Here is a 112551-nt window from a genome sequence, read left to right on the forward strand (position 1 = left end):
CCCATTTTGGCCGTACAAGACGGATGAAGTGCCGTTTCAGCATCTTCTTTCACCCATTCCAAGATTTCCTCGTCTGTTTGAACAGTTGGACCGGGAGAAATTTCTCCTGCATTGTAGGATTTCATAGCAGGTTGGGACATAATCTTCCGAGTGACTCTTATCGCTTCCACCCACTCGCGACGATCTTGTTCAGTTGATAGGTAGTTGTAAACCATGCTTGGATGCTCTTTCGGATCTTTCGAGCGAATCTTCAATGATCCTCGGGCATCAGAGTACATAGGTCCCACATGTACTTGGAAACCGTGATCCGTTGGCGCTTTTTGTCCATCGTACCGTACCGCTAAAGGAAGGAAGTGGTACATCAAATTCGGATAGTCAACATCCTCGTTGGAACGAACGAAACCTCCGCCTTCGAAATGATTGGTCGCTGCAGGCCCAGTTCGTGCCAGCAACCACTGTAACCCAATCCAAGGCATGCGTGCTTTATGTAAACTAGGCTGTTCGGAAACAGGAAGCGGACATGCGTGTTGGATATATACTTCAAGGTGATCCTGAAGATTTTCTCCTACTCCTGGAAGATTGACTACCGGTTTAATACCAAGTGAGCGAAGGTGTTCCGCATCACCAACACCTGATAGTTGAAGAAGCTGCGGCGTGTTGATGGCACCTCCTGAGAGGATGACTTCCCCTGCTTTAACGTGATGCGTCTTCCCGTTTCGTTGATATGTCAACCCAGTGGCCCGAGTACCTTCGAAATTGATGTGCTTCACGAAAGCACGAGTCTTCACCGTCAGGTTATCACGCTTCATCGCCGGATGCAGATAAGCGCGTGAAGCTGACAACCGCCTCCCTTTGTATACATGCTTATCAAACGGTCCGAACCCCTCCTGGCGAAAGCCGTTCACATCAGGCGTTCTTGAATAACCAGCCTGTACACCTGCGTCAAAGAAGGCTTGGAATAATGGGTTCTTCGCGGGTCCGCGTTCTAATTTTATAGGCCCATCGTGACCGCGTAGATCATCATCTGGTGATCCCAAAGCATTTTCTAAGCGTTTAAAATACGGAAGACAATGTGCAAAATCCCATGATTCCATTCCCTCATCGGCTCCCCAGCGTTCATAGTCCATCGGATTTCCTCGTTGATAAATCATACCGTTGATTGAACTAGAGCCGCCGAGCACCTTTCCTCGGGCATGCTTGATACGCCGACCATTCATATAAGGCTCAGGATCCGATTCGTATTTCCAATCATAGAGGCTTTTACCTGCGGGAAATGGCAAAGCTGCCGGCATTTGAATCAACAGGTCCCATGAATAATCACTGCGTCCCGCCTCTAAAATAAGAACACTTTTTTTCCCATCCTCACTGAGACGGTCGCCGAGTACAGAACCCGCACTACCGCCTCCAACGATGACGATATCATATGTTTCACTCATCTTCTGTTCCCCCTTGAATTTTAAATTTGGAAGGGTCAATAATAAACAGCTTTGTTCGATCCCCTTCTTCATTTATCAGATCTAGGTTTGTATAAAATCACTCATAACAACGCGGTAGCCCAAGCTCGAGCTTTCGATTGATGTTTGCTGACGATTCTTGAAAATCAGGAATGGCGGCGGCTTAGAACCAGTTAATAGGTTTAGGATTAAGGTTTTGGAAAATATGCTTTGTTTCCGTATATTCTTCCATCCCCAGTCTGCCAAGTTCGCGCCCAATCCCAGACTGCTTAAATCCACCCCACGGAGCATGGGGGAAATAAAGGTTGAAATCATTGATCCAAACAGTCCCCATGCGCATTTTCGCTACACAGCGTTCCGCTTTGGCACTATCTGTCGTCCAAACGCCGCCAGCAAGCCCATAAATTGAGTCATTGGCAAGCTTAACCGCTTCTTCTTCGGTACGGAATTTCTCAACTGTGATAATTGGACCAAAAGCTTCTTCTTGAACAATCCTCATGTCTGTAGTGCAGTCTGTGAAAATAGTAGGCAAATAGAAAAATCCTTTTTTCAATTCCGGATCTTCTGGACGCTTACCGCCAGCTGCTATGGTAGCTCCTTCTTCCATTCCTGCCTCTACATACTTTTCTACTTTCGCAAGGTGTTCTGCTGAAATGAGCGGCCCCATTTGGGTATCATCGTCAAATCCGCTACCCAGCTTGAATTTTTTCACTCGTTCCACTAGCGCTTTGACAAACTCATCATGAATGCTTTCTTCCACGATCAATCTTGTACCCGCAGAACAAATCTGTCCTGCATGGAAGAATACTCCGTTTAATGCTTGATCGACAGCTATCTCAAAATCTGCATCAGCAAAAACGATATTCGGATTTTTCCCCCCAAGCTCAAGCGCGAGTTTCTTCACATTAACGCTTGCTGCTTGCATAATTTTCTTCCCGGTAGCCACACCGCCTGTAAAAGAAATCAGGTCCACGTCCGTGTTATTAGCGAGCTCTGCACCAACTGTATCGCCTGCCCCAAGTACTAGGTTAACAACACCAGCGGGAAACCCAGCTTCTTCCATTAATTCGAATACTTTGATAGTAGTAAGCGGTGTGATTTCACTCGGCTTCATGATCAACGTATTTCCAGTCGCAAGCGCTGGAGCCAGTTTCCAAGACGCTTGAAGTAAAGGATAGTTCCAAGGTGTTATTTGCCCACAAACTCCAACGGGTTCGTGAACCACTTTACTGATAGAGTTGGAGACTGGAGAATTCACCAGCTCTCCGCCATCTTTATCGGCAAGTTCACCATAATAGCGAAACACATCAGCGATATCATCCATATCTCCAAGACTCTCTTGTAACGTTTTTCCAGTATCCAACGATTCTAAATGAGCAAGTTCTTGTTTGTCTCTTTCAATCAAATCAGCAATTTTCCTTACGACAGTCCCACGCTCGATTGCTGGGACAGATGCCCATTCTCCGCTATCGAATGCTTTTCTTGCTGCAGCGATGGCTGCTCTCGTATCCGATTCATCCCCTTCTGGAACAGTAGCAATGATTTCCTGGTTAAATGGATTGATGATCTCACGCGTATTTCCCGAGATTGCGTTCACCCAATTGCCATTAATGTATTGTTGCAGTTTAAGATTCATATCTATCAACTCCAATTCCGAAGAAAATTAACTTTATTAAAAATTTATTTAACGTTTAAAACGATAACATGTCTTTTTAGGACTGTCAAAATAATTCAGAACAGCTTTTTGACAGAATGAGGCTGGGGGAGAATGGTTATAATGATCGGAATAGTGAACATTTGATCACAACCTTCATTTGACATTTAATCTGAGTACGTTAACATATAATCCGTAAATAAAATTTAAAAAATATTTAACGTGATTTACTTTATATCTTGAAGGAGCGGCATTATGAGTGAATCTACTGATAGATCCAAAACCAAAATAGAAGAAGCGAAAGATAAAGTCATTGGCGCCATTGCAGAGACGATGGATTTATATGGAGTAACACCAGCTACTGCAAATTTATATGCAATGATGTACTTTAAAGAACAGATGACGCTAGATGAGATGCGTACGGAACTTGAAATGAGCAAACCAAGTATGAGTACTGGCGTTCGCAGGCTCCAAGAAATAAAAATGGTGAAAAAAACATTTACCCGCGGTTCCAGGAAACATACTTATATTGCGGAGAAGAATTTCTTCCGTTCCTTTATGGGGTTTTATTGTCAGATGTGGGAACGAGAAGTGAATATGAATATGGAAGCAATTGAGGAATCTCAAAAAGAATTCATAGATATCATCAAAGATTCCACCAGCACCCCAGATATTGTTTCCGAAGCAAAGAAATACTATGACCAATTAGAAGAATCCAAGACGTACTATAACTGGTTGGAAAGTTTGGTTACTAGTATAAGAAGCGAGCAGATATTTGATTTCTTACCAAAGGATCAACAAAAGTAATTGACAAGAAGCTTTCAGGCAGTCTATAGGAAAAACAGTAGCTATAGACTGCCAGTTACATAAATATTTCACTTTTCTTAATAAAAAGATGGTTTTACTTCGCTTTTTTCGTTAAAAAAATTCTTAACACTTTTAACTATGGTTATATTTTAATTAATATACAAAAATACCAAAAGGGAGTTTTGCAACATGAATGAGTGGAAAAAAAGGCTTAGCCTTCTTGCAGCAATTCTAATGATTGTCGCACTGACTGCATGCGGAAGCCCTAGTGGAAAATCAAACAGTGAAAATGAATTAACGATTGGCCAAGTTAACTGGGCAGAAAATATTGCTGTAACAAATATGTGGAAAGTAATCTTGGAAGACAAAGGTTATAAAGTTGATTTAAAAAATCTGAACATGGGCGTTACGATGAAAGCATTAAAAAGCGGCGATTTAGATGCTAGTTTAGAAGTATGGCTGCCAGTCCAGGATGCAAATTATTTAAAGCAATATCAAGATACGGTTAATTTCTCGGATGCTACTTGGTATGACAATGCGAAAGTAGGACTTGTTGTTCCAAGCTATTTAAAAGAAATTAATAGTATAGAAGACTTAAATGAGCATAAAGAACTTTTCGATAGTCAAATTGTTGGTTTTGATCCTGGCGCAGGTACAATGGAAGTTACGGAACAATTGATTAATGATTATAATCTTGATTTTGAATTACTAAAAAGCTCTGAATCTGCGATGCTGGCCGAAATCGGTGAAGCAATAAAAGAGGAAGAACCGATTGTAGCACCACTTTGGAGCCCACACTGGGCATTCTCCAAATATGACTTGAAGTTCCTGAAAGATCCGCAAAATACATTCGGTGGCGCAGAAAAAATTCATCATGCTACGAGACAGGATTTTGAAGAAGATTATCCTGAAGTGAGTCAGTGGTTCAAAAATTGGAAGATGGATGAACAGCAAGTTGGCGAGCTTATTGACTATGTAGAAAGTTCTGCAGACCCTCTTGATGGAGCTGAAAAATGGGTTGAAGAGAATCAAGAATTGATTAATGAGTGGGTAAAATAAAGGTATAAATGCATGAAATAAAGAGGTTGATCTCTCGTTTATCATGGAGAGATCCGCTTCTTTTTTTATTATTGGCATATTTTTTATCGGCAGTTTGCTGTACTAGCACAGCAGCTTATCATGCACGTGTTGTCATTTAAGATGAAAAAGCTTCGGGGGATTCGATGGAAGTAACTTTTTTGCTCATATAACTTTCACTTTATCTCGCTTTCGTTTATTGTAATCGTTATCAATTTCCTATACTATAGACCTAGATAGTTTATCCTTCATAAGGAATAGGTGGTCCTGATGCAGATCAAGCAAGTGTTGAATAATAACGTCATCACCGTCTTGGACGAGCAGGAACATGAGCTTGTCATCATGGGGCGGGGCATTGCCTTTGGCCGTAAAGCTGGCGATGAAGTGGATGACTCAAAAATCGAGAAGATATTTAAGCTCGATGATAAGGAAATGAACAAACGGCTGATGGAGCTGTTAGCTGAAATTCCGCTTTCCTTCGTTGAAGTATCCGAGGAGATCATCCGTTATGCCAAACAGCATACAAGTAAAAAGATCCATGACAATATTTACGTTAGCCTGACTGATCATATCTACTACGCTGTGGAGCGATTTCAGCAAGGTATCGATATAAAGAATGCATTGCTTTGGGAAACAAAACGATTCTATCCGGATGAATATCGGACCGGGCAGCATGCCCTCTCGATTATTGCGGAGAAAGTCGGCATCATTCTGCCGGAGGATGAAGCAGGCTTTATCGCCCTTCATATCGTCAATGCTCAAATGAACGAAGACATGCCCGTAATGATTAACATTACAAAGTTCATCCAGGATGTCCTTCATATCGTCAAATTCCATTTTGGTATTGAATATGATGAGGAGTCGCTGGCCTATTACCGTTTTGTCACGCATCTGAAGTTCTTTGCTCAGCGGATTCTGAACCATCGCAATCAGAAGGAAGAAGATAATAGTTTATTTGAGATGGTGAAGAACAATTATAGCAGAGCCTTTGCCTGTGCCCAAAAAATCCAGTCCTATATCCAGAAGATGTACCAGGAGCAGCTTACGAATGAAGATCTGCTTTATCTGACAATCCATATTCACAGGATTGTCCAGAAAAAAGTGGAATACAGCTAGAGCCAGCCGTGTCCGGCTGGCTCTTTGCTGTTCTTATAGATCATCAAATCCGTTCAAATCACTAGTTTTCGTGTACTGACGAGATTTTTGCTCAAAGAAATCGGATTTTGTACCGTTGAAGTTATCTGTGTAAGCACGGATCCACTTCATCGGATTCTTTTCATAACCCTCATAAATTTCACTTAGCCCAAGCATACGCAGCATCTTATTGGCACGATATTTTACGTAGCCTTCCATATCATCCAGGTTGATTCCATCAATACCTTCCAGTACGTAACGGCTCCATCTAGTCTCTTGCTCGACAGAATGACGGAATTGATCATATACCCACTCAATGAATTCCTCGTTGTTATACTCCGGATTTTCCGCTAGCGTCGCACGGAACAATTCACTGATGAAACGCCCATGATGCAGTTCATCACGGTTGATGTAAGAAATCATGGTGGATGTTCCGACCATCTTTTGGTTGCGCGCCAAATTGTAGAAGAACGCAAATCCGCTGTAGAAGAATAACCCTTCCAATAGTGTAGAATATACCATTGCTTTAAGAACCGTCTCGATTGTCGGATTTTGTGCAAATTCATTGTAAACAGCCGCAATCCGCTCATTGCGCTCAAGCAATACTTTATCCGTGCGTCCTTCATTGAAAGAAGCAATCTGGTTATCATAATTAGTAACAGAAGCCAATACATACGTATAGCTGTGGTTATGCTCGCTTTCCTGGTCAGCGATCGTTGCCAGGATCGATTTTACACTAGGATCTGTCGAATACGCAGCGATTTTGGAGGCGATGTCCGTTTGCGGACCGTCCAATGTCGCAAGCAAACCAATGATTTTCAGGAATGCTGTACGCTCCTGTTCAGATAGATTTGCAAATTGCTTCGTATCCGCCACCATATTCACTTCATTCGCAGTCCAGAACAGACCGCGAATCGTCTTGCGCAATTCATAGAAATGCGGGTATGCAACATTATCCCAATGGAGGATTCCGCTTGCTTCCCCGTTGAATAATGCAGTAGATTTATTTGGATGCTTCGGCTCAAGCACCGTAGCCTTCATCAATTTAGCCATTCCAATACTCCTCTCGTCCATTCCAATACTTCTTCTTCTTGAGATCCCCTTGGTGACTGCTCTATCTTGAGCGGGACAAATGGTGAATGATAGAATTTCGCCAGCTTGTCCGCTGCCATACAAAACATATCATCACCACCGAACTGCGTATCACCTGTACCAAAGACAAATACATTCTTCGGCTTATACCCTACATCTGCTACAAAATCCTTCACATCAAATGGCGTGTCGCCGGAACCCCATGTATACGTGCCGATCAGCATCGCATCATAATCCGGCACATGCGGAAACGGTTCACTGCCATTGATGCAATAGAGTGTGATATCCTGCTGCTTACGTGTCAGTTCTTCCGCAATCATCTCAGCAACTTCCTCTGTGTTGCCGCTGACGGAAGCATATGCAATGAGTAATGTTTTTGTTTGGAGGGATTTTCGCATCATGGCTGTTCCTTTATCAGAAAGTACCATCGTATCAGTCCAGTCTGTTCATCATTTTATCATAAAGCGTGTTGATTCGATAGATGTTCTCTTCCCTCTATCTTAACAGAGAAAACTATATATGGATATAAGACGATAGAAAAAATGCATATGTAGTATTATTCTGTTAACTTTATGTGTCCGAATCAGGAAATGCACACAAAAGAGCCGATTAAAAGAAACCTGCTCTTTATTTTTCGATCATTCTCTTCAATTCCCACTTTATGAGAACTGCCACTGAATCAAAAAACAAAAAAATCCCACCAATAATGAGGACGAAACCAATACTTATATCCTCTCCACGCACAAAATATTCATATAACCAAATACACAAAAGGACTGCAAATAACAATATATATCGTTTCAGCAAGTATTTTCCCAGTTTTCTTTTATTCATCGTATAAATCACGTTTACTCAGATAACGACACCTTCATCCACATAAGGAACGCCGTCCCCAAGCAGACTTTTAATTCCTCCTGGATGGTACATCATCACTTTATCCACTTCGTCGTAAGACATCCACACAGCTTCGGCTATTTTTTCCGAATCCTGTATCCGAATTTCTTCGCTGATCTGCTTGGCTTTAAATGTGACAAAGGTAGCATGCTCGTTATTAGCTTGCATCTTTGCCTCATTCACTGCAAGGATTGTCGTTACTTCTACGTCCAACCCTGTTTCTTCCTTTGCCTCCCGCACCGCAGCTTCAGCAAGCGATTCACCTTGTTCAACCAAGCCACCCGGTAATGTCCAGCTGCCATTCTTTTTGTTATGCACCATAAGAACTTGCTGAGTTTCTTCATTATGAATCAACGCGTAGGCCACTCGTACTTCCTTCATTTTCATCCCCCTTATCCATCATCTCCAGTATATACCAGATAAATAATACTCTGTTGACAATAGTAAAAGAAGTATATACAGTTTAGTTTAGTTAACTTAATTAACGAGGTGTTTATAATGAAGGCTTTATTCACAAATAAGCAATTCAGCTGTCTCCTTTTCTCGGAACTTTTCTCGGTTTTGAGTTTTTCCATGTATATGATTACCGTATCCTGGTATGTCGTCGATGTTTTACATCATCCCCAATATCTTGGGTTGGTCATGGCGGCAGCTTCTATACCGCGTATGATCACGATGATTATTGGCGGTGTACTCGCTGATCGCATCCAGAAATCTAAAATCCTGTTCAGCACCCAATTACTGCAGGGGCTGTTGATCAGTATCCTGCTTTGGGGGCTTGCCCATGATTCTCTAACGATAGCGTTATTGCTGGTTGTTTCATTTTTCATCGGCTGCTTGGATGGATTTTTCTTTCCTGCTCTTTCGTCTTTGATTCCCAGCATTGTTACCCAAAAAGAGCTGCAGCCTGCTAACACACTGATTCACAGTTCCCAGGAACTGTTCTATCTGGTCGGTCCAATTGCCGCAGGCGCCATCCTGCACTATTATGATTTCAGTGCTACTTTTGCGGTCAGCATCGCTGCTACTGCCATAGGCGCATGCTTCGTATTCCCAGCATTCATCAAGGATTCAAAGCCAGATAAATACAAAGAAAAAACATCCTTTATTACGGAATTCAAAGAAGGCTATCGCTATTTGCGATCCTCTTCCATCTATATATCCGCTATAAGCATCATCATCATTGTGAATTTCTTTGTATTCGGTCCGATGTTCCTCAGCCTGCCGATTCTTGCGGAAGAACTCGGCGGCAGTGCACTGGATCTTAGCTTTTTAGAGGCTGGTTTCTCTATCGGCTCCCTTGCAGCCACTATCTTCCTGCTTTTCTTTACGCTAAAAAAGAATCGAGGAAGACTAGTACTTTTCTTCCTGATTGCAAGCGTCTTAGCACTTGGGGTTTTCAGTCAGATTCCAAATTTACATTGGCTGATTCCAGTAGCAGCAATGATTGGATTTTTCGGTTTCATTACGTACATTCCTACCGATGTCATCATACAGGAAAAAACAGATCCTGCCATGATGGGGAGGGTCATGAGTATCGTATTCTTGGCTTCCACTGCATTCGATCCGATTTCCCAAACCTTGTTCAGTTCCTTGATGAGCATCGGCTTTTCTACACGAATACTGCTCGCATCGTTCGCTGCTACTGGGTTACTAATGGCGGTATTAGTATTTGCAAAAGCTAAGAAATGGCGTAATATGCAATAAAGAAGCTGTTTTGGAAGGAACGATGCACATGAATCATTCCTATAAGGAAATTATCCGAAGAATGAATGAAGCGTATGAGGAGTTTGGCATTTTGATCTCCCAAGAAACAAAGAAACTGGATGAACTGGATTTAACAGTTCAACAGGAATACATGCTGTCTTATATTCAGAAAAACAAGCAAACGACTGCCAATGATATCGCAGCAGATTTCAGCATCTCCAAAAGTGCTGTGAGCCAAGTGTTATCTAAATTGGAAAAAAGGGAAATGATCACAAAGCAAGTCAATCCCACAAATAAGCGAGAGTACTTTTTGGCTCTTGGAAACAAAGGCCTGGAGTATATGGATAGTCTCAAGCAACTAGATGAGATACTCATCGATAAGTATTATTCCAAAATCGACCTTGATGAATTGCATCAAATGACAGAAACCATGGTGCGGATTAATGAAGTCATACGTAAACAGAAGAAATAGAGGTGACGCCATTTGGTGACACCTCTTCTTTTTAGCTCAAGCGGATAATTGTAAGGGATGCTCCAGTAGAGCCGCCACCATTGAGAGTAGCAGTTCCCACCAACCCAAATAACTGTAATGCAACTGTATCACCTGCAGTTAAATTCGTAATAACTTCCCCTAGATAATTTGAAATGGATACAGCCGGACTCACAACCGAACCTGCGACCTGCGCACCATTTACTACTACCCGTGAAGAAATTAGAAGCGCTGCAGTGACGTTAATTTGGTAAGAGATATAATATCTCCCTGCAGCCGGTACAGTGAAGTTAGCGGCTCCTCCATTGTAAATGAAACCATCTAAGTTCTGCGCACTAGGAAGCGGGATATTTGTACCGCCTAATAATACTGCTATTATACTGCCGATAGTGTTAGCTGCAAACATGGAATTGTCAGTTACGGCGGTGCCCGTTGCACCTGTTATCCCTGTCGCTCCTGCTAGACCAGTTGGGCCAGTGACTCCCGTTTCTCCAGTTATGCCAGTCGGGCCGGTAGATCCTGTCAAACCAGTTGGACCGGTGATTCCTGTTGCTCCTGCCAGACCAGTTGGACCAGTTATCCCTGTTGCTCCTGCCAGACCAGTTGGGCCAGTAGCTCCCGTTGTTCCCGCTAGACCAGTCGGGCCGGTGACTCCCGTTTCTCCTGTCAAACCAGTTGGACCGGTGATTCCTGTTGCTCCTGCCAGACCAGTTGGACCAGTTGGACCAGTTATCCCTGTTGCTCCTGCCAGACCAGTTGGGCCGGTGATTCCTGTTGCTCCTGCCAGGCCAGTTGGACCAGTTATCCCTGTTGCTCCTGCCAGACCAGTTGGGCCGGTGGCTCCTGTTTCCCCAGCTATGCCTGTTGGACCGGTGACTCCTGTTGTTCCTGCCAAGCCAGTTGGACCAGTTATCCCTGTTGCTCCTGCCAGACCAGTTGGACCGGTGACTCCCATTTCTCCTGTCAAACCAGTTGGACCAGTAGCTCCCGTTTCTCCTGCTAGACCAGTTAGGCCAGTGACTCCCGTTTCTCCTGCTAGACCAGTTGGACCAGTTATCCCTGTTGCTCCTGCCAGACCAGTTGGGCCGGTGACTCCCGTTTCTCCTGTCAAACCAGTTGGACCGGCAGCTCCCGTTTCTCCTGCTAGACCAGTTAGGCCAGTCGCTCCCGTTTCTCCTGCCAAACCAGTTGGGCCGGTGACTCCCGTTTCTCCTGTCAAACCAGTTGGGCCGGTGACCCCTGCTGCTCCGGCTAGACCAGTTAGGCCAGTCGCTCCCGTTTCTCCTGTCAAACCAGTTGGGCCGGTGACCCCTGCTGCTCCGGCTAGACCAGTCGGACCAGTGACTCCCGTTTCTCCTGCTAAACCAGTTGGGCCGGTTTCACCTGTTATTCCTGTCAAACCAGTCGGACCAGTCGCTCCTGTTTCTCCCGCCAAGCCGGTTGGGCCGGTGATTCCTGTCGTCCCTTGCAAGCCAGTCGGGCCGGTAGATCCTGTTTCTCCTGCCAAGCCAGTTGGACCGGTAGCTCCCGTTTCTCCTGCTAGACCAGTTGGACCGGTTTCACCTGTTATTCCTGTCAGACCAGTTGGACCAGTACTTCCAGTTATCCCAGCTGGACCGGTCGCTCCTGTAATACCGGAAAGCAGCAGACTATAGTCCGGTGATGTGCCAGGAATACCGCTCGGTGCAGCAACATTTGTAATATAAAGCCCGCCTTCGTAGCTGACTAACTGACCAGCGGGATAAAACGGCGCGGCAGCAGAATTGAAAGGTACCACCCCATTCAGACCCAGGCCTGTTGCACCAGTACTTCCAGTTATCCCAGCTGGACCGGTCGAACCTGTCGCTCCTGCAGAGGCAAGTAATGTATAATCTGCAGAAATGCCTGGAGTCCCGCTAGGTGCGGCTCTATTGGCAAGGTAAAGGCTGCCATTATAAGTCACAGCTTGCCCAGCTTCATAAGACGGCGCGGCTGCGGGATCAAATGGGAGAACACCGCCTAATCCAATGCCTGTCGCGCCCGTTGCACCAGTGGGACCAATCGGACCTGGTATGCCCGTAGCTCCTGCGGCTGCCAACAATGTATAATCAGGTGAGCTATCTGGAATCCCGCCGGGAGAGGGCACGTTCGATATATAAAGGCTACCGTTATATGTGACTATCTGCCAAACAGGATAAAAAGGGGCGGCTGCCGCATTAAATGGTACGACACCTTGCAATCCTACGCCCTGATCTCCGGTTGGACCTGTAGGGCCCGTGGAACCCGTAGCACCGGTTTCACCAGTCGCACTGGCATTAAACATCGGATAGTAGGTTCCCCTGTTGCATCCATCACCATTATTCAAAGGAGTCAATTTTCGCACCTCCAGATTTATTCGCTGCAGTCAGCATATGTTACTGCTATCATAAAAGGAACCATCTGAAAGCTATCTGGTTTAAATACAGTACACCTCCGGCTACGTAGCAGAAGAAAAAACAGTACAACACCAGGCCAAATTTAAAAGAGTATAAAGCTGAGGATTCCCGTTTTCCTGGTCAGCCCTATCACTGTTGCATTATTGGGCTGGTTCCTCATCCGCCGAATCAAAGCTGCACCTAATCAGAACCCGCACAAATAAGGGTCTTAATTGAATCCTTTTACAGCTGATAAATTCTTTTTCATGCACAATTCGTACTTGGAAAAGTACTTGCGACGCATGCTGTTTGATTTTATACTCTGTTGGCTTGCCTTTAGAAATATACAACCCAGCATCTTCTGTTGACCTTTCCAACCCAGCGAACAATCTGCTTGCCCCTACGCTCGGATGCGGGCTGAATAAGCGGATGAATGGCTGAATGAATAACGGTAATCCTCCGTTTCTGCCTTTTCGCATCGTGTTGTTATTACCTGGATCAACACTAATAAGTATGATGCCTTCTTTCTTCAGTTCCGGCGCCAAAGCATGTGTCCAAAGGGTGAGGGCTAATTTCGGTTTTTCCAATTCCTCGGGTACAAATGATTCTCTGAATCTGAATGCATCAGAACTTGTCTGGATAACCATCCCCTGCGAACCCTTTTTTAATACCGGCATTAGCTCCATCGTAATGATATATGGGACAATTGTCTGTACTTCGTAATGAAGTTCACGTCCTTGCGGGGAAAAAAGCAGCTCTGGAAAACTGCCTCCAGCATTATTGAAAAGCGCATCAAGCTTCGGTTCCTGCTCCTTTATTTGTTCCAAAGCAGATTTTAGCTTCTTGAAATCTGATAAGTCAGTACGATAAATCCTTATTACCCGCTGATGGATCTTGTGCTGCAGCTCTCGTTCTTCTAATGGAAATCCAGAACGAATTAATGCGACAACCTCCCAATCATTTTCAATCAGTTTCTTTGTCAATTCCAAACCTATCCCGCTATTTGCCCCTGTAACAAGCGCTATTTTTCTCTTACCTTCTGTCATTTATTTCTCCTCCATTCGTGAATGGAAGTAGTATATAAGATGGAGTTCACTTCAGGTTTTACAATAAGCTTATACATGAAGGAGGCGGACGTATGTATACAATCAAACAAGCGAGTACGCTTTCTGGTTTAAGCATCGATACCATTCGTTTTTATGAGAAAGCTGTATTTAGCTTAGAAGAGTTGAAATCTTACCTTGGATATCACCGAAACAAGCAATATGCATGAGCATCCCGAGTTAATTACAGGCATGCTTCAAGACAAGGAAAAATTAAGAAATCAGATGGCTCATTTACAAACTGTCTTAGACTTTATCGATCAAAAAATTATCGGAAGGACCATGGCTGGAGCAAAAAGGATAGCTTCTGTTCTGCAAGACGATAATGCCTGGTATGGTTAATGCATCTTCCGTCCATACTGCTTGCTAGTGAGGTGGTTAGGATGGATACAAAACCAAATCTATTATATTCGATGCTGGATGGCTATAAGCCCATCCGCAATTTGCTAGGTTTAGGTGATCCTAGCGTGCAAAAAATAGATGACCAGTGGTGGATGTTTTTTGGCGGGTTTCAGCGCAACTTCAAAAATAACCTGTTCAGTGCCAGTCTCCCAAAAGGAGAACCGCTGACGACAGCTAATGCCTGGAGAATTTCCACTTACCCTGGAAAGCCACATAAAGCGATGCCTTTGCTGCCTCAGCCGAAGGAAGCAGCTTGGGATCGGTACGGATTGCATGAACCATGTTATGTGGAGGGAGAAGTGAATGGAGAGCCTGTTCGCCGCATCTACTACACCGGCCGGAGCGCAAGCAATGTCTTGGGAAATGAATCTCCTTATTCAATCGGCTGCCTGGAAATGAGGCACAGCAGATGGTTTCGTCACCCAAAACCAGTGATGGTAGGAACTGTACGTAATGATAGTGTCCTTGCCCCTAAGGTGATTTATGACGAAGGTAAATGGAAGATGTGGTTTGCAGCGACGCCGCACGAACCTGGCAAAGGGGATATCCCGATGCACGAGGTATACGCTGCCGAGAGTGAGAATGGCCTTGATACATGGACGAAGCCACGGCTGTTTTTCACTAGAGAGGATGCATTCACACATGCAAAACCGAAACGGATTCATGATATGTACTATTTACTTGTCAGCCGCTGCGGCAATGCTTTTGGTGAGGACACATATAAACCGCAGGACCTTTGGTTATTCAAAAGTAAGACTGCCAGCTTCACAAGAGCAGATTGGACAGAAGAACCAAAACCGCTGATTAAAGCAGATATTGGAGATGACTGGTATCAGAATGGCATTTTCGGATCCTGTCTTTGCGTAGATGACAGCGGAGAGCTGATCGTATTCTTTTCGGCTATCAATAAATCTATTTATTGGCTTAATGAAGCGAGCTATCGGCTTAAACGAGGAAAAAAACCTCCTTTCCCTGCACCATTCTATTTTACCGTCGGCAATATGCGGGTTGATGAAACCAAAGCAAAGTAAGAAGGAATGCATTTTTTGCATTCCTTCTTACTCTTGTTACTTTAAGTTCTTAATGACAGCCATTTCTTTTCCGAATCTATCTCCGTTATCAACAAAACCAAGACTGGCATATAAATGATGGGCAGCTTTATTATTGGAATGGTATCCGACAACAACTTTAGCACCGTCTGGTAATTTTGCTATTTCTGAGATCATCAATTGCACAGCCAATCTTGCTATTCCTCTGCCTTGATAGTTTTCATCGATCATTAACCTATATATCCAATACCCATCAAGTCCTTCTTTTCCAATATTGAACACGATCTTTTCATCCGAACTAATGGCATATGGCCTTAATGTAGGTTCAAATTTTGATTGTGCTATTTGCATCTGATTCTATGAATGCCCAGTTACATGCGGCTGACAGCAATAATAGCAGTTATCACTGTTTACTTCGATGAGTTTCACATCTAAATTGTCAATAGTCATCCCCCTTCCAAACAGCTTTTTAGCAGCGCGTTACCTCTTTCTTATGCTCACTTACTAGATTAAATTTTTCCATATGAACGCCTCCTTAAAAGCTGCGGAAGACTCCTAACTTCCGAAACTAGTTGAATTATCCTAATTCTACCATATATTCTTCTACGGATTTATCCTTTTCTTATAAAATTGCGCGCTAATGCAGGCCCCCTCTTCAAACTCTCCACACCTGCCATACTGCAGATCGAAGCAATAATCACTCCCGACCCTAAGAGCTTCGCAGCTAAATAAAACCCCGTACCCGCGGCAATATCAATTATCACAAATGAATAAATAGCAGTTGCTTTCACAACAACGATTACAATTTCCCGCCTTTTTGCTGACACGAAGCAAGCCCCCTCCTCCGTGTTCAGTTTATGTGCAAGGCAGCTTGACCCATGTTCAAATATTCACACGATCTTTTCTTGCTTCTTTTACCTTTTGGATATACTGCTGGGCAATCGATGTAATCTTGTCATAGTCTCCTGTCGCAGCAGGAGCTACTAGATTGCCGCCAACCCCGACAGCTACCGCCCCATTCTTCAGCCAATCGCCGACATTTTCCAAGCTTACTCCGCCTGTTGGCATGATATTCGCCTGTGGTAGCGGAGCTTTTACCGCTTTGATAAAACTTGGACCGAAAGCACTTCCCGGGAAGAGCTTGATAATATCAGCTCCCGCTTCCATCGCCTGCTTTATTTCTCCGATCGTCATACAGCCCGGCAAATAAGGAACCTGATAAAGATTGCATAGCTTGGCAGTTTCCGCGTCGAATGTCGGACTCACAATGAAACTGGCACCTGCGAGTATGGCGAGGCGGGCCGTTGTCCTATCCAGCACTGTCCCCGCTCCTATGACTACTTCTGTGTTCCCCATATACTGGGCAGAGAGCTCTTTGATCACTCGATCAGCGTCCTTAACAGTGAATGTCACTTCAATTCCTGTAAGACCTCCCTCTATACAAGCATCGGAAATCCGGACTGCCTGCTCCGGTGAATCGGCACGGACTACAGCTACAATAGCTTGGTCGGTAAGCTTGGCTAGTACTTCTGCTTTTTTCATTGGTTTTCCCTCCGTATGTGTACTGAATTTACAAACTCCACCCGTTCCCGTATCATAGAAGTAAGCAATGAATGCAATAGAAACGGAGTAATATCTATGTCCAATGTGCAATCACTCGAACGTGCCTTGACTATTTTGAATACGCTTTCCGATTATCCCGATGGTCTGCCGATTGCGAAGCTGACTAAGCTGGTCGACCTGTCGAAGAGTACGACGCATCGGCTTCTGGCAACGCTTGTTGACATGAATTATGTCGCAAAGGATCCAGAGTCAGACAAGTATAAGGTCGGGTTACAAACACTTTATGTTGCGCGCAGCGTCTTGAATAATAACAATATCGCCAATGTGGCCAAACCTTATCTGAAACAGCTTTGTGCAGATGTCAATGAGACTGTTCACTTATGCATCGAGGATAAAGGCGAGATCGTCTACATCGATAAGCTCGAAAGCAATCAAACGATTCGCATGTATTCCAGGATTGGTAACCGAGCACCAATGTACTGTACAGCTGTCGGCAAAGTTCTTTTATCCGGCATGTCGGCAAGAAGGCTGGATGAAATAGCTGATTTTACTACTTTTACACCGCGCACATCACGTACGATTACTTCCAAGGAAGAGCTGTACGCCGAAGTAAACAGAGTCCGGCAACAAGAATATGCTCTCGATAATATTGAAAATGAAGAAGGTATCCGCTGTATAGCGGGTCCGATTTTCAGCCATGAGCATCGGATCGTGGCGAGCTTCAGCATATCCGGGCCAAGCAACCGTGTGACAATGGACAGAGTGAATGACGAATTGATTCGTAAGGTAAAAGCCTGCAGCAGGGAGATTTCCCATGCATTAGGCTATACTAAGTAGAGGAGAAGGCCCCCCAAGCGGAAGGCCTTCTTCTTTTATCCGATCGGCTCCCGTTTCATGAAATGCAACAACTCATCCCGATTTGGCAGACCGTCATTATCCCCTGGCGACATGACCGCCATTGCACCAATGGCAGCGCCCCTTGTAATGCTGTGCGGCAGCTCCAGTCCTTCCAGCAGACCGCTCACAACGCCGACTGCAAAGCCATCTCCCGCTCCAACCGTATCGACGACTTCTTCGACTGGAAACCCTTCTGTATAAAATTGCGTACCATCCGCACAGCTTGTGAAGGCACCTTCTGCACCAAGCTTCAATACAACCGTCGGTACGCCAGCTGCATGGTAAAGCGCTGCAATATCGAGCACATCTTTTTTGCCAGTCAATTGCCTTCCCTCCGCTACACCCGGGAAGATGATATCCGCTTGGCTGGCAAGATCATTGATGACTTGTGCCATCTCCTGCTTATCAGGCCATAGTCCCGGCCGAAGATTTGGATCGAATGATACTTGCAGCCCATTCTCCTTGGCTTCCTTCATCATTTGAAAAACGAGTTCCCGACAGCTATCCGACAAAGCTGGCGGAATACCAGTAAGGTGGAGAAGATCATAATCTGCCCATTTTATTTTCTTGATCAGCTTTTTGTCCATATGCGAAGCTGCAGAATTCTTCCTCGCCGAGAAAACTTCCGGATCGCCGCTCTTGACTTTCTGCTTCCATTGCATCCCCGTCACAAACTCTGATTCATAGCCGATATAGGAGGTATCAATCTTATTTTTCCGTAAAAATTTATGAATGTTCCTGCCGAAGGGATCCAAGCCCAGTTGCGTGATATACGTCACCTGATGTCCAAGGCGTGCCATTCCGATGGAGAAATTCACTTCTGCTCCCGCGATGAAACGGAAAAAGCGTTCAGCATCATCCAGCAGCCCTTCCTGTTCCGCAACAAACAGCGCCATTGGTTCCCCGATTGTTAAAATCCTGCTCATCTGTCAACGTCTCCTTTATGCAAAGAGAGACATACTGTATATGCCTCTCCGTTTGTGTTATACAGTATTTGAGTTGATATTATTCGGATCGATATCATCCGATTTTCCATTTTCCTTCTTTTTCATATACTGCGCCCAATAAGCCGTAATGATCGGCACGAGGATGGACGTAACAACTACAGATGCTGCCACAAGCGCAGTAGCTGCTTCTGCAACCGGCATGAATTCCGGAATCATCGTGGCGATGATCATCGGGTTGGCAACTGCTGCGCCTGCTGTACTGGAAGCTGCGATACCTGCTGTTCCGTTTCCTCCGCCGATATATTTATCTGCGATCATAAGCGGAATTCCTGTAACAACGATGACAAGTACACCAAGGATGATACCTGCAAGCCCAGTATCCAGGATGACGCCCAGATCGATGGAATTACCCAGCGCAAAACCGAAGAACGGAATCATTGTCTGTGTTGCTCTGCTGAAGAAAGCCCGTAGATCACTATCCAGGTTGCCAAGCAGGAAGCCGACTAGGAATGGAAGTACTGCACCGACGAATACTTGCGGTTCAAACGCAGCCAGACCTGTCGAACCAAGGATGATCATCGTCATAAGCGGGCCGGATTCCAAAGACATGAGGACGAATGCCCCAGCTTCTTCTTTTGATCCGTACTGCTGCATGATCGATGCATACAAGCCGCCATTCGTCATATCCATGGCCGCAACAAGTGTCAGGACGGAGAAACCTGCGAATAGACCAGTCTGAATACCGCCTTCAGGCAGAAACTGTGCTGCAATGATCGCGACGACCCATGCAACGGCAATCTTCGTGATAACGAGCGTTCCGGATTTCCGCAGAATCGTACCAGTCGATTTCAACTGGATACCTGCCCCCATACAGAAGAACCACACAGCTAGGATCGGAATCGTACCCGTCATGAGTCCGCCAGTGAATGACCCAAAATATTCCGCCGAACTCGGCGCGAAGGTATTGATGATTGCGCCTAAAAATAACGGTACGAGCATGAGCCCGCCAGGAATCCTCTCCATCGTTTTCATTATTTTCATTTTGCATCCCTTACCTTTCCTTATAGGTAATCGAGCAAAAGAAATTGAGATGTTTGAATCACGTTACGTGATATGCTATTTTTATAATGATCGACCAGATCATTGGAATGAGAGGGTGGCATACACAAAGATTCTCCAGATCTTTGGTCACCTTCCCAGTCCTCTCAACCTCTCTTTCCCGTCAAACAACACCGATGCATGCCTTCAAAGCTTATTTATCTCGCGAGCCAGCCTCCATCCACCGCAAGGACGTGGCCATTCATATAATCGGACGCACGGCTTGCCAGGAACACGACTACCCCCATCAAATCAGACGGATCGGCCCAGCGCCCGCTTGGTATACGGGACAGAATCTCGGCATTCCGTTTTTCATCAGCACGGATCGGCGCCGTGTTAGCAGTCGCCACATACCCCGGTGCAATTGCATTCGTTTGGATATTGTAGGCTCCCAGTTCATTGGCGAAGGCTTTAGTCAGTCCTGCGACAGCATGTTTGCTGGCTGTATAAGACGGTACGAATTTGCCCCCTTGGAATGATAGCATGGATGCAACATTGATGATTTTCCCGCCGCCTTGTTCGGCCATCACTTTCGCTGCTTCCTGTCCTAGCAAATAAACAGCATGCAGATTGACTTCCATGACTTTATCCCAATCTTCTTCCTTGTACTCCAGCAGTGGTGTCCGGATGATTGTACCTGCGTTGTTCACGAGAATATCGACCTTGCCGAACACATCCACACAGCTTGTCACAACCTGCTTCACTTTTTCTCTGTCTGTCAGATCAGCCTGATGGAAGTGTGCCTTGCCTCCTGCCTCTTCGATCAGCGCCTTCGTTTCCTCCCAATCATCTCTGTGGGTGACGACAAAGACATCAGCACCCGCTTTTGCCAAAGCGACTGCATAACCTTGCCCAAGCCCTTTGCTGCCTCCTGTCACGATTGCCACCTTGCCGGTCAAACTGAAATAATCCATGGAAAAATCCATCAAACTCATTGTTATCCCCCTTTAGCGAAGCTCATCCATCGACACCTGATCCATGTCGGTATACGTTTTGTTTTCACCAGCCATTGCCCAAATGAATGCATAATTGCTTGTTGCACTGCCGCAGTGGATGGACCAAGGCGGTGAGATGACAGCTTGTTCATTTTTCATGACAAGATGACGTGTTTCATTCGGTTCTCCCATCAAATGGAACATACGTGCATCTTCATCCAAATCGATATACAGATAGGCCTCCATCCGGCGATTGTGCGTATGGGTCGGCATGCTATTCCAGACGCTTCCACTCTCTAGAATCGTGATGCCCATGGCGATTTGACAGCTTTGAATGCCTTCCAGATGAATGATACGGCGAATGACACGCTCATTTGCACTTTCCTTTGCGCCCATTGCATTTCCTGGAATATCACGGAATGATGCGTGTTTGGTCGGGTAGGACGTGTGAGCTGGAGCAGAAAACAAATAGAACTTAGCAGGATTTGTTTCATCATTGCTTGCAAAAAGCAGCTCCTGTTTCCCTTTGCCGATATACAGACAATCCTTATTCGCCATTTCATAAGATTCTCCATCAACGGTGATTGTTCCATTGCCCCCAATATTGAAAATGCCGACTTCCCGTCTTTCCAGGAAGTAATCTGCTTTGATTTCATCATAACCTTCCAAAGCAACTGCACTTCCGGCTGGCTGGATACCGCCGATGATTGTCCTGTCTTCCATGCTGTACACAAGCTTGACTTCCCCTGACACAAAAAGTTCCTCAACTAAATAATGATTGCGCAATTCCTCGGTTGTAAATGTCTTCGCGTATTCTGGATGAGTCGAATATCGTAGTTCCATCATCATCATCTCCTTACTTTTTTGTAGTTGCCAACACCCAATGTAACCCCTTACATTCATATTTGAAATAATGATACAAACAGGGTTGATAGATTCATCTTGTTCCATTATACGGAACGATGTTTCATTATACTAATTATAGCGCTTTCATACGGATAAATCCAGCCTCATTATGCATGATGACATATTATTTACACACCGGAATTCTAACCAAATGAATCTATCATTCTTCTCGTCAATCATTATCACATCCATTCCCTTCCAGTTTAAATTTCTGATAAACTATTATCAATACAGATGAAAGGGATTACACCTATGCATTCAACTTTGGAAATGATCATATCGATTTTTGAACGTGCGGCCTTGCTATTGATCATCTTGTTTTTCTTGACTAAAATCAAAGGCTTCAAGGAAATTCTCCAGAAGGAAAATCATTCGATTCGTGAGATCACCGTACTGACAGTTGTCTTTTGCAGCTTTGCCATATTCGGGACGTATTCCGGAATCGAAGTGGAAGGCTCCCTTGTCAATATCAGGACCGTGGCTATCTTGTCAGGCGGAATATTATTCGGACCGTGGGTTGGTGTCATTACAGGTATCGTTTCCGGACTTCACCGTTATTTGATCGATATGGACGGCATCACTTCCTTGCCTTGCTTGATCACCAGTGTGATCGCCGGGTTTGCCTCTGGTTTCATCAATCTGAGGATCAAAAAGCATCGATGGTGGTATGTAGGGATCCTTGCAGGTGTTCTGAGTCAAGCATTGACCATGCTTTTGATCATTGCACTCGGAGAACCGAGATCCCAAGGAATTTCCATCGTCGAACAGATTGCCGTTCCCATGATGGTCGGCGAAATCAGCATCGGCTTGCTCATCCTGCTCGTCCATAATATCGAAGGAGAAAAGAAACAGATTGCTGCTGCACAAGCAAAACTCGCCTTGGATATCGCCAATAAGACGCTTCCGCATTTTCGTTCCATCACACCTGCTTCCTTGCAGCGCATCTGTCAGATCATCAGGGAAGAGATCGGCGCAGATGCAGTGGCCATAACAGATACCGAAACAGTCGTGGCTTACTATGGTCTGGGTGAGGAGCGCTATCGGGATACGACATCCATTGTCAGTGACATGACAAAGCAAGCCTTGTCCAGCGGGCAAATCGTCATCAGAAATGAAGTGGACGATCATCATCTGCCACAGATGCACTGCTTGCTGATCGTTCCTTTTAAAGAAGGGGACGAGGTTACAGGTGCTTTGAAAATTTATTACGAAAAGGAAAATCGCATCACCGATTCCCTGCAGACACTTGGAATAGGATTGGCACAGATCATTTCCAATCTGATGGAAATCTCCCGGATCGAACAGATCAAAGAGACTGCCAATAAAGCCGAGCTTAAGGCGCTCCAGTCGAAAATCAATCCGCACTTCCTTTTCAACTCCCTGAATGCGATTGCCTCTACTACGCGGCGAGATCCAAACCGGGCACGGGAGTTGATCCATAACTTATCTGGCTATTTGCGTTATAACTTAGAGCTTCATGATGAAATGATCGCCATTGAAGAGGAGCTCAAACAGGTACGCGATTATGTGGAAATTGAAAAATCCCGTTTCGGTGACAAATTGCAGATCGTGTATGCTATCGACCCCGTCCAGATAAAAGTACCAAGTCTGCTGCTGCAGCCATTGGTGGAGAATGCGATCCACCACGGTGTACGAAAACGCAAATGGCAAGGTGCTGTCTATCTCTCTGTCAAAGATAAGGGTCATTTTACCCGTATCAGTATCAGGGATACAGGTGTTGGCATCGATCCGGAAATTGTCGACAAACTATATCGGGATGAAGCAAGTATGAAAAATATCGGGCTTGCAAATGTGCATCAGCGCGTCCGTCTGATCTACGGTAAAGGCCTGACTATCAATCTGCTTGATCCCGGTACCGAGATTTTCTTTGATATACCAGTAAAGGAAGGGAAATGAACATGACGTTACGCGCAATCATTGCAGAAGATGAATTCCCAGCACAAGAAGAACTGCAATACTTGATCGATACATACAGTTCCATCAAAGTGACAGACTGCTTCGATGATGGATTGGATGTGCTGAAATATTTTCAGGAGCACACGACGGATGTCCTGTTCCTTGATATCAATCTACCCTCACTGGATGGCATGATGCTAGCCGGGAGTCTAGCCAAATTCAAGCATAAGCCGATCATCGTCTTTACAACTGCCTATAAAGAACATGCTGCCAAGGCATTCGAGCTGGAAGCATTCGACTATATATTAAAGCCTTACAGTGAGGAACGAGTTGCTGCAATGCTGAAGAAGCTTGAATCACAGCGTACCCAAGCAGAAAGGACAGAAACCGCAGAGGCACCGGCACGGCTCAATGTTTGGAAAGATGAAAAGATTTATGTAATCAATTTAAAAGATATCGCGTATGCCGAAGCCGATGAAAAACAGACGAATGTTCATACAAAAGACGAAGTATATACCTACCCTGGTTCCATCAGTACATTCGAACAGCAGTTTCTTACAGATACGTTTTTCCGCTGTCATCGTTCCTATATTGTAAACACGGAAAAGATACATGAAATTCTGCCTTGGTTCCATAATACGTATCTTGTCAAAATGAAGGGATTGAACGAGCAGATTCCGGTCAGCAGGAGTAAAGCAAAATCATTCAGACAGATCATGCGCCTTTAAGTACCATTCATTCCACCATGCGTGCAACTCACGAGAAACCGCTTTCAAATACGTCTGCAGCGGATATGATATAACCATCAACACAACGTAGATGAAATGAGGGATCTCTCATGAAAACGGAAACTAATCGCTGGCTGATCGTTCTCGGCACGATTATCACACAAATTGGTCTTGGTACTATCTATACATGGAGTCTATTCAACCAGCCATTGGCTGATGCATATGGATGGAGCGCCTCGTCGGTCGCAATCACCTTCTCGATTACGAGCTTCGCGTTGGCTGTATCGACTCTTTTCGGGGGAAAGCTGCAGGATAAACTAGGAATCAAGAAACTGGTGATCCTTGCTGGTATCTTGCTCGGGACAGGATTGATTCTAAGCTCATTTGCTGCATCACTTTGGCTCATCTATCTATTGGCAGGCGTAGTCGTCGGTTTTGCCAACGGTATTGCTTATATCACGACATTATCCAATGTCATCAAATGGTTCCCGGAAAAGAAAGGTCTCATATCCGGTATTTCTGTAGGAGCTTTCGGGACGGGCAGTTTTGTCTTTAAATACATCAACCAAACACTGCTCTCCTCTCTAGGTGTGCAAGGCACTTTCCTCATCTGGGGTATTGCAGCGCTTATCCTGATCAGCGGCGGAGCATTCTTCCTTAAAGACGCCATCCTTCCACAGGAAACAAAAATTGGAGCTGTAAATAAAAACTACACGATCAAGGAAATGCTCCATACAAAACAAGCATACATTTTATTCGTCATCTTCCTGACAGCATGCATGAGCGGTTTGTATTTAATCGGTATCGTCAAAGATGCCGGCATGGAACTTGCTGGTCTTTCGGCAGCAACAGCAGCCAACGCCGTCGCAGTCGTAGCCATCTGTAATACAACTGGCAGAGTCGTGCTGGGAGCATTATCCGATAAAGTGGAACGCCTATACTTGGTAGCAGCAGGTTTGCTTGTCACCGCAGGAGCTGTCGCTGTACTAAGCATGGTGGAATTGTCTACAACGCTGTTCTTCGTCTGTGTGGCTGCCGTTGCTTTCTTCTTCGGTGGAAATATCACTGTTTTCCCGACGATCATTGCTGATTATTTCGGATTGAAAAATCAAAGCAAAAATTACGGCGTGATTTACCAAGGTTTTGGAATCGGGGCACTGGGTGGCTCATTCCTTGCATCACTGCTCGGCGGTTTCCAGCCAACATTCATAGCCATCGGCGTCCTTTGCATCATTTCTTTCTTACTTGCAGTCACAGTTCGCAGCCCGCAGCAGCCAGCTGCTGCTAAAGAAGACCGCGAGCGGAGACGGCACGCACGCCCTATTCCATCGCAGCAGCATTAACTAAAACCAGGAGCAAAGATTGCTCCTGGTTTTACTTTGTACGTGCATCTGTCGCCAATATGGAATACTTATAATGGTCTTCGAACTGACCATTGATCCGCAGCAAGTCCCGCTCCAAGCCTTCCCTTTGAAAACCACATTTCTCAAGAACTGCGATTGACCCCAGATTTCGCGGCATGACACCTGCTTCGACTCTATGGAACTTTGCTTCTCCAAAAGCGAAATCCAGTACAAGCTGTACAGCTTCTGTCATATAGCCCTTTCCATTATGTCCTTCATCCAGTGAATAGCCAATCATGCATGTTTCCGCTGTCTTTCGCTCAATGAAAAATAAAGAAACGGTTCCTATCAGATAGTCATCATGTTTCAGGAATATTCCGAATTCATATCGTATGTCTTCCTTCCAATCCTTCTTGGCAGCTTCGATATTTTTTTGATATTTCTCCAAGTCATAGTCCGAATCACTGCGTTCCACAGGTGAAATAGATTCGAAAAGTTCCCTGTTCCGCAAATTCAAATCCAAGAGCTCACTCGCATGTTTTATCTCTAATGGCTTGATTTGCAACCTTTCACTTTCATACATACTTGTCCTCCCCCTTCCTTCTCATTATAGCAATAGGAAGAAGGATCTGCGCAGCATGCTACAGATCCTCTCCACGATAGGACGCAATCAAATAACTTGCACTGATCGGGTGATAATCCGACTTCGGTGAAGGGCTTTTCACTTCATCCTCGACCCCATTATTTGCTGTCAGCCATTGATACCAAGCACCATGCACCGAATCGATGAAGGATTTCTGTACATATTGGAATAGCTCCTCATAATGCTCACGATACACATCATTTCCTGTCTGGCCATGGAGCAGTGCGGATGCTGCCAGCGTCTCTGCCATGACCCAATAGGATTTCCCTTCATCGATGAGAAGTTTATCAGGATTCATCGCAAAGAAAATGCCGCCATTGCGCGGATCGTGATAATGATCCCAGCCAATTTGATACAGTTCTTCCGCACGTGCCAGCAGCCTGCTGTCTTGTTGATGGATATAGAGCCAAGTCAAGAGCTTACTCCATTCGAATTGGTGACCACCGATGAATCCATATGCCCGGAATTCATCTCTTGTCTGGCCATGGTTGAATTGCTCATCCTTGATCCAATTTTTATCGTAGTTCTCCCAAATGAGTCCTTCACTTTGGGAAGCAAGCTTATTGGTTACTTGATCCGCGATGCTTACTGCCTGATCCAGATATTTCTGCTGGCCGGTTGTCTCGTAGGCAGTAATTGCTGATTCACATATGTGCATATTGCAATTCTGTCCACGGTATTCCAGGAAACTGGACCAATTCCTTGTGGCTTCATCTTTATAAAGTTTGGCGGATGGCTCATAGAATTTTTCTTCCAGTACCTGATATATGTCGGCAAGCAACTCTTCTGCGCCGTCTATTTTGGCTTCCACCGCTGCCACTGCAGCCCGGAAAATAAATGCATGGCCATAGGTCAGCTTCTTATCATCGGTCACGCTGCCATCTTTCATTTCCGTATAATAACCGCCACATTCCTGATCTCGCATCATTCTTTGGAAAAAGGTGATACCATGTTCAGCCGCCTGCTTATACGCTGTTTTGCCCGTAAGTTCAAAGCCGACACTGAAATTATATAAATGACGTGACTGACCGACGATATGCTTGGCCGTTTCCTCTGTCAGTGTCCCATCCATATGATAACCTTCATGATAGCCTCCATAAGTATCATCAATTGCTTGCGGATAATAGAATGCAAGCGTTTCTTCGATGTGCTGATAGAGACCTTGCTTTGTATGAAAATCAAATGTATTTTTCACATCCGCCACTCCCTTGTGTAGGTTACGTCACCTGTTTTCCCGTTTCTGCCAGCAACAAACAGATGAAAAGTGGTTGTTTTCGTCCTAATCCTGCTCTATAATGAGTAACTATAATTAACTACATATGCAATTTCCGGAGGAGCCTGCCACCCCAGGCCCCTCTGTGTCCATTTTCAGGCATATCCACAGTGTTAACTGGCGGATATGCCTTTTTTGTATCTTGGAATTGCATAAATAAAATTCGAAGGAGTCAGATATGGAATTCATTTTACACTTAGCTTTAATACTTGTGTTCACAAAGATTGCTGGACAGCTAGCTTTGAAAATCGGGCAGCCATCCGTCCTGGGGGAGCTTCTTGCTGGTGTCATCCTCGGACCCGCAGTACTCGGATGGATACAGCAGACTTCCTTCATTCATGAATTCTCCGAAATTGGTGTACTTGTCCTCATGTTCATCGCCGGCTTGGAGACAGATTTGGAACAGCTGAAAGCAAACTGGAAATCCGCTTTTACTGTTGCCGTTCTCGGTGTGCTCTTCCCATTCATCGGCGGTTACAGCCTTGCACTCCTATTCGATATGAGTCAAGGGCATGCATTATTCATGGCTTTACTCTTCTGTGCAACCAGTGTCAGTATATCCGTGCAGGCATTGAAGGAAATGAACAAACTGAATTCAAGGGAAGGCACGACAATCCTGGGGGCAGCTGTCGTTGACGATATTCTTGTCGTCGTATTGCTTGCCGTATTGATGAGTGTACTCGGTACAGGCGAATCAGTCAGTCTAGGGGCCTTGATCGGGAAAAAGGTACTCTTCTTCGGTGTCATCATCGTCGCTTGCATTTGGCTGATTCCAATGGTAATGAAACTATTCGCCCGCTTCCAAGTAAGTGAAACAATCGTCTCAGCCGGTATCATCCTGGCGCTTGTGTTCAGCTATTTTGCTGAGTATATGGGCGTTGCAGGTATCATCGGCGCATTTGCAGCCGGTATTGCCATTTCCCAGACGAAGCATAAAGAAGTTGTCGAGCATAAATTAGAGCCGATCGCCTATGGCGTCTTCGTGCCTGTTTTCTTCGTCAGCATCGGTTTGAACATCAGTTTTGAAGGAGTTGGATCACAGCTTCTATTCATCGTGCTCATCAGTATCATGGCGATTGTGACGAAGCTGTTCGGCGGAGCACTTGGTGCAAGAATGACCGGCTTCAACGGCAGATCTTCCTTGGCAATCGGAACCGGTATGGTTTCCCGCGGAGAGGTGGCCTTAATCATTGCAGGTACTGGACTGAGCTCTGGCTTACTTGATCCGGAATATTATACGAGCATCATCATCATGGTCATCGTGACAACACTTGTTACACCTTCCATGCTGAAGTTCATCTTTTCCCGTACGGGCGACACGGCTGAGCAGCGGTCCGTATCTTAGAATAGTATCGTAATTAAATACGGAATACCGTATACTGGTAGAAAAAGGATGTGACAGACATGGGACATCCCATCTCTGTCACGCTACATGGTATGCTGTTTTTGATCGGTACCGTCATTGTGCTGCTGTCCATCTTCTGTCTGCCATCCATGGCAGACACCCTGGTACAGCAAAATCCAGCGTTTGCTTTTTTACGGACACCACTGCTATTTGGTACTTACGTTACGCTGATTCCATTTTTGCTTGCCCTCTTGGGGGCTTGGAGAATCATCAGAACTGGATTTTCCATGAACGCCTGCAAATCTCTCACACACATAAAATGGCATGCAATCCTAATTGCCGGCATCTACGTAGCGGGTATCATCTTCCTGCTGCTCCATCACGTTTTGCATCCTGGCAAGGCTGTCATCGGGATATCCATCTTGCTGATTTGTCTTGGAATTGCAAAATTTGCAGTGTTTTTACATCGCCTTTTCCTTCAAGCTTTGAGCTGGAAAGCAGAATAGACAAAGAGGCTGCCAAATTAACGGCAGCCTCTTTCCATTTGTTCGAAATATAGATGATGATGCAGATTACAACCTGGGTTGAATGCTGCTTCACAGCTTGGACAATGATCTGTATGCTTATACTGGTCAATGCTAAGTGTCGTTTTACACACACCGCAAAGTATGGCATGTTCATCGAATTGGTCTTTTGGCCAGACTTTAGCTTGGTGACCGGCCGTCTCTTCATGGCATTGGTGACAAGGATAGAACTTATTGCAGCAGGCAAATTTGATTGCTATGACATCCAACGGGGAGTGATAGTGCTCACATCTCGTTTCCCCATCAACTGTCTTTCCATGTACCTGACACATATTAATTACCTATGTGGAAATCAGAGAAAGGATAGAAGGTCATCTTCACTTCTCCGATTACTTCTTTCTCTGAAATGAAACCAAACATGCGGCTGTCTTTACTGTTGGTGCGGTTATCACCCATGACAAACACTTCACCTTCCGGCACCTTCTCCTCGCCAGTCAATTCCTTGAGTTTGAAATCACCCGTTACCATATCCTCTGGCATATAGGATTGATCCTGGGCCTCACCATTCACATAGAGCACGTTATCCATCACTTCGATTGTATCCCCAGGAAGGCCGATTACCCGCTTGATATAATGAGCATCCGCATCGGGAGCGTTGAACACAATGATATCATTCCGCTCTATCTTCGAAACTTTGCTGACAATGACGTGATCACTATCATGGTACGTCGGCAACATCGACTCTCCATGGACCGTTGACGGTGTAAACAGGAAGTACCGGCAGCCAAAAGCAATGACAACAGCGATCCCGATTGCTTTCAACCAGGAAAATATCTCTTTTTTTGTATTATTATCTGACATGATTCTTTCTCCTAACCTATCTTTTTGTGAAGTATAGGGTACATGCTTAGTTTAGCAGTGTCAGAGCTAGAAGCAAAGCAGGATCTCTGACACACATCATTCCGTATCGCCGGTCCAGCTCTTGCATACATCCACCCATTCTTTCCCTTTGCCATATTCGAAAAGCTCTTCACAAGTCAATTCTATAGCTGAATTACTGCTTCCACAGGCAGGGAACACAGTGGCAAAGCGTTTTAAGGATACATCCATATAGATAGGCAGATCGTTTTTCAACCCAAACGGACAAACTCCTCCAACAGCATGACCTGTTTGTTCCAATGTTTCATCAGCTGAAAGCATCCGTGCTTTTACACCGAAAAACTGCTTGAATTTTTTATTATCTATTTTTGCATCCCCAGCCGCAACAATCAAAACAGATTCTGCCTCTTCTTTTCCTCTGAATGCCAATGTCTTGGCAATTCGTGCAGGTTCTACTCCGAGAGCGGTTGCTGCAAGCTCGACAGTGGCACTGGACAGGTCGAGCTCTATGATATCACTGCTTCGATTGTAATTCGCTAAATAGTTTTTTACGGTTTCGATACTCATTTCATAAGTCACCTACACTTTAAGCAATATTAATAGCACATCACAGTACAGTTTACATTGGATTTGACGGCTTATCTCCACCTTGATGTGATTCGAAACCAGCGGATTGTCAGCCATGAGCGTCGATCCTTCTGCAGGCGAAGACCGGCATGTCTGCTAACAGCCTCGACTACCTCATTTATAGACATGTTATCTGTTATCAGTTTATTTTCAAATAAAGGATCTGATAAGCCTTGTATACAGCGCGATATCTGCTGGGCAGCCCAGGAATTCTGTCCGTTGCCCCGCTTGGCAAGACGCTGGCGCAATGTTTCTTCTGAAGCATCCAACACAAGATGATAAACTTGATGGCCTTGTTCTCGCAATCGGCCGATAGTGTCTTCGTAGTAAATCGGATCAGTAATGGTCATCGGAACGATGATGATGTCATCTGCATTTGCAGCTAAATAAGCAAGGTGTTCATGTACAATGGACCGCCAGAGGGAATGTTCCTGAAAATCGGGTTTCTGCATCGAATCCGGGATGTTCTTCCTTATGTAAAAGCCCGCTTTTTCCGGATCGTATATGTACGCATTTGGGAGACGATTCTTAAGAGAAATTGCAGTTTGTGTCTTGCCCGAGCCGAATGCCCCATTAATCCATACGATCATTTACGCTGCTCACATACCATGACGATATTGCCATCAGGATCTTGGAAATTGAAGAACGCGACAACCTCATCTTCCTCCAAGTCCCTAACGATCCTGCCCCCTTGGGAGGTGACACGTTCATATGCCGAACGGATATCTGTTGTCTCGAGCATGAACGCCGGCCGGATACCTGGTGCATTGTTTCGGTTATCATCAATGACGAGCCCTCTTCCGTCGGCTGTTTCCATGAACTGCACTGGACCTGCTGCAGGCTCTGGCTCTGGCTTGCCTAAAAGATTTGCATACCAATTCGCTGCTTTGTTCGCATCTTTCACATGCACGAATACACTGCCAATTCGGAAATCTGACACACTGCAACGCCTCCTCTTTTTGAATATTTTACCATAGCAAAGATACTGGCAATATAGGTAATAGGTTAGAATGAGCGCATAAAAAAAGGACCGGCATTTATGTATGCTGTCCTTTGAGGTGATGTGTCGTTTGTTCCTCTGCATAATTCAAGTTCGGTACGGCAACTGCCAGCACGCAGAACGCTAGTCCTAATAGTATATTAATCAGCAGCGGCAATTCTGTTTCCGTTCCCGCTGCAATGTGCAATGATATCGTATAGATTAAGCCGCTCGCAACAACATAGAAGTATTTCATCACACGATGCTTTATCTTAATCCATATGACAGACAGCGGAAGCAGACAGGCTGCAATCGCTAAGGATATGCCTGCCAATATCACAGCGTCATCGAGGGAAAAGGTGATGGAGATCATCTGGAGCTCCCCCGCAATATGAAGCAAGCCGGGAAGCAACGCGATCCATGCTCCACTCAAAACAATACATGTACCTAAGAGTTTTACGTAAGCAGAAGCTCTATGCAAGGGCTGTTTGAGAACGCGACGGGTGATCAATTCAGATACCATAAGCAAAAATGGCATTGGCATCCATACGAATAACACTTCACTTGGAACGCCTTGTTTCCAATACAATAAGATGAGCTGGATGACGTTGATCAGCATATCAAGCATATCAGTCCAGTTCTTCCTCGAAAGCTAGGTTGATTGGTTCATCTTGCAGTTCATAAGTCATATCCAAATTCGTTGTCTCAACCGATTCATCTACTTCATCAAATCGGAAGCCATCCGCCCAGACTTTGCCTTTACCGGATAAGATCACTCCGAAGGAAATGACCGCGCTATTCTCCGGGATATCGAGTACGATACGATATCGGGTCCAATTGGTCGAACCCTTAATCGGGCGATTGCTCATATTATCAAATTGGATTATATCTTCGGATGTATTATCCACTCTCATCCACATGCTGGCAAAGCTTTGGACATCTTCGGTTTTGATGAAGCAAGTCAGCTGTATCCTTTTACCCAAATATTTGCTCGCTTTGAACTGCTGCATCATAGTCGCAAACTCTTCTGCCCCCATGACCGTCTTTGACTTTAGGTAGCCCGATGCCTTCCCTTGATGTACCCGTTTATAGTCAATACCCATTTCATAATTATAGGGATCGGAACCGCTTAACATCCATCCCCTTACTTGATTTGCTTCCATCTTTTCCTCCTTCTGATACAGTGCTCCCCGCATCATGCGTCGATATTTTCCTGGCGGAAGGTTGTAATGCTTTTTAAAAGCCCTGGTAAATGCCTCTTGAGACTCAAACTGATACATGAATGCGATATCAAGTATTCCAAGCTCCGTATGCAGCAGTGCAGCCGATGCCCCAGCCAGTCTTCTCCGACGGATATAATCTGTGAACGACAACCCAACAGAAGACTGAAACAATCGATGGAAATGGTATTTGGAGAAGCCAGCTTGACTGGCGACTTGATCCGCTGTGAGAGACTCATGCAAATTATTTTCTATGAAAGAAATTGCGGTTTGTATGGCCGATTCATGAGCTAACATCCAATCTCCTCCTATGACTACAGCTTATCGTAAGCATATGATTCTTTTTTGATAATTTTTGCTTAATTGGAAAACGGGATTTGAAGGTAGGATCCCAGGAGGAAAAAATTAAAAAGCAGACGTCGTCACGTCTGCTCTGTCCTTCTGATGTATGTTTTAACTTCGGGTGCCTCATATTGACGGAATTTATCCAGGAGAATTGCCGGGTCGGCATCTACCAACGCCATTGCGCGATATTTCTCGTGCATGAAACGCTCATCCGCCATGTGATCGAATAAGTTCACCAGCAAATCATAATAACCCTTTACATTCAGGATACCGAGTGGCTTCTGGTGCAATCCGAGCTGTGCCCATGTGAAGATTTCGAAAAACTCCTCGAGTGTTCCCGGACCGCCAGGAAGTGCCATAAAGCCGTCAGCAAGCTCTGCCATTTTCGCTTTTCGTTCATGCATGGAAGAAACGACGATCAACTCAGACACATGGGAATGCACGATTTCCCGCTTCTCCAGGAAATCAGGCATCACACCGATGACATGCCCCCCTGCTTGCATCGCTCCATTCGCCACAGCTCCCATCAATCCTACACTCGCGCCTCCATATACAAGTGTCAGACCTTGGTCTGCCAATGTTTTTCCTAATTCTTTAGCCGCAGCAATGTATGCAGGCGTTGCACCCTCGCTAGAGCCGCAGAATACTGCAATCCGTTTCATCGTTCCACTCCTTTACTTGATCAGTTCAATGTCAGTGTGCGCTATTTCTACCCCATTTGCCAGCAAGGCAATCCGATGCACGCCCGGATAATGAATCCTGGTGGTCAAGTCTTTCCAGTTATGGGCGCGTTCTTTCGTCACGATTTCTCCTTCTTTAAATACCCGATCCGAGAGGAGGAATTTTTTCCGCGAGGTCCCGCGCTTTTTAATAAAATCGATGGCATACTCCAATCGTAATTTTGTCTGCTTCCCCACTTTAAAGGAGTACGTCAGACTGGCTGATTCTCCAATGTTTACGCGATGACGATCCATAGCTATCATGGCATCTTCTAGATTTTCAACTGTTTTCTCATAACCGAATAAAGCCATTACCTCCGGTTCCCCGTTCCGCAGCAAAGTGCGGCATCCATGCCGAATGATCCAGTCTGTCTCTGGGGAAAATCCGCTCCAGCTTTTGGCCGTCCTAATGACCTGATCAGGATTATCCTTGGCAATATCATTCAAATTATTGGCGACACTTTTTCGTACATATAGGGATGTATCAGCTTTCAATAATTCCAGCACCTCGAAAATAGGGCTCGGATCTGCTTTGAACTGCTTGAGCGCCTGTCCCCACGGGAGCCTTGGGCGGCACCCTTCACTTGCCAGACGTCGTACATGATGATCATCTGATTGCGCCCATTGCACCATTTTTTTCATAATCCGCCCAGGTGATTTGATCAGAAATGGCCTGATGGCAAATTCAGCAGTCGATCGCTTCGTAAATTGCTCTAAAGCGTGAAGCGATAGTTCCTCATGCTCTGGCTCCTGCCCGAAAACTTCTACAAAGTCCGGGAAGAATAAATAAGGGAACCCTTCACACTGATCCTGGATAGCCAGCAGTATACCTATAGCTTCCGGATAATTCCTTGGGAGGTAAGATCCGAGTACCTGACTGATCTTCCGGATCCGACCTTTTAACTCGAGATCTTCCCAGCTCCCATCCATCACTCCTCCCACGAACGCGCTGTCATCGAAATCATGATAGGATTTTTTCACCTTGGAGGCGAAACCTTCCAGGAATTTTCTCGTATATATGGCTTTCAGAGGTTCTGCCACCTTTATCGCCTCCAGGATATCTTTGTCTAATATTCTACAGGAAAAAAGCGGTAAACTACAAATGGAGTTGTCAGAAAATACGCTTGAAAAATTGAACGAAGAAAAGGATGGAAAAATAGCTGAGAATTATTCCTGCGCCAATGGAAACCCATTTGACGAATGTCTCATTGACTACCTTCCTCGTACCTGCGACGATACTCATCAGGCCGATATCATGCACCTGTATACCTGCCAGGATACCGAGTCCGGCGACTATGAATGACAGCTCGCTCCCTTCAGAAAAACTGCTGGATAAGAAGGTTCCAAAAACGCTTATCCAAAATACGAGATTACTAGGGGAAACTGCTACAAGTAGTCCATTTTTGTAAGATGACAACAGTTTTTTTGTCGTTTTTTCACCGTTGATCGTAATCTGCTTGTCCGCATTTTTGATGCTGTCATATGCAATATACAATAAGAAGATAGCACCAAGCAGCCACATTCCAGTTTGGATCGTCGGTGCTGCCAAAATCGGAGCCAAACCGAGAAAAAGGGCGACCATCAGCAGAAAGTCGACTGTCATACCGCCGACTCCGACCAACCATCCATGCCAGAAACCGTTTTTTAAGCCCTGCTTCGTCATTTCTATTGTTACTGTTCCAACAGGCAAAGCGATTGAGAGCCCTAACAGTACGTTTGTCAGAAACAAAGATAACATCGTTTATCACCGCCTAATAGATTACATTAAATATACATAAAATTGGGTATTCATACAACGGAAGGATATGTAGCTTGTCCAAGCAACAAATCCGACTGCGTCCAATTTCTGTTTCCGATGCACCAATTTTATTCCGATCCTGATGTGACTGTCTCTATGAATATCACTCCTATGCAATCTATAGAGCAAGCAGAAGAGATGATCTTGTATATGACACAACTTGATCATGTTAATCGATGTGGTGAACCAACACGGCTGTGAGATAGGCAAGTTACTCTGGCGAAGAGGATATGAGTAAGCGCTTCAAATCTTGCTCAAGAAGGCTTTCATACATTAAGAGGTTTAACAGGGTAGAAACAAAGGTGAAGCCTGGAAATATGCCTTCTCGCAGGCTATTGGAGAAATCAGGTTTTTTATAAAGAGGAAACTTTACATCAAGGTTTTTTTTTCGATAAAACCATTTACAGCCTGCTTTGCCCTGACTATCCATCTATATGAAACTTCCAGCTGTATGATACGTATGAAAAGTCAGAGAGAACATATGGGGTGATAGCGGTGGCATTGAGACAGCCAAAGATGAAGCAAAACGAAGATTCAAAGATACTGTTAAAAATCATTCTATCCATATTAGTAGTTTGTTCCATTGCTTTTGTTGGTGTAATCTACTATTTTGGATTCTTGGGTGCCTTCAGTATCCTTGGTGTTGCTTATGAATCACCCAAGCATTTAGCCGTGTTTGTCGGTATATACTTAATTCTGAGTATTATCGGTGAGTTATTTGTAAAAGCTTTCTACTATATTCTAATTAAAAAGACAAAGACGCAAACATTTCATGAATACATGTTTGCCTTCTCTTTGAATTTCCTGATGAACTGGATTATTATCTCCATCGTAAATGGATTGTACAAACCTGTAGACTTGGCTTGGTATACAGAGATTGTCCTGGCTGCCTTCATCGCGCTGACAGAGGTGACCTTAGATCTCGAAACCAAAAAAAAGAAAGGAAGCCGCACAAAATGAGCCCGGCTTCTTTTCCTTTTAATTAATAACCGTAGCCGCCAACGTAGGAAGCACCGATGATGATCAACAAGATGAAAAGTACTACCAAAAGCGCGAAACCGCTGCCGTAACCTTTACCATAACCTTCAGACATGATATCCCTCCTTTTTGATTCAAGTCATTCTATGTATGAGTCTTCATATGGGTACCGATTAACACATAAGAAAAATCCCTTAAACAGCAAAAATCGCTTCCGAAACAGTGCATTCGGAAGCGATCACTTTTGCTTTCTCAATTGCTCACGCTGCTTTCTTAGTTATTTTTGTTGGAACGTCCGCCTTTTGCGCCGATTTCCTGAAAGTGCTTTTTATTATGGGCATCTGCGTTTGCATTTCCACCCTTGGAGCCGATCTCCTCGTAGAAATCCTGTCCGTGACTATCAGCTGTCGCATTACCGCCTTGAGAACCGATATTCTGGAAATGTTCTTTGTCATGCGCATCAGCATTTGCTTGTCCGCCCTTGGAGCCAATATCCTGGAAATGCTCTTTGTCATGCGCATCAGCATTCGCTTGTCCGCCTTTAGAGCCAATATCTTCATAAAATTCTTTGTTATGACTATTGGATGTTGCTTGTCCGCCTTTTTTGCCTGCTTCTTCATAACTCATCTTATTATTATTGTTCTGTGCCATGTTAATCTCCTCCTCCAGATGTCTCTTTCGTAGTAGTTTAACGTTGCGCGGCCGCGCTTGGTGAATGTATTCCCGAATCACACCTGTATAAACATGATGAAGAGAAGTTAGGAATAAAGTCTAACAATAGGAAAGTTCCTTTTCTGAAACGGGGAAAACTGCACAGTTTCAGGGTGCTTTTTTTCCAAATAGGTTGCAAGAATGCAAGTGAGGGTGAGGAAAGATATGCAAAAAAAGAAGCAGGAAATGACTCATTCCCTGCTAATCCAGATATTTTAAGAAGCACATTTCCAGCTCTTATCGTGCCCTTTCCCTTTTCCTTTTCCTTTATCGGCACCTTTATGTTTTCCGTTATCGTTTTTACAGGGTGCAGCCTGATCTGTTTGCGCTGATTTGACAATATTATTTGCTGAAACAGGCTTAAGCTGATACGTATCATGGAAGATTGAGGATACGCCTGTAATGTCAACTTTTTCTCCAACCTGGAACTGGGAGACGAAGGTATCATGATTCAACCCGATTCTATTATCGACCCGTACACGAACTACATTCCCGTCAGCTGCTTCTGCATCAAACTCAAATGTACCATAAGTGCCAAACGCCTCGATATTATTAATCGTCACTTCCTTAAGTTTAACGAGCTGGCCTTGATTCGTGTCATCAATAACAGACACGGTCTTTGGTGCGGGAATATCTGCTTGTCCAATAACTTCGGACTTGATGATATCCGTGACTTCCACTTCTCCATTATACGTAGTCTTTACCGCACTGATTTGGACCAAATCTCCAGCTTTAAAGCTGTCACTATCTTGAAATACATAGATTCCGCCACTCTCATCCTGCAGATAAAACCCTTTTCCGCCAAAGCTACCTGGTGTGGATGTTACAATGCCTTCAACCGTTACTACCTCACCATCCGCAGCCTTACGTGCTTCTTGGATGGCTACCTGCTGCGGCAGTTCTGTTTCATCATCCGGCAATGGCTCTGCATCCACATTCCCGACCTGCACGGACTTCGTCAATAGATTGCTGCCATCCTTGCGAAGGCGCAGGTTTGCCGTACCATCCGCAGTAGCAGGATTTAATTGAGCAGGTATGTCCACTGAAGCTCTTCCTGTCGCATCTGCCGTAACGGAAAAGCTGCTGCTATACCCATAGCTGCCCGGCCAAGAGCCCGTCGTATTGAATTTACCAATCTGCTGTCCTCCCGGCAGATAGGCACCCAACTGCAGACCTGTCAGTGTTTCACCTGGTTCCAAATCCTCCACAACAACCCGTACGGTAAATTCCTGCTGTGTCGGCAAAGTAGCCGGTGCCACCACATCATAAGTAGGGTTGGAAGCGACTTCATCCGATCCGTAGGAACCAGCGGCAAACGTACTTGGATCATACCAGCGATAGCCAGCTGGAGGATTGGTCCATGGCTCTTTTTGTGTTTCCGTAGTCAGTTCAGGATTTTCATTGATTGTATCCGTTTCGAGCAAAGGTGTCTTCTCACTCAAAGTAATGGAAGTCTCCTCGAAGTTGGCATAGCTTTCCTTTTCACTCAGCCACTCCATGACATTCAGCATGTATTGTCCGTTATTTCCTTCCCCGGTGAAGCCATCATACGTGCGCTTCGTACGTCCGTTGTCTTCGCGAAGATACTTCGGCGTCGCATCTTCTACAGGTGAAGAGTCACCGATGAATGCGGCTTTTCCCTGCTCCACTTTTGAAATGGCTGCAAAAGCCCCTTCTTCAATCCCGCCGCCAGCATATACCCCCTGGTCGACAGCATTCGGCCATGCCGGGATATTTTCCGGGAAATATATCAAACCTTTTGCCTTTGTCGGATCAAGGATTGTCAATGTGGATCCGGCATGGGATTCTACCACTTCAATACCTTCTGTAATACCAAAGGAGTCAGATGGATCCACTACAGTTTGACCGGATTCTATATCGCCTAAAGCATTAAACCGGAAGCGGATACCAAAGTTTTCTCCAAGCCAGTCGGAGCTTTCCACCCCTTGCATCCGATCGGAGTTCGCCTCTTCCGTTGACATTCCTTTTGTTGGATCATCAAATGCGCCCCGGCGGTAACCATTGAAGATTTCGCCAGAGTCCCAGCGATTATAGTTGCGGTCGGCGTTATAATGGTCTCCGATGAAAAAGATACTGCCACCTTCCTGCGTAAAGCGAAGCATTGCATCCTGTTCAGATTTCTTAAATGCGATGTTTGGTTCTGGAATGACGAAAACATCATACCCGCTCAGATCTTCATAAGTAATAGGTGATGTTTTCCTTAGCTCCTTCACAAAATAGCCCTCTTCAGCCAGGGCATCGCCAAAATCGGAAAAGGCACCATCGATCACCCAGTCTGCAGCACCGGCAGTCTGTCCATGCGTATTATCAAATAAGACCCTTTTCCCATTCGCCTCTCCCTTCGGCTGTATTTCCGGAGCTGGGTCAGCTGCGGTCTCAGCCTCGCTATACACGCCAAAGCCAAATACAGTAAATGGGATAAGTAAGACAGCCAATACAAAGCTTTTCCAATCCACCACTCTCTTCACGAGCAGATTCCTCCCTTATTTTTATAGACAAAGCATAGCAAATACTTCTCCCTGTTTGCGTCCGTTTACAGAAAACCTACAAATAATAGAGAATATTTACGCTGCTGTAATCCTACTGTCTAAAAGATGGTTTCCTTATCATTTCACAACCATTGCACGAAAAAACCTGCATGCTGTCGCATGCAGGTTTTACTTAATCGATGACTGCCTGTGCAGTCGTGCCTACTTTCAAGGTGAAATCTTTACTGGAGGCATCCATGTAATGCACTTCCAAATACGCAGAATCTTCTTCCTGTCCAGTCGCTTGCTGATAACTGCCAAAGTCATTGTATTCCTGTTGTTTCCAAACCCAGCTGTTTTCCGTATCTTTATCATACACATTGCGATTCATCGTTGTGTTGTAATTCGTTAGGAAGTAGTTGGAAATGAACAGCCCTGTTTTACTAGATGTAAATACATTATGTGAAATATCATTATCTCTGATATCATGCTGTAAAAGCAGCTGACCGCCATAAAGATCCTTGGTGTCGTTTTGATAAAGTACGTTATAGGTGATAGAGGAATTTTTAGTTCCACCGCGTTCCTCATCATAACCACCTATTGAAATACCTGTATAGTTGTTTTCATACACTTTGTTTTCAGTGATGAGAATGTTCTCTGCGTACTGACCTTTATGCTCGGAAGTTGCCTCAATACCTAAGTCATTGCGGAAAACCGTATTGCCTTTGATTTTGATATTTTTTGCACCATCCACATATATACCGCCTGCGGAATAATCCTCACCGTATGCCGGATTACCATAGGAAGAGTTATCATGGACCACGTTACCTTGAACTGTCCCGTTTCGCACATAATCAGCCTCTGAATCTTCCGCTACCCCTTCGTAGCCAATCAGATCGATACCGATGTTGTTATTATGGCGAACTGTATTGCCTGTAACAGCAAAACCATCGATATTGCCATTCAGGACCACCGCTTCACTGGCTCCCAGAGTCAATTCTTCCACCATATTGTCCATGACTCGGATCTGTTCCATCTTACCAGTGCCGTATACCGCAATACCATGGGCATTCCCTTCATCTGCTGTATTCCTAATTTGATGGATATGATTTTGAATGATATTGATATAAGAGCTATTGCCCGATACAGAAATACCCATCACCGCATAATCCGGCGAATCTGTCGTCAAATCCTGAAGGGTCAGTCCTTGAATCGTGATGTAGCGCTTGCTATCCACGTTGACCAGCGCTGCATCTTCATCCATTGTCTGTTCTTTCCCGCTGATGACCACATCTTCATTTTCGTAGTTACGAATTACCAACGGCGCTTCCTTCGTTCCGCTATTGGTCACATCAAATCCATCCGAATACGTTCCCTTGCGAATGTAGACGGTTGTACCGGCAGAAGCAAGGTCCACGGCCGCTTGAATCGTACGAAGAGGCTTCTCCTTTGTTCCTTCATTCCCATCATCTCCATCAGTGGCGACGAATAACTGCTTTGGAACGGTTACCGCTTCGACTTCCTTCTTGTTGTTTGCTGCAATCGAATAGATGCCTGCACTGATCAAGCACAGTACGATTGCGATCAGGATCGATAATCTCATTTGCCGACTCTTTTCTATGCAATATTTGCCGTTCTTGGCTACTGCTAGTATGATACCTGTCATCGACCAATTTGTATAGGAGCTCAGCGTAATCTTCATAAAATCTTTATTGTCACAAAAATCGCTCTTTTAATTCGGGAGATGGCAGCATACATTGATTTTGTTTGCCGAACCAACGATAACGATTCCTGGCTACATACCGATACATCATATCTCGAATCGGCCTCGATATGATTAAAGCAGCAGCAGCTAATTTCCAGACTCCGTCCAGGTGGCGGGCAATACGTAGAACCGCACTGGATTGCGTATATACTCTGTTGCCCTTCACAAATATGATGCTGTCGACTTCGTCAGGAATCTGTTTTGCTTCTTTCAGCTTACTACCGAAATCACTTTGCAGGGACGCAAATTTAAAATAGGCCCCTTTATCATGCTTAATGATGAATTGGACACTGCCATTGCACAGATTGCATACACCATCAAAAAGAATGATCGCCTCGTTGTCCATTCTAGCCCTCCTGTTCTTCACTCACTCTATTATGCAGTATCAATTCATTTTCTTTTGTCAGATAGGTTGTCTTGTAGACTTCCCGGCGGTCCAAATTCTTTTCCATTAATGTCACATAATACGTTTCTTTTTCCCCTGGAACGGCTTCGATAACCGTTTCTCTCGTAAAACGTTCTCCGAACATATCCCATTGCTCCACCTTGCCTGTTTCTTCCGGAAATCCGCCATTCTCTCCTTGCCCATGCCGCTCTGTAACGAAGATAACTGCTTCTCTGGCAGAATAACCTGGATCATCGAGCACCACTTCATCTGTCGGTGCTGGTACCGACTGAATCTGACCGATGATGAAGACTGTCAGATAGAATGGCAAAGGCACATAGAGAACCAGCCATCCAAGACGCCCTTTCTCTGTCACATATATCAGTGCAAGTTCTATCAGTGCAAAGAGTATAGCTAAAAATGCACCTAGACCTGCAGTGAATAACAGCGTCGCTGGAACTGGCGAAGGTAAGGCTACAACTGAAAAAGGAAGTCCGCCTATGCCATGCAACGCAACATATAGCCCTGAGCTACCCAAGTCCACTGGCGTTATTTTTGTACTGATCAACCATGAAATAAAGATTCCATAGATAAATACAAAAGGACTCATATACATTGCAAAAATCAGTGCTCCTCCAACACCAATCTCCTGATTCTCTGCCAGAAATCCATTTAATCCTACAAACAAGGAAAACAAACTGATAAGCAAAAAACCGGCTCCAAATTTATGTTTCAATCTCATCGTTCGCCCTCCCATCCATCTTTATCTCTATACATTTTGCTTCTTTTATCCCTCCATCAGTTAACTACAGACCGAAATAGTTCATTTCTTAAGCATGTGGATAAACGCCGCATTTGCTGAGAAATGGTACTAGCAGATCCATTGTCATATACAGCAATCGATATCCTGATTGTTTCTCCAACTCCTGTCCCACTGTCATTTTTCCGACATCCTGCGGTCCGAACAATAAGATGACATTCATCACACCATTTCCCTCATTGTAGCAAAGACGTTGGATTAAATGTAAATTTCTGTTATTAATCACTCCAATTCGCAATCATATCAGGCTGATTATCGCAGCTAGGATAAGGACGAGATAGGAAAAATCGCTAGACTGATAAGGATGGATTTTGCGGGTTAGGAGCAGCACGATGGACAATAGAAAAAGCATGGGATGTAATCCCATGCCTTTCCTGCAAAACAAATCTAACCATAGTCGTAAATCAGATGATCTCCAGTATTAGTCATATCGTTCTTATAACGACTCATGTCTCCAGGCTAAGACATTTTCATTACGATACAAATCCGCTTTATCCAACGAATTGAATAATCCCATTTTATATTTTACTACTTCTTTTGCAGCTTTGATGCACTCCGGATAGATGACATTTGGGTCCCACAGTTCAGTTGCTGCTAGTATTTCACGGCATTTTTTATAAAAAGCAAATTTGTAGTCTGATGATATGTTGACTTTTTGAATTCCAATACTAACGGCTTCGGCAATTTCTTCATCTGGGTTTGCAGATCCACCGTGGAGAACAAGTGGAATATCCACCTCTTGTTTAATGGCCTGTAAAATATCCATGCGAAGTTTTGGCTCCATATCTTTTGGATAGATGCCATGACATGTGCCAATCGCAACAGCTAGCGTATCCACTCCCGTGCTTTCTACAAATTCCTTTGCATCTTCCGGTCTTGTGTAGATGACCTCCGATACTCCTCCCTCTACGGAAGTTCCTGTGTTTCCGATTGTTCCCAATTCACCTTCTACTGATACACCTAATGGATGGCTTATTTCGACGATTTCCTTTGTTACCTTGATATTTTCTTCGAGTGGTAATAGGGAACCGTCGATCATGACGGAACTAAAGCCAACCCGTATGGCCCTCATAATATCAGCCACATTTCCTCCGTGGTCCATATGGAGTACAAATGGTACATTGCTATTTTTTATTCTGGTTAGTACATAACTGAAAAAGTCATCCTTTGTAAACTCTAATTCTGTTGGATGTACAGCGATAATTGCAGGTGAGTTATTTTTTTCAGCTTCTTCCACTACAACTCTTAGAAAATTACTATCTGCTACATTGAAAGCACCTACTGCAAATTTATGTTTTTTCGCTACTTCTAACAGCTGTTTCATATTTACTAACATAATCTTATCTCTCCTCTTATCAAATAGACTTATTTTCAGACTGGGATAGTCGGATATAATACTTCACTAGTTCTTTACCGGCAGATACTGTGCGGTGTATGAAATCAAAATAACTAAGCTCTGGATTCTCTTTTAAATCTTCTTTTATACATTGAACTTGGGCATTCATAAAATCCGATCCAACATTGATCTTATTGATCCCGAGCTCGATTGATTTTCTGATGTTTTCCTCTCCGCAGCCTGATCCCCCATGTAAGACCAAAGGGATATTTGTTGCTTGCTTGATCTTATCGACAATATCAAACCGAAATTCTGGGACATAATGATCCGGATAGTTTCCATGGCTTGATCCATAAGAGATGGCTAACGCATCTATTCCTGTTCTTACTGAAAAATCTATTGCTGCATCCGGATCTGTATACATTTTGTCTTTGGTCATAGAATCACCGGAAATGGAGCCAACGCTTCCTACTTCCCCTTCCACACTGGCATCATATGTTTGCGCAAATTCAACCATATTGCGGGTGATTTCTATATTTTTCTCTATTGGATGGAATGAAGCATCCATCATGACACTGGAGAAGCCATCATTTAAGCACCTTTTGACAAAACCAATATCCTGACCATGATCCAGATTTATCGCAACCTCTATACTTGCTGCATTTGCCATCTCGATAATTGGCTGTGTAAGCAATTTACTGCCTAAGTGAGTCTTCAAATGATCTTGAAGTAAATCAATGATGATTGGCGCTCTTAATTCCTGTGCTGCATCGATGACTGCTTTAGCAGTTTCTAAATTAAAGCAATTAATCGCCATGACTGCGTATCTTCCGGTATTTGCTCGATTAAGCATACCCTTCATGGATACATACATATCGATCACTTCCAATCCTTTAGATGTTAACTTTTATATCCGATAGATCAAATTCTTCTTCCTCTGTCGTATCTTCTGCATATTCATTGGCAGGTTCTTTCTTCCAAAGAAACAGCATGACACCAGTAATCACTGATCCAATCAGTAAAGCCAATAGGAAAAGGAATGGATGTGTCATGGCTGGTACGATAAACAATCCGCCCGATGGAACCGGTGATCCCACTCCCCACATCATGGAGAATCCCCCACCGATTGCTGCACCAGTAGTACAGGAGACGACAACTCTCACAATATCAACGGCAGCAATCGGGATAACACCTTCCGTAATCATACAAACACCCATTGGGAATGCGATCTTGATATTGTCTTCTTCCGATTTTGTATAACGCTTTTTTCGCAGCATTTTTGACAAGACCCAGGAAATTGCTACCCCAAATGGAGGTACCATCGACGCCAAAATCTTCACCGCTTCAGGTTCGTAAATGCCTTCCAGTAAAAGTCCATCTGCAAACAGGGAAGCCACTTTATTGACTGGCCCGCCGAAATCAAACGCTGCCATGCCTCCTAAAATAGCCCCAAAGACAAATCTCATCGATCCTTGCATACTCGTTAAAAAGGAAGTTAATCCATCTGTTGCCCAAACAATCGGCACTCCAAGGATAAAGAACATCAACAAACCGACGACCACACTGGAAATGAGGGGAATAATCATCATCGGCATTAATCCCTCTGCCCATTTTGGTACCTTTAAATGTTTTTTAAGGAATAAAACAAAGTAACCCACAATAAATCCACCTAGCATACCACCTAAGAAACCAGCTCCAATTGCATTCGCAATGAGACCCATTAAAAGTCCAGGTGCTATTCCAGGTCTATCAGCTATGGAATAGGCAATGGCACCTGCAATAACAGGAGCTAGTAACCCCATACCAAGTACCCCTAAAGAAACAAGTGCTGATGGAATTGAATATGCCTCCTGATAATTCTCAATAACTGTTCCGCCAGTTAAATTTCCTATCGCAATGAGCAGACCTGATGCGACAACAAGAGGCAACATAAAGGATATAGCGGTTAAAGCATGCTTCTTAATCTGAAGTTTTTTTAACATATAGCGGCCCCCTTATGGTTTTGAATTCAACTCGGCCTCGATCTTTTTATATAATTGCTTCGGTGCCTTTATAGCAATATTAGTTGGGATTTCAACAATTCTTTTTCCTTTAAAACGTTCTTTTCCACTTACTTTGATATCAGCAGCTATAATGACCAAATCCGCCGCCTCGATTTCTTCTTTTGTTAGTTCATCTTCTATGCCTATCGTCCCTTGCGTTTCTATCCGAACCTTATGTCCGAATTCAATCCCTGCCTTAATTAGTTTTTCTTTCGCAATATACGTATGGGCGATACCGGAAGTACAAGCAGAGATTCCAACAATATTCATATTCATTCCTCCTAAAGGTTTCGAGATAATAAGTGTAAGATTTCTTCCTTCGTTTGAAGTATTTGGAACTGCTCTATCTTCTCTTCATCAGATAATAATACGGCCACTTTCTGGAGCAGCTTAATATGTGTCGTCGTTTTATCAGTATCCTTCACAGCGAATAAGATGATGATATTAATTGGATTCCCGTCCATCGATTCCCACTCTATCTGCTTCTTGGTCCTTCCAATGGCAATAGAAGTTTTCAAAACATATGCTGATTTTCCATGGGGAATGGCAATTCCTTTTTCTAGACCTGTCACACCTTCATTTTCACGGTACATCACATCCTTGATAAAACCTTCTTCATCACTTATGAAACCGTTTACATACAATAGATTCGTTAATTCTTCAATGACTTCAATCTTTGAGGTTGCCTTTAAATCTAATTGGATAAGATCTTCAGAAATGACTTTACTAAACTCCAACTCATCTATTCTCATGCTCAATGCTTAGACCTCCTATTAACTATCTATGTTTGTGGCAAAATCATTTGTTTTTTATAGTAGTTTTTTATAAATTGATCAATCTTATATTTATCCTCATCATTAAGAATGGGACTGACAAGAATCGTCGGTTTATCGATTATACTTTTCGTTTTGACTGTGGATATCACAAGTTCTACATCATCATAGTCACTCTGGTTGATTCGCTGTTGGGAAATAATCCTTTTTACAAGAATATTCGGAAAATTCTTCTTGATTTTTCCGCTTAACAAATGGGAAGTACCGATACCACTTGTACATTCAATGAGAACTGGGATCTTATTCGCAAATCGTTCATCATAAGAAATTTGGAAATAGAGTGTAATATAGCCTATTTCTTCGTCGGTCAGTTGTTTATCGTAAATTCTATCTTCCGTAAGTTTTTCGGCACTGCGCTTGACTAAGTTGAATATACTAGAAAAATTCTGTCTGATAGATTTCAAAAGTGGGTTGATAATGTAAATTTGGTGATTCAATCTATACACCATACTGTGCAGATGCAGTGTCAAACGTTGCTTGAGGTCTTCATCTTCTACAAACTGATAGCCACTATTTTCAGTAGCAGTTGAAATTAATTGCTGTGCAAGTCTCTCGACTTTCTTGTCTGCCTTTTCGGTATTTGGATCTATTAAATACCGACAATTGAGTTTATAGGCTTTCAAAATATAATAAAGATGATAAATTTCAGATTTCCGTAAAGTGATGGAATAAGCTGCTTCTAGTTTATCTGCCATGTCCATCGTAATCTGATAAATGGCAGATTCAGCATCCATTTCTTCATAAATCCGCTCATCTTTCATTAATAATTGAAGATTATTTGTACGTTTTTCGATAATGGATAGTAACGAACAATAAAGCGTTAAATAGTAGGGTTGATCTAATACTAAGTCATGATCTACTTGTATTTCGTGCAGAAGCTCTTTGATTTTACTTAAGCTTGAATTTACAACTTTAATATCTTTGACAGAATCAGGGATATCATATTGACTAAACGGATCTCCTGATTGTTTAAGATAACTTTCAATTATAACGGACATAACTCGATAGACAGCTAATTGGTTTCCTTTCAAACAAGTGCCATCATTTTCCCTGGATAAATGTAAGCCATACGGTTTGATTATGCTCTCGATGTGTTTAAAATCATTCATGATGGAACTTTGGCTAATATAGTATCGTTCCGATATTTTTAGAATGGATGTTTTACATGGTGTAATCGAGAGGAGAAATAGCAATAGATTCAACCGTCTTTCCTCTAGATGTTCAAATTGTTCACCTCCGTTCCACTTACTTTCCCTTACAGCAACAAGGCAGTAGCCAGAGTTCTCTTTTTTTCTAATTCTAAACTCGGAAGAATTCTTTTTTGATATATCGTGAATATCCCTGTAAATTGTTTTTGGGGATACCGACAGTTTCGTCGCCAACTCAGAAGCTGTTACATACCGTCTCTCCCTTCGAAGAATTTCAATGATTTTTTCCTCACGATCATGCAAGAGATCCCCACCTCATTTCTTCCTTGCTATGCTCTAATCTTAGCAACATGAAAGCGCATACACAATTACAAATATCGTTTGTTTTTTATGTCCGTTTTAGTGTGGGAATAAAGTAAATACTAAGAAAAACAGCAGTATTTCAATCAAATACGAAAGTTATTCAGTAGAGATTTATACTGTTTTTTTACTGAATCCTTCATAAGAAAAAAGAGACTAAAGAATTAGTCTCTAAAACTTTCCTCTGATTATGATTTTTACGAAAATAAGCAGGTGAATAATTCGTCAACATGCCAACTGCGCCCCATATCCTCACCGAAACCAAAGAAGGATACTAGCAAATCGATTAATCTTTTTTGTAAATTTCTGTTATACACTTGTAATCTTACCGACCGGTAAGTAAAATATAATATATAAAACTTTAAGGATGGAAAGATGGCTAAAAAAAATTCATATCCGCTCATAATCGATTCAGCACTGACTTTAATAGCAGAATACGGGCTGGAGAAAACCAGTTTATCCATGATTGCGAAGAAATCCGGCATTTCAAAACCGGCGATTTATCACTATTTCTCCTCTAAAGAAGTACTGCTCGATCATTTGTTCGAGTTGTTGTTTAAGGATTATCGCTTTGAGCAGTATTTCCCTATGGATACGTACACTAAAGATAATTTCTCCCGCTTGCTTACAGATAATGGGCTGCAGCTGTTGCAAGAGTATGAAGAAAACCCGGAGGCTTTGAAAATCATTAACCATTTCATCGGTTATTCCGGACAGAACCGTGCTTACGATGAAAAAATCAAACTAATACTGACAGAATTCCTTGATGGCTTTCAAAGGCTGCTCCTCCTCGGACAGCGGCTTGGGGTCATTAAAAAAGGGGACATAACCGCAAAAGCACAAATACTTGGATTGGTCCTGGACAATATTAGCAGCTACCTCCTAATGGGGATCGAAGTGGAAAGTACTGCTGTTTGGAGCCAGGCTGTTTCCTATGTGATGGAGGATGACTGATATGAAAGATATCCAATTAGGATTAACGAAAAATGAAAAGTACACGATTCATTTTGTACTGCCTCTCCTTGGGGCTGTCGCTGGCTGGTATTTACCTGTTTTAGCCAGGTGGATATTGAATCTCCCTTGGCTGCCATATGAAGGGATCATTGAAAAAATTGCTTCTTATTCCGGAGTGACACCCTCTATCATCTTATGTATCGCTGGTATTGTCGCTGGAATAAGTTTATCTCAGTTCATTTTTCATGAAACCTTACAAATTCTTGTCAACAAAGACTCAGTTACCCTCATGATAAAAGATACTAAGGATCAATTCCGAAAAGGGGAGATCCAATCCATTTTCTTAGATGGCAAATCGCTTGTACTGGTAGGACTTCAAGAGAACGAGATGTTCAGAGAAGAATACGATGGAAACAAAAAAAAGTTAGCAGATACATTTCTCTCACTGGGATATCCATGGTCTGATTCTGACCCATATTTGGCGGCATATTGCCGCTGGGATGAAAATGACCTGCAAATACCAGCAGCTGTACATGCTTTATTGCGAACACGAAAAAGTTGTTTGGATAACGAGCAAGAAAAGATAGCAAAACAGGTACAATTGGATTTAGCAAAAATAGGCGTGGCGGTCAAAGACCGTAAAAAGGATCAATATATCCGCCTTAACCATGCGCTGCTGAAAGATTCAATGGAAGCCCATCTGTAAGGAAAAAGAAGAGCTGCAGGTCACATCCTGCAGCTCTTTTTTTAAAATAGTTGTAATATCCTTAACAATTTATCTGTGGCATCGAGTAGTTGATTGCAAGCAGTAGGTATAACGGTGAGGATAGCAAGTATAAGAGGCAAATTGTCCTTCGGCTGTTTCGGATTTGTCGGACATTCCTTCATCGCAGACATCCCCCCTTCGATTTCTCGGGCAGGTTTGTTGCTGGAAAGTAATGAGCGGTTATTTAGTGGGATAAATTTAGTATCTCCCATTCGGTCTCATTTATACATGTTGTTGACAAATCGTCAACAACAGCGTACCTTGTAATGGTCAGGAGGTACGAAAATGGAAAAAAAACGAAACACAGAACGTAAGAAGCGGCGCATAGGCAGGTATATAATACTCATCCTCCTGGTCGTAGTAATTGGAGCTGGTTCCTTCCTCTTTCTAACCGCAAGGGATGTAAAACAAACAGTTGATGGCATTCAGAAAGATTCCGCAGCAATCGACGAGGGTGTAACATCAAAGAAGATCAAGAACAAAGAAAGAATCAATATCCTTTTACTAGGTATCGATGAAAGGGAATTTGACTCTGGCCGGTCAGATGCTATGCTGCTTATGTCACTGGATCCGGCTTCCGAGTCTATGGATCTGGTTAGTATTCCGCGCGATACACGGACAGAGATCATTGGACACGGTACAGTTGATAAGATAAATCACGCTTATGCTTTTGGCGGGGTTGACATGTCCGTGGAAACTGTAGAAAACTTGCTGGACGTTGATATCGATTATTTCGTAGAGATTAATATGCAAGGTCTAGCTGATCTGGTCGATGCTGTAGGCGGCGTGACCGTGGAAAACGACCTGGATTGGTACGATGAAGGTTACTATAAGAAAGACTACCATTTCAAAAAAGGTCAGATTCACTTGGATGGGCAGCAAGCATTAGGATACACCAGAATGCGCCATTTAGACCCTGATGGGGATTTTGGAAGAAATGCCAGACAGCGACAGGTAATTGAAGCAGTCATCAACAAAGGGGCCAACATCAAATCTGTCAGCAAAATAGATGACCTGCTGGACGTTCTCGGCAAAAACGTACAAACTAATATAAACCTCGCATCCATGCGTCATCTGCTTGTAGATTATCGCAATGTTCGCAACTCTGTTCAGGAGCATGAAATGAGAGGTGAGGGTACAAAAATCGATGGAATCTATTACTTGTTAGTGCCCGAGGATGAGATAACCGCTATACATGACAGTATAAGCAAATAAATAAAAATTTAGGACATGCCTAAAATCCCGTGCTTCTACACGAACCCACTGCGCGGTCTTCAGCTCGCGCTGCTCCAGTTGGACAAGGAAGGCTCCGGAAGCTTTACATCGCACGAAGAAAATTGACTATTATTTTCGAGGTCTGCCTAAGCTAGTATAGATTAACGTCAAAAAACCCGAACTTATGTGTATCTTTGTTTCAAGATTCACGTCATAGTTCGGGTTTTCATTTAACCGAAACACTTATGTCCCAGCCTCTTGTTTATTGATGCGTTGGTTTCCTTTGAATCAAAAGTATAATCGCCAGCAGCACCACACCTAGCCAAATCGTATTTAAGCCGATGATTCTTTCGCTAAAGCTGCCTGCTGCTGCACCTAATAGGTATAAGAGAATGGCAGCTCCTCTAAGATACGTGTCAAGCGAAGGTTTTCTGGTTTTTCCCATGAGTCCTTCTACAAAAGCTGCAAGTGTACTCGTTAGTACTGTAGAGGAAAGGCCAGCTATCTTGAGATTCCTTCCGGCTATCGTTTGCATCCCCATGGCTGTACTTAACAGCAGGAGAATAACCGATGATAGGACTTCACCAATCGGCATCAGCAGTATCATTGCTGCAACAAATAAAAACAAAATGAATTCCCAGAATAAAATACTTCTTGAAGTACCGTTCTTTTTTTGGACAAGCACAGTAGCGGCAATCCCTATGACAAATCCCGCCAACGCTATGGCAGCATTACTCAAAACTGCCTGTCTTGCATCACCAATGCCAATACCTAACAATACAATGTTTCCTGTCATGTTGGCAGTAAATACATGCGATAAACCAATATAGCCTAGTACATCTATTACACCCGATAGAGCACATAAGAGCATGATGGTGATGTGATCTCTTTTAATATGCACCTTGATTCCTTCTTTCCTTTTCGTTCTGCCCTATACCTTTCTACCGCATCTATTGACAAATTGTCAACATCCTTGTAGGGTAATAAAATAAGATCCCGGAAAGAGGAGATACCTTCATGGACGTGAATAAAGATATTTCTAGTATCGAGAATCTTCTGCGTATGTTAATTAAGGAAAAAAAAATGTCCATCCGTGAATTGAGCAGGCAGACTGCAATTGACGCAGCTATCATATCCAAGATACTGAATGGTAAACGAAAAGTGACCGTTAATCATTTAAAAAAGTTCAGTGAAGTGCTGGATGTACCCCTTGAGGATCTGATGCGTGCTGCCGGTTTTCTTGACGAAAATAAAACAATCCAGACAGAACAGCATCTGGAAGCTCTGTGTAAACAAGCCGATCCATCCTTTACGACAGAGAGATTACAGAATCAACTGGCTGATTATAAGGAAATCGCCCTTACCGACGGCGGAAAACAAATCATCGAAGATAAATTCAATGAAAAGATTAAATCTGTCGGAAGCGCCGGCAAACTGGTAAATGACCTAAAGGAAATGTTTTATAAATTCAGTTCCGGTATTGGAACTAAAAAAGAATTAGTACTTTTCGGTGCAGCGTTATTATATTTTATCAACCCGATAGATGTTCTGCCTGATTATATCTTTCCATTTGGTTATCTAGACGATACACTCGTTGTCCAAACCGCTATGATGAATGCAAATAAATAGCAAAGGGAGTTGCCTGCTTGGAATCATGGATGAATGAATTGATGGTAGCCTATGGTTACCCTGCCATTGCTCTTTTGATGATGATAGAGATTGTGATACCGCCGCTTCCATCTGAAGTCACCTTGCTGTTTGGCGGATTTCTAGCGGCTTCCACCAGCTTGAATCCAATTTTAGTAATACTATCAGCCACATTCGGCGCGTTAATTGGCACCTCAATATTGTATTGGATCGGCACGCTATTTGACATAGAGAAGCTTTCGAATTGGATAGAAAGAAATCGCAAATGGCTGAGGCTTAATCCAGCTCATTTGCATCAAGCAGTAGCTTGGTTTGAGAAGTACGATGTATGGGCTGTTTTTCTCTGCCGTTTTATCCCGCTAGTAAGGAGTTTAATTTCCATTCCGGCTGGTATGGCCAGAATGCATTTTGGATTATTCCTTCTCTTCTCTGCTGTCGGGACTTTAATTTGGAATTCCATCGTCGTTATGTTAGGTGTGTGGGTCGGAGCTTCATGGACTCGATTAGAAGTTTACCTCGATTATTATAAATATGGCATGTTAGCATTTATTGCAGCTGCTAGCTGCGGATTTGTAATTTGGAAATTGAACCAGCGCCGAAAGAAAGAATCAGAAGAACTAAATTGAAATCAGCATAACTCTTAGGATGTCTCTTCGAATTCCCGGAGAGCATCCCAATTCATCCTGCTTTTCTTATGTTCTTTATTTCATCTCCTTCTTTTCAACGGACTGTACGCACTAAAAATGGCTTTCCTAGTCATGTTATCTTCGTATGAAACCACCTTCCGAGTGAAGCTCCTGTCCCGTCACCCAATAACCGTCTTCTCCGACTAAAAAGCAAATCAACCTCGCTGCATCATCTGGTTCGCCGATCCTTCCCATCGGAAATTTTGGGAGCAGATGCTGCCGTATTTCATCTGTCATCCAAGTGCTGTCTGTAGGACCTGGATTGACTGCATTCACATTGATTCCAATCGATGCCAAATCGACTGCCAAAGATTGAGTGAATGCGGTAATGGCACCTTTGGTCGCGATGTATGCCAATTCGTCAGGCATTGGTCCTTGGCTCTGACCCGAAGTCAGATTAACGATACTTCCCCAGCTGTCAGGTTTTAGCTCTTTAAATAATTTCGCAAATCCCGTACAAAGCAAAAAGACACTCCTCATATTAACAGCATAATGGCGATCTAATTGAAAGGCATCGAATTTCTCATAATCACCGTTCTCGGAAAAAGCAGCGCAATTAATCAAAATAGCCGGTACACCTAGCTGCAGCTGTACTTCCTGCAGAATAGCATCGCTTGCATCTGATTCCTCCAAATCTGCTTCCATTCCAACGCATCTAACCCCTTTTTCCGCAATTTCCTCCTTGAACTGATCAGGCCACGTCTCTCCTGCCTGCCAATATGTAAAAAAGATATCCAAACCTTGTTCCGCCAGTCTGCGGCACACCGCTGTCCCAATGGAACGTGGATAGGAAACACCAGTAACGATAGCTATCTTAGCCATATTAGAAGCCTCCTTTTTTACCATCCCCTTACATATTTCGTGTACACTGAAAGGAAATCCTGTAAGAAAGGAGACTCCTATTGAAAAAACATCTCTTGTTTACCATTGGCAGTCTCGTACTGGCACTCCCTATTTATAGCTGGCTTCTTTATAAAGCGATGCAGGGATTGGAATTCACGCAAAGTGATATGTGGACTTCTCTCATTGTTCCTCTTTATGTCATCGGCTGGACCAGCAGCAAAGAACAAGGATTCTCTGCATATGATCTCTTCCTCTTGGCAGCGGCAATTTGTACCGCACTGGATATCTTCTTGAATGCACATCCGAGTACTTTTCTTCTCGCAACAACACTGATCGGAACGCTCATCCTGCCAACAGAATATCTGGTCCAGGCAGCAAAAAAGCAGGAGTGAGTACTCCTGCTTTACTTAACTATTTGGTACTAGATTTACATGGTCGACTTGAAGTGTCTCATCATTCACGATGAATTCCAGCTCAAAGCCGCCTGTTTCATATAGATATTTTTGCTGGTCAGTCTGCGAAATGGAAGTAATGGCATCTGCCTCGCCAAGCTGCTCTTCTAATACTGCAGGTGTAATACTGCCTAGGTTCGTCTGCCGTTCCACATTAGTTCCAAGATAACGAATTTCACTCAATATGCCATCCTCACTGTATGCAAAACTGAATCCAGGATTCCCCATCTCTGCATGGTAGGTGTCAAAATTATCGGATAAGAAAGGCTCACCAAGCCTATCCACGACATCAGTCCGTGTTGATTCACCTATTGTAAAATTGTCTGCCACTCCAACGGTAGATCCTTCATATGCCTGCGCATAAATGGTCTGTAGTGTTTCAAGAGCTGCTTCATTCGTTTCGGAAGAATGGACTGCTTCACCGGCTTCAGCGTTTACGGATACTGCACCCGCATCCACGAAACTCCCAGCCCCCAGAACAGTGCCTGCGCAAACGACGCTTATCGCTGCCTTCCATGCTGGATTCCTTCTAACCATAAAGCATACCTCCCTTTTGGTATAGTTATGTTTTCCGCGATAGAGTGACTATTAAACATGAAGAGGTTTACGATATTTAATTCGACATTTACAGTTGCAAAGTTTAGCAAATGTACTATTTATTCGACATCAAACTGTAGACATAAAAAAACTTCTCCCCCATTTTCACAGGGAAGAAGTTTTACCTTACTTCACTAGGCTTTCAACTGCATCGTCCACGATTTGTTCGTTCGCGATTGGACCAGTGTACAGCCAGCTTGTATCTTTATCATATTTATACACATTGCCATTCTTGATTGCCGGTACGTTTGCCAGTAATGGATCGTCAAGGATTTCAGAGCCATCTCCTTCGTCACTGTTGACCAAGAACAGGTGATCAACGTCCATTTCTGCCAATTGCTCAAGGGAAACCGGGTTCCAGTTTGCTGTTGCATTCTCGGAAATTTCTTTGACACCTTCCGGAACTGTGATGCCTAGGTCACCGTAAAGCACTGCACCGCTGGATAGGTTATCGTTTACGATATAAAGCTGACCGCCCGAAAGCCAGATAGCTGCAGCTGACTCATCGCCGATCGCACCTTGGATTTTTTCTTTGGCATCTGCCGCTTTAGCGTCGTAGTCATCCAGAACTTTTTGTGCTTCATCTTTTTTATCGAAGATTTCACCCATTGTCTGCAGTTCTTTGCGCCAGTCGCCGTTTTCTTCCGTACCCATTACATAAGTCGGCGCAATTTTATTGTACTGCTCGTATTTATCGCCTTCCACCATGGAAGCGGACTTTATAATGATCAAATCAGGGTTGAAACTTGCTACGGCCTCGAATGGTAGTGTGGAATCAATTGTTGGTACATCCTTTAAACTGTCCTGCAAGTATTCTTGTGGGGAACCAACGGACCATTGTGCTACTGGTGTAATATCAAGCGCTACAAGGTTATCTTCCAAATAAGAAGCTAGTACCTTTTCAGGATTAGCAGGAATCTCCACTTCGTGACCCATTGCATCTGTCACTGTGCGGGGTTCATTGCCCTCCTGATTGGAAGCGTTATTTTCGGTACTATCACTTGAATCGTTATTGCCGCAACCTGTTATAATGAATACAACACTGGCGAAGACTGCCAGGAGTAAAAACATGCTCTTTCTTTTGAACAAGGGACTCACCTCTTGGTTTATGTTATAATCTCTCAATAGATGATAACAATTCTCATTATCAATTACAAGCATCATCATCATATTGACATATATAGAGCTTAGAAAGCGGGTTGACGATGCAAGCACGCAGACTCATTGGCATAATCATACTTATCGCAGGTACCGCCCTCCTGCTACTTTCCATTGGACTATCTATTGTGTTCGGCGCAGCGGATATTTCACTTGGCACTGTCTGGAATAGTATTTTCCATTACGATGCCTCCAATACATCCCATCAAATCATTCACCGGCTCCGCCTGCCTCGTGCAGTGGCAGCGATTCTTATCGGGGCCATGCTGGCAGCATCCGGCGCGATCATGCAAGGTATGACTCGCAATCCGCTGGCATCCCCGCAAATCATGGGTGTCACCTCTGGTGCGACTTTCATGATTGCAATCGCGCTTGTCTTTCTGCCTGGCATTTCCAATGTAAATTTGCTTTTATTCGCATTTGCCGGATCTGGACTGGGACTTGGCTTGGTTTTCGGAATCGGTATGTTGGCGCGTACTGGGTTGACGCCGGTGAAACTGGCTTTGGCGGGTACTGCTGTCACTGCTTTGCTTGGAGCCTTTTCCAATTCCCTAGCATTGCATTTCGATGTAGCACGGGATTTGAGCTTCTGGTACGCAGGCGGTGTTGCGAATGTGCAGTGGGACACGGTAAAGCTATTATTCCCAGCTGCTGCAATCGGTCTGGTACTGGCGTTGTTTTTCAGCGGATCCATTACGACGCTTAGTCTTGGTGAAGATGTCGCAACTGGGCTTGGTTTGAAGACAGGTCTGGTGAAAGCAGCCGGTGTCATTGTCGTGCTCATCTTAACTGGTGCCGCTGTCTCAGTCGGCGGCACGATCGGTTTTGTCGGGTTGGTTATCCCGCATATCACACGGTTCCTCGTCGGACCCGATTATCGTTGGATTATTCCGTGTTCGGCTGTACTCGGCGGCATCTTATTGAACTTCGCCGACATTGCATCCCGAATGATCAATCCGCCCTTCGAGACACCAGTTGGCGCCCTCACGGCTTTGATCGGCGTACCATTCTTCATTTATCTAGCTCGCCGGGAGGGTAAGAACATATGATACACTCTGCGAAAAAGACAAGCCTGGTAGCAGCCGGAATCATTGCTGCCATTCTGATTATATTTTTCATCAGCTTGAATACAGGGACAATCCCGATTGGACCAGCGGATGTTGTAAAGACCTTGCTTGGTACAGGGGATGGCTCATATGACGTGATATTATTCGATTTCCGTCTGCCGCGCATGGTGATTGCCCTTCTAATCGGGATCGGGATGGGTATTGCTGGTGCCATCTTGCAGGGCGTTTCCCAAAACGGGCTGGCTGACCCCGGTATACTCGGGATCAATGCCGGGGCTGGCTTTGCTGTCGTCCTTTATATTTTCTTTCTGCAGGACAAACTGGCAGGCACAGGCAGCATGCAGGTATTCATCATGCCCTTGTTTGCCTTTGCTGGTGCATTCCTGGCTGCCAGTCTCATCTATGCATTAGCATGGAAAAAAGGCGTCACGCCAGTACGGCTCATTCTTGTAGGTATCGGTATCAACGCCGCTTTCGGCGGGCTGATCATCGTCTTTCAGCTCATGATGGATCCGAAAGATTTCACGCAGGCGACCATCTGGCTCAACGGCAGCATCTGGCAGACGAGCTGGAATTATGTGCTGGCACTCTTGCCATGGATTGTTGTACTCGTTCCATTTGCTATTTTTAAAGCAAAAGCATTGAACGTTTTGACACTTGGTGATCAACTCGCCGTCGGCGTCGGGGCCTCGGTCCAAAGAGAACGGACCATCCTGCTGCTCCTTGCTGTCGCACTTGCAGGAGCGTGCGTAGCCGCTGGAGGAGCCATCACATTTCTTGGGCTTGTTGCACCTCACCTGGCCCGTCGTATCGTCGGTCCGAATCACAAGTATCTGCTTCCGATTTGTGCACTTATCGGTGCACTGATCATGCTTGTAGCTGATACATTATCTCGGACAATCCTGGCTCCTTCAGAGATTCCGATTGGATTGGTTGTTTCAGCGATAGGTGCCCCATATTTTATCTATTTGTTGATCAAAGAATGAACCTCTGCCCACACAGAGGTTCATTTGCTTACTTTGTTTCTTGATTAAAGCCAGTCTTTCACATAAGAAAGTAAACCTAGTACAGCTCCGATTGAAGCTGCAAAAAAAGTAATCGGAACATATTTCCCTTTAGTTTCTTTCATAACCCATCAATCTCCCTTTCTTTCTATTACAGATTGTTCTACGAATGTAGATATTCATTTCTTTATAAGTGGATTTGAAAGATTAAACTTCCTTTTGCTCCGTAACAAATTTAGCTATATTGTCACATTGTTTAATCGCCCAATCATAATGCTTAGTAGTGTTGGCGGCAAAGTAAGCATACAGATTAGTTGTTATGGTCCAATTATAATACTTCTTGGTGATTATCTCTTCATCCGTATGAGATTCTATGAGCATTCTGACCCTCTCATGGCTTAATGTCACTTTCTTTATAGATTGATTGAGAGTGAAATCCTGATAACTTTCCCATATTCGTTCATTCAACTTTTTCAAATTATTCCACTTGAATCCAGGAGCAGGGATTGAAGGTAAATCTCCACTCATCCCTTCTCTGTACCAACGTTCCAGCATTGCATGCCATTCATACAGATGCATCATCACGTCACGAAAGTTTTTATCTCTTTCCGAAGTATCAACAGACAAGCTCCGCTTCCTGGGAGGAACAGAATTTATCAGCTGCAGCAGCGATTCGAATTTCTCCTGACCCTCTGACAGCAGTTTCTCCTTTGGACTGATTTCACTCATATTTTCACCCCTGCTTAGAAATACATATTGGTCTTCCAGCTAATGCTAATCTTCTAGAATCTGATGGAAACCTCCAGCCCTACCTATTTCATGACAGTTCCAATTTTTCAGCGCAGAATTCCGACAGCCTATCCACAATAGCCTGTTCACAAGCCTCATCCAGCGGTATAACTGCATCTGCATAGCGAGCTAACTCTTCATGGTCACCAATCATCACAGCATATTTGGCATGGCGGAACATCTCAACATCATTCGCATCATTACCGAAGGCGATATACTCTTTTTCCATAATTCCGACTTCTTGGATTGCACTCCATTTATCAATGCCAGGCGGGCTGATATCCACGATACCTTCACCATGATGACGATGGACACGGAGTCCTAACTTTTCTGCCTCGGAAGCTACTTGCTGTTGATCAGCAGAATCTAGAATAAGAATTTTCACTATCTGCTCCAGATCCTCCAGTTGTACTTCTTCAGCCAAACCATCCGGATCAACTCTCGACTTTATCGGATGAGCTGGATCTCCTGTATAAGCATAGTTCCACTCTCCATCGATCAAGTAAGTGGCTTCGTATGTTTCTATCATTTTCTTCATCGCATTCAATTGAACAGGTGAAAATGCACGGGAGAAAATTATCTCCCCATCTTTGGAGATTAAGGAGCCATTGCCTCCTATCAGCGTAATGGAATGAAAGTGCTGATCAATGACAGGTAGTAAATCCCGAATCGGCCTGGCAGATGCAAAAATCACTTGATGTCCATTCTGTTCGAGCTCTTTCAGCATATCCATTATGTGCTTCGTAACCGGTTTACCTTTAAAGCAGATGGTGCCATCCAAATCAAAGATGAAATTCATTTGTTCCCCTCCAAAATCAAAGCCATGTGAATTTCTGCTATGTATGTTTCTCCTAGTTTTAATGCCTGCTCCTCGACTCCAAATTGCTGAAACCCAGCCTGCTCATACACGTGTTTTGCCACTGGATTCGTTGCTGCTACAACAAGGTTTATCTTCTCGATGCCTGCTCGTTCACGGGCTATCTGTATCATTTTTGTGATAAGCATCTTCCCAAAGCCTTTCCCCCTTGTTTCCGGGGCCAAATACACTCCCACCAAATCAGCACGATGCCGCAGTTTCGCAGGTGTTTCATATCTTAGCGTTGCATTGCCAACAAGCTTACCGTCCACAAATATTCCATGGGTTTCTGCATCCGGGCTCTCAAAATTATCTTTCACCCTCCCAATTGGATCTTCCTGTTTTATCGCATCCTCATAAGATGTACCGAATGCATCTGGATGGTTTTGCAATGCTTGTAATCTTAGTTCCCAATATGCTTCCGCATCTCCTGCATTCAATTTTCTTATTTTCATAGACTTTATCCCCCTCACAAGATTTGTAAGTTCAACCTACTCTGCTTTTACTAGAAAAGCATAGGTGACATCGCCCTGCTCCCATTGCCCAGAAATACGGTAAATATAGTTATCTTTCGGCTCGGGAAGTTTCAGCTGCAAATCATTCATCTGTAGTTCCTCCCACCTTCCTCCCTCACTCTTCCCTTCGATTTCAATAACTTCTGGCGGACTATCAAATTCCAACTCGACATTCCCTCCGGATACAGCACGCAGCCCTTGATCTTCATCCAGATCTTCTGCAGGGTCGGCAGCATCCACGCAAACAGCTTTGCCATTTTCATTCCAGCAGTAACCGCCACGCTTGGCAGTAATCACTTCTTCCCCCGCATGCACTTTCAAATCTGGCGACGTAGGCTCTGATGGATTTTCATTCCTTTGAAAAATCAGAAGCAGTACAACACTAGCAAACAGTACACCGCTCACAAAGACGATAGTTTTTTTATAATCCATCACCAATCCCCCTTTCCTTATTTTAAACGAAATCATCCATTTTTTGGTTTAAGATTTCTCTCGAAATAAGGGATCAAAGTATCAAATACTGTTTTCCATCAATCTGCAATACAATAAGAAAAAGAATGCCTCTGCTGTAATTTTTAGCAGAGGCATTTCTTTTCATATGGACGCTTATTTATTATTCGCAAATAGCTTGATAAATCTCTCCATGACAGGTTGGATTTCAGATTGAATAGCTTCCATCACAACTGATAAATGCATGGTATCTTCATTTGCTAACAGACTTTTCAAGCGTTTAACAGCAGCGATAGATACTTCTGTATTTACGTTTATCTTGCAAATCCCTGAGTTGATCGTCTTTAGTATCGTTTCATGTGGAGTACCAGATCCACCATGCAGAACTAACGGAAGATCAACACGTTTTTTTATATCTTCAAGTAAATCCAGGTCAATGTTCGGCTCTCCTTGATACATCCCGTGGACCGTACCAATAGCTGCAGCCAAGAAATCCACACCTGTGGTTTTGACAAACTCCTCCGCTAACTTCGGATCAGTTAGTGATCCCGTTCCCTCTTCCTCATCAGAAAACGCTCCTCTTGCCATCGAGCCGATTTCTGCTTCCACCGATACTCCTGCTAAATGGGCTATCTCTACTATCTCTTTTGTATATTTTATATTATTTTCCAGGTCATGTTTCGAACCGTCATACATAACAGAATTAAACCCAGCGCGTATTGCCCGGATGATCGTTTCATTTTCATAAGCATGATCCAGATGCAAACTTACCGGAACGGAGCTTTTGCGCGCGAGACCTTTTACCATCTCGGCAAATCCATCTATATCGACCTCTGGTACATACCGCTCTCCCAGCGCGATAATCACTGGACTGCCAGCGGCCTCGGCTGCCGCAATAGCAGCCTGAACTGTTTCCAAACTATAGACATTAAAGGCCGCGACAGCATAACCGTTTTTCTGTGCATCCTGCAGCATTACTTTTGTATCCATTAACATATTTATCTTCCTTTCTTAGGCGATTACATAAACAAATCTAATAATAAAATACATAGCAGACCGACAACAGAAATGATTGTAACGCTTACGGACCAGGTTTTAATCGTCTTGCCGATAGACAAATTAAAGTATTCTTTGTAGATCCAAAAACCAGCATCGTTGACATGGGAGAAAGTGATGCTTCCCGCACCTGCAGCCAATGCCATTAATTCCGGACTTGCACCGGCACCGGCCAATGGAGCCGCAATTCCGGCCGCTGTGAGTCCGGCAACAGTTGCCGATCCCAGCGAAACTCGAAGAACAGCCGCAATCAACCATGTTAAAATGATTGGTGAGAATCCTGAACCTTCCATGAAACCTGCAATATACTGATCTACTTCACTATCAATCAAAATCTGCTTAAATGCACCGCCACCCCCGATAATCAAAAGAATCATCGCAATAGAGGCAATCGATTCCGCTATCGTATTCATGACATCTTCAATCGAGCGCCCATTATTCAGACCAAAGGTGAATACGCCCAGGATGACAGCAATCAACAATGCAATAGAGGGATCTCCGATGAATCCGACATACTTCAGTAAACTGGAATCAGGATAGAAGATTTCCATGAATGCATAAATGAACATTAAAATAACCGGGATTAGCGCTGTGAAGATACTGATTCCGAAACCTGGCATTTCATCATCTGCCAGCCGTTTTGAGTTAAATAGTTTCTTAGGAATATCGCTTTGCAGATTTTCCATTTTAAACATACGTGTATAAAGCACACCACCTATAAAGATAGAAGGGATGGCTATGATCAGACCAATCAACAGCATGATGCCGATATTTGCATCAAAGATAACAGCAATCGCAGTCGGTCCGGGATGAGGGGGAACGAATCCGTGCACGGTGATCAATGCCGCTGCAACAGGCATTCCAATATATAAAACCGGTAGATTAGCGCCAATTGCCACTGTGAAGACAAGCGGGATGATGACGATGAATCCGGTTTCATAAAACATAGCAATTCCAACGATAAATGCTGTAACAACTAACGCTGTCTGTACTTTATTTTGACCGAAACGCGCAATCAATGTATCCGCTATACGCTGGGCTCCGCCTGAATCAGCCATCAGTTTTCCAAGCATGGTCCCAAAACCTAATACAAGCGCTAGGTCTCCAAGCGTGGAACCAATTCCATTTTTCACTGACTCAAGGGCTTCAATGGGATGCATCCCTTCCAAAATTCCGACTAACAGTGCCACAATCACAAGCGATATGAAAGCGTTTAATCTAAAGACCGTAATAAGCAGCAAAAGCAGCGCCACTCCGATACATATATATACAATTGGCATAGTGTACCTCCTCGTTTGTTAGGCAGTACATCCCATTACGGGAAAGTACTGCCCTTATGTCAATACGCCAGTTCCTCTACTACTTCTTTCAAGGTAGTGACTTCGCCCACGTTACCCGGGAAGATCACATAAGCGAGGCCCGGGAACCTGCTTTCGTCTCCAGTCACCCATACTGGAATGCCAGGCTTAATCTGCCCTGCCACCGTTGCACGTTTAACCGCCAGGCCATTCACACCGATATCACTGGAGGTGATACCGCCTTTTGCAACAATGAATTTAGGACGTACGCTTAAGGAAGTTACGATATTCGTAACAGCTTTTGAGATTTTCACTGACAGCTGCAATTCTTCCTCTTTTTTGCCCGGACCAAGATCCAATCGTTCCCTCCGGGTATAAACAGCAACTGTGCTTCCCTGTTTGATGAGCGTTTCTGCCTCTTTCAGTACCCGATTGAATTCCTCTCCGAAGGCCTCTTCCTCCAATACTAAATGCGTGTTGAATTCGATAAAATGAAGGGCATCCAATTTCTTTAATTGTTCGAGTTGCTGGGTCGTTTTCTTCACATGGGAACCTACCAACACCAGCCCGCCATTTTCCGCATTCTCTTGAATCAGATCTTTCTTTGATAAGAGCGCGCGGTCAGAAACCCCGCCGATCACTTTGGTCAGCGATGCTGCTGTGCGGAACATGAATTTCTTGCCTGCGTTCATAGCGCGGATGAGGGCAGTCACAGCTATCTGCACATCTACATAATCGAATGCATTTATGACAACCTTATTGAAATCTTCCACCTGCATTAATTGATCTAAAAGCCCATCAATGTCCAGTGCCCGAATTTTATCCAGTGATAGATATGTAACCTTATCTGCCTGATATTTTCCTTCTGTTTTTTCCTCCACCCACTTGCCAAGATGGGAATGTGTAAAGCCAAATGTCCGGTCTTTGGCGAACTCGGTCATACCAGCCGGAATCAAGCTGTTCCCACTTTGAACATAATGGATATTATCAAGCGTATAGCGTCCCCCTTCCTTGAAGAAAGGAAAGATGACCTCTCCATCAAACTTGTCACCGCTTACTTTTTCCACTGTCTGTTTCAGTACTTCTGTTTCCAACGGATAGTGCCCTCTAAGGGTGGAATCCCCGCGGCTAATAATGATAAAATCTTTATCTTCTTCTTTGGCAACCGCCGAGATGACAGATGCGATGTCCTGATGCACTTGCTCTGTTTCTTTCGCAGTAAAAGCCCTGGAATTCGTAAGGATAAAGAACATGCTGTTGGTTTCTTTAAATCCAGCACGAATACTTTCCTCCGTCCAATCGGTATACACGGAAATATCATGAATGGTTTGTACCCCTGTCGGATCATCATCCAATACGATGATTTTCTTATTAAAGGATTGCAGTGCCTCATCCAGCTGCTGCTTTGCTTTTGATTCATCCACTTTTCCAAATTGCTTCAGCTCATCGACGTGACGCTCGGTTTGCTCTGCTATCATGTTACTTCCTCCCTACTTCTACGTGGGCAAGTTTTTCGTAATATTGCACAATGCCACCATGGTCATCCGTTGCTTTTCCATCTGCTTTCAGTGCATGGAAAATCTCAAGCAGCTGACTTGTAAGCGGAAGCGGAACGCCAATACTGTGTGCTGTATCCATTACATTGGCAATATCTTTCAAATTAATATCAATCCTGCCGCCTGGTTTGAAGTTGCGATCAAGGATCAGTGGTACCTTTGCATCCAGAACGGTACTGCCAGCGAGACCGCCTCTGATTGCCTGATACATTTTTTCTATATCGATATTCGCCTTTGCTGCTAGTACAAGTGCCTCAGACATGGCTGCAATATTTAAATTCACTATTATTTGGTTTGCAAGTTTTGCTGTTGCACCGCTGCCATTATCTCCTACCAGGACGGTCTCAGCTCCGACAATGTCAAAGATATGCTTAGTTGCTGCAAAATCCTTTTCTTTTCCCCCTACCATGATTGATAGAGTTCCATCTATAGCTTTTGGCTCTCCTCCGCTGACTGGCGCATCCATCATACGTATGCCTCTCTCCTTCAATGCAGCTGCGATTTCCACGCTGTCGACCGGAGATAGTGAGCTCATATCGATGACAATTGAGTCCGCTTTGGCAAATGAAGCTACACCATTTGCTCCCAAAACGACATCTTTTACATGCTTTGCGCTAGGCAACATCGTAATCACGACATCAGTATTTTCCACTGCTTCCTGGATGGATAGCGCTGGTTTTGCTCCTACTGCTGCCAACTGCTCGACAGCCGTCTTATTGATATCAAAAGCGGTTACATTTTGACCTGCTTTTATTAAATTCAATGCCATCGGTTTCCCCATAATCCCAAGTCCAATAAAGCCTATGTTTGATTTCATGATGATTTGTTCGCCTCCGAAAAAGTATTGAATACGCTTGCATTTTTAATTTAAACACAATTACATTATTTTGTATACAATTTATCTATAAATTGTATACATTCTTTATTTTTTTGCTTTGATTTATAGTGTGTTTGTCTTTTTATCAGGATTTGATATGATGATGGTAAACCCTGCAGATTCAATCCGAATGGGAAACTTAAGGTGGAGAAATATGAAAATGGACAAGAAGAAAGCTGTGCTGCAATCATATGAAATGGTACGGGATAAGATATTGAACGGTCAGCTGCAAAGCGGAGAAAAAATAACAGAAGAAAAATTAGCCGCTGACCTCGGTTTCAGCAGAACGCCAATCCGAGATGCGATCAAAAGATTGGAATACGAAGGCTTAATTATCAATAAAAAAGTAGTAAAACCTACCGATAAAGATTTACGGAATATTTTTCAGGTTCGTATGCTTTTGGAGGGATATAGTGCCCGCTGTGCTGCAATCTATTCTTCCGCAGATCAGCTATCGACACTGGCTGAATGTGTAGAAATAGGTAAATCAGGCTCTTATGATGAGATCATGGATGCCAATGAAAAATTCCATCAAATAATTGTCCAAACCAGCGGTAACGATAGATTAATCGATACCATCAACCGCATGCAGAGTATTATCTATTTATTCCGTAAGACAGTGGTATTTTATAACCGTCCTTTTCTTATTGAGGAGCATGAAGATATTTTTAACGCGATAAGAGACAGACAACCCGAACGAGCGGAAGAATTAATGAAACAACATTTGGAAAAAGATCTCGACTTCTGTCTGCATCTGATCAATAGTCAAAATTAAAAAGGAGAACCGCGGATTAGCGGTTCTCCTTAAATTACTAATGAGGCGTATGGTTTTAGTCTGCATCGCTGGAATAGATACCAATTGCAAAAAAGATTCTTCGTTTCTTAGCTGCGCCATTTCAAACCATTCTACTGACCTCTCTTCCTCAACCCAGATAATAGCCTTCAAATAAACGACCACCGAACGGCTTCAAGCACTCATCTGCTAGCTGAACCATGGCTCGCTTATCATGCAACTGATAAAATGCTGTTAAACTATGTTCAAACCGACTCGCCAATTCCGGATCCAAATCATGGAGCTCCCGGAACATCCATTTGCCGGAACCTATCCAGTGCTTGCTTGTGCGAAGCGTGAAGACTGCCAGGTCATGAACGATGCTGTTAGCTAGAAAATAGGCTTCCCCGTCTTCCTCTTTGTCCAAAAAATCGTCAATCAAGTTCGTGATCATATAGCGGTGGTGCTGTATGATCTGATCACTCCAAGGCAAAGGTCCGGCGGCGAGAACCCGTCTCGCTTGAGCTTGCATCTCATCAACAGCAGGAGATGCTTTCAAGACAATAGCTTCACTCGCCATTCTTGGTAAGGATGGAATTCCACGCATTGCATCACTGCTAAAGAAATCGATATACGCATCACCTGTATAGACGAACGCCTCGACCGGTCAGTCACGGAAACGAACTGATCTCCTATAGGCGCTATTCTTGCCTGCATACAGTATGATGATATCTAAATCGGATGTCGCGGTAGCCTCGTCTCTGGCACAACTTCCCGCAAGCAAAGCGCCATCACAATCAGGATGGGCAGTGTCAATATAGTCTTTTGCCGCCTCAATCGGCTTCTTCATAAAAATTCCTCATTTCCGTTTGACGTCTGTATCCAGTATCTGTATAATGAGCATACAACAAAACAGAAGCATTGATAAGGACAAGATGCACGCGCCTCTTTCTTTCAGAGAGTGAAGGAATTGCTGGAACCTTCACAGAAAAGCAGATGCATTACCACCTTGGAGCTATTACGGGGAAACTCAAGTATCCGTAATCGGGAAGACCGTTATCGCAATTTGGAGCATCAGCAACGCGCTGATGGAATTAGGGTGGAACCACGACCGCAATCGTCCCTTCACGGGATGACTGCGGTCTTTTTGTTTACAATTTTATAGCGAAAAAGCGATGCGAAGGACATGATTCAAATCCTCCCTCTCCTGACAGAAAGCAGGGTCACCGGCTGAGAGCCCTGCAGGAGAACGATTTGAATTACCACCTTCAAGCTATAGCGGGGAACTAGCAGTATCCGCTATCGGTAAAACCGTTATCACGAATGAAGCGCCAAAAATTGGCGGAAATTTGGGTGGAACCACGACCATAATCGTCCCGATCACGGGAGGATTGTGGTCTTTTTTATATTCAAAGGAGGAATTATCATGAACAAACAAGCAGAAGCAGAAAAACGGAACCATCGTAAACTAGGTCAGCAGCTCGAGTTATTCCTGAGCATGGAAGAAGCACCAGGCATGCCTTTTTTCTTGCCAAAGGGAATGGTCCTGCGCAATAAACTGGAGGAACTGTGGAAAGAAAAACATGCGCAAGCTGGATACGATGAAATCAAGACACCAATCATGATGAAGCAGCAGCTTTGGGAGCAGTCCGGCCACTGGGATCACTATCACGAAAATATGTATTTCTCAGAAGTGGATAATCAGCGCTATGCCATCAAACCGATGAGCTGCCCTGGTGCTGTGCTGATTTATAACAGCAAGCTCCGCAGCTATCGGGACTTGCCTATGCGTTATGCCGAATTGGGGCTGGTGCACCGCCATGAATTGTCCGGCTCACTCAACGGGCTGCTTCGAGTCAGATCATTCACACAAGACGATGCGCATCTGTTCGTCCGTGAAGATCAAATTGAACAAGAAGTGGAAAAAGTCCTTCATTTGATTGATGACTTCTACAGCCTATTCGGCTTCTCTTATGAAGTGGAGCTCTCCACTCGTCCAGAAGACTTCATGGGCTCACCTGCTGTTTGGGATAAAGCCGAAGCAGCCCTGGAGAATGTACTTAAACGACAAGGCACTGCTTATAAAGTGAACGCCGGGGATGGTGCATTTTATGGACCGAAAATCGATTTCCACATTCTCGACAGCCTTGGACGCAGCTGGCAGTGCGGCACGGTGCAGCTTGATTTTCAGATGCCGGAAAAATTCGACTGCAGCTATATTGATCAAGAGAACAGCCGCAAACAGCCGATCATGATCCATCGTGCCATCTACGGTTCCATCGAACGCTTCATGGCCATACTCATCGAGCATTATGCTGGAGATTTCCCGTTCTGGTTGGCACCTGTCCAAGCAAGTATCTTACCAATCAGTGATGCACATGCGGATTATGCCAGGGCCGTTGGCGAGGAACTTCAAAAGGCAGGCTATCGGGTATCCGTTGATGACCGCTCGGAGAAAATCGGATTGAAAATACGGGAAGGGTCACAGCAGAAAGTTCCTTATCTGCTAATCGTCGGAGATAACGAGATGCAAAACAAGACAGTTGCTGTCCGGAAGCGGCCGGAGGGTAATCTTGGGGAGATGTCTTTGGAGAATTTGATTGAACAGTTTGAAGCATAAGAAAAAGCGGATGCTCTTCACCAAGGAGTATCCGCTTAAAATATGCTAATCAATTCCTTTGTATAATCATGCCGGCTATTATCATAAATGTTATCTCTCTGAAATACATCCAGTATTTCGCCATCTTTCATTACAGCAATACGCTGACACAGCTGATGGACAGCAGCCAGGTCATGGGAGATGAACAGATATGACATACCGAGTGTTTCCTGGAGGGAAGCAAGAAGCTCTAATATTGCTCCCTGTGAAAGGACGTCAAGGCTTGCTGTTGGTTCATCCAGAACGATTAGCTTAGGCTCTATGCTGATGGCACGCGCAATCGTCACACGCTGTTTTTGACCGCCGCTCAGTTCATGCGGATAACGATCACCAAGCTCCTTCGGCAGTTCCACTGTTTCGAGCAGCTGCTCGACAAAAGCTTGTTTGGAAGAGAAGTGGAAATGCTCTAACTGAAGCTCATCCTGAAATTGCAAAAACGGATCCAGCAGTGAATCTTTGATTTTCAACTTCGGATTCAAGGCAGCAGTTGGATTTTGGAAGACTGTCTGCACGTTCCGGCGATAGTCTCTTAGAGCTTTCCGACTGGCATTCGCAAGAGATCTCTCATTGTATATGATAGAGCCGCCATCAACCTTCTCCACGCCTAACAAACAACGAGCCAGTGTACTTTTGCCGCATCCGCTTTCTCCTACCAAACCTAAGCTTTCACCCTTGGCAATGGAAAGAGACACATCATTGACTGCCAGTTTGCCAGGATGATAGCTTTTTTTCAGATTATTGATTTCGATAACGGTCATGACTTGCTTACCTCCCTGACGCGCAAGGGCAATGTCGGGGCAGCTTGGATCAGCTGCTTCGTATACGCATGTTCCGGCTGGTGGATGAGCTTTTGCTTTGTTCCGACTTCAATGATTTTCCCATCTTTCATAACCGCAATCTTATCAGAATAACGAACAACATGGCGCCAATCATGTGTAATGAATAGGATCGCACAGCCTGTCTTCTGCTGAAGCTCCTGCAGCAAGGACAGTATTCTGTGCGCAGATACACTATCAAGTGCAGTTGTTGCTTCATCGGCAACCAGAATATCAGGTTCCAAGAGAAGTGCAAGCGCTATAGATGCACGCTGCAGCTGGCCACCGCTCAGCTGGAATGGATACCGCTTAACAAAGCCGGCGTCCAGGCCAACCGATTCCAATGCCTCTTTTGCCATACTGTTACGCTTTTGCTTTTCTTTTACACCATGTGTTTGCAAATACTCATCCATATGCTGCTGGATTGTCAGAAATGGCGTGAAAGAGCCGTGGTAGTCCTGGAAAATATAACTGATCGCCTTTCCTCGAAGCTGATTCATTTCCGTTTTTGAACACGCAAGGATATTGCTCTCTTGGTAGTTCACACTACCAGAAGCTCTTAAATTAGGTCCGAGCAGCTGACCAATCGCTTGTGACAGCATCGTTTTCCCGCTGCCGCTTTGACCTACGAGGGCAAACCATTCGCCTTTATCGATTGTTAGACTTACATGATCGACAATCGTTTTCTCCCCATGCGATACGGTTAGATCTTTGATCGATAAAATCATGGCTGCACCTCCTTTTTCACATCGAATTTATCCCGTAAATAGTCACCAAGGACATTTGCCACTAACACGACCACAACGATTGCCAGTCCAGGATAAACCATCATCTCCGGATTTGCTTGGAAGTAAGGTCTGGATTCATTCAGCATGGCTCCCCACTCTGGTGTTGGCGGCTGTGCCCCAAGACCGATATAAGAAAGCGAAGAAATGAGCAAAATGATCTTACCAAAATCCAAACTGGCCAGAACGAGGACATTTCCGATAATATGCGGCAGCAAATGTCTGCGCATGATCGTAAATGTAGAAAGACCATTGATTCTGGCAATGGTGATATAGTCTTTTTGTACTTCCGTCAGCACTGTACTGCGTACCATCCGGGCATAGTTGACCCATTTCACAAGAACGATGGCAAACAGCAAATTCCCGATACCTGGTCCCAGAAGGCCGCTTAGTACAATGGCAATCACTGTATCCGGGAAAGCAAGGAAGCCATCAGCAATTCGCATGAATACCCGATCAAGCCATCCTCCTCTCAACCCAGCAAGCAGACCGAACGGTACACCGATGATAACTGCTGCTGCCAAAGCAATCAAACTGTAGCCGACAGTCAGACGGAATCCGAGCAAAAGCCGCGTCAGCACATCCCGTCCCAAATGATCCGTCCCCATCGGGTGTTCCCATGACGGAGATGCTAATCGGTTCCCGACATCTGTCATCGTGGCATCGTGCTTCAAGTAAAGAAACGTGTATGCCACCACTGCCAATAACAGGACCAAAAGCGCACTGATCAGCCAGATCTTGGTTTTCTTTATTTTTTTAGGGGAAAGAGCTATGACACTCATCTAGCTGAGCTTCCTTTCTTTTAATCGGAGTTCAGGATTTACATAGCGATATGATAGATCCACTAATGTATTCACCACAAAGACGATAGCCGCCATCAGGACGATATAGCCTTGAATCAGCGGATAATCACGCTGGCGGATAGAGTCAACGACGAGCTTTCCTACACCAGGATAAGCAAATAATACTTCCACCACGACGACACCGCCAATCAAGCTGCCCAAGCTGACACCGAATACGGTGATGACAGGCGGCAAGCTATACCGGAAAGCATGCGAGAAGAAAATGCGCCTTTCCGATATGCCGCGCGCTCTCGCGGCACGGACAAACTCCTGACCTAAAGAGTCCAGCAGACTGGAACGGAGCAGCCGCACATAAACACCCGCGATGGCAAGTCCCAATGTCACGGCTGGCAGCACAAGGGACAGCAAACTGTCACGTCCCATTGTCGGGAACCAGCTCAGCCTCACCGCAAACATATCAATCAAGATAAGCCCAAGCCAAAAGCTTGGAACTGCTGCACCGATGATGGAAAAATAACGGCTGATATGGTCGATCCAGCTATCCTTATACAGAGCAGAAAGGGAGCCCAAAGGAATCGCGACCAGCAGCATGACGATCAAGGAACCAATGGTCAGCTCCAATGTAGCCGGAAGTCCAGTCAGCAGCATCTCCAAAACCGGCTGACTCGTAATATAGGAGTTGCCAAAGTCAAGTTGAATGAAATCCAACAGCCACTTCCCATATTGAACAAGTAATGGATCATTGAAACCCATATCCTCCCTCAGTGCATCCACCTGCTCCTGGCTTACATTCAGTTCATCCACATTCAGGATGGTAAGTGCCGGATCACCTGGTGCAAGGCGAAGGAAAAGGAAACTGAAGAAAGTGACGAATAAAACAAACAGCACAACCTCCAGCAATCGTCTCCCAATAATACGAACCATCACTTCACATCCAATTGATTTGTAATCATGTAGTACTCACTTCTTGTTGTAACCCAGTTCTTCACTTTCGTTTCATCGTAAGCAACGAGCGTGTCTGGATAAATCACGAATGAATTGATTTGATTTTCATCCACAAAGTTGGCAGCCGCTTCGGCCAGTTCTGCACGCTTATCTGTTTCTACTGTTACATTTAATTCATCGATGATCTTCGTCAGCTCTGGTTCATCTGCACCGCTGAAATTCAAAGCCCCATTTGGATGATACGTGGCATTCAAGTAATAGCCTGCATCCCCGCGAGGTGCCGTCAGGTTACTATAAGTGGCCAGATCCCAATCCCGATTTGCTGCCATGTATTCTTCTGGAATCTCGATTTGACGCAGTTCTACGTCAATGCCCAGTTTCTTCGCATCGGATTGGAAGATCTGTGCAATCAATGGGAGATCGGCCCTAGCGGAATAAGTCAGCATCGTAAGTTCAAGCGGCTTTCCGTCTTTTTGCATCTTGCCGTCCACTAGGGAATAGCCAGCTTTTTCAAGATATTTCTTTGCTACATCTTCTCCGGTTTCATGTTCACTGTAACTTGGCGCAAATGGCAAGGATTCCGGGAACGGACCTTTTGCCGGCTCCGCATATCCTAGCAACACGGAATCTGCAATTTCTTCACGATCGATCAAGGCATCCAATGCCTGGCGAACATTCACATCCTTAAGAGCTTCCCGCTCCATATTCATCGTCAGCTGGTGCACACGGAAGGTTTCCGTCGATTCAACCTTCACACCATCCTTAGCTTCCAAACTCTCAATGCTTTCCGTTTCCGGACGGAATACAACATCCGCATTGCCAGATTCCAATGCCAAGGAGCGCGCATTCGCATCTTCGTTAAAGGAGAATGTCACAGAATCAAGTTTTGCTTTTTCATCCCAATAATCCTCATTCCGAACAAGCTCTAATTTGCTGCCAGGCGTGAAGGATTCCAGTTTGAAAGGGCCTGTCCCAATCGGGTTATTCACAAAGTCGCCTGCTTCCACATCAATGATGGATACATTTGGGTTTACAAGTTCTGATACGAATTCAGGAAATGCCTGTGTATTCGTGATCTGCAACGTCCTATCATCTGTTGCTTCGATAGAATCAATTTTCAAGGCGTTCTGGATGGCTACATTATCCTTCAAGGATCTCTCCAATGATGCTTTCACCGCTTCTGCGTCCATCGGTTCACCATTCTGGAAGTTGATCCCTTCGCGAAGCTTGATCGTCCATTCCCTTCCTTCATTCGTGCCTTCCCAGCTCTCAGCCAGCCACGGTTCGATCGTTAACGTTTCTTCATTCAAACGCACCAATGTTTCTGTCATACCGGCACGCAAAGGTACATAGCTGGAATCCACATTCGGATCCAAGGAATTCGTCGCGAAATTATAAACGAAGGTCAGATGCTTCTTGTCCCCTTCCGAACCGGCATTATTCGTACATGCTGCAAGCAGCAAGATTAGTAGTGCTACCCCCGTAGTCTTTAATAAAAACTTTCTCATCCGTATTCCTCCTTCAGCCTCTATATATATGTATTAAATTTCGTAATGATTACGTTTTGTATGTTATCGTAACGATTACGTTTTGTAAAGTAAATTTTTTCAAAAAAAAATAGCCCCGTTAATCGGAGCTATCTTCCGTAGGTGCCAACTCGTCCTCGGTCAGCCACTTATGGTTCTTTACTTCTTCCCCTGTAGCAGTCGACTTGTAATCCACCATATACACGGTCGTATCTTCCACTTTTTCTACAATTGCTGTGGCACCTTTCATTCCTTCCATATGATCGGCCTCAAGCGTCGCCTCGATTCCGGGCTCAAGCGGCTGCTCATCCGCTTCCTTCAGCTCTTCCTGGATGACCCAGCGATGGTGATCAACATGCTTGCCACCATTCGTTGGTGTATATGTGACTTCATAAGCATACGTATCAAATGCACCGATAATGGTTGCCTCTGCACCTTTCATTCCTTCCATATGATCGGCTTGGATGATTGCTTTGCTCCCAGGCGGGAACTTCGGACCCTCTGCTTCCTTAAGGCCCTCCGGTAATTCTCCCGATTCATCATGCTGCATATGTTCCATTTCATTGGCACCTTGGCTATCTTGCGTTTGCTGTTCGTCATTGCCGCATGCGCTGAGTATGAAAATTGCCCCAAGCAGAATCATCAATATTTTCATTTGATTATCCTCCTTTTCTAGCACTAGTATGTATCACATTCCCTTTACCCTATACCCTTTCAAATACGCAGAAAACGCAGCAATGCTGACACACAAAAAGGACAGTCTGCTGACTGCCCTAGAGGGATCTTGTAATGACCTGCTTGTAATAAATCACAGACAGAGCACCAAATATGGAATATAGCAGTGTATAAACAACCATTACAGCCAGCATCGGAATCCATAGAGATGAACCGAACCAAAACCAGCCAGACTTCACAGCGAAATAACTATGTGACAAGCCAATCAGTAATGGGATGCCAAAGTTGAAAAGCTGTTTATGTACGATGCCTTTTCTTAGATCCGTTTTGGTATAGCCTATCTTGCGGAGAGCGGTGTAAGTTTGCTGTTCGCTGTCACCTTCATCCATCTGCTTGATATACAAAATGCTGCCAGATGTAAGGAGGAATGCCAGACCAAGGAATCCGACGATGAACAAATACAGTCCCATCTGCATCTTCTGCTGAGTCTCTGATAACTCTTTTGAAACAGCGTTGTCCTCAAATTGCTGCTTCTGGAATAACCGAGCAGCACCCACTTTATCCCTATCATCCTGTACAATTATTTTAATAAAGGATTGTGATATGACAGAAGGAAGCTCTTGCAGCTGCCTATAATCCGCTTCATTTAAAATGCCAATTGGAGCACCAAAGGAGAGGAATGAAGGTACTTGGTAAGTGTCATGAATGTCTACCAATTCCAGGGTACGTTCGGCTTCTCCTAAAAAGTGCACCTCTCCGGGCTGGAACTTCAACGAGCGCTTTAATCGATCACTTTGACCTGTTAGTACCATCTGTCCACCCGACAGATCCATGCCTACTTGACTATCTGGTATAACCAAGAACTGCTGCTCCGCTGTAATACCTGCACCCTTCGCAAGTATACCAGTCAAATCTGCACTCAGCTCTAGTGTTGACGTTTCCTTTGTCTGTACCTGAATGCCTGATTCGTTAAGCACATGTTCAAATGTATTGGCATCCTCCTTTGCGAGAAAGACAAAGTCTGCTCCGGCAGTCAGCGCATCTCCATCCTTGCCTACAGAATAGTACGTAATATAACCCAGCGATAGAAATCCGATTGCCAGTGCAGACACTGTGGTGATGACAGTGAGCAAGAAAGCATTTGTCCGCATCCGGAACATGATGCTCCCTAATGAAAGTACCTGCTTAATTGAAAGATACCCACCCTTACGTTTACGAAAAAGCACCAGGAGGAACGTAACGGACCCTTTAAAGAAAAGATATGTACCGGCAATACAGGATGTCAGGATGATCAGCATCTGCACCATCAACTCATTCGTAGCATCAAAGTCACCGCTGAACAGCCTTGTAGACAAATAGTATCCGAATAAGATAAAGAGCATTCCAGCTATACCGATTATCATTTGCCACCAGGTAATGCGCTTCCCAGCCGTTTCGGAAGTATCTCGTACAAGAAAAAGAGAAAGCAAGGTCTGCCTCTTTATCTGGAAACTAGTTATGATCATCAATAATAAGTAGAGTAAACTGAATACAAGAATGGTCCATCTTAACGCCAAAGTGGAAAAATTCAGTTCCGCAATGGTTTCAAGCCCTGTCAATTTGTAGAGAATCATTGTGAGCAGTTTGGATTCCAAATACCCTGCAAAGACCCCCAAAAGTAAACTCCCCAAATATAAAATTGCATTTTCTATGGCCAGCATAAAAGCTATCCTGCGCTTTGCCATTCCGACCAACTGGTACAAACCGATTTCCTTCGATCTGCGATTGATTAAAAGTCGATTGGCATAGATAAGAAAAACGGCTACAATCCACAACAGCATAATGGAGGCTACCTTTATTGCTGCACTGACTTTTATCGAATCTTCGATTGAGCCCATAGAAGCATCAAACTGCAGTGTCAGAAATGCAAAATACAGTCCAACGCTGAATACAAGAGCAAAAAAATAAAGTCCATAGTGGCGTATATTTCTTTTTGTATTGCGATAGATCAATTGGTAGATCGACATATTACTTGCCTCCAAGTAATAAGGGCCGCTAAGCAGCCCCATAGTTTAAAGCGATTGTTTGATTACCTTGTTGTAGTGGACAACTGATAGTATGCCAAAGATCGAATACAGGATTGTATAGATCACCATCACGACAATCATCGGTGTCAGCATGACCGAGCCAAACAAGAACCAGCCGGATTGGACAGCGAAGTAGCTGTGCAAGAGTCCAATGACAAGCGGGATACCGAAGTTGAATAGCTGTTTGCGCTGGATACCGCGTCGAAGATCAGCCGTTGTGAAGCCTAGTTTACGGAGAATTGTATAATTCGGTTTCTCACTTTCCGCTTCATCCATCTGCTTAAAGTAAAGGATACAGCCAGATGTGATCAAGAATGTCAGGCCTAGGAATCCTACGATAAACAACGCCAAGCCCATCGTCGATTTCTGTTCTTTAGCAACGTCGATTCTGGATGCGCTGTCATCCTTTGCTTCTAAATTTAAATCATTAAATATATCATTTGCCTTTTCCAATTGGTCATCATCTTCGATTGTATAACCGAAATACCAGTGATAGCCTTGATTCAGATCTGGATTGATATCCTGCTTCAGCTCCTGGAATAGGGTATCGTCGACTATCATTGTCGGCAAACCACCCATGGTGTAATAGTTGGAAATCTGATATTCATCCTCCAAGCCGGTATAATACAGTTTTGTTTCCTTTTCCTGACCATGGACAACCACGTCGCCTTTGTCCTTCAGAGACATGAAACGCTGAAGCAGCTCATTATAACCCGTCATTTTAAGCTCATCCGGAGCTACATCCAATCCTGCTACCTTCTCGCTGATCACAGCTGTATCCATCATAGAGGAATCAAAGTTCAAATCCAGCTCGGTTTGCAAGATGTTTTCAATATTAAGCTGTACGGTGTACACTTCTGCCTCGTCTTCTGTATAAGCGATATTATTATCATCCATTGCCTGACGGAAGGCTTCGGCATCTTTTTCTGTCAATAAAGAGAAATCTGCACCACCTGTATGGTTATAAGCCATTTTATCAGCGGAGTAGAACGTGATATAACTCAAGGAAAGCAGTCCGATGGCTAACGCAGATACTGTCGTGATGATAGTCAGCAGCGTGGCACTGGACTTCATCCGGAACATAATGGAGGACAGAGACAGAACCTGCTTGATGTTCAAATAGCCTCCTTTTTGCTTCCGGACAAGGCTCACCAAAAAGGCGACAGAACCTTTATAGAACAAGTATGTTCCCAGAATGACAGAAAACAAGATAAAGAACATGACTAGGAATAATTCCTTCATCGATGTAAAATCACCATCAAATAATTTTCCTGACACAATATAACCCACTGCAATCAATGCAATCCCAAAAATACCGATGATAACTTGAAAGACTGATAGCTTCCGTGCTGTCATTTCTGTTTTTGATTTCACGTGAAACAATGAAAGAATTGTCTGGCGTTTGATGAAGAGTATATTCATCAACATGATCAGCACATAGATGCATAGAAATACGATTAGAGTTTGCAGCAAAGCCCTCGAGGAAAAGGTTAAAGAAGCGATCCCGTCCACACCAGTAGCCTTAAACAGAACCATGATTAAAAGCTTCGAACCGATAAACCCTAAAGTGATTCCGAAAATGAGGCTGCCGAAATAAAGAATGGCGTTTTCTGCACTCAATATATTGAAAATCTTATTTTTTGTCATACCAATCAGCTGTAACAAACCAATTTCCTTGCTGCGCTGTTTGATAAAAATGGTATTAGCATACAGCAAGAATACAGCAACGATAAAGAGAAGAAGTACAGAAGCAGTGGCGATCCCCGCCCCACCTTTTACCGAGCCTTCCACCGGATCCATCGCCTTGTCATATTGCAAGGTGACAAAGGCAAAGTACAAACCGGAACTGAAAATCAGGGCAAACACATAAAGATAATAGTTACGCAGGTTTTTCTTCAGATTTCTGAATATCAGACTATTAATGCTCATTTTGCACCCCGCTGAGTACACCTTGTGTGGACATGATGTCTTTGAAGAAGGCTTGGCGCTCCTGCTGACCTTTGTTCAGCTGTGTATAAATCTGACCGTCCTTGATGAAGATGACGCGGCTGCAATAGCTGGCTGCGGCTGGGTCATGTGTGACCATAACGATCGTTGCTTTTCGATTTGCATTCAATGAACCGAGCTTGTTCAACAGATCGGATGCCGATTTTGAATCAAGTGCACCCGTCGGCTCATCTGCGAAAATGATGCTTGGCTCATGGATGAATGCACGAGCTGCAGATGTCCGCTGCTTTTGACCACCGGAGATTTCACTTGGATATTTGTTCTGCAATTCCATAATACCGAGCTGATTAGCTACTTCCTCAAATTTGCGATCTGCCTCTTTCTTTGGCACTTTTTTGATAGACAACGGAAGCAATATATTCTCCTTCACTGTAAGCGTATCAAGCAGATTATAGTCTTGGAATACGAATCCAAGATGATTTTTACGAAATTCAGCAAGCTGCTTCTCTTTCATGTTTGTAATCTCGTTGTTTTGGATCAGGATCGTTCCGCCGCTTGCACGGTCAATGGAAGAGAGGACGTTCAGCAATGTCGTCTTACCAGATCCGGATGAACCCATGATGCCGACGAATTCTCCTTCCTCGATACTAAGGTCGACACCCCGAAGTACTTCCTGTTTATTGAATTTATTCCCGTAATTCTTTTGGACTCTTGTCGCTTCTAGAATACCCATCTTTTCGCACCTCTTTATGTGATTTGTTACCTCAAGTATACGGATGCCCTAGCATATGCTCCTGCTTTTCAGCTAACAAACGAGCAAAAGCGTGTGACAATCCTGTCACACGCCAGTCATTCCGACCATATCGTTTCGTTTCGGGAAAGTAAGTGTAAAGCATGTACCTTTTCCCAGATGAGAAGATACATCCACTTTGATCCGAAGCGGTTTTGCTGCTTTCTTGGTCAGATAGAGGCCCATACCGGTGGCAGCCTTATCATGCTGGATAGTGGAAGTAAAACCCTGATCAAAAATACGCGGCAAGTCTTTTGCATCAATTCCGATGCCTTGATCCTGGATACTGATTCGCACATGACCATTGATTTTCTCACTTCCAATATGGATGTCGCTGTTTTCACTGTACTTGACTGCATTTGATAACAGCTGACGCAAGATGAATGTGAGCCATTTCGTATCACTCAGCACCACATCTTCCTCCAAGTCCAAATCGAACCCGATCCCCTTCTGCATACACCATGAGCGCAAGGTGCGTATCTCCTGGCTGATGACAGCATGCAAATCAATCTTTTCTATAAATAAGTCATTTTCTATAAAGGTGATACGCTTTTGATGAATCTGCGTGTCCAACAGCATGTGTACACGCAACCATTCATACGTTAGCTGTTGTTTCAATGCTGCATCCTCGATACGTTCGATGATCAGCTGCATCGCAGTCAACGGTGTTTTCACTTCATGAATCCAGGAAAGCAGTTCGTCCTTCTCCCGTTCCAATGACTCCTGACGATCAGTGGAAGTCTTATTTAAGAAGTTTACTTGTTCTTGAAGGCTATCATGGATGATGTACTCATAAGTTCGGTCTGGTTCAGGCAATGTTGACGCGTCCAGACTTTTCTCCCAATCTTTCAATCCGCGATAATAACGTGTTTCACGATGGTAACGGATGAACAGGAAGACCACGAGCAACAACCAGAAAAGCAATAATATGTACAAGATAGAATTGAACGGAATTGTCGTATCCACATAAGCCACTAATAACAGCAATAAGGAGAGCAGGACGAACATACCAATCCAGCTCACTTTATCCCGAAGAAATTGCCCAATCATAACTTATCTGCCGCCTCCAGCGCACAATACCCTTGTCCTACTTTCGTTTCAATTTGCTGCCCCAAGCCGATATCATCCAGTTTCTTTCGGAGTCGATTCACATTAACGGTCAATGTATTATCACTGATGAAACGCTCATCATCCCATAGACTCGTAATCAATTTCTCCCGAGAGACAATCTTGTTTTTCTGCTCAACCAGAAGCTTTAAAATAAACATCTCGTTCTTCGTTAATTCTACTTTGCCCGCATCATTTTCCACTTCGTTTTTCTCGAAATCGACTGTCGCACCATTCCACGTCTTCAGCTTGACGGTATCGGTACTATAATTGTACACGCGGCGTAAGATAGCCTGGATTTTTGCGATAAGAACTTCAAAATGGAATGGTTTTTGGACAAAATCATCTCCGCCGAGCTGCATCGCCATGACCATGTCCATTGGATGGTCCCTAGAGGACAGGAAGATGATCGGCACATTGGAATGCGCCCGTATCATGCGGCACCAATGGAAGCCATCATAACTTGGCAGTTGGATATCAATCAGTACCAGGTCCGGCTGTACTGACGAGAATTTTTCCATCACCTGGCCAAAATCATCTATACCATGCACTTCATAAGACCATTGCGTCAACCGCGTCTGAATTTCTTCAAAGAGACTTTTATCGTCCTCGATCAATAGTATTTTAAACACGTTCGTCACCTCATTTGTCTTCCATAAAATTGTAACGAATACCCAATGTTTTTACTAGCACCCTTTGGTAAAGATTGTTTCTATATCTGGCTTGTGCTAGAGTTTTCTCATATAAACAAAGCGAGGTCCTGTATGATGTTTGATCCTACTATATTCGATAACTTGAAAGTGGCTTTCGAGAATCAGCTATATGATTTGGATAATCTGGACAATGAGATTGCCATTGTCTCCCGTCACGACCGGATGGAAATGGCTGCAATGTCACGTGAATTCCGGCTCGGTTTCACCTTGCAAGAAAACGCGGCAGTGACCGCTGAAATCTGTCTGGAGGCATCTCTTTGTGATTTAGCTGATGAGATCATGGAAATACCGGATAAAAATCCTGGCTGTACATTGCGTCTTTTCTTCTATTTAACAGTAGAGGATCCCGAAACGGAGTGTCCTGTCATCGAATCCATCCTGACGCAAATATGGACTCCGCCAACCCGCCCGGAACAAACGCTGCAGTTTGTATACGATAAACAGCAAAAGCATTACCAAAATACAGTGGAAGTACGTTTTGATCGGAAAATCAATGAGAATCAAATGGAGGATCTGCCGAATCTGATTGATCATATTCTCGATTCATTGGAGGCTCTTACAATGGAATAAGAAGGCTGCAAATGATACGGAGGAGAGAGCATTAATGATTCAACGATTCTTTCCATACATGCAGGATGACTGCGGGGAAAGTTAACAGGTGGCATTTAAATTCCCGCTTGCAATGGTATTATCCATCATCTGCTTTAACCATGCGAACGGTAAGCAGGAGTCCTTTTTAGGATTGCAAGATTAAGCAGTGGTTCATATACTTCTAATTTAAGGTACAGAGGGCATCTCTGTACTTTTTTTTGACCCTAAGAGGTGAAAAATGGATGATGAAGGAATATTTAGTCAAAAATTTACCAAAACTGACTTACTTTAACAGATTGTAATGATATAATTTTTGTATACATGCACCTCTACTAAGGAGAGATTAATTATGGCAGTTATTCATGAAAGCGACATTTTACAAATTAAGAAGGATGATGAAAATAACGCTTTGGTTATTAAATTTTCTGGTTTTGCTCAGAAAGATAAAGCCGGTTCGTTTGTTTCCATTTACCAGGATGCAGTATCAAAGGTAACTCCTTCAACGATTAATCTGATTATTGACTCGACAGAATTAAAAACATTCCATCAAGAGATTCTTCCGGTATTGACTAAGAGCTACGAACTATACATGAGTAGCGGTTTCAAGAAAGTAATAATGGTAAATCCAAAAGATATTGCCGCTAAAATGCAGTTGGCTAGAGTTGCTAGATCCGCTCAGTTCAATGGCGTGTTTGTAGACTCAATCGATGAAGCGTACTCACTATCAGAACAGTAATCATATCTTAAGCGGATAGTAAGAAACAGATAGACTACTTTAAGGGGTAGTCTATTTGACTGTAAGGGAGCATACAAAAATGCAACAAAGTGTAATCATCAAAGAAATCGGCGTTTATCATCCAAAAAGAAAAATAAACAATGAAGTATATATAGAGCACTTTAAATCATTAGGTCAAGACGAAGAGAAAGTAAGGAACTTCCTAAAAGATATTGGAAGAGAAAATCGTTACATCTCCGAAGAAGGGGAAACAACACTATCAATGGGTGTGGAAGCAACAAAAAAAGCCCTCGAAAAAGCCAATCTATCAGGAGAAGATTTAGATATTATCGTATTTTCTTCTGGAACCCCAGAATATTTGTTCCCGCCAAACGCTTTAATCATCCATAATGAGATACAGGGGAAACGTGAAGCAGTGGTATATGATGCTAATTCAGCCTGTGTAGGCATGGTTGTTTCTGTGGATCAAGTTTCCAAAGCGCTACTGGCCAATCCAGATTCTAAATATGCACTTATTGTTGGAGCAGAAAGAATGTATCATTATGCTGAAAAAAACGATCCATTTACATATGGCGGTTTTGGTGATGCTTCATGTGCGATTATCTTGGAGAAAGTCAATGTAGAGGATGTTGGTGTCTTGGATGCCTCTTATAATACCGAATCACAATACTACAAAGAAATGGTATTTCCCGCATGCGGACTATCAAATATCCTTGATGAGGATGTTCCTAATGATGACAAGCTATTTAAGTGGGGAAAACTTCATTCCGGCCCACTATTTGATTATGCTCCGACGCAAATCACTGATTTATTAGAAAAACATAATATCAATCTATCAGATGTAAAACAATATTTATGTACGCAGGTTTCTATTAGAGCAATGGAAAAAATGATGAATTCCCTCGAGGAAAACGAATTTGATAAGTTCTATATCATTGGTGATACATACGGTTATACCGGAACAAGCAGCCCTTTTATTGCTTTAAATGAAGCAGTGGAAAGCGGAAAAGTGACCAGAGGTGACTACATTGTGTTTTGGTCTATCGGAGCAGGTTACACCGCTTGCGCTTTATTAATGAAGTACTAAACCAATAACAAAATGCATTTACTATAAAAGCAATTGAAAAGGGAAATATACATAAGGCTTCCCCCTTTGCTATGGTTAGGGCGCTTTAACCTTAACAGAGCGTATCCTTTTTTCGCTTGTATAATCAAGAAACTAACATAAATAGATGTGTTCTTTTCCTAATCCTCGGAGAAGAACACATCTTTCGTTTTTATTTTACAGGGTTTGTCCCAGCTTCCTTTTTTGAGGGCAATTATTTAAGCTGATCGATAACGTAATCCACTGCTTTTTTCGGGTCGCGCGTCAAACTGATATACTCTGCACCCTTTGTTGCCGCCAGCTTGATACCAAGCCGATCCGTATCTTCTTTGATATCTTCAAAATACGATCCGACTTGTGGTGCCAGGATGACCATGTCATAATCTTGCATGATTTCATAATGGGAACCATACGCGCCAGCAGCTGCAGTAATCGGTACACTGAATTGTTCTGCGCCTTCTGTCAATGCATTGGCCAGCATAGCACTAGTTCCCGCGCCAGCACAAAGGACAAGGACGTTAGTCGGTTTGACTTCATTGGATACTGTGGTCAATCCTGGTTCTGCTGCTTGCGTTGCAGCGATGTCGCTTCCTGCTGCAGCCATTGCTGGTTGTGTTCTTGCTGCAGCAGCTTCCAGCTGCGCGTTATGCGCTTCCTGCATGACTAGTTCTTTATCATATACTTTACAGAATGGCAGGTAGATCAAGAAGTCGACGACGATCAAAGTCAGCACGAGCACAAACGACCATAAACCCATTCCGGTTCCGAGTACAAGTCCGATCGGTGCCGGTGTAGCCCAAGGCAGGACGTACATGAAACTGTTCATGCCGATGACGTCGACGAAGAACTTGAAGATACATACGTTGATCATCGGTGTGAGCAGGAACGGGATGAAGAAATACGGATTCAGGATGATTGGCGCAGCAAAAAGCAATGGCTCATTCACCGCAAAGCTGACCGGTATGAAGGAAGCCTTGCCTACCGCTTTCAGTTGCTTGGATTTTGCCAGGAGCATGAAAATGAATGGAACGACAAGTGTGGCTCCTGTCCCGCCCATTGTTCCGACAAAGTTGCCAAGTCCTACTGTCAGTACATTGGATGCATGTTCTCCTGCATTATAAAGCTGAAGGTTTGCCTCGACATTTACGTAAATGATAGCTGCAATGGCAGGTTCCACAATGGATGGTCCGTGTACACCGACAAACCAGAAGAACGCCATCATCCCCCAGATGATCATAATACCTAAATAACCATCGGCAGCTGTGAATAACGGAGAAAGTAGCTTAACAAGCGCTTCGGCAAATGGCACGTCCAACGTTGTACGAACGACCAAGTCAATAATCACCGCACCAAGGACTGAGAAGGCGAATGGGAACATATCCTTGAATGTCTGCGAAATAGTGCCTGGCACTTCTTTCGGCATTTTGATGGTAATATTCTTCAGCACACAGAAACGATAGACATTAACTGTTATGAAAGCGGATACAAACGATGCTAATAAACCTTTGGTTCCCATGTACTCGGCAGAGAACCCTCCATCAATCTGCGAAACACTCAACAGCATGAAGCCGACGATCGACGCCAGCATTACCGATGTCGAGTTGATTACTTTGTTCTTCGGCATCTTTCGGTTCATGGACTCACTCAAGCTTCTTGCTGTAGTAGCAGAAACAAGCAAGCCCACCACACCCATGGAATAGTTATATACTTTCCACAGCCATGTCGAGACGCTTTCCGGCCAGGCGAATCCTAATACTTCCGGTAAAGCTGCCATAAGGATGAAAATACTGGCGAATAGAATAGCAGGCATCGCCGTCAGGAAGCCATCCCGCACTGCACCCAGATAAATATTCCGGGAAACCTTTTCGAAAAACGGTTTCCCTTTTTCAATTTGTCCAATAATCCCTTTCATCCCACTTCCTCCTCCTTAGCTCGTTTTGCGGTAGAGCTCGACGAAGTCCTGTACGAGCTCCCGAAGAAGCAATGTTGTCATCAGATGATCCTGACCATGGATGAAGATGAAGCCGATATCCATTTCCTTTCCTGCTGCCTCATCAGCCAATATCTGCGTCTGTGCATTGTGAGCCAATTTAAGATTTTCATCAGCACTTTTCAGTTCCTCTTCCACATTCTCAAAGTTACCCGCACGTACTTCTCGCAGCAGCTTCATCAATGAGCTGCGAGCATCCCCGGCATATGCAACAATCTCAAAACCTAGCATTTGCAATGATTCTTTTGTCATAATAAACCTCCTAAAACGCTTTCAATATATTATTGGAAAGGCACGGCAAACAGCGTCCGCCGTGCAAGTCATCAATTAATCATCTTTGTCTCGCTCAGGCGCTTATACCAATAAGCAGAAGCCTTCGGATAACGCTTTTGCGTCTCAAAATCCACGTAAAACAAACCGTAGCGTTTATTGTAGCCGTTTGTCCAAGAGAAGAGATCCATCAAGGACCAGAGGAAGTAGCCTTTTACATTCACGCCATCCTCTATCGCTTTGCCGATTGCTTCCAGATAGACTTTGAGATAATCGATTCTCGCCTCATCCATGATGACTCCATCTTCAAACTCATCTTTGTAACCCATCCCGTTTTCGGTAATATAAATCTTGTTATAATGCGGATAATCCTCTTTTATTCGCACAAGAATGTCATACATGCCTTCCGGATAAATGAGCCAGTCCCAATCGGTGCGTTTCAGCCCTTCTTTGTAGATGCGTTCGCCGATTCCTTTCACTTTATAAACAGAAGTCCCTTTATCTCCTGTTCCATTGTGATGAATCTGCGTCTGGCCATCATACGCTTTGACGAAGTGGCATTGGTAGTGGTTGATTCCAAGATAATCATTTCGCCGGGATGCCTTTTTCATGATCTCGAAATCTTCATCAAGGAATTCATAGGTCGCTCCGTTCGCTTCAGCAATTTCTTCGAGTGCTTGCATCGTCTTCTCTGAATAGTATCCGAGATATGTAGCATCCAAGAGGAAGCGGACCGACAGCGCATCATCCAGAAAAGCTGCATGTCGATCCTCAGGAGAATCAGTTGCCGGATATTTTGTTTCCAATGAATGCACAACCCCGATTTCACCAGGATAATTGTTATCTTTGAACAAGTTGACGGCACGAGCGTGGGCGACCATCATATTATGCAAGCATTGGATGATTTTCGAGAAATCACTTTTTACGGATGGAGGGAAGGTCCCGAGTAAGTACTGGTTCGTTGCCACCGGATAAATTTCATTGAATGTGCTCCAATAACGCACTTCACCGAATTCCTTAAAGCAGAAAGCCGCATAGTCGACGAAGGCATCCAAGTTATCCCGGTTCAGAAAATCACCTTTATCGAACAACTTCTTCGGTGTATCGAAATGATGCAGCGTAACGAAAGCTGTTATATTTCGCTTCTTACACTCAGCGAAAAGATTATGGTAAAAGTCCACTCCTTCTTGATTCACCGCACCCGTCCCATCAGGAAAGATTCTTGTCCAAGCAATGGAAATACGGATACCATTAACACCGAACTTTTCACAAAGCCGGATATCCTCAGGATATTGATGATAGAAATCACTGGCTGGATCCGGACTGAAGCGCCCTTGCTTTTCCAGGAATTCATCCCAGGCTACCGCTCCCTTACCGCCTTCCTTTGTCGCGCCTTCTGCTTGATAGGCTGCTGTTGCTCCTCCAAATATGAAATCCTCCGGCAACTTATACATGAATTGGATTCCTCCTCATAATGTTTGTTCAAACAGAAATAAATTGTTTGTTTTTGTTATCTTTCGTTCATTGTAAACGGATACAACAAACGTGTCAACGACATTTTTTCTAATAACAGGAATTTATTCTCGATAAACTAACACGCAATGTTTGAATTTGTTTATTTATATTGACTGTATAAACTTGCATATGATAAGTTATGTTTAAAGTTTCGAGGTGAAAATAATGTTGAAAAGAGAGCGCTTATTAAAAATAGTGGACATCGTCAACAAACAAGGAATCATAACAGTCAACGATATCATCCACGATTTGAATGTTTCGGATATGACAATTCGCAGAGACTTGGATGAATTGGATAAGGCGGGCAAGTTAGTAAGGATACATGGGGGAGCACAAAGTATCACCCATGCGATGGACCAGGAGTTATCCCATGTGGAAAAGCTTGGCGTTCAAGTAGAGGAAAAAACACAGATTGCAACTCTGGCCGCATCTCTCGTAAGCGATCGCGATACCGTTTTTCTCGGTCCAGGAACGACAATTGAACTGCTTGCTCGTCACCTGCTCCAGAAGAAGATCAGAATCATTACGAACAGCTATCCAGTATTTGAAATCCTGACGCAAAGTGATACAGCTGAAATCATGCTGATCGGCGGGGATTTCCGCAAAAATACCGGCACCTTCGTCGGACCGCTGGTCAACAGCAGTTTGCAAAAACTCAATTTCACAAAAGCTTTCATCAGTGCAAACGGCGTCCATAATGAAGAAATCTCCACATACAGCATCGAGGAAGGAGAAGCACATCAGATTGCCCTGAACAACTCCCGCAGTAAATACTTGCTTGTTGATCATACAAAATTCAACCGGGAAGATTTCTATGTATTTTATAACCTGCATGATATGGATTATTTGATAACCGATGATCAGCTTCGCGAAGATGTGCAGTCGCATTACGAACAATATGTCGAGGTTCAACTATCGAAGTAGGCTTAAGGAGGAGAAAAAATGAAAGGCGTCATATTCGATTTCAATGGAACTATGTTTTTGGATTCCCACTTACACGAGCAGGCTTGGTTTCATATGGTCCGGAAATATGCTGCTGGATCCATCACGGATGAAGAGATTTTCACAAATATACACGGGCGTACGAATAATGAGATTCTACGGCATTTTGTGAGTCCCGAATTATCTGCCGATGATATACGGAAGCTTTCCGATGAAAAGGAAGGTCTTTATCGGGAGCTTTGCCTGCAAAATGAGAAGGATCTTGTACTGACAAACGGCTTAACCGGGATTTTGGATCACCTGAAAGCACAGAATCTGCCTCGTACAATTGCGACTGCAACAGTGAAAGAAAATGTCGCCTTCTATTTCGATGTATTCAAGCTGGACAGGTGGTTCGACTTTGAAACCGTCACATTCGATGACGGCAGCTTCCCAGGAAAACCTGCTCCTGATATCTTCTTGATTGCAGCTAAGAAACTGGGGCTGCAGCCAAGCGAGTGCCTTGTGATCGAAGACGCTTTCTCCGGTCTGACAGCAGCCAAAAAAGCTGGCATAGGGAAGATCATTGCAATCGACCCTTTCGGCAAGAACCGCGAAGCATTCCTGCAGAATCAGCTCGGTTCTGATGGTATTATCCAAGACTTTACGAACTTTCACGATATATTAATAACAGAACCCCTCATCTAAACAATGAGGGGTTGCTCCATTACGCTCGCACGGTCTTCCCTAATTCCTTACCAAGACCAAAGTAATGTCTAAAGTTATAGATAAGCGGACTCCATTTACCAGGATCGATATGATGCCCTTCTTTTATAATATCTTCTTGTGCATGGACGGCAACAGCATCGATCTCTACAATAGCAATACCCTCCATATAGTCAGGCTCCCTGGTGTGCCTTACTTTCCCTTCGATCTGTAAAGGACATTCTGCAACAGCATCCGCACTCACTACTGAGGATATTTTTCTTGTCAGGCCAGCTTCACGGAATTTATCTTTAACGTAGACGCAGCCATATGCCGCTTTGCCTGGAGGAATCATTTCTTTTCCTGTGCAAGTAGCAAGCTTCTCCACATGCTGCCATAAAACCGGACTCGGAACATTCAGTACACATTCACCACGGCCCTTCAAATTTTCATATGCTTTTCCGTCGGTACCGAGGCCGATGACTAGAAAATGATCCAATGCCCATGAGGAAGAAATCGGACTGATATTTGTTGTCCCATCCTCGTTAACTGTCGTAAGCAGGACAACTGGGTTGCCATAATATAAGATTTTTGGATTTATTGTTTTATGTACCATAATTTACTTCTCCCCTTTCCATCTTTAGCTTAAAATAAAGATAATACGAACGCCATCGAAATATGGATACCTGGAAAGGAGAATCGATTTGCACTCACCGCATGTTGCAGCAGCTGCCAGCCTGCTCAGTGAAGAATCACGCAGTATCATGCTTACCATGATGATGGATGGTCGGTTCCATACATCCGGGGAGCTTGCCCGAGCTGCCGGCATCACCCCACAAACAGCCAGCTTCCATCTTAAAAAACTGGAGGAGGCTGGATTCCTTGCACAGACAAAACAGGGACGCCATCGCTATTACGGGTTAAAGGACCCCGCCATCGCGCAAGTTATCGAATCTCTGCTGACAATTACACTGCCTGTCAAAGTATCCTCTTTCAGTCAGGCAGCAGAAGACCAAGCCATCCGCTATGCCCGGACCTGCTATGATCATCTTGCTGGTTCACTGGGCATACTGGTTGCAGAAACGCTTACTTCAAACCGATATATAAAGAAAGATCAAGATCAATACATCCTCACACCAAAGGGAGAAACCTTCTTCTCCAGTTTTGGTATCGATCTGGAAGCAATCCGAGGAAAAAGGCGTTCATTCTGCCACTGCTGTCTGGACTGGAGCGAGCGCAAGCATCATCTGGCTGGTTCTTTGGGGAATGCATTGCTGGAATGTTTTTTGGAGCTAGGTTGGTTGAAAAGAAAATCCGGATCACGGGCACTCCTTCTTACCGAGATAGGAAGAAATGGTTTTGCCGAGATTTTCGATTTGGACATAACGAACAAGCATAAAACACATGACAACAAGGTGTATTTACGATAAAATGTGCATAAGATAACAACGACAAAAAGACCGCCTGGTGCTGGTAACACCAAACGGTCAAGCAATAGCAAGGATTCCTCAAAGGAATCAGCCCACAAAAGAGCGAAAAATAACCTACCCATCATGAGCCGTCACTCAAGGGTGGTTATTTTTTTTGGTTTCTATCAGACATGATCGCAACGATGAGCGTACCGAATGAAATCATCAGCGTCAGCGTTTCGAATACCGTCAGAGGCATCACCTCCCTCCCTGGAGGGATAAGTGAGCCGACCACCCTTGAGTCATCTATGCTATTGTCTGTCCATTATATCAGCCAAGCCTCCAAGCTACATCTTACTTTTGATGGAATTTTTCTGACATTATAAGTTGGTATATTGCTATAATTAGAAAAACACTTAAGGTGGGATGGAATATGCCTTTATTGGATGTACCGTATATCAAGCAGCACCCCGAACTTCCTTCCGGCTGTGAAGTAACCGCCTTGGCAATGGCATTATCTTATCACGGACAAGCCGTCGATAAACTGACTTTAGCCCGTGAAATGCCTAAGGATGTTGTCCCTGTAGAACGCAATGAAGACGGAACGATCCGGATATGGGGCGATCCGGAAGACGGTTTTGTCGGAGACCCTTTCGGCAATGGTATCACGATTAACCCGAATCCGTTAAAGCAAGTTGCCGACAAGTACCGGCCAGGAAGCCTGGCATTGTATCAAGAGGAATTCGGTGTCATCGAAACACATGTAGCAAATAGCCATCCCGTTTTAGTCTGGTTTACGATTCACCATGACATGCCAACTCCACGTTTTTGGCATACGCCAAATGGTAAAGTCATACAAGCACCACGTCCGCTGCATTGCATTGTCGTCACTGGTGTCGATGACGAGTATGTTTATTTTCATGACTGTGAATCAACAGAAAAAAGCGGAGAACATGTAAAGGTTGAAAAAGCCCACTTTATCCAGATTTATGATGCGATGGGAAGACGTGCACTCATTATTACATAGCAAAACACGGTCCATGACCGTGTTTTACTTCATCGCTTCATATATTGCTTGGACAACAGGGCCATAATCGCCTGTGGCATATTCATCTCCGGCGAACAGATTACTGTTTTGTTCCGGATCAAGTACAGGTGTATGCTTCTTATTCGTCAGCAGTACAATCCCGAGATCATATTCCGGATCGATGATCGTAACCGTTCCTGTCCAGCCTGTATGTCCATAAGCTATATCACTAGCCAAGGAACCAAACATCCAATCCATTGTCCCTTCATCTCCATTCCTGCGCCAGCCAAGACCATAGGTTTCATTTGTAGGAGAAGCGGCTGTAAACTTCTCGATTACATCTTCATTGAAAAATCGCCATTTGCCATATCCGCCACCATTTAACATGACTTGCAGCAGAACGGCCATATCATTGGTGGTCGAGAAAAGTCCCGCATGCCCGGATATACCATCCATTGCATAATAGCTCTTTTCATCATGGACTTCTCCAATGATCGTCTCCGTCCTGATATTCGGGAAAGAGAAATACCCATCTCGTGTATTACCCATTCGCTCTGTCGCTGCCACATCTTTCGCTTTCACACCGTTCTCCAATGGATTGAACATCGTATGCTTCAAACGGAGTGGCTCATAAAAAGTTTCTTCCACATACGTATCCAGTCGTTCCCCTGTTACACGTTCCACTATGGCACCCAGAAGCATATAATCAATGTCGCTATACAAGTGATCTGTTCCTGGCTCGTATTGAAGCGGCACTTTAGGCAGGAGTTTGATGGTACATTCGCGGTCCTGCGAATAAAATGCACCTGCGATATCCGGGTTATGAAATTCGATACTCGCTGGAAAACCCGCTTGGTGCTGCAGCAAGTCTTGAATCAAAATCGTATCCTTCCCTTTGATTGCTGCATTTGCCTCATCTTTGAATTCTGGAATGTAGTCACTGACTTTATCCGTCAATCTTATTTCTCCCTCGCTGACCAGATGCTGCAATGCAAAATTGGTAGCATACATCTTTGTATTGGAAGCCAGATCGTATAATGTATCCTTCTTCACTTTCTTCGGATTTTTGAGCTCCTCCAGTCCATCATACACTTGCCGGTATCCGTAACGGGAATCCTTCACAATCTTTCCGTCTTTTATAATGGTCAATGACGCTCCCGGAAATCCATTTTCGATGTCGGTTTCAATTAATTCATCCACTTTCGCTAAACCTTCTTTAGTGAATCCCGCTTCTTCAGCCCTCTTCACCTTTTTCAATGTTGGGTACTCATTGGTGTCAGCCAAAGCTTCCGTAGGGACAAATAATAATAAGAATATAAGTGGAAAAATAGCAAACTGCTGGCCAATACGTTTCATCCGCGCTCCTCCTTTGTCTTGTCTACTTTTTCCCTTAAGCCAAGACAAATTCCTTTCTCTACCCAAAAAACACGAAAAAAGCACTGCGATATGCAGTGCTTCAGTTTTAATTACAGGTAAATTTACGGGTCAGTCAATTAATTCCCGATTTTTTTGGTAGGACCTTCGAAGGGATATAAAGTTTGTTACAAATAGCAATAATGCTCCGAGCGAGCTGACCATCAGACCTTCTACCAAAGACACTTCCATCGGTCCAAACAAATAATACAACGAAATCATACCATTGAACACAAGGAAGTAAGTTGATGATTTAACTACTACCAACTTTCTCTCTCGCCGATACGCTTTTTCCGTCATGATCTCGGCAAACTCCATACCAGACAGGATATAACGAATCCAAACATACGCTACAGTTCCGAACATCATCAACATCAGAACGATTACACCATCCAAAGGAATTAACTCAAATCGAGAAATGACAATCAGAGCTATGACAGCAATCAGCTGCAAGATGGCAGCTTCTGCAAAGTAAACGAGCATCGTCCTTCGCTTATATTCATCTTCCGGCAGCAAAAATCGAATCCAAGTTTTCTCCATTCATTCTACCTCCCAGAATAAGTCATCCAATGTCTTACCCAATACTTTTGCAATCGCAACGCACAGCTGCAGTGTCGGATTGTACTCTCCTTTTTCGATCAAACCGATTGTCTGCCTGGTGACACGAACTCTTCGGGCCAGCTGCTCCTGTGTCATCTTCTGTTCCATCCGCGTGAATTTCACTTTATTTTTCATATTGACGATCCCCTATGCAATATATACATTACATTTGTTAGGTATATATTACATATAAAACTATATCCAGTCAAGATAAAAACGCATGTCTCAGCATGCGTTAACTATCTTTCTTATTTTTTCTAAGAAACCAAATCCACATTGAAAGAGACAAAACAATGCAGATCAACATGATAATGATAAGCTTGCTTTCCTCTTCTATATCGATGTAACGTAAAATGACCTGTGGAATATAAAGAACTGCCGGTACGATGACGGAAATCCATGTTTTCCAATATAATGCTGCCGCAATGAAAATGAAACAAGCAGTAATAATCACTGCTATATTCAAGGCTGGACTGATAGTCAATACTGGTGTTTCAATAAAAAGATCTGCCAACAATATTCCTACGAACATACCAGTAGGAGCCAACCCCATCAATATATATAGTGTGATGGTTACTTTCTTGGATAGTTTATTTGCAGCGGTGAAGCGATACATGCCAAACAGCAGCAGGATGGAAACAATAAACACCAAAGGATTTCCAATCAGTGCCAGAAGGGAATAATTTCTGTCACCCTCTATCGCTTTATTCATGATAAGATACGCAAACGCATTCAATAGGATAAGTGGGACAAACATAAGCCAGAACCGCCCATCCGTTTCCACCTCTGCTTCTATTTCCTTCATGTAAGCTTTCGGAGACTTCCCGATGATGTGCTCGACACTCTTACCATTCTGCTCCGCTTCATATAAGTGATCTTCCAACTCTTCCATTAATTCAATCACTTCGTCTTCCTTCTTATTGCTGGCGAATAGATAAATCCGCAAGTTATCGAGAAACGCCTGACTTTCCTTGGATAATGTCATGATTGTTCCCTCCTTAGAATGTTATTAACGCTGGACGAAACTTCTGCCCATCTTACCTTGAAATCTGCTAATTCTGTCCGTCCTTCTGCAGTCAATTGATAATATTTCCGCTTCGGTCCGCCTGATGGCAATGTTTTACTTGTCGTCGTGACGAGACCTTCTTTTTTCATCCGCAGCAGCAATGGATAGATACTGCCCTCGCTTACCATGGTAAATCCATAGGCTGCAAGCTTCTCCACCATTTCATAGCCGTACGTCTCGCGTTCTGCAATGATTGAGAGCAGACAGCCCTCGAGAATGCCTTTTAATAATTGGCTGGATGACAAATTTACTTTTCCTCCCCGCTATATTGTTTAGCAAGATAGTTAATCAAAAAAAGAAGCCGACTAACTACTTTGTTTTGCAAGATAGTTATACTGTAGCATAAGCTTCCCTCAAACACAACCATACTTTTCCATAATTGTGGTATGCTCAACAAAATCATACTCATATACATATAAAAACCGGGGGGGGACATGCATATGATTGATAATCAAACAATGAAGCATAATGCATTGGAAAACTTAAGCGGCAATTGGGGTAAAAGCGTACTTGCTGTATTTCTCTTTGCTGTCATTTCGACTGCATTGACTTTGTTAACCAACCCTTTGCTCGGCTTGGATGAAATAACGACTCTAAAGGAAGACATTATTGCTAATATCCAAGGCACCTTGATAAATTACGTGCTGCTAATGCCTCTATATGTCGGAACAACCTGGATGCTTCAAAGTCTTGTCCAAGGAGAGCGCCCTTCCTTTGGATTTATTTTTTCACCTTTTAGACGCTTCTGGCGGTACATGCTGACAGGACTGATTTTAGTCGTCCTGCTGACATTTTGGACTTTGCTGCTGGTTATCCCTGGCATCATCAAATTTTATAGCTATTCCCAGACACTTTACATCCTGCGTGAACATCCAGATTACTCCCCATTGGATGCTATCCGGGAGAGCAAAGAAAAGATACAAGGCTTCAAATGGCGCTATTTGTATTAGCTAAGCTTTATTGGCTGGGCTTTATTAAGCATCTTCACCTTATTTATCGGACTCTTTTGGTTAGAGCCTTATGTCCGTACTACCATGGCAAGCTTCTATGAACTAAAAATAAAGCAGGCATCCAAGTGATGCCTGCTTCTCCCCTAAATAAACTCCCTAAGAATTTTTTCATTCCATTCTTTCGTGAAGATTTCTTGTTCGCCTTCAAATGCGTGAAGTGTATGCTTAAGATAAAAGTGCTTTTCATCACACCACATGTTACAGGAAAGGTCCAAGTGTGTCTGCCAATCATCCCGCCCGATATCCATTGTCCAGTCACATTGGACGCTGGCGGATAGAGGATCGCCTTCTTTAATTGTGTAGACATTACGGTTCGTACTCCCGTACTCCAAACCGTTATCTGCGAGTTTTCGTGCACCCTCATCTGAATAATCATCCAATATCCACGTTCTCTCCACGGTGTCGTACCGTATTTGGCGCTTGCGGCTCTCCTGGCGCAATATTTCCTTCTCCAGCACAGGTGCTGTTTCAGGCTGCTGAAAAGGGGACAGTTGCTCATCAATAGCCTGCGGTTCCCTAACCGGGAGCAGCAGTTTTGTGTTATCACTTGGATAAATCGTAAGCGTTGCTGTTTTTGGAGATGGCCAGGCGTGCGGCCAATATGTCGGCGCGACTGCCACTTGCCAGCGATGACCGGCTGGAAGTGCATGGGCAATATCATTCAATTGGACCGTCACTGAGAATTTCTCACCTGGCGTCAATTCTTCAGGAAATTCATGACTGTTACGGTGAGTCAGGTTGAGCATGCCCCACGTTACACGTGTAACATTTCCATCTGGATCGACGTCATTCAAGCGGACTGCCACCAGTGCTTGTTCTTGATCGCTCGATATTTCCAGCTGCAGTTTAGATGCTCCAAGTATTTCCATTCTTTCTTTTAAAGGAGCACTGGTAAACACTGCCGCAAATCCATTTTCCAGACGTTGATCGGATGGCATATCACCTGGCTGGCCAAACGGACAAAATACACCAGCATAAAGGCCATGCTGCTGCATGCTTGCAACAGTGACCGGCGTCCCGGCACCAGATTCTTCCCTCAGCGTTTGTCCATGCAGGTAGAAGGATTTTTGCTCCATGACCGGAGATGGCCATTGGGTTTCTGCAACCCATCGACCTGGTCTATATTCATATTCCACCTCAGGCAGAACACTTTCCTGCATCCAGGCACGCAGCATTGGCTCTTCTATGATGCCTGTTTCGTGACCTTTAAGCCAATGATCCCACCAACGCAAGCATTCTTGCAGGAAACCGATTGATGGCCCCGGTATTGCAACTTCCGGATATTCATGCGCCCATGGCCCAATCAGCCCCTTTTTCGGTACTTTCAATCCTTCCAGCAAACGAGGGATGGCATTCGTATAACCATCCGCCCAGCCACCGACAGCAAATACAGGTATCTCTATGTCTGCATAATCCTCCTTGACTGAGCCGTGCTTCCAATAAGCATCCCGGCGCTGATGACGTACCCATTCTTCTGCAAAGGGTGGCGTTTCATCCATTCGCCGGATCCAATCTTCCCGCCATTTCTTTCCGACTATTTCCGGATCAGCAGGTCTTGCATTGTACGCAAACATCGTCGATGCCCACCAAAGCATATCGGAAGCAAGCAATGCCCCGCCCTTATAGTGCACATCATCTGCATACCGATCATCTGTCGAACAAATAGTAATGACAGCTTTCAATTCAGGTGGTCGTCTGGCAGCAACTTGCAAACCATTGAACCCTCCCCAGGATTTCCCGATCATGCCTACCTTACCAGTCGACCAGGCTTGATCAGCTATCCATTTCAATACATCTTCTGCATCATCTTGTTCTTGCGGCAGATATTCATCATAGAGGATTCCTTCTGAGTCACCGCTTCCACGAATGTCCACACGTACACTTGCATATCCATGGCCTGCAAAGTAAGGGTGGCGGATGGAATCACGCAAAGCGGTGAAATCATCTTTCCGATAAGGGATATATTCCAGAATCGCTGGTACCGGCGTTTCATTTGCGTCTTCAGGAAGCCAGATTCTTGCCGATAATCTCACACCGTCACGCATCGGAATCCAAACATGACGTATCTCTTTAACGGAATGCGGATATGACGTTTTTATTTGCAGCTGGTTATCTCGCACATTGAATACCATCGCTATCTTCCTTCCCAGGCAAATTTGCATTAAAAATTGACTATGCTATATTTTATAATCATGATTACTTTTTAACTTTGATTATAATATCATACGCGATTACGACTTAACAACCATGGGGAGGCGAGCACGAACGCGTATGTAAAGGAGACAGAAAAGCACGATGAACAAGAAAGAAATCCAAAAGAGCCGGATGTGGAAGTACTTTGTGGAAGCGACAGCAGATATTATCCGCGAGGAAGGATTAGAAAAAGTGACGATCCGGAAAGTAGCGGATCGCGCTGGCTACAATAGTGCCACGATTTACAATTACTTCTCCGATCTATCTCATCTCATTTTCTTTGCGTCCATGACATTCTTGAAGGACTACACCGATGAAGTCGTCGTTTATATGAATCGATCCGATAAGCCTCTGGAAAAGTATTTATTAGCCTGGGAATGCTTTTGTACATATTCCTTCCGCTATCCAAAATTATTCCATGCCATTTTCATCATGGATCTTGGCGACAGTCCGGAAAATATGCTGGAGCGCTATTACACAAAATTCCCCAAGGATTTGATCAATATTCCAGAGGAACTGCATTCGACGTTGTTGGAACGCAATATGTCCAAACGCGGTCGCTCTGCCTTGGAACTAGCTCTCGAAGCTGGAGAAATCAGCGAAAAAAATGTAGATGCCATCAATGAATTGACGATCCTCATCTGGCAAGGGATGTTCAACAATGTGCTGAACCATCGCCGATCATACGATCCACAACGCGCGATGAAAAAAACGATGCAATACATTACTGAAATCGTCCGGAATGAGACAGCTTTCGATTTTTCGGACAATAAATATGGACCGTAAACAGGAGGTTATCATGTGCTGACATTCGAGAATGTAACAAAAATCTACAGCGGCAATAAAAAAGCCGTGAATAATTTGAATCTGGAAATAGAAAAAGGCGAATTCATTTGCTTCATCGGACCGAGCGGCTGTGGTAAGACGACGAGTATGAAAATGGTCAACCGGCTGATCGAGCCAACAGAAGGAAGAATTCTGATCGATGGCAAAGATATCATGAAACAGAACCGCGTGCAGATGCGCAGGGAAATAGGATATGTCATCCAGCAGATTGGGCTGTTTCCGCATATGACAATCAGCGAAAATATCACGCTTGTCCCAAAACTGCTTCAATGGTCCAAAGACAACCGGCGGGAGCGGGCAAAAGAATTGATCAAACTGGTCAATCTGCCGGAAGAATACCTGGATCGTTACCCACAGGAACTGAGCGGCGGACAGCAGCAGCGTATCGGTGTTTTGCGCGCACTGGCTTCCAACCCGCCACTCATTCTGATGGATGAACCTTTTGGTGCGCTGGACCCGATTACACGTGATGGGTTACAGGAAGAATTCAAGAATCTGCAGAGAAAGCTAGGCAAAACAATCGTCTTCGTTACCCACGACATGGATGAAGCTATTAAACTGGCAGATCGTATTGTCATCATGCGGGATGGAGAGATCGTGCAAGTTGATACACCTGACGAAATCCTGCGTAATCCTGCAAATGAATTTGTCGAATCCTTCATCGGAAAAGAGCGTTTGATTCAAACAAGACCAGATGTTAAAACAGTAGGTCAAATCATGAATAAGATACCGGCAACTGTTCATAAAGAAGAGACATTATCCACCGCTATCCAGCGGATGAAGGAGAAACGCGTGGATTCCTTGCTCGTTATTGGAGAAGATCAGACACTTGAAGGCTACATCGACGTGGAGGATATCGAGGAAAACCGAAAAAAATCCACGCTTGTCGGTGAAATTGTCGAAACAGAGCTTTATCGTGTAAAAGAAGACAGCCTCATACGGGATACCATCCAAAAAATGCTCCGCAGGCATACGAAATATGTTCCTGTAGTGGATGATGACAATCGACTGAAAGGTATCGTCACACGGGCGACGCTTGCCGATCTAGTCTATGAATCTATCTGGGGTGATGAGGATGACAACTAAGAAGGGGGCCCAGACCATATGGATGCATTAATTCAATTCTTCCAGGAACAAGGCAGCACACTTGCCCTGAAAACGTGGGAGCATTTATATATTTCCTTAATTGCCGTTCTGCTCGGTATCCTTGTCGCTGTACCAGTCGGCATCCTGCTCACCAGATTCGAGCGCGCAGCTGATACAGTCATCCGAATCATCAGTATCATACAAACCTTTCCAAGTCTTGCCATCTTGGCATTCTTCATTCCAATATTAGGTGTAGGAAAAGTACCCGCCATTGTCGCCTTATTCTTCTACTCCATGTTGCCGATTCTCCGTAACACCTACATCGGCATTAAAAATACAGACAAAAATCTGCTGGAAGCAGGTCGTGGTATGGGCATGACCAATGCACAGCTTATCTTCAGTGTTGAACTGCCGCTCGCAATACCCGTCATCATGGCTGGTATCCGGGTATCCACTGTTTATCTTATCGGCTGGGCCACATTAGCCTCATTCGTCGGAGCCGGCGGACTCGGGGACTTCATTTTCGATGGGTTGAATCTTTATCAGCCAGAACTGATTTTAGCTGGTGCGATTCCATCGACCATTTTGGCTTTGCTCGCCGATTTTATCCTAGGCAGAATCGAAACCAAACTCACACCGACAACAAGAAGTGCGCAGCAGGAAACTGCATAGGAAGGAGCGACGACGAAAATGAAAAAGCTAACCAAACTTATCATGATCGGTATGTTGACAGCCCTTCTCCTGTCTGGCTGTTCACTTCCTGGTCTAGGCGGCGGATCAGGGGAAACGATTAAAATCGGTACAGTCACTACCTCCGAAACACAGACGCTCGGCTATATACAGAAATACATGATTGAGCATTATACCGATTTAAATGCCGAAATTGTCGGCAACTTGGGTTCTTCGATCGTGATGCATCAAGCGATGGTGAATGGTGATGTGGATATTTCCGCAGCGAGATATACCGGTACCGATTTGAGTGGAGCCTTGCATATGGATCTGGTAAACGATCCCGAGGAAGCGATGGAAATCGTTCAGCGAGAGTTTCAGGATCAATTTGATCAAAAATGGTATGACACATATGGATTCGATAATACGTATGTCCTATCCGTAAGACAAGATGTAGCTGAGAAAGAAGGATTGGAGAAGGTTTCAGACCTCTCATCGGTTGCCGATAAATACCTATTTGGTGTGGATAACAGCTGGATCAACCGTGAGGGAATCGGATATGACGAATTCGTGAAGGAATATGGCTTTGAATTCAATAAAGTTTACCCGATGCAGATAGGACTCGTTTATTCTGCTTTGAACAATAAGAAGATGGATGCAGTTTTGGCGTACTCCACAGATGCCAGACTAAAGCAATTTAACTTGGCTACCTTGGAAGACGATAAACATTTCTTCCCTCCTTATGATGCCTCCCCAGTTGCTTCTAATGACTTGCTGGAAGAACATCCAGAGATCGATGGTATCCTTCAAAAGCTGGTAGGGAAATTCGATAATGATACAATCATCGAACTAAATTATCAAGCTGATATCGAGAAAAAAGAACCTAGCACGATAGCCAAAGAGTATTTAGAAGCCCATAACTACTTTGAAGATGAATAAAGGAGGTGCGAAAACTTGGACTTACTGAAAGAATTAGTGACCTATTATAATGATAACGGAGCTTACGTTTGGACTGAATTTTACCGGCATTTCTTAATGTCTGCTTACGGCGTTTTATTCGCTGCTATCGTGGGTATCCCAATCGGAATCCTGATTGCCCGCTACAGCAAACTCAGCCCCTGGGTTATTTCCTTTGTGAACGTTATCCAGACAATTCCTGCCCTTGCCCTGCTCGCTGTGCTCATGCTGGTGATGGGATTAGGAACGAACACTGTCATCCTGGCATTGTTCCTTTACTCCTTGCTTCCGATTGTAAAGAATACGTATACCGGCATTCTAGGTGTTGATAAGACATTGAAAGAAGCAGGTAATGCCATGGGAATGACCAGATTCCAGATTTTACGGATGGTTGAGCTTCCTTTATCACTTTCTGTTATCATGGCCGGCTTACGCACCGCGCTTGTCATCGCAATCGGTATCGCAACAATTGGAACATTCATCGGTGCTGGCGGGTTAGGCTCCATTATTGTCCGAGGTACGAATGCAGCAGAAGGCGGGGCCATCATTCTAGCAGGCGCCATTCCGACTGCGCTTATGGCAGTATTGGCCGACTTTGTCATGGGTTGGTTCGAACGGTTGCTTTCTCCTGCCAACAGCAGAAAATTGAGCTGATAGCGAAATGCTCCGGAAATATCCGGAGCATTTTTTATTCGAAGCTGAAGCTTATTTCCCATTGCTTCCGTAGCTGATCCATGATATTCATCACATCCTTCGTATATGGCAATGTTACATGTGGAACATCCTTTTCAATGAGTTCCTTCATCGCCCTGACTTCATACTGCAAAGCCTTCGCCGTCTCTCCAGACTCCATTATTTCTGTATTGCCTTCTTCTATATAACAAACAGTGGCTTTTTCAGCGCGAGAAAAACGTTCGATATCAATGAATCCTTTTGTCCCCATGACAGTAGCACGTTCGGGGGATTCCACCATAAAAGATAAGGTGATGGCAGCGAGCTGGCCTTGCCTATTCTTCAGGATGATTCCTGCCTGCTGGTCGACGCCGGTTTCATGCTTTGTAACAGTGCTGATGATCTCGTTTGGCTCATCTTTTATGAATAGTCGTACAAATGACAGGGCATAAACCCCAATATCCAAAAGCGCTCCGCCTGCCAATTCAGGATTGAAGAAACGATTCTCCGGATCGTTTTCCTTGATGCTGTTGAAGTTCACGCTCAAAGTTTGAATCGCACCGATCTTGCCGGCATCTACCAATTGCTGTAACTCCTTATAAATCGGCATATGATATATAGTCATGGCTTCGGCCACAATCAATTGTTTCTCTGCAGCTAAATCCGTGATTTCCTCTAGCTGCTTTGCATTCACTGTAATTGCTTTTTCCGCAAACACATGCTTTCCATGATGCAAGGCTTCCATAATTGTTTCATAATGATAAGCATGCGGCGTAGCTATGTATACAACGTCTACTTCCGCATCATCCAACACACCCTGGAATCCTTCGTACACTCTAGGTATATCGAACTTTTCCGCGAAAGCTTGCCCCTTCATTTTATTCCTTGCCCCGACTGCCAGTAAGGATTCCCCCTCTTCCTTCAAGGCTGCCGCAAAATGGTGTGCAATCGAACCCGGTCCTAAAATAGCCCAATTCATCATCCGTTTCTCCCCATTTCTCTCTTGTATTATTATAGATATACCCGAAAAAGCCATGGATGCAGCATCTTCCATGGCTTCTTTCTTAGTTGTATATTTTCTCTGGTATTTTAATTACCTGATTACCTGATACATATGGTGCAATATCATACTGCTGAAAAACAAGCGCAATTCCATCATCAGTGAAGAAGAAGGCTGTATTTTCATTCAGATGAATATCTTCTTTCTTGAGGTCGGGGTAAAATATCTCCGGCCTCGCCTTTGCGTAGGTGAATACATAATGCTGGACCTTCTTCAGCTGACTCGGTGTCTGCAGGATATCCGTCAAATAAATGCGCTTCTTATCTTTCAAGTCGTAATTAAACGATTCTACGGCAGTGGAACCATGTGCTCCCCCAGTAAATATATAGCTACTCATTAATATGCTGAGCAAGTGATCTGAATTATATTTCACTTCAAAATCCGTTTGATAATCCGGGGCATAATCATACTTCTTGCCCGCCTCGATATTCTCCTGGCGTGCCTCAGCAGCTTTCTCGATATATGCTTTGAAATCATCATTGATCATCCGCGTAACCTTTGGGGTTCCCGCATGCCTCACTTGCGGGTATTTCAACTCATCAATGTCATTGTAGTATTCAGTTTCTACGATTACATTTTTTGTCGGCAGTGCTTGCACCGGTTGTATAAAGACAGAAAAGACAAGCACAAACACAAGCATGATCATCACTTTTTTCATCAGTTTCCCTCCACTGTTTCATCTCGTTTACAGTGTGTGCAGGTCACCGAATATTTATGAGCTATGCTATCAGCCATATTGCGAGGGAGGAGCAGTATGCTGCTTATTTAAATAAATCTGCAATGATACCCCATTGTTCCATAGGACCAGATTGTGTTTTCAATCTTTAAGTTTGTGCTGAATTTTTCGATCCATACTTGCTTAGCATGCAATAATGCTGTTAGCTGAGCGGCATTCAACGTGGTTTCTACGGTCTCTTCATTCTTTTGAAAGACGAATACTACTTTCACTCCATCACGGAATCCGTCATTCGTTTCATCCTCCTATTTTGTAATGCAACTCCTATTTTAAAAAATTCTACATCATTCTTAAAAATCCCCCTCGTGATGTTATGGGCACTTAAAAAGCCATTTCCTTCAAGGCAATGACTTTTCTTTTACAGAGCTATTCTAGTTAAATCTCCATTTGTGCAGAAGTGGCTCTTGCTATCTCCAAATCATGCGTAACCATTATGATCGTCTTTCCGGTATTATTCATATCCAGCAACAGCTGAAAGATGGCATCCCTATTTTTGATATCGAGATTGCCTGTTGGTTCGTCAGCAAATATATACTTGCAGTCCTTCGCAATGACTCGTGCAAGTGCAACTCGTTGCTGCTGACCGCCGCTCAATGTATAGACCCGTTTCTTTTCATAACCGGAAAGACCTACTTTCGCCAGTATTTCCTGTATCATTCTTTTTTTATCGTCCATCTTTTTATAAGCAATGGCCAAAAGGATATTCTTCTCTACCGTTTCGTTATTGATCAAGGAGTAATTCTGAAATAAATAACCAAACTCATTCCTGCGCAGCAGCATCGTCTGTTTCGCATCGGGATTCTTAATCCCGTCGTACTCTATATCACCGCTATCCGGCTTTTCCAGAAGGCTCAATAAATTAATCAACGTTGTTTTACCTTTTCCGCTTTCCCCGGTAATGGATAGGAACTCGCCGCTTTTCACTGTCAAAGAAAAATCATCAAATATGGTCTTCTCTTTAAATTTTTTCTTTAGATGAGTAGCTTTGATCATCTCTATGCCTCTCTTCTGAGTTTAGTATGCATATTAGCGGTGTAATATTTGCTTAAACCGATCACTAGCAGGGCATCAATTATGATACCTCCGAATACTATGACAATCAGGGACGGTAATGATACAAACAAAATCCCCAATAAAAGAATGCAATAACTCAAAAATTGTAATATCAACAGCGTTCTGTTCGTTCTGAAAAACGAATAGCCGTGAATATTTTTCAATAATACTTCCACTTTATAGTTATAAAAGTGACATATTGTGTAGTAAACACTCGTAGTGAATGTAGCGATATATAGTAAGATGACCGCCAGTAATAATAAATAATTGTCTGTTTTCAATTCTTGTATTTCCTGCCCATACTCGTCAAAGACAGAGATGACGGAATTAATCTGTGATGCAGCATCATGTTCGGCTGCAATCTCCTCTAATTTCTGAGTAGGTTCTGCTTGATCTGTATAAAAGAAATACGCTCTGGACAAATAGCTCATATAATAGGAATCATCGAACTGTCCAGTATCTAAAATGGCAATCGGATCTTTAATAAAGTAATCCCCTTCTCCTTTATTGTCGGGGTTATACGTAAAGTATTTTTGGTTATCTCGTACATAGATGATATTTATAGCTAAATCGTCTTTAGAGGTATCATCCAGTTCCTGCCCCTTTGCTTCTCGATAAATGTTCCCTACCTCGACTTTCTGGAAATAAAAATAGTCGAGGAAGTTCTTTTTGATTTCATTTTCTTTGTCTTTTAGGGATGCAGGAACCAATAAATTCGTGACAGAACCGTCGGATACGATAGATCCTTCTATTTCACCCGCCTCTGCCTGGATCTCATTGAATTCCAAGTAGTTCCCGTTTATCGTTATCGCTTTTCCATAAGGAGAAGTCGACGTATTTTCGTCATCTGTATTCATCTCGTATAAATAGCTTCCATTGGATGTTATCTCATAGTTGCTCGCATCAATCAAAAAACCCTTCAGCTCATTATTTAATTGATTATATACCTGCTTTAAGTTGTTATTCTGCGCACTTTCTATTGCTAGATCAACTTGTCCAGTGGAATACAGAACCGTTTGGTACAAATTCTCTGTTTGATTCCATGTTTCCAGATTATCTTGGTAATCTTCCAGCGATTTCTTCGTTTGATTCAATTGCGAAAGAGCACCAACAGCAGCAATAAGGAATAAAACCTTCATTACATAACTGAGCGCCATCAACGTTTTATAAAGCCGCTTGCCTTTCAAAGCCTCATATTCTTTTCCAAAGGAAAAGATTAAGCCTGCCAGCAGGAACGTATAAAGAACTAATCCAACAACCAGTACTACTGCCACTCCTGCGTACAGAAGCGTAAAGTCTAATAAATTCAGAATCTCTTTCTTCGTAACGATACGGAAAATCAGATATAAAAGATAACTCGTCAGAATAGCCGCAATCAAAGGTGAAATAAGCTTTTTCACTAAGATAAAGGATATTCTGGTATAAGAGTATCCCATCACTTTATATAGCATGATTTGATCGCTTCGATTTATCAGGTAAAAGGAAATCACACCAACCACAGTAAGAAGAATGATAAGCGGTGATATGAGAAAAGTCAGCGGCTGGCTGATCACTACCGGGTCTATACGTGCCTCTATCAGCTCCGACGAAACCCCGTCCTTTTGCAGCTGATCCAGCAAGGCTGAAACGGAACCAGCTTTATCATCTATGTAATAAATACCGCTTGCACTGGCTTGTTTCTGGTTATCCAAATTCCAGATGGATATAGCTATCGTACTTTCTCCAGAATGGAATGATCCACTTTTATCATTGCTGGCATTGCTGGAATCATTGAAACGATTTGTTATAAATTGTGTCGTTCCCTTCTTTGGAAAATCACCATCTATTCCATCAATACGGGAGCCAAGTGTAGGATCAGTTGTGAATACCCGGATGGAATCCTGATTTACAAATACATACTTGGAAATTTCCAGATCATATCGTTCAGCATATGTTTCTAGTAAGTCATTGGGGTTTCCTTCATAGTCACTAAAATTAAATGCTGCTGCCGTCCTATCCTCATACAGCAGTTCATTGAATTTGTATTGCTCTAGTAAATCATAGATAACGTACAGGCTTATCAAAAGGAATAAAGAAGTTAAAAACCCTAAGATTGCTCTCACAATTTCACCTCATAAAATAATGCAAGAGTGAAAACACCCTTGCATTATTACCTTGTCATTTTTATTTATAATCGTAGTAAGCCTTGTTTGTTCCCCAGAAACTCCAATCCAAGTCGGCCTTGCTCCAAACTCCCTTGGATTTCCAGCCGCCATCGTCATGATAGCCAGCACCATTGGTGACAGAAGCTCGTCCCTGTTTCGTGTAATGCTTATACTCGGAAACCACTCTTCCATCTCTTTTACCTCGGATCCAATAACCGCCGGCTTTTTCCCCGGAATCTGCATTAATTGAGAATCCAGTTTGGGAGTCTTTGACGAAGCTTTCCGTTACTCCTTGATTTGCATTGATGATTTCAGAGTTCCCGTTTTCGGTTACTCCATTACTTGATGCAGATACGCCGCCGGAGATCCCGCCTACAATAACACCAGCCAATAAAGCTCCTGCCAAACCCTTCTTCAACTTTGACACATCAATCACCTCTCCATTAATTGTTAAATAATGTAATCGCTAGGTGTGATTTCATTATATAAGTATCTCGGCGCAAAACAAGCAATATTTGTAACAATTTTCAAATTGTTACTTTAGTCTTTATTCATATAGCAGTTTTCTTAGCATTTCTTTTAGAAAGCAACAGTTTTTAACTATGATTTATTTACTAGTAATATATTACCTACTGTGTGATTCATCCTATTTTCACATCACTGGGCATTAACCCATCGTTGGTTACTTCTATAGTCCAGCAGATAAAAGTACAGCTATCCCGCACAAAATGGGCTTTCAAATCAGAGAGCAGTTTTTTTGCAAACAACTCATCTTCTATTCCGGATAACATACGGTATAACGCTTGTCCTTTCACATGGAGCCCTGGACATTCCAGCAAACCATCTGTCGTCACGAAAAGCCGATTCTCTCCTTTGCGCAGCTGCCTTGTACCGGTTGTATACGAAGGGACAGGCAATGTCCAGGCATTCCGCCGACCGATCCATTCGAAAAAATGTCGGGTATTTTGTTCGAATTCACCCATTCTCGCTAAATCTTCATGGAAAATATAGAAAAGACAATCTCCAACTGAAAGCCACCACACATAGGCACCTTTGCGGAAAACGAAAAGGCAAGCAGTCTCTCCAGTCGCATGTTGGCAAGCATCCAGGAAAGAAGGGTTGGATAATTGATTGATAACGAATGCCGGCACTTGTAAAAAGGCATCCGCGGACTCGGAAGCTGCTCTCATGGAAGGCTCCTCCCGCCAAAATGTTTCGGCAACAAGTCTGAAACTATCTGCTGTATGATGTGCATCCATCAGCAGAACGAACTCCCAATCCCCTCCGGTAAACAACAATACGCCATCCTCGTTTTTCGTTTGACCAGCACTCGTCATTCCGCCAAGCCTTCCTAATACCAGATTTCCGAATTGCTTTACATCAGGTGTATCCAAGAATGCATGTTGATGGCCCGTCCAACTGAAGCTATGCATGAGCATCTCCTTTCATAAAGCCCTGCAGTTTCTCGGTAACATGCTTGATTTCCACCTCACTGCCAAAAGGTGCATCCGGCCAAGCATGCACCTCCAACGGTCCCCAGAATTCTTCCGGCGTTCCGACGTATCTGGGGATGATGTGCATGTGAACGTGCGAAACTGCATTCCCTGAGACAAGCGTGTACACATGTTCCGCCTGAAGGACCTCCTGCAATCCTTGGGCAGCCCGTTTCATCGCAATGCCGAACGCAGCCGCTTCTTTTTCTGACATATCCCCTATCTGCGAAACATGCCGTTTCAAATCAAGCATGATATGACCTAGATAAGTCGGCTTTCCCTGTTTATCAATATGGCTGATATAAATGTACTCATCCTCAAAGATACACGCTCCGCTTACTTGCAAATGACCTGCGTGTTTGTCACAGATAAAGCATTCTCCCATACTTTTCTCCTCCTTATAAAAAAATGCCCATCATCTCTTAAAGAGACAATGGACATTGTGGTACCACTCTTTTTCGTGAGAAAGCTGCTCACCCTTGAAAACTGATAACGGCTGCCAGCCGACCAGGCATTTCCTCCCGGGCACTCCCAGTTGAGTTCGGATGCTTCCCTGACTGCCTTGCACCGACCGGCAGCTCTCTAAGTCAGATTCCCATCCTACTGCTTCTGCTCCTTGTGTCTATCTATTCCAACAATTGCTTGCGGTTGAACGTATTCCGGTACAAGAGATCCCGCTGATGGTTATTAACGAACATTCTGACGATATCACTTACACCCTTCAGATGAATCAGACGATGGCTTGTCATATACTTTATATCTCCATTATTTAAATGGATCGATAATTCGCCCTCCCCCGTTCCCTCTGTATAAAGGATATAGTCGATGCTGTCATAGCTGGTCGTATCCAGATAAGCTGGTTTGAGCAGCGGTTTGTGCGTAAACAGGATTCGATTTTGTGTAACGCCAAGGATGCCAGTCCTCTCATCAAGCTTACTTTGTACGTAGAGAAAAATCCGTTCTTCTTCATCTAGGTACGTGGACAATTCCTTCAGATCCCTTTTTTGCCCCATTCTCCGCGTTCTCCTCACTTAATATACTTGCTTCCTACCCTGATTCATACTTTACTAAATATATATCGCATTTCTGAAATTATGCAATAAAATTGCAGCAAGTTCATCTCTTTCCTGCTGTTGTAAAAACGTTCGCACTCTCCTACATATTACCAGCTATATAGAAAGAATGATACCTCCCATCTCCAATTTTTCCATCCCTTCCTAGACTTTCTTCTAGGAATTTAGGCACTTTTCATTTCATTCCATATAGGGTTACGGTATGATATTTATGTCTTAATTTGCTTATTTATCAAAAGACAACCTTGTTAAAGAGAGGATGAAAGAAGTATATGAAACTGTTCCGTATTCCAGTTGTGTTATTGCTGTGTGCTATCGCCCTGACTTTAACTGCCTGCAGTAACAATGATGAAGCAGCAGCAAATGAGCCTAAAACGCCGACAGCGAAAGCAGCTAACGAAGATACAGATGCATTGTCTGCCGACTTGACGGACACTGTAACAGCAGACAATCCCTACTTTCCGGACCGCCTAACAAAAGATTCGGTTGCGGAAAAGGAAATGCTGGCTGAACAGAACTTTGATCAGTCCGAAACTGATGACAATCTGGAAGTGACCCTCAAAGGGATTCAATATACGAAGCTGAAACCGGCAGATTCCTACGAGGAATCCTTTACCGGTTTCCAAGATCCGGAAAAAATCGTCGCTGCGACAGCGATGCTGGAAGTAAAGAATGATGGTGAGGAGACAGTACCTTTAGAAGATATGGGTGCCTTCCTTGAAACTAAAACTTATCGGATTTTGAACCATAATGTTTTGGAAGCAGATTCCGGGGAGATTGAACCTGGCCAGACTTCTACCAAATATGTCGTCTTCCTAATGGATCAAGCGGATTACAAAGAAGAAGATGACTTCTCCCTGCGTATTTCCAGTATCACAGACACAGAAGAAGAAGACTTGCTGGCAGCCGATCTGACATTCAAACTGCCCGCAGACTAAACAAGGAGCACATGCCAGCCAGGCGTGTGCTCCTTGTTTTTCATGAGGCATGTAGATGGGAAATGAAGCGGTAGAATCGGTTGATATCAGTCAAGTTCCTGTTACACTTGGCGCTGTCCCGGCAAACATAATTCCCTCGCTTTACATATGTTCCTTGACCTCGGCCGATTGGGTCTGCCATGAATAGCCCCACGCTTTCCAGCTTGTTGCAAATCGCACAGATTCCAGGCTGGGAGGATGGCGTGAATGTGCCGCGAGCAGCTATCATTCCTTCTGGGTGTGGGGCAACCATGTATTTTGCTTGCTGGCCGTTATCATTCCAGCCAAGATAAGACGTCTTCTCCCAATCCATGTCATGCAGCTTTGGCAGATGCAGATGCTTCACTTTCGGAAACAGCTTCCTGAGCTGCTCCTCATTCAGAACAGGAAAAGCTTTGATGGAAGGACGCAGCTGCGCCAAAAAAAGCTCCGCATCAATCTCATCCTGTACATCTCGTATTCTCCCGAGCATTTCCGCCTCTTCTTCTGTAAGCTCCTCAAACCTGTTCTTGATTTTCTCTTCCGCTAGTGAGCGAAGTCCGTAAATCACGTCTATGTCTTTGACAGAAGCAGAGCTATTCACAAGCTGCTGCACCTGTTCCTTTATATTGTTGTATTGGTCGTTTCGGATAAAGGCTTGCATGTGGACATCCCTCCGTTTTGATCGCTTCCTCTCATTTTAGCAGACATCGAGCAGGAAACAAAAAAACCGGATTACTGGAAGAAATAACGAAAGGCGCGGCTCATCGTCGTTGGAACGACGGATGCATGGTTTTCACCTTCTGCCACATAGCAGACTGCCCTTTCTTCCATGATGCTCAGCAAACGATGATAGAATGCGTGGGCATCCTCAACCATGAAGCCTTCCTCTTTTCCAACACCAATGAACAGCTTGGCATCCTTGGCATCATTCACAAACGAATGGATATGCTTTTCGTTCCACCAAATGGATGGACTGATAGCCAAATAGCATTGAAAAGCCTCCGGGCGTTTGTACATACTGTACAGCGTAAATAACCCGCCCAGAGAATGTCCA

At 43.9% G+C, this 112551-nt stretch carries 126 protein-coding genes and 2 other annotated features (2 of these 128 running past the window's edge); of the genes, 40 read left to right on the plus strand and 86 right to left on the minus strand.

Features of this window, described 5'->3' with window-relative positions; genetic code table 11:
* Both betA and betB read right to left on the minus strand, forming a co-directional pair.
* Window positions 1-1436, minus strand: partial view of a choline dehydrogenase gene (betA, locus tag BLQ53_RS04950; RefSeq protein ID WP_093726167.1) — the 5' portion only. The gene continues 247 nt to the left of window position 1, outside the view; 1436 of the gene's 1683 nt are visible here — the first part of the coding sequence; the start codon lies at window positions 1434-1436; its stop codon lies off the left edge, out of view.
* Between the two features lie 181 nt (window positions 1437-1617).
* Window positions 1618-3090 carry a betaine-aldehyde dehydrogenase gene (betB, locus tag BLQ53_RS04955; protein ID WP_093726168.1) on the minus strand — a complete coding sequence of 491 codons (1473 nt, stop codon included), beginning with the start codon at window positions 3088-3090 and terminating at the stop codon, window positions 1618-1620.
* 273 nt (window positions 3091-3363) lie between these two features.
* On the opposite strand from betB, the gene cudC reads away from it, so the two are divergent.
* From cudC to licT, 3 genes are all read left to right on the plus strand, one after another.
* Window positions 3364-3915, plus strand: a complete 552-nt coding sequence (gene cudC, locus BLQ53_RS04960; protein ID WP_093726169.1) for a choline uptake/conversion transcriptional regulator CudC — start codon at window positions 3364-3366, stop codon at window positions 3913-3915.
* A 189-nt stretch (window positions 3916-4104) separates the two neighbouring features.
* Complete coding sequence (locus BLQ53_RS04965; protein WP_093726170.1) at window positions 4105-4974, plus strand: glycine betaine ABC transporter substrate-binding protein; 870 nt, start codon at window positions 4105-4107, stop codon at window positions 4972-4974.
* 288 nt (window positions 4975-5262) lie between these two features.
* Window positions 5263-6108, plus strand: coding sequence for a BglG family transcription antiterminator LicT (licT, locus tag BLQ53_RS04970; RefSeq protein ID WP_093726171.1), 846 nt, complete (start codon window positions 5263-5265; stop codon window positions 6106-6108).
* A 33-nt stretch (window positions 6109-6141) separates the two neighbouring features.
* On the opposite strand, the gene BLQ53_RS04975 is transcribed toward licT, so the two are convergent.
* From BLQ53_RS04975 to BLQ53_RS04990, 3 genes are all read right to left on the minus strand, one after another.
* Window positions 6142-7179, minus strand: a complete 1038-nt coding sequence (locus BLQ53_RS04975; protein WP_093726172.1) for a ribonucleotide-diphosphate reductase subunit beta — start codon at window positions 7177-7179, stop codon at window positions 6142-6144.
* Complete coding sequence (locus BLQ53_RS04980) at window positions 7167-7619, minus strand: flavodoxin (protein ID WP_425288281.1); 453 nt, start codon at window positions 7617-7619, stop codon at window positions 7167-7169. Before BLQ53_RS04980 ends, BLQ53_RS04975 begins: the two co-directional genes overlap by 13 nt.
* A 451-nt stretch (window positions 7620-8070) precedes the next feature.
* Window positions 8071-8493 carry an NUDIX hydrolase gene (locus BLQ53_RS04990; RefSeq protein WP_093726174.1) on the minus strand — a complete coding sequence of 141 codons (423 nt, stop codon included), beginning with the start codon at window positions 8491-8493 and terminating at the stop codon, window positions 8071-8073.
* A 117-nt stretch (window positions 8494-8610) separates the two neighbouring features.
* On the opposite strand from BLQ53_RS04990, the gene BLQ53_RS04995 reads away from it, so the two are divergent.
* A complete protein-coding gene (locus BLQ53_RS04995; RefSeq protein WP_093726175.1) occupies window positions 8611-9819 on the plus strand; it encodes an MFS transporter in 1209 nt (402 codons plus the stop codon).
* A gap of 28 nt (window positions 9820-9847) precedes the next feature.
* On the plus strand, window positions 9848-10291 hold the full coding sequence (locus BLQ53_RS05000) for a MarR family winged helix-turn-helix transcriptional regulator (protein ID WP_093726176.1): 444 nt from the start codon (window positions 9848-9850) through the stop codon (window positions 10289-10291).
* A 31-nt stretch (window positions 10292-10322) separates the two neighbouring features.
* On the opposite strand, the gene BLQ53_RS05005 is transcribed toward BLQ53_RS05000, so the two are convergent.
* Together BLQ53_RS05005 and BLQ53_RS05010 are read right to left on the minus strand one after the other, a co-directional pair.
* A complete protein-coding gene (locus BLQ53_RS05005; protein ID WP_280137058.1) occupies window positions 10323-12662 on the minus strand; it encodes a BclA C-terminal domain-containing protein in 2340 nt (779 codons plus the stop codon).
* A gap of 201 nt (window positions 12663-12863) precedes the next feature.
* Entirely contained in the window at window positions 12864-13748 is an 885-nt protein-coding gene (locus BLQ53_RS05010) for an SDR family NAD(P)-dependent oxidoreductase (RefSeq protein ID WP_093726177.1), read from the minus strand.
* 92 nt (window positions 13749-13840) lie between these two features.
* Here BLQ53_RS05010 and BLQ53_RS18715 point away from each other — a divergent pair, with 92 nt between their 5' ends.
* The 3 genes from BLQ53_RS18715 to BLQ53_RS05020 are packed head-to-tail and all read left to right on the plus strand — an operon-like array spanning window position 13841 to window position 15238.
* Entirely contained in the window at window positions 13841-13975 is a 135-nt protein-coding gene (locus BLQ53_RS18715; protein ID WP_139180843.1) for a MerR family DNA-binding transcriptional regulator, read from the plus strand.
* Window positions 13944-14147 carry a hypothetical protein gene (locus BLQ53_RS05015; RefSeq protein ID WP_139180844.1) on the plus strand — a complete coding sequence of 68 codons (204 nt, stop codon included), beginning with the start codon at window positions 13944-13946 and terminating at the stop codon, window positions 14145-14147. Before BLQ53_RS18715 ends, BLQ53_RS05015 begins: the two co-directional genes overlap by 32 nt.
* 41 nt (window positions 14148-14188) lie before the next feature.
* Window positions 14189-15238, plus strand: coding sequence for a glycoside hydrolase family protein (locus tag BLQ53_RS05020; protein WP_093726179.1), 1050 nt, complete (start codon window positions 14189-14191; stop codon window positions 15236-15238).
* 36 nt (window positions 15239-15274) lie between these two features.
* Here the strand turns inward: BLQ53_RS05020 and BLQ53_RS19355 are convergent, their stop codons facing one another.
* The 3 genes from BLQ53_RS19355 to BLQ53_RS05035 form a co-directional block, all read right to left on the minus strand.
* Window positions 15275-15538, minus strand: a complete 264-nt coding sequence (locus tag BLQ53_RS19355) for a GNAT family N-acetyltransferase (protein WP_342005084.1) — start codon at window positions 15536-15538, stop codon at window positions 15275-15277.
* Window positions 15539-15867: 329 nt separating this feature from the next.
* A complete protein-coding gene (locus tag BLQ53_RS05030) occupies window positions 15868-16083 on the minus strand; it encodes a hypothetical protein (RefSeq protein ID WP_093726180.1) in 216 nt (71 codons plus the stop codon).
* 55 nt (window positions 16084-16138) lie between these two features.
* Window positions 16139-16798, minus strand: a complete 660-nt coding sequence (locus BLQ53_RS05035; RefSeq protein WP_093726181.1) for a bifunctional 4-hydroxy-2-oxoglutarate aldolase/2-dehydro-3-deoxy-phosphogluconate aldolase — start codon at window positions 16796-16798, stop codon at window positions 16139-16141.
* Window positions 16799-16894: 96 nt separating this feature from the next.
* Here BLQ53_RS05035 and BLQ53_RS05040 point away from each other — a divergent pair, with 96 nt between their 5' ends.
* Window positions 16895-17656 (plus strand): IclR family transcriptional regulator, encoded by a 762-nt coding sequence (locus BLQ53_RS05040; RefSeq protein WP_093726182.1) that lies wholly within the window; start codon window positions 16895-16897, stop codon window positions 17654-17656.
* 35 nt (window positions 17657-17691) lie between these two features.
* Here the strand turns inward: BLQ53_RS05040 and BLQ53_RS05045 are convergent, their stop codons facing one another.
* From BLQ53_RS05045 to kduI, 4 genes are all read right to left on the minus strand, one after another.
* Entirely contained in the window at window positions 17692-18642 is a 951-nt protein-coding gene (locus BLQ53_RS05045) for a sugar kinase (protein ID WP_093726183.1), read from the minus strand.
* A gap of 57 nt (window positions 18643-18699) precedes the next feature.
* Window positions 18700-19704, minus strand: coding sequence for a 2-keto-3-deoxygluconate transporter (kdgT, locus tag BLQ53_RS05050; RefSeq protein ID WP_093726184.1), 1005 nt, complete (start codon window positions 19702-19704; stop codon window positions 18700-18702).
* A 215-nt stretch (window positions 19705-19919) separates the two neighbouring features.
* Window positions 19920-20696, minus strand: coding sequence for a 2-dehydro-3-deoxy-D-gluconate 5-dehydrogenase KduD (gene kduD / locus BLQ53_RS05055; protein ID WP_093726185.1), 777 nt, complete (start codon window positions 20694-20696; stop codon window positions 19920-19922).
* Between the two features lie 12 nt (window positions 20697-20708).
* Window positions 20709-21539, minus strand: coding sequence for a 5-dehydro-4-deoxy-D-glucuronate isomerase (gene kduI, locus BLQ53_RS05060; protein ID WP_093726186.1), 831 nt, complete (start codon window positions 21537-21539; stop codon window positions 20709-20711).
* 315 nt (window positions 21540-21854) lie between these two features.
* On the opposite strand from kduI, the gene BLQ53_RS05065 reads away from it, so the two are divergent.
* From BLQ53_RS05065 to BLQ53_RS05075, 3 genes are all read left to right on the plus strand, one after another.
* Window positions 21855-23519: a sensor histidine kinase gene (locus BLQ53_RS05065; RefSeq protein ID WP_170829579.1), complete on the plus strand. Its 1665-nt coding sequence runs from the start codon at window positions 21855-21857 to the stop codon at window positions 23517-23519.
* A gap of 2 nt (window positions 23520-23521) precedes the next feature.
* The gene (locus BLQ53_RS05070; protein WP_093726187.1) at window positions 23522-24247 is read left to right on the plus strand and encodes a LytR/AlgR family response regulator transcription factor; all 726 of its coding nucleotides are present in this window, start codon (window positions 23522-23524) and stop codon (window positions 24245-24247) included.
* A gap of 110 nt (window positions 24248-24357) precedes the next feature.
* The gene (locus tag BLQ53_RS05075) at window positions 24358-25590 is read left to right on the plus strand and encodes an L-lactate MFS transporter (protein ID WP_093726188.1); all 1233 of its coding nucleotides are present in this window, start codon (window positions 24358-24360) and stop codon (window positions 25588-25590) included.
* Between the two features lie 31 nt (window positions 25591-25621).
* Here the strand turns inward: BLQ53_RS05075 and BLQ53_RS05080 are convergent, their stop codons facing one another.
* A complete protein-coding gene (locus tag BLQ53_RS05080; RefSeq protein WP_093726189.1) occupies window positions 25622-26173 on the minus strand; it encodes a GNAT family N-acetyltransferase in 552 nt (183 codons plus the stop codon).
* A gap of 58 nt (window positions 26174-26231) precedes the next feature.
* Window positions 26232-27428 carry an AGE family epimerase/isomerase gene (locus tag BLQ53_RS05085; protein WP_093726190.1) on the minus strand — a complete coding sequence of 399 codons (1197 nt, stop codon included), beginning with the start codon at window positions 27426-27428 and terminating at the stop codon, window positions 26232-26234.
* Window positions 27429-27684: 256 nt separating this feature from the next.
* Between BLQ53_RS05085 and BLQ53_RS05090 the strand changes: the two genes are divergently transcribed.
* Entirely contained in the window at window positions 27685-28851 is a 1167-nt protein-coding gene (locus BLQ53_RS05090) for a cation:proton antiporter (protein WP_093726191.1), read from the plus strand.
* A gap of 59 nt (window positions 28852-28910) precedes the next feature.
* Entirely contained in the window at window positions 28911-29357 is a 447-nt protein-coding gene (locus BLQ53_RS05095; protein WP_093726192.1) for a DUF2975 domain-containing protein, read from the plus strand.
* 17 nt (window positions 29358-29374) lie between these two features.
* On the opposite strand, the gene BLQ53_RS05100 is transcribed toward BLQ53_RS05095, so the two are convergent.
* From BLQ53_RS05100 to BLQ53_RS19050, 11 genes are all read right to left on the minus strand, one after another.
* On the minus strand, window positions 29375-29707 hold the full coding sequence (locus BLQ53_RS05100) for a CHY zinc finger protein (protein WP_093726193.1): 333 nt from the start codon (window positions 29705-29707) through the stop codon (window positions 29375-29377).
* A gap of 1 nt (window position 29708) precedes the next feature.
* The gene (gene lepB / locus BLQ53_RS05105) at window positions 29709-30236 is read right to left on the minus strand and encodes a signal peptidase I (RefSeq protein WP_093726194.1); all 528 of its coding nucleotides are present in this window, start codon (window positions 30234-30236) and stop codon (window positions 29709-29711) included.
* A gap of 96 nt (window positions 30237-30332) precedes the next feature.
* Complete coding sequence (locus BLQ53_RS05110; RefSeq protein WP_093726195.1) at window positions 30333-30821, minus strand: YbaK/EbsC family protein; 489 nt, start codon at window positions 30819-30821, stop codon at window positions 30333-30335.
* A 71-nt stretch (window positions 30822-30892) separates the two neighbouring features.
* Window positions 30893-31471 carry an AAA family ATPase gene (locus BLQ53_RS05115; protein WP_244499259.1) on the minus strand — a complete coding sequence of 193 codons (579 nt, stop codon included), beginning with the start codon at window positions 31469-31471 and terminating at the stop codon, window positions 30893-30895.
* Window positions 31468-31821: a VOC family protein gene (locus BLQ53_RS05120; RefSeq protein ID WP_170829580.1), complete on the minus strand. Its 354-nt coding sequence runs from the start codon at window positions 31819-31821 to the stop codon at window positions 31468-31470. The genes BLQ53_RS05115 and BLQ53_RS05120 overlap by 4 nt, the downstream gene beginning before the upstream one ends.
* A gap of 97 nt (window positions 31822-31918) precedes the next feature.
* Window positions 31919-32488, minus strand: coding sequence for a hypothetical protein (locus BLQ53_RS05125; protein ID WP_093726197.1), 570 nt, complete (start codon window positions 32486-32488; stop codon window positions 31919-31921).
* 1 nt (window position 32489) lies between these two features.
* Window positions 32490-33377, minus strand: a complete 888-nt coding sequence (locus tag BLQ53_RS05130; protein ID WP_093726198.1) for a helix-turn-helix domain-containing protein — start codon at window positions 33375-33377, stop codon at window positions 32490-32492.
* Between the two features lie 125 nt (window positions 33378-33502).
* A complete protein-coding gene (locus BLQ53_RS05135; protein WP_093726199.1) occupies window positions 33503-34087 on the minus strand; it encodes an LOG family protein in 585 nt (194 codons plus the stop codon).
* A gap of 12 nt (window positions 34088-34099) precedes the next feature.
* Window positions 34100-35185, minus strand: coding sequence for a DNA alkylation repair protein (locus BLQ53_RS05140; protein ID WP_093726200.1), 1086 nt, complete (start codon window positions 35183-35185; stop codon window positions 34100-34102).
* 70 nt (window positions 35186-35255) lie between these two features.
* Entirely contained in the window at window positions 35256-35882 is a 627-nt protein-coding gene (locus BLQ53_RS05145) for a LysE family translocator (RefSeq protein WP_093726201.1), read from the minus strand.
* 271 nt (window positions 35883-36153) lie between these two features.
* Window positions 36154-36372 (minus strand): hypothetical protein, encoded by a 219-nt coding sequence (locus BLQ53_RS19050; protein ID WP_093726202.1) that lies wholly within the window; start codon window positions 36370-36372, stop codon window positions 36154-36156.
* A gap of 65 nt (window positions 36373-36437) precedes the next feature.
* Here BLQ53_RS19050 and BLQ53_RS05155 point away from each other — a divergent pair, with 65 nt between their 5' ends.
* Window positions 36438-36902 (plus strand): YrvL family regulatory protein, encoded by a 465-nt coding sequence (locus BLQ53_RS05155; RefSeq protein WP_093726203.1) that lies wholly within the window; start codon window positions 36438-36440, stop codon window positions 36900-36902.
* A gap of 22 nt (window positions 36903-36924) precedes the next feature.
* On the opposite strand, the gene BLQ53_RS05160 is transcribed toward BLQ53_RS05155, so the two are convergent.
* The 13 genes from BLQ53_RS05160 to BLQ53_RS05215 form a co-directional block, all read right to left on the minus strand.
* Window positions 36925-37035, minus strand: coding sequence for a YjcZ family sporulation protein (locus tag BLQ53_RS05160; RefSeq protein WP_093726204.1), 111 nt, complete (start codon window positions 37033-37035; stop codon window positions 36925-36927).
* A 158-nt stretch (window positions 37036-37193) separates the two neighbouring features.
* The gene (locus BLQ53_RS05165; protein WP_093726205.1) at window positions 37194-37571 is read right to left on the minus strand and encodes a KGG domain-containing protein; all 378 of its coding nucleotides are present in this window, start codon (window positions 37569-37571) and stop codon (window positions 37194-37196) included.
* A gap of 275 nt (window positions 37572-37846) precedes the next feature.
* Window positions 37847-40111, minus strand: coding sequence for an endonuclease (locus BLQ53_RS05170; RefSeq protein WP_425288283.1), 2265 nt, complete (start codon window positions 40109-40111; stop codon window positions 37847-37849).
* Window positions 40112-40313: 202 nt separating this feature from the next.
* Window positions 40314-41723 carry a DUF1565 domain-containing protein gene (locus tag BLQ53_RS05175; protein ID WP_093726207.1) on the minus strand — a complete coding sequence of 470 codons (1410 nt, stop codon included), beginning with the start codon at window positions 41721-41723 and terminating at the stop codon, window positions 40314-40316.
* Window positions 41724-41835: 112 nt separating this feature from the next.
* Entirely contained in the window at window positions 41836-42231 is a 396-nt protein-coding gene (locus tag BLQ53_RS05180; protein WP_093726208.1) for a thiol-disulfide oxidoreductase DCC family protein, read from the minus strand.
* Between the two features lies 1 nt (window position 42232).
* Window positions 42233-43012: a hypothetical protein gene (locus BLQ53_RS05185; RefSeq protein ID WP_093726209.1), complete on the minus strand. Its 780-nt coding sequence runs from the start codon at window positions 43010-43012 to the stop codon at window positions 42233-42235.
* A gap of 88 nt (window positions 43013-43100) precedes the next feature.
* Window positions 43101-43256 (minus strand): hypothetical protein, encoded by a 156-nt coding sequence (locus BLQ53_RS18885; protein WP_170829581.1) that lies wholly within the window; start codon window positions 43254-43256, stop codon window positions 43101-43103.
* Between the two features lie 270 nt (window positions 43257-43526).
* Window positions 43527-44426, minus strand: coding sequence for a ketose-bisphosphate aldolase (locus BLQ53_RS05190; RefSeq protein ID WP_093726210.1), 900 nt, complete (start codon window positions 44424-44426; stop codon window positions 43527-43529).
* Window positions 44427-44445: 19 nt separating this feature from the next.
* Window positions 44446-45300, minus strand: coding sequence for a class II fructose-bisphosphate aldolase (locus BLQ53_RS05195; RefSeq protein ID WP_093726211.1), 855 nt, complete (start codon window positions 45298-45300; stop codon window positions 44446-44448).
* Window positions 45301-45319: 19 nt separating this feature from the next.
* Window positions 45320-46408: a PTS fructose transporter subunit IIC gene (locus BLQ53_RS05200; protein WP_093726212.1), complete on the minus strand. Its 1089-nt coding sequence runs from the start codon at window positions 46406-46408 to the stop codon at window positions 45320-45322.
* A gap of 12 nt (window positions 46409-46420) precedes the next feature.
* On the minus strand, window positions 46421-46738 hold the full coding sequence (locus tag BLQ53_RS05205; protein WP_093726213.1) for a PTS fructose transporter subunit IIB: 318 nt from the start codon (window positions 46736-46738) through the stop codon (window positions 46421-46423).
* 11 nt (window positions 46739-46749) lie between these two features.
* Window positions 46750-47220, minus strand: a complete 471-nt coding sequence (locus BLQ53_RS05210; RefSeq protein WP_093726408.1) for a PTS sugar transporter subunit IIA — start codon at window positions 47218-47220, stop codon at window positions 46750-46752.
* Between the two features lie 29 nt (window positions 47221-47249).
* Window positions 47250-48752 (minus strand): BglG family transcription antiterminator, encoded by a 1503-nt coding sequence (locus BLQ53_RS05215; protein ID WP_093726214.1) that lies wholly within the window; start codon window positions 48750-48752, stop codon window positions 47250-47252.
* Between the two features lie 432 nt (window positions 48753-49184).
* Here BLQ53_RS05215 and BLQ53_RS05220 point away from each other — a divergent pair, with 432 nt between their 5' ends.
* The 3 genes from BLQ53_RS05220 to BLQ53_RS05230 all read left to right on the plus strand — a co-directional run bounded on the left by BLQ53_RS05220 (window position 49185) and on the right by BLQ53_RS05230 (window position 51744).
* On the plus strand, window positions 49185-49763 hold the full coding sequence (locus tag BLQ53_RS05220; RefSeq protein ID WP_093726215.1) for a TetR/AcrR family transcriptional regulator: 579 nt from the start codon (window positions 49185-49187) through the stop codon (window positions 49761-49763).
* A 1-nt stretch (window position 49764) separates the two neighbouring features.
* Window positions 49765-50469, plus strand: coding sequence for a YqeB family protein (locus BLQ53_RS05225; RefSeq protein ID WP_093726216.1), 705 nt, complete (start codon window positions 49765-49767; stop codon window positions 50467-50469).
* A 345-nt stretch (window positions 50470-50814) separates the two neighbouring features.
* Window positions 50815-51744: an LCP family glycopolymer transferase gene (locus BLQ53_RS05230; RefSeq protein ID WP_093726217.1), complete on the plus strand. Its 930-nt coding sequence runs from the start codon at window positions 50815-50817 to the stop codon at window positions 51742-51744.
* 262 nt (window positions 51745-52006) lie between these two features.
* On the opposite strand, the gene BLQ53_RS05235 is transcribed toward BLQ53_RS05230, so the two are convergent.
* Window positions 52007-52645: a YoaK family protein gene (locus BLQ53_RS05235; protein ID WP_093726218.1), complete on the minus strand. Its 639-nt coding sequence runs from the start codon at window positions 52643-52645 to the stop codon at window positions 52007-52009.
* Between the two features lie 116 nt (window positions 52646-52761).
* Here BLQ53_RS05235 and BLQ53_RS05240 point away from each other — a divergent pair, with 116 nt between their 5' ends.
* Both BLQ53_RS05240 and BLQ53_RS05245 read left to right on the plus strand, forming a co-directional pair.
* Window positions 52762-53373 (plus strand): helix-turn-helix domain-containing protein, encoded by a 612-nt coding sequence (locus BLQ53_RS05240; protein WP_093726219.1) that lies wholly within the window; start codon window positions 52762-52764, stop codon window positions 53371-53373.
* Between the two features lie 17 nt (window positions 53374-53390).
* A complete protein-coding gene (locus BLQ53_RS05245; protein WP_093726220.1) occupies window positions 53391-54017 on the plus strand; it encodes a DedA family protein in 627 nt (208 codons plus the stop codon).
* Between the two features lie 135 nt (window positions 54018-54152).
* On the opposite strand, the gene BLQ53_RS05250 is transcribed toward BLQ53_RS05245, so the two are convergent.
* Complete coding sequence (locus BLQ53_RS05250) at window positions 54153-54899, minus strand: SDR family oxidoreductase (RefSeq protein ID WP_093726221.1); 747 nt, start codon at window positions 54897-54899, stop codon at window positions 54153-54155.
* Window positions 54900-54979: 80 nt separating this feature from the next.
* On the opposite strand from BLQ53_RS05250, the gene BLQ53_RS05255 reads away from it, so the two are divergent.
* Entirely contained in the window at window positions 54980-55312 is a 333-nt protein-coding gene (locus tag BLQ53_RS05255) for a hypothetical protein (RefSeq protein ID WP_093726222.1), read from the plus strand.
* 15 nt (window positions 55313-55327) lie between these two features.
* On the opposite strand, the gene BLQ53_RS05260 is transcribed toward BLQ53_RS05255, so the two are convergent.
* The gene (locus tag BLQ53_RS05260; protein ID WP_093726223.1) at window positions 55328-55909 is read right to left on the minus strand and encodes a YjgB family protein; all 582 of its coding nucleotides are present in this window, start codon (window positions 55907-55909) and stop codon (window positions 55328-55330) included.
* Between the two features lie 186 nt (window positions 55910-56095).
* The gene (locus BLQ53_RS05265; RefSeq protein ID WP_244499260.1) at window positions 56096-57058 is read right to left on the minus strand and encodes an ABC transporter substrate-binding protein; all 963 of its coding nucleotides are present in this window, start codon (window positions 57056-57058) and stop codon (window positions 56096-56098) included.
* Window positions 57059-57174: 116 nt separating this feature from the next.
* Here BLQ53_RS05265 and BLQ53_RS05270 point away from each other — a divergent pair, with 116 nt between their 5' ends.
* Window positions 57175-58176, plus strand: a complete 1002-nt coding sequence (locus tag BLQ53_RS05270; protein ID WP_093726224.1) for a FecCD family ABC transporter permease — start codon at window positions 57175-57177, stop codon at window positions 58174-58176.
* Window positions 58173-59180 carry a FecCD family ABC transporter permease gene (locus tag BLQ53_RS05275; RefSeq protein WP_093726225.1) on the plus strand — a complete coding sequence of 336 codons (1008 nt, stop codon included), beginning with the start codon at window positions 58173-58175 and terminating at the stop codon, window positions 59178-59180. Before BLQ53_RS05270 ends, BLQ53_RS05275 begins: the two co-directional genes overlap by 4 nt.
* Window positions 59181-59405: 225 nt before the next feature.
* Here BLQ53_RS05275 and BLQ53_RS05280 read toward each other — a convergent pair whose 3' ends face one another.
* The 8 genes from BLQ53_RS05280 to garR form a co-directional block, all read right to left on the minus strand.
* A complete protein-coding gene (locus BLQ53_RS05280) occupies window positions 59406-59927 on the minus strand; it encodes a ClbS/DfsB family four-helix bundle protein (protein ID WP_093726226.1) in 522 nt (173 codons plus the stop codon).
* An 88-nt stretch (window positions 59928-60015) separates the two neighbouring features.
* On the minus strand, window positions 60016-60786 hold the full coding sequence (locus tag BLQ53_RS05285; protein ID WP_093726227.1) for an HAD-IIB family hydrolase: 771 nt from the start codon (window positions 60784-60786) through the stop codon (window positions 60016-60018).
* Window positions 60783-61298, minus strand: a complete 516-nt coding sequence (locus BLQ53_RS05290; protein ID WP_093726228.1) for a GNAT family N-acetyltransferase — start codon at window positions 61296-61298, stop codon at window positions 60783-60785. The genes BLQ53_RS05285 and BLQ53_RS05290 overlap by 4 nt, the downstream gene beginning before the upstream one ends.
* Before the next feature lie 36 nt (window positions 61299-61334).
* Window positions 61335-61790, minus strand: a complete 456-nt coding sequence (locus BLQ53_RS05295) for a hypothetical protein (protein ID WP_093726229.1) — start codon at window positions 61788-61790, stop codon at window positions 61335-61337.
* A gap of 174 nt (window positions 61791-61964) precedes the next feature.
* Entirely contained in the window at window positions 61965-62804 is an 840-nt protein-coding gene (locus BLQ53_RS05300) for a class II fructose-bisphosphate aldolase (RefSeq protein WP_093726230.1), read from the minus strand.
* A 23-nt stretch (window positions 62805-62827) separates the two neighbouring features.
* A complete protein-coding gene (locus tag BLQ53_RS05305) occupies window positions 62828-64144 on the minus strand; it encodes a gluconate:H+ symporter (RefSeq protein WP_093726231.1) in 1317 nt (438 codons plus the stop codon).
* A gap of 59 nt (window positions 64145-64203) precedes the next feature.
* Complete coding sequence (locus BLQ53_RS05310) at window positions 64204-65640, minus strand: four-carbon acid sugar kinase family protein (protein ID WP_093726232.1); 1437 nt, start codon at window positions 65638-65640, stop codon at window positions 64204-64206.
* Between the two features lies 1 nt (window position 65641).
* Entirely contained in the window at window positions 65642-66535 is an 894-nt protein-coding gene (gene garR, locus BLQ53_RS05315) for a 2-hydroxy-3-oxopropionate reductase (protein ID WP_093726233.1), read from the minus strand.
* A 214-nt stretch (window positions 66536-66749) separates the two neighbouring features.
* Here garR and BLQ53_RS05320 point away from each other — a divergent pair, with 214 nt between their 5' ends.
* Window positions 66750-67370, plus strand: coding sequence for a GntR family transcriptional regulator (locus BLQ53_RS05320; protein WP_093726234.1), 621 nt, complete (start codon window positions 66750-66752; stop codon window positions 67368-67370).
* A gap of 148 nt (window positions 67371-67518) precedes the next feature.
* Here the strand turns inward: BLQ53_RS05320 and BLQ53_RS05325 are convergent, their stop codons facing one another.
* Both BLQ53_RS05325 and BLQ53_RS05330 read right to left on the minus strand, forming a co-directional pair.
* Complete coding sequence (locus tag BLQ53_RS05325; RefSeq protein WP_093726235.1) at window positions 67519-67974, minus strand: hypothetical protein; 456 nt, start codon at window positions 67972-67974, stop codon at window positions 67519-67521.
* Window positions 67975-68034: 60 nt separating this feature from the next.
* Window positions 68035-68217: a nucleotidyltransferase domain-containing protein gene (locus BLQ53_RS05330; protein WP_093726236.1), complete on the minus strand. Its 183-nt coding sequence runs from the start codon at window positions 68215-68217 to the stop codon at window positions 68035-68037.
* 62 nt (window positions 68218-68279) lie between these two features.
* Window positions 68280-68495 (plus strand) — a binding site (T-box leader).
* A 298-nt stretch (window positions 68496-68793) separates the two neighbouring features.
* On the opposite strand from BLQ53_RS05330, the gene thrS reads away from it, so the two are divergent.
* Window positions 68794-69987 carry a threonine--tRNA ligase gene (gene thrS, locus BLQ53_RS05335; RefSeq protein ID WP_093726237.1) on the plus strand — a complete coding sequence of 398 codons (1194 nt, stop codon included), beginning with the start codon at window positions 68794-68796 and terminating at the stop codon, window positions 69985-69987.
* A 35-nt stretch (window positions 69988-70022) separates the two neighbouring features.
* Here the strand turns inward: thrS and BLQ53_RS05340 are convergent, their stop codons facing one another.
* From BLQ53_RS05340 to BLQ53_RS05390, 11 genes are all read right to left on the minus strand, one after another.
* Complete coding sequence (locus BLQ53_RS05340; RefSeq protein WP_093726238.1) at window positions 70023-70784, minus strand: ABC transporter ATP-binding protein; 762 nt, start codon at window positions 70782-70784, stop codon at window positions 70023-70025.
* Complete coding sequence (locus tag BLQ53_RS05345) at window positions 70781-71569, minus strand: ABC transporter ATP-binding protein (protein ID WP_093726239.1); 789 nt, start codon at window positions 71567-71569, stop codon at window positions 70781-70783. The genes BLQ53_RS05340 and BLQ53_RS05345 overlap by 4 nt, the downstream gene beginning before the upstream one ends.
* Window positions 71566-72408 carry a nickel transporter permease gene (gene nikC / locus BLQ53_RS05350; protein ID WP_093726240.1) on the minus strand — a complete coding sequence of 281 codons (843 nt, stop codon included), beginning with the start codon at window positions 72406-72408 and terminating at the stop codon, window positions 71566-71568. Before nikC ends, BLQ53_RS05345 begins: the two co-directional genes overlap by 4 nt.
* Window positions 72409-73353 (minus strand): nickel ABC transporter permease, encoded by a 945-nt coding sequence (nikB, locus tag BLQ53_RS05355; protein ID WP_093726241.1) that lies wholly within the window; start codon window positions 73351-73353, stop codon window positions 72409-72411.
* Window positions 73353-74882 (minus strand): nickel ABC transporter substrate-binding protein, encoded by a 1530-nt coding sequence (gene nikA, locus BLQ53_RS05360; protein WP_093726242.1) that lies wholly within the window; start codon window positions 74880-74882, stop codon window positions 73353-73355. Before nikA ends, nikB begins: the two co-directional genes overlap by 1 nt.
* Before the next feature lie 118 nt (window positions 74883-75000).
* A complete protein-coding gene (locus BLQ53_RS05365; RefSeq protein ID WP_093726243.1) occupies window positions 75001-75555 on the minus strand; it encodes a YdhK family protein in 555 nt (184 codons plus the stop codon).
* A 118-nt stretch (window positions 75556-75673) separates the two neighbouring features.
* Window positions 75674-77581: an ABC transporter permease gene (locus tag BLQ53_RS05370; RefSeq protein WP_093726244.1), complete on the minus strand. Its 1908-nt coding sequence runs from the start codon at window positions 77579-77581 to the stop codon at window positions 75674-75676.
* A gap of 45 nt (window positions 77582-77626) precedes the next feature.
* The gene (locus tag BLQ53_RS05375) at window positions 77627-79570 is read right to left on the minus strand and encodes an ABC transporter permease (protein ID WP_093726245.1); all 1944 of its coding nucleotides are present in this window, start codon (window positions 79568-79570) and stop codon (window positions 77627-77629) included.
* Window positions 79560-80321 carry an ABC transporter ATP-binding protein gene (locus BLQ53_RS05380; protein ID WP_093726246.1) on the minus strand — a complete coding sequence of 254 codons (762 nt, stop codon included), beginning with the start codon at window positions 80319-80321 and terminating at the stop codon, window positions 79560-79562. Before BLQ53_RS05380 ends, BLQ53_RS05375 begins: the two co-directional genes overlap by 11 nt.
* A gap of 105 nt (window positions 80322-80426) precedes the next feature.
* Window positions 80427-81428, minus strand: a complete 1002-nt coding sequence (locus tag BLQ53_RS05385; protein ID WP_093726247.1) for a sensor histidine kinase — start codon at window positions 81426-81428, stop codon at window positions 80427-80429.
* Entirely contained in the window at window positions 81425-82117 is a 693-nt protein-coding gene (locus tag BLQ53_RS05390) for a response regulator transcription factor (RefSeq protein WP_093726248.1), read from the minus strand. Before BLQ53_RS05390 ends, BLQ53_RS05385 begins: the two co-directional genes overlap by 4 nt.
* Window positions 82118-82252: 135 nt before the next feature.
* Between BLQ53_RS05390 and BLQ53_RS05395 the strand changes: the two genes are divergently transcribed.
* The 3 genes from BLQ53_RS05395 to BLQ53_RS05405 all read left to right on the plus strand — a co-directional run bounded on the left by BLQ53_RS05395 (window position 82253) and on the right by BLQ53_RS05405 (window position 84612).
* A complete protein-coding gene (locus tag BLQ53_RS05395; protein ID WP_093726410.1) occupies window positions 82253-82768 on the plus strand; it encodes a hypothetical protein in 516 nt (171 codons plus the stop codon).
* A gap of 370 nt (window positions 82769-83138) precedes the next feature.
* Window positions 83139-83525 (plus strand): hypothetical protein, encoded by a 387-nt coding sequence (locus tag BLQ53_RS05400; RefSeq protein ID WP_093726249.1) that lies wholly within the window; start codon window positions 83139-83141, stop codon window positions 83523-83525.
* A 79-nt stretch (window positions 83526-83604) separates the two neighbouring features.
* Entirely contained in the window at window positions 83605-84612 is a 1008-nt protein-coding gene (locus BLQ53_RS05405; RefSeq protein WP_139180845.1) for a ketoacyl-ACP synthase III, read from the plus strand.
* Between the two features lie 232 nt (window positions 84613-84844).
* Here BLQ53_RS05405 and BLQ53_RS05410 read toward each other — a convergent pair whose 3' ends face one another.
* From BLQ53_RS05410 to lacG, 3 genes are all read right to left on the minus strand, one after another.
* Window positions 84845-86542 carry a PTS lactose transporter subunit IIBC gene (locus tag BLQ53_RS05410; protein ID WP_093726251.1) on the minus strand — a complete coding sequence of 566 codons (1698 nt, stop codon included), beginning with the start codon at window positions 86540-86542 and terminating at the stop codon, window positions 84845-84847.
* Between the two features lie 15 nt (window positions 86543-86557).
* A complete protein-coding gene (locus BLQ53_RS05415) occupies window positions 86558-86872 on the minus strand; it encodes a PTS lactose/cellobiose transporter subunit IIA (RefSeq protein ID WP_093726252.1) in 315 nt (104 codons plus the stop codon).
* 71 nt (window positions 86873-86943) lie between these two features.
* Window positions 86944-88344: a 6-phospho-beta-galactosidase gene (gene lacG, locus BLQ53_RS05420; RefSeq protein ID WP_093726253.1), complete on the minus strand. Its 1401-nt coding sequence runs from the start codon at window positions 88342-88344 to the stop codon at window positions 86944-86946.
* 226 nt (window positions 88345-88570) lie between these two features.
* Here lacG and BLQ53_RS05425 point away from each other — a divergent pair, with 226 nt between their 5' ends.
* The gene (locus BLQ53_RS05425) at window positions 88571-89329 is read left to right on the plus strand and encodes a DeoR/GlpR family DNA-binding transcription regulator (RefSeq protein WP_093726254.1); all 759 of its coding nucleotides are present in this window, start codon (window positions 88571-88573) and stop codon (window positions 89327-89329) included.
* An 18-nt stretch (window positions 89330-89347) separates the two neighbouring features.
* Window positions 89348-90034 (plus strand): HAD family hydrolase, encoded by a 687-nt coding sequence (locus BLQ53_RS05430; RefSeq protein WP_093726255.1) that lies wholly within the window; start codon window positions 89348-89350, stop codon window positions 90032-90034.
* A gap of 19 nt (window positions 90035-90053) precedes the next feature.
* Here the strand turns inward: BLQ53_RS05430 and BLQ53_RS05435 are convergent, their stop codons facing one another.
* Window positions 90054-90647, minus strand: a complete 594-nt coding sequence (locus BLQ53_RS05435; RefSeq protein ID WP_093726256.1) for a flavin reductase family protein — start codon at window positions 90645-90647, stop codon at window positions 90054-90056.
* Window positions 90648-90735: 88 nt separating this feature from the next.
* Here BLQ53_RS05435 and BLQ53_RS05440 point away from each other — a divergent pair, with 88 nt between their 5' ends.
* Window positions 90736-91461 (plus strand): ArsR/SmtB family transcription factor, encoded by a 726-nt coding sequence (locus tag BLQ53_RS05440; protein ID WP_093726257.1) that lies wholly within the window; start codon window positions 90736-90738, stop codon window positions 91459-91461.
* A 145-nt stretch (window positions 91462-91606) separates the two neighbouring features.
* Here the strand turns inward: BLQ53_RS05440 and BLQ53_RS19155 are convergent, their stop codons facing one another.
* Window positions 91607-91699 (minus strand): putative holin-like toxin, encoded by a 93-nt coding sequence (locus BLQ53_RS19155; protein WP_244499261.1) that lies wholly within the window; start codon window positions 91697-91699, stop codon window positions 91607-91609.
* 174 nt (window positions 91700-91873) lie between these two features.
* On the opposite strand from BLQ53_RS19155, the gene BLQ53_RS05445 reads away from it, so the two are divergent.
* A complete protein-coding gene (locus BLQ53_RS05445) occupies window positions 91874-92467 on the plus strand; it encodes a C39 family peptidase (protein WP_093726258.1) in 594 nt (197 codons plus the stop codon).
* Window positions 92468-92491: 24 nt separating this feature from the next.
* Here BLQ53_RS05445 and pbp4b read toward each other — a convergent pair whose 3' ends face one another.
* The 5 genes from pbp4b to BLQ53_RS05470 all read right to left on the minus strand — a co-directional run bounded on the left by pbp4b (window position 92492) and on the right by BLQ53_RS05470 (window position 95791).
* Window positions 92492-93823, minus strand: a complete 1332-nt coding sequence (pbp4b, locus tag BLQ53_RS05450) for a penicillin binding protein PBP4B (protein ID WP_093726259.1) — start codon at window positions 93821-93823, stop codon at window positions 92492-92494.
* A 129-nt stretch (window positions 93824-93952) separates the two neighbouring features.
* Window positions 93953-94420, minus strand: coding sequence for a hypothetical protein (locus BLQ53_RS05455; RefSeq protein WP_093726260.1), 468 nt, complete (start codon window positions 94418-94420; stop codon window positions 93953-93955).
* Complete coding sequence (locus tag BLQ53_RS05460) at window positions 94421-94615, minus strand: helix-turn-helix transcriptional regulator (RefSeq protein ID WP_093726261.1); 195 nt, start codon at window positions 94613-94615, stop codon at window positions 94421-94423.
* A 100-nt stretch (window positions 94616-94715) separates the two neighbouring features.
* Window positions 94716-95465, minus strand: a complete 750-nt coding sequence (locus tag BLQ53_RS05465; RefSeq protein WP_093726262.1) for an HAAS domain-containing protein — start codon at window positions 95463-95465, stop codon at window positions 94716-94718.
* Window positions 95462-95791, minus strand: a complete 330-nt coding sequence (locus tag BLQ53_RS05470; protein ID WP_093726263.1) for a PadR family transcriptional regulator — start codon at window positions 95789-95791, stop codon at window positions 95462-95464. Before BLQ53_RS05470 ends, BLQ53_RS05465 begins: the two co-directional genes overlap by 4 nt.
* Before the next feature lie 195 nt (window positions 95792-95986).
* Here BLQ53_RS05470 and BLQ53_RS05475 point away from each other — a divergent pair, with 195 nt between their 5' ends.
* Entirely contained in the window at window positions 95987-96496 is a 510-nt protein-coding gene (locus tag BLQ53_RS05475; RefSeq protein WP_170829582.1) for a DUF975 family protein, read from the plus strand.
* A gap of 9 nt (window positions 96497-96505) precedes the next feature.
* Window positions 96506-96625, plus strand: a complete 120-nt coding sequence (locus tag BLQ53_RS19420; protein WP_093726411.1) for a DUF975 family protein — start codon at window positions 96506-96508, stop codon at window positions 96623-96625.
* 14 nt (window positions 96626-96639) lie between these two features.
* On the opposite strand, the gene BLQ53_RS05485 is transcribed toward BLQ53_RS19420, so the two are convergent.
* On the minus strand, window positions 96640-98688 hold the full coding sequence (locus tag BLQ53_RS05485) for a CocE/NonD family hydrolase (RefSeq protein ID WP_170829583.1): 2049 nt from the start codon (window positions 98686-98688) through the stop codon (window positions 96640-96642).
* Window positions 98689-98851: 163 nt separating this feature from the next.
* On the opposite strand from BLQ53_RS05485, the gene BLQ53_RS05490 reads away from it, so the two are divergent.
* The 5 genes from BLQ53_RS05490 to BLQ53_RS05510 are packed head-to-tail and all read left to right on the plus strand — an operon-like array spanning window position 98852 to window position 102961.
* Complete coding sequence (locus BLQ53_RS05490; protein ID WP_093726265.1) at window positions 98852-99535, plus strand: TetR/AcrR family transcriptional regulator; 684 nt, start codon at window positions 98852-98854, stop codon at window positions 99533-99535.
* A 15-nt stretch (window positions 99536-99550) separates the two neighbouring features.
* Entirely contained in the window at window positions 99551-100681 is a 1131-nt protein-coding gene (locus BLQ53_RS05495) for a betaine/proline/choline family ABC transporter ATP-binding protein (protein ID WP_093726266.1), read from the plus strand.
* 18 nt (window positions 100682-100699) lie between these two features.
* Window positions 100700-101353: an ABC transporter permease gene (locus BLQ53_RS05500; protein ID WP_093726267.1), complete on the plus strand. Its 654-nt coding sequence runs from the start codon at window positions 100700-100702 to the stop codon at window positions 101351-101353.
* Window positions 101354-101371: 18 nt separating this feature from the next.
* Window positions 101372-102289: an osmoprotectant ABC transporter substrate-binding protein gene (locus BLQ53_RS05505; protein ID WP_093726268.1), complete on the plus strand. Its 918-nt coding sequence runs from the start codon at window positions 101372-101374 to the stop codon at window positions 102287-102289.
* Window positions 102290-102304: 15 nt separating this feature from the next.
* Complete coding sequence (locus BLQ53_RS05510) at window positions 102305-102961, plus strand: ABC transporter permease (RefSeq protein ID WP_093726269.1); 657 nt, start codon at window positions 102305-102307, stop codon at window positions 102959-102961.
* Between the two features lie 34 nt (window positions 102962-102995).
* On the opposite strand, the gene BLQ53_RS05515 is transcribed toward BLQ53_RS05510, so the two are convergent.
* The 8 genes from BLQ53_RS05515 to BLQ53_RS05555 form a co-directional block, all read right to left on the minus strand.
* On the minus strand, window positions 102996-103961 hold the full coding sequence (locus BLQ53_RS05515) for a Gfo/Idh/MocA family protein (RefSeq protein ID WP_093726270.1): 966 nt from the start codon (window positions 103959-103961) through the stop codon (window positions 102996-102998).
* A gap of 82 nt (window positions 103962-104043) precedes the next feature.
* Window positions 104044-104697, minus strand: coding sequence for a DUF3298 and DUF4163 domain-containing protein (locus tag BLQ53_RS05520; protein ID WP_093726271.1), 654 nt, complete (start codon window positions 104695-104697; stop codon window positions 104044-104046).
* A 453-nt stretch (window positions 104698-105150) separates the two neighbouring features.
* A complete protein-coding gene (locus BLQ53_RS05530) occupies window positions 105151-105768 on the minus strand; it encodes an ATP-binding cassette domain-containing protein (protein WP_093726272.1) in 618 nt (205 codons plus the stop codon).
* 2 nt (window positions 105769-105770) lie between these two features.
* Window positions 105771-107930 carry a DUF1430 domain-containing protein gene (locus BLQ53_RS05535; RefSeq protein WP_093726273.1) on the minus strand — a complete coding sequence of 720 codons (2160 nt, stop codon included), beginning with the start codon at window positions 107928-107930 and terminating at the stop codon, window positions 105771-105773.
* A 61-nt stretch (window positions 107931-107991) separates the two neighbouring features.
* Entirely contained in the window at window positions 107992-108399 is a 408-nt protein-coding gene (locus BLQ53_RS05540) for a lactococcin 972 family bacteriocin (protein ID WP_244499262.1), read from the minus strand.
* A 214-nt stretch (window positions 108400-108613) separates the two neighbouring features.
* Window positions 108614-109405 carry a PP2C family serine/threonine-protein phosphatase gene (locus BLQ53_RS05545; protein ID WP_093726274.1) on the minus strand — a complete coding sequence of 264 codons (792 nt, stop codon included), beginning with the start codon at window positions 109403-109405 and terminating at the stop codon, window positions 108614-108616.
* Window positions 109398-109850: an HIT family protein gene (locus BLQ53_RS05550; protein ID WP_093726275.1), complete on the minus strand. Its 453-nt coding sequence runs from the start codon at window positions 109848-109850 to the stop codon at window positions 109398-109400. Before BLQ53_RS05550 ends, BLQ53_RS05545 begins: the two co-directional genes overlap by 8 nt.
* A 38-nt stretch (window positions 109851-109888) precedes the next feature.
* Window positions 109889-110091 (minus strand) — a binding site (T-box leader).
* On the minus strand, window positions 110092-110478 hold the full coding sequence (locus BLQ53_RS05555; protein ID WP_093726276.1) for a PH domain-containing protein: 387 nt from the start codon (window positions 110476-110478) through the stop codon (window positions 110092-110094). It lies immediately after the preceding feature.
* Window positions 110479-110810: 332 nt separating this feature from the next.
* Here BLQ53_RS05555 and BLQ53_RS05560 point away from each other — a divergent pair, with 332 nt between their 5' ends.
* Window positions 110811-111476, plus strand: a complete 666-nt coding sequence (locus BLQ53_RS05560; protein ID WP_093726277.1) for a hypothetical protein — start codon at window positions 110811-110813, stop codon at window positions 111474-111476.
* A 40-nt stretch (window positions 111477-111516) separates the two neighbouring features.
* Here BLQ53_RS05560 and BLQ53_RS05565 read toward each other — a convergent pair whose 3' ends face one another.
* The gene (locus BLQ53_RS05565; protein WP_093726278.1) at window positions 111517-112158 is read right to left on the minus strand and encodes a FusB/FusC family EF-G-binding protein; all 642 of its coding nucleotides are present in this window, start codon (window positions 112156-112158) and stop codon (window positions 111517-111519) included.
* A gap of 71 nt (window positions 112159-112229) precedes the next feature.
* Window positions 112230-112551: the end of an alpha/beta hydrolase gene (locus tag BLQ53_RS05570; protein WP_244499263.1), read on the minus strand. It continues 422 nt past the right edge of the window; the window shows 322 of its 744 coding nt (coding positions 423-744); its start codon lies off the right edge, out of view; it ends in the stop codon at window positions 112230-112232.

The organism is Terribacillus halophilus, assembly GCF_900101385.1.
In the GTDB taxonomy this organism is placed as follows: domain Bacteria; phylum Bacillota; class Bacilli; order Bacillales; family Amphibacillaceae; genus Terribacillus; species Terribacillus halophilus.

What these genes read in the sequence shown, in the direction of transcription:
- betB (WP_093726168.1), bottom strand. Translation starts at nt 3,090, where the DNA reads ATGAATCTTAAACTGCAACAATACATTAATGGCAATTGGGTGAACGCA.
- cudC (WP_093726169.1), top strand. Translation starts at nt 3,364, where the DNA reads ATGAGTGAATCTACTGATAGATCCAAAACCAAAATAGAAGAAGCGAAA.
- BLQ53_RS04965 (WP_093726170.1), top strand. Translation starts at nt 4,105, where the DNA reads ATGAATGAGTGGAAAAAAAGGCTTAGCCTTCTTGCAGCAATTCTAATG.
- licT (WP_093726171.1), top strand. Translation starts at nt 5,263, where the DNA reads ATGCAGATCAAGCAAGTGTTGAATAATAACGTCATCACCGTCTTGGAC.
- BLQ53_RS04975 (WP_093726172.1), bottom strand. Translation starts at nt 7,179, where the DNA reads ATGGCTAAATTGATGAAGGCTACGGTGCTTGAGCCGAAGCATCCAAAT.
- BLQ53_RS04980 (WP_425288281.1), bottom strand. Translation starts at nt 7,619, where the DNA reads ATGATGCGAAAATCCCTCCAAACAAAAACATTACTCATTGCATATGCT.
- BLQ53_RS04990 (WP_093726174.1), bottom strand. Translation starts at nt 8,493, where the DNA reads ATGAAGGAAGTACGAGTGGCCTACGCGTTGATTCATAATGAAGAAACT.
- BLQ53_RS04995 (WP_093726175.1), top strand. Translation starts at nt 8,611, where the DNA reads ATGAAGGCTTTATTCACAAATAAGCAATTCAGCTGTCTCCTTTTCTCG.
- BLQ53_RS05000 (WP_093726176.1), top strand. Translation starts at nt 9,848, where the DNA reads ATGAATCATTCCTATAAGGAAATTATCCGAAGAATGAATGAAGCGTAT.
- BLQ53_RS05010 (WP_093726177.1), bottom strand. Translation starts at nt 13,748, where the DNA reads ATGACAGAAGGTAAGAGAAAAATAGCGCTTGTTACAGGGGCAAATAGC.
- BLQ53_RS18715 (WP_139180843.1), top strand. Translation starts at nt 13,841, where the DNA reads ATGTATACAATCAAACAAGCGAGTACGCTTTCTGGTTTAAGCATCGAT.
- BLQ53_RS05020 (WP_093726179.1), top strand. Translation starts at nt 14,189, where the DNA reads ATGGATACAAAACCAAATCTATTATATTCGATGCTGGATGGCTATAAG.
- BLQ53_RS05035 (WP_093726181.1), bottom strand. Translation starts at nt 16,798, where the DNA reads ATGAAAAAAGCAGAAGTACTAGCCAAGCTTACCGACCAAGCTATTGTA.
- BLQ53_RS05040 (WP_093726182.1), top strand. Translation starts at nt 16,895, where the DNA reads ATGTCCAATGTGCAATCACTCGAACGTGCCTTGACTATTTTGAATACG.
- BLQ53_RS05045 (WP_093726183.1), bottom strand. Translation starts at nt 18,642, where the DNA reads ATGAGCAGGATTTTAACAATCGGGGAACCAATGGCGCTGTTTGTTGCG.
- kdgT (WP_093726184.1), bottom strand. Translation starts at nt 19,704, where the DNA reads ATGAAAATAATGAAAACGATGGAGAGGATTCCTGGCGGGCTCATGCTC.
- kduD (WP_093726185.1), bottom strand. Translation starts at nt 20,696, where the DNA reads ATGAGTTTGATGGATTTTTCCATGGATTATTTCAGTTTGACCGGCAAG.
- kduI (WP_093726186.1), bottom strand. Translation starts at nt 21,539, where the DNA reads ATGGAACTACGATATTCGACTCATCCAGAATACGCGAAGACATTTACA.
- BLQ53_RS05065 (WP_170829579.1), top strand. Translation starts at nt 21,855, where the DNA reads ATGCATTCAACTTTGGAAATGATCATATCGATTTTTGAACGTGCGGCC.
- BLQ53_RS05070 (WP_093726187.1), top strand. Translation starts at nt 23,522, where the DNA reads ATGACGTTACGCGCAATCATTGCAGAAGATGAATTCCCAGCACAAGAA.
- BLQ53_RS05075 (WP_093726188.1), top strand. Translation starts at nt 24,358, where the DNA reads ATGAAAACGGAAACTAATCGCTGGCTGATCGTTCTCGGCACGATTATC.
- BLQ53_RS05080 (WP_093726189.1), bottom strand. Translation starts at nt 26,173, where the DNA reads ATGTATGAAAGTGAAAGGTTGCAAATCAAGCCATTAGAGATAAAACAT.
- BLQ53_RS05090 (WP_093726191.1), top strand. Translation starts at nt 27,685, where the DNA reads ATGGAATTCATTTTACACTTAGCTTTAATACTTGTGTTCACAAAGATT.
- BLQ53_RS05095 (WP_093726192.1), top strand. Translation starts at nt 28,911, where the DNA reads ATGGGACATCCCATCTCTGTCACGCTACATGGTATGCTGTTTTTGATC.
- BLQ53_RS05100 (WP_093726193.1), bottom strand. Translation starts at nt 29,707, where the DNA reads ATGTGTCAGGTACATGGAAAGACAGTTGATGGGGAAACGAGATGTGAG.
- lepB (WP_093726194.1), bottom strand. Translation starts at nt 30,236, where the DNA reads ATGTCAGATAATAATACAAAAAAAGAGATATTTTCCTGGTTGAAAGCA.
- BLQ53_RS05110 (WP_093726195.1), bottom strand. Translation starts at nt 30,821, where the DNA reads ATGAGTATCGAAACCGTAAAAAACTATTTAGCGAATTACAATCGAAGC.
- BLQ53_RS05115 (WP_244499259.1), bottom strand. Translation starts at nt 31,471, where the DNA reads ATGATCGTATGGATTAATGGGGCATTCGGCTCGGGCAAGACACAAACT.
- BLQ53_RS05125 (WP_093726197.1), bottom strand. Translation starts at nt 32,488, where the DNA reads ATGCTTGATATGCTGATCAACGTCATCCAGCTCATCTTATTGTATTGG.
- BLQ53_RS05130 (WP_093726198.1), bottom strand. Translation starts at nt 33,377, where the DNA reads ATGTTAGCTCATGAATCGGCCATACAAACCGCAATTTCTTTCATAGAA.
- BLQ53_RS05135 (WP_093726199.1), bottom strand. Translation starts at nt 34,087, where the DNA reads ATGAAACGGATTGCAGTATTCTGCGGCTCTAGCGAGGGTGCAACGCCT.
- BLQ53_RS05145 (WP_093726201.1), bottom strand. Translation starts at nt 35,882, where the DNA reads ATGTTATCTTTGTTTCTGACAAACGTACTGTTAGGGCTCTCAATCGCT.
- BLQ53_RS19050 (WP_093726202.1), bottom strand. Translation starts at nt 36,372, where the DNA reads ATGGATAGTCAGGGCAAAGCAGGCTGTAAATGGTTTTATCGAAAAAAA.
- BLQ53_RS05160 (WP_093726204.1), bottom strand. Translation starts at nt 37,035, where the DNA reads ATGTCTGAAGGTTATGGTAAAGGTTACGGCAGCGGTTTCGCGCTTTTG.
- BLQ53_RS05165 (WP_093726205.1), bottom strand. Translation starts at nt 37,571, where the DNA reads ATGGCACAGAACAATAATAATAAGATGAGTTATGAAGAAGCAGGCAAA.
- BLQ53_RS05175 (WP_093726207.1), bottom strand. Translation starts at nt 41,723, where the DNA reads ATGAGATTATCGATCCTGATCGCAATCGTACTGTGCTTGATCAGTGCA.
- BLQ53_RS05180 (WP_093726208.1), bottom strand. Translation starts at nt 42,231, where the DNA reads ATGGACAACGAGGCGATCATTCTTTTTGATGGTGTATGCAATCTGTGC.
- BLQ53_RS05185 (WP_093726209.1), bottom strand. Translation starts at nt 43,012, where the DNA reads ATGAGATTGAAACATAAATTTGGAGCCGGTTTTTTGCTTATCAGTTTG.
- BLQ53_RS05190 (WP_093726210.1), bottom strand. Translation starts at nt 44,426, where the DNA reads ATGTTAGTAAATATGAAACAGCTGTTAGAAGTAGCGAAAAAACATAAA.
- BLQ53_RS05195 (WP_093726211.1), bottom strand. Translation starts at nt 45,300, where the DNA reads ATGTATGTATCCATGAAGGGTATGCTTAATCGAGCAAATACCGGAAGA.
- BLQ53_RS05200 (WP_093726212.1), bottom strand. Translation starts at nt 46,408, where the DNA reads ATGTTAAAAAAACTTCAGATTAAGAAGCATGCTTTAACCGCTATATCC.
- BLQ53_RS05205 (WP_093726213.1), bottom strand. Translation starts at nt 46,738, where the DNA reads ATGAATATTGTTGGAATCTCTGCTTGTACTTCCGGTATCGCCCATACG.
- BLQ53_RS05210 (WP_093726408.1), bottom strand. Translation starts at nt 47,220, where the DNA reads ATGAGAATAGATGAGTTGGAGTTTAGTAAAGTCATTTCTGAAGATCTT.
- BLQ53_RS05220 (WP_093726215.1), top strand. Translation starts at nt 49,185, where the DNA reads ATGGCTAAAAAAAATTCATATCCGCTCATAATCGATTCAGCACTGACT.
- BLQ53_RS05225 (WP_093726216.1), top strand. Translation starts at nt 49,765, where the DNA reads ATGAAAGATATCCAATTAGGATTAACGAAAAATGAAAAGTACACGATT.
- BLQ53_RS05230 (WP_093726217.1), top strand. Translation starts at nt 50,815, where the DNA reads ATGGAAAAAAAACGAAACACAGAACGTAAGAAGCGGCGCATAGGCAGG.
- BLQ53_RS05240 (WP_093726219.1), top strand. Translation starts at nt 52,762, where the DNA reads ATGGACGTGAATAAAGATATTTCTAGTATCGAGAATCTTCTGCGTATG.
- BLQ53_RS05250 (WP_093726221.1), bottom strand. Translation starts at nt 54,899, where the DNA reads ATGGCTAAGATAGCTATCGTTACTGGTGTTTCCTATCCACGTTCCATT.
- BLQ53_RS05260 (WP_093726223.1), bottom strand. Translation starts at nt 55,909, where the DNA reads ATGGTTAGAAGGAATCCAGCATGGAAGGCAGCGATAAGCGTCGTTTGC.
- BLQ53_RS05270 (WP_093726224.1), top strand. Translation starts at nt 57,175, where the DNA reads ATGCAAGCACGCAGACTCATTGGCATAATCATACTTATCGCAGGTACC.
- BLQ53_RS05275 (WP_093726225.1), top strand. Translation starts at nt 58,173, where the DNA reads ATGATACACTCTGCGAAAAAGACAAGCCTGGTAGCAGCCGGAATCATT.
- BLQ53_RS05280 (WP_093726226.1), bottom strand. Translation starts at nt 59,927, where the DNA reads ATGAGTGAAATCAGTCCAAAGGAGAAACTGCTGTCAGAGGGTCAGGAG.
- BLQ53_RS05285 (WP_093726227.1), bottom strand. Translation starts at nt 60,786, where the DNA reads ATGAATTTCATCTTTGATTTGGATGGCACCATCTGCTTTAAAGGTAAA.
- BLQ53_RS05290 (WP_093726228.1), bottom strand. Translation starts at nt 61,298, where the DNA reads ATGAAAATAAGAAAATTGAATGCAGGAGATGCGGAAGCATATTGGGAA.
- BLQ53_RS05295 (WP_093726229.1), bottom strand. Translation starts at nt 61,790, where the DNA reads ATGGATTATAAAAAAACTATCGTCTTTGTGAGCGGTGTACTGTTTGCT.
- BLQ53_RS05300 (WP_093726230.1), bottom strand. Translation starts at nt 62,804, where the DNA reads ATGTTAATGGATACAAAAGTAATGCTGCAGGATGCACAGAAAAACGGT.
- BLQ53_RS05305 (WP_093726231.1), bottom strand. Translation starts at nt 64,144, where the DNA reads ATGCCAATTGTATATATATGTATCGGAGTGGCGCTGCTTTTGCTGCTT.
- BLQ53_RS05310 (WP_093726232.1), bottom strand. Translation starts at nt 65,640, where the DNA reads ATGATAGCAGAGCAAACCGAGCGTCACGTCGATGAGCTGAAGCAATTT.
- garR (WP_093726233.1), bottom strand. Translation starts at nt 66,535, where the DNA reads ATGAAATCAAACATAGGCTTTATTGGACTTGGGATTATGGGGAAACCG.
- BLQ53_RS05320 (WP_093726234.1), top strand. Translation starts at nt 66,750, where the DNA reads ATGAAAATGGACAAGAAGAAAGCTGTGCTGCAATCATATGAAATGGTA.
- BLQ53_RS05325 (WP_093726235.1), bottom strand. Translation starts at nt 67,974, where the DNA reads ATGCGTGGAATTCCATCCTTACCAAGAATGGCGAGTGAAGCTATTGTC.
- BLQ53_RS05330 (WP_093726236.1), bottom strand. Translation starts at nt 68,217, where the DNA reads ATGAAGAAGCCGATTGAGGCGGCAAAAGACTATATTGACACTGCCCAT.
- thrS (WP_093726237.1), top strand. Translation starts at nt 68,794, where the DNA reads ATGAACAAACAAGCAGAAGCAGAAAAACGGAACCATCGTAAACTAGGT.
- BLQ53_RS05340 (WP_093726238.1), bottom strand. Translation starts at nt 70,784, where the DNA reads ATGACCGTTATCGAAATCAATAATCTGAAAAAAAGCTATCATCCTGGC.
- BLQ53_RS05345 (WP_093726239.1), bottom strand. Translation starts at nt 71,569, where the DNA reads ATGATTTTATCGATCAAAGATCTAACCGTATCGCATGGGGAGAAAACG.
- nikC (WP_093726240.1), bottom strand. Translation starts at nt 72,408, where the DNA reads ATGAGTGTCATAGCTCTTTCCCCTAAAAAAATAAAGAAAACCAAGATC.
- nikB (WP_093726241.1), bottom strand. Translation starts at nt 73,353, where the DNA reads ATGGTTCGTATTATTGGGAGACGATTGCTGGAGGTTGTGCTGTTTGTT.
- nikA (WP_093726242.1), bottom strand. Translation starts at nt 74,882, where the DNA reads ATGAGAAAGTTTTTATTAAAGACTACGGGGGTAGCACTACTAATCTTG.
- BLQ53_RS05365 (WP_093726243.1), bottom strand. Translation starts at nt 75,555, where the DNA reads ATGAAAATATTGATGATTCTGCTTGGGGCAATTTTCATACTCAGCGCA.
- BLQ53_RS05370 (WP_093726244.1), bottom strand. Translation starts at nt 77,581, where the DNA reads ATGTCGATCTACCAATTGATCTATCGCAATACAAAAAGAAATATACGC.
- BLQ53_RS05375 (WP_093726245.1), bottom strand. Translation starts at nt 79,570, where the DNA reads ATGAGCATTAATAGTCTGATATTCAGAAATCTGAAGAAAAACCTGCGT.
- BLQ53_RS05380 (WP_093726246.1), bottom strand. Translation starts at nt 80,321, where the DNA reads ATGGGTATTCTAGAAGCGACAAGAGTCCAAAAGAATTACGGGAATAAA.
- BLQ53_RS05385 (WP_093726247.1), bottom strand. Translation starts at nt 81,428, where the DNA reads ATGATTGGGCAATTTCTTCGGGATAAAGTGAGCTGGATTGGTATGTTC.
- BLQ53_RS05395 (WP_093726410.1), top strand. Translation starts at nt 82,253, where the DNA reads ATGTTTGATCCTACTATATTCGATAACTTGAAAGTGGCTTTCGAGAAT.
- BLQ53_RS05400 (WP_093726249.1), top strand. Translation starts at nt 83,139, where the DNA reads ATGGCAGTTATTCATGAAAGCGACATTTTACAAATTAAGAAGGATGAT.
- BLQ53_RS05405 (WP_139180845.1), top strand. Translation starts at nt 83,605, where the DNA reads ATGCAACAAAGTGTAATCATCAAAGAAATCGGCGTTTATCATCCAAAA.
- BLQ53_RS05410 (WP_093726251.1), bottom strand. Translation starts at nt 86,542, where the DNA reads ATGAAAGGGATTATTGGACAAATTGAAAAAGGGAAACCGTTTTTCGAA.
- BLQ53_RS05415 (WP_093726252.1), bottom strand. Translation starts at nt 86,872, where the DNA reads ATGACAAAAGAATCATTGCAAATGCTAGGTTTTGAGATTGTTGCATAT.
- lacG (WP_093726253.1), bottom strand. Translation starts at nt 88,344, where the DNA reads ATGTATAAGTTGCCGGAGGATTTCATATTTGGAGGAGCAACAGCAGCC.
- BLQ53_RS05425 (WP_093726254.1), top strand. Translation starts at nt 88,571, where the DNA reads ATGTTGAAAAGAGAGCGCTTATTAAAAATAGTGGACATCGTCAACAAA.
- BLQ53_RS05430 (WP_093726255.1), top strand. Translation starts at nt 89,348, where the DNA reads ATGAAAGGCGTCATATTCGATTTCAATGGAACTATGTTTTTGGATTCC.
- BLQ53_RS05435 (WP_093726256.1), bottom strand. Translation starts at nt 90,647, where the DNA reads ATGGTACATAAAACAATAAATCCAAAAATCTTATATTATGGCAACCCA.
- BLQ53_RS19155 (WP_244499261.1), bottom strand. Translation starts at nt 91,699, where the DNA reads ATGCCTCTGACGGTATTCGAAACGCTGACGCTGATGATTTCATTCGGT.
- BLQ53_RS05445 (WP_093726258.1), top strand. Translation starts at nt 91,874, where the DNA reads ATGCCTTTATTGGATGTACCGTATATCAAGCAGCACCCCGAACTTCCT.
- pbp4b (WP_093726259.1), bottom strand. Translation starts at nt 93,823, where the DNA reads ATGAAACGTATTGGCCAGCAGTTTGCTATTTTTCCACTTATATTCTTA.
- BLQ53_RS05455 (WP_093726260.1), bottom strand. Translation starts at nt 94,420, where the DNA reads ATGGAGAAAACTTGGATTCGATTTTTGCTGCCGGAAGATGAATATAAG.
- BLQ53_RS05460 (WP_093726261.1), bottom strand. Translation starts at nt 94,615, where the DNA reads ATGAAAAATAAAGTGAAATTCACGCGGATGGAACAGAAGATGACACAG.
- BLQ53_RS05465 (WP_093726262.1), bottom strand. Translation starts at nt 95,465, where the DNA reads ATGACATTATCCAAGGAAAGTCAGGCGTTTCTCGATAACTTGCGGATT.
- BLQ53_RS05475 (WP_170829582.1), top strand. Translation starts at nt 95,987, where the DNA reads ATGATTGATAATCAAACAATGAAGCATAATGCATTGGAAAACTTAAGC.
- BLQ53_RS05485 (WP_170829583.1), bottom strand. Translation starts at nt 98,688, where the DNA reads ATGGTATTCAATGTGCGAGATAACCAGCTGCAAATAAAAACGTCATAT.
- BLQ53_RS05490 (WP_093726265.1), top strand. Translation starts at nt 98,852, where the DNA reads ATGAACAAGAAAGAAATCCAAAAGAGCCGGATGTGGAAGTACTTTGTG.
- BLQ53_RS05500 (WP_093726267.1), top strand. Translation starts at nt 100,700, where the DNA reads ATGGATGCATTAATTCAATTCTTCCAGGAACAAGGCAGCACACTTGCC.
- BLQ53_RS05505 (WP_093726268.1), top strand. Translation starts at nt 101,372, where the DNA reads ATGAAAAAGCTAACCAAACTTATCATGATCGGTATGTTGACAGCCCTT.
- BLQ53_RS05515 (WP_093726270.1), bottom strand. Translation starts at nt 103,961, where the DNA reads ATGATGAATTGGGCTATTTTAGGACCGGGTTCGATTGCACACCATTTT.
- BLQ53_RS05520 (WP_093726271.1), bottom strand. Translation starts at nt 104,697, where the DNA reads ATGAAAAAAGTGATGATCATGCTTGTGTTTGTGCTTGTCTTTTCTGTC.
- BLQ53_RS05530 (WP_093726272.1), bottom strand. Translation starts at nt 105,768, where the DNA reads ATGATCAAAGCTACTCATCTAAAGAAAAAATTTAAAGAGAAGACCATA.
- BLQ53_RS05545 (WP_093726274.1), bottom strand. Translation starts at nt 109,405, where the DNA reads ATGCATAGCTTCAGTTGGACGGGCCATCAACATGCATTCTTGGATACA.
- BLQ53_RS05550 (WP_093726275.1), bottom strand. Translation starts at nt 109,850, where the DNA reads ATGGGAGAATGCTTTATCTGTGACAAACACGCAGGTCATTTGCAAGTA.
- BLQ53_RS05555 (WP_093726276.1), bottom strand. Translation starts at nt 110,478, where the DNA reads ATGGGGCAAAAAAGGGATCTGAAGGAATTGTCCACGTACCTAGATGAA.
- BLQ53_RS05560 (WP_093726277.1), top strand. Translation starts at nt 110,811, where the DNA reads ATGAAACTGTTCCGTATTCCAGTTGTGTTATTGCTGTGTGCTATCGCC.
- BLQ53_RS05565 (WP_093726278.1), bottom strand. Translation starts at nt 112,158, where the DNA reads ATGCAAGCCTTTATCCGAAACGACCAATACAACAATATAAAGGAACAG.